94 protein-coding genes and 8 pseudogenes (2 of these 102 only partly in view) are annotated in these 115,343 nt (G+C 68.3%); 42 read left to right on the top strand and 60 right to left on the bottom strand.

Annotated elements, in window-relative coordinates; genetic code table 11:
* The 4 genes from OG787_RS46205 to OG787_RS46220 all read right to left on the bottom strand — a co-directional run.
* Positions 1–904, bottom strand: the 5' portion of a protein-coding gene (locus tag OG787_RS46205; protein ID WP_405539478.1) for an ABC transporter permease. 38 nt of this gene lie to the left of the window's left edge; the window shows 904 of its 942 coding nt (coding positions 1–904); the start codon lies at positions 902–904; its stop codon lies off the left edge, out of view.
* Positions 905–1,118: 214 nt separating this feature from the next.
* Entirely contained in the window at positions 1,119–2,705 is a 1,587-nt protein-coding gene (locus OG787_RS46210) for an ABC transporter substrate-binding protein (RefSeq protein ID WP_405539479.1), read from the bottom strand.
* Between the two features lie 477 nt (positions 2,706–3,182).
* Positions 3,183–4,100: an alpha/beta hydrolase gene (locus OG787_RS46215; protein WP_405539481.1), complete on the bottom strand. Its 918-nt coding sequence runs from the start codon at positions 4,098–4,100 to the stop codon at positions 3,183–3,185.
* Between the two features lie 115 nt (positions 4,101–4,215).
* Entirely contained in the window at positions 4,216–4,992 is a 777-nt protein-coding gene (locus OG787_RS46220) for an SDR family NAD(P)-dependent oxidoreductase (RefSeq protein ID WP_405539483.1), read from the bottom strand.
* Positions 4,993–5,411: 419 nt separating this feature from the next.
* Here OG787_RS46220 and OG787_RS46225 point away from each other — a divergent pair, with 419 nt between their 5' ends.
* Complete coding sequence (locus OG787_RS46225; RefSeq protein WP_405539484.1) at positions 5,412–6,167, top strand: FadR/GntR family transcriptional regulator; 756 nt, start codon at positions 5,412–5,414, stop codon at positions 6,165–6,167.
* A gap of 7 nt (positions 6,168–6,174) precedes the next feature.
* Here OG787_RS46225 and OG787_RS46230 read toward each other — a convergent pair whose 3' ends face one another.
* The 4 genes from OG787_RS46230 to OG787_RS46245 form a co-directional block, all read right to left on the bottom strand.
* Entirely contained in the window at positions 6,175–7,584 is a 1,410-nt protein-coding gene (locus tag OG787_RS46230; RefSeq protein WP_405539486.1) for an FAD-binding oxidoreductase, read from the bottom strand.
* The gene (locus tag OG787_RS46235) at positions 7,581–9,164 is read right to left on the bottom strand and encodes an acyl-CoA synthetase (protein WP_405539487.1); all 1,584 of its coding nucleotides are present in this window, start codon (positions 9,162–9,164) and stop codon (positions 7,581–7,583) included. The genes OG787_RS46230 and OG787_RS46235 overlap by 4 nt, the downstream gene beginning before the upstream one ends.
* Positions 9,161–10,333, bottom strand: coding sequence for a thiolase domain-containing protein (locus tag OG787_RS46240; RefSeq protein WP_405539489.1), 1,173 nt, complete (start codon positions 10,331–10,333; stop codon positions 9,161–9,163). Before OG787_RS46240 ends, OG787_RS46235 begins: the two co-directional genes overlap by 4 nt.
* A 215-nt stretch (positions 10,334–10,548) precedes the next feature.
* A complete protein-coding gene (locus tag OG787_RS46245) occupies positions 10,549–11,760 on the bottom strand; it encodes a PucR family transcriptional regulator (RefSeq protein WP_405539490.1) in 1,212 nt (403 codons plus the stop codon).
* A gap of 229 nt (positions 11,761–11,989) precedes the next feature.
* Here OG787_RS46245 and OG787_RS46250 point away from each other — a divergent pair, with 229 nt between their 5' ends.
* Positions 11,990–12,922: a PCC domain-containing protein gene (locus OG787_RS46250; protein WP_405540777.1), complete on the top strand. Its 933-nt coding sequence runs from the start codon at positions 11,990–11,992 to the stop codon at positions 12,920–12,922.
* A gap of 278 nt (positions 12,923–13,200) precedes the next feature.
* Here OG787_RS46250 and OG787_RS46255 read toward each other — a convergent pair whose 3' ends face one another.
* Positions 13,201–15,219 carry a Shedu anti-phage system protein SduA domain-containing protein gene (locus OG787_RS46255; RefSeq protein WP_405539491.1) on the bottom strand — a complete coding sequence of 673 codons (2,019 nt, stop codon included), beginning with the start codon at positions 15,217–15,219 and terminating at the stop codon, positions 13,201–13,203.
* 473 nt (positions 15,220–15,692) lie between these two features.
* On the opposite strand from OG787_RS46255, the pseudogene OG787_RS46260 reads away from it, so the two are divergent.
* A pseudogene (locus OG787_RS46260) lies at positions 15,693–15,896 on the top strand (transposase); the annotation flags it as partial.
* 9 nt (positions 15,897–15,905) lie between these two features.
* Here the strand turns inward: OG787_RS46260 and OG787_RS46265 are convergent.
* On the bottom strand, positions 15,906–16,574 hold the full coding sequence (locus OG787_RS46265) for an FMN-dependent NADH-azoreductase (RefSeq protein ID WP_405539492.1): 669 nt from the start codon (positions 16,572–16,574) through the stop codon (positions 15,906–15,908).
* Positions 16,575–16,802: 228 nt separating this feature from the next.
* On the opposite strand from OG787_RS46265, the gene OG787_RS46270 reads away from it, so the two are divergent.
* A complete protein-coding gene (locus tag OG787_RS46270; RefSeq protein ID WP_405539493.1) occupies positions 16,803–17,399 on the top strand; it encodes a TetR/AcrR family transcriptional regulator in 597 nt (198 codons plus the stop codon).
* 7 nt (positions 17,400–17,406) lie between these two features.
* Here OG787_RS46270 and OG787_RS46275 read toward each other — a convergent pair.
* The 3 genes and pseudogenes from OG787_RS46275 to OG787_RS46285 all read right to left on the bottom strand — a co-directional run.
* Positions 17,407–18,342 (bottom strand): annotated as a pseudogene (locus OG787_RS46275) (DUF6081 family protein); the annotation flags it as partial.
* Positions 18,343–18,488: 146 nt separating this feature from the next.
* Positions 18,489–19,253 (bottom strand): SDR family NAD(P)-dependent oxidoreductase, encoded by a 765-nt coding sequence (locus OG787_RS46280; protein ID WP_405539495.1) that lies wholly within the window; start codon positions 19,251–19,253, stop codon positions 18,489–18,491.
* A 105-nt stretch (positions 19,254–19,358) separates the two neighbouring features.
* Positions 19,359–20,300: a nuclear transport factor 2 family protein gene (locus OG787_RS46285; protein WP_405539496.1), complete on the bottom strand. Its 942-nt coding sequence runs from the start codon at positions 20,298–20,300 to the stop codon at positions 19,359–19,361.
* Positions 20,301–20,605: 305 nt separating this feature from the next.
* On the opposite strand from OG787_RS46285, the gene OG787_RS46290 reads away from it, so the two are divergent.
* Positions 20,606–21,043: a reverse transcriptase/maturase family protein gene (locus OG787_RS46290; RefSeq protein ID WP_405539498.1), complete on the top strand. Its 438-nt coding sequence runs from the start codon at positions 20,606–20,608 to the stop codon at positions 21,041–21,043.
* Here OG787_RS46290 and OG787_RS46295 read toward each other — a convergent pair.
* Positions 21,040–21,856, bottom strand: a protein-coding gene (locus OG787_RS46295; protein ID WP_405539499.1) for an IS5 family transposase whose coding sequence is annotated in 2 segments (ribosomal slippage) — positions 21,040–21,490 and positions 21,489–21,856 — 819 coding nt in all. Because the reading frame shifts where the segments join, the coding sequence is not laid out codon by codon here. The two genes, OG787_RS46290 and OG787_RS46295, sit on opposite strands and share 4 nt — an antisense overlap.
* Positions 21,857–22,180: 324 nt before the next feature.
* On the opposite strand from OG787_RS46295, the gene OG787_RS46300 reads away from it, so the two are divergent.
* From OG787_RS46300 to OG787_RS46320, 5 genes are all read left to right on the top strand, one after another.
* Positions 22,181–23,155, top strand: a complete 975-nt coding sequence (locus OG787_RS46300; RefSeq protein WP_405539501.1) for an LLM class flavin-dependent oxidoreductase — start codon at positions 22,181–22,183, stop codon at positions 23,153–23,155.
* Positions 23,152–24,150: an LLM class flavin-dependent oxidoreductase gene (locus tag OG787_RS46305; protein WP_326731678.1), complete on the top strand. Its 999-nt coding sequence runs from the start codon at positions 23,152–23,154 to the stop codon at positions 24,148–24,150. The genes OG787_RS46300 and OG787_RS46305 overlap by 4 nt, the downstream gene beginning before the upstream one ends.
* 498 nt (positions 24,151–24,648) lie before the next feature.
* Positions 24,649–25,890 carry a cytochrome P450 gene (locus OG787_RS46310; RefSeq protein WP_405539503.1) on the top strand — a complete coding sequence of 414 codons (1,242 nt, stop codon included), beginning with the start codon at positions 24,649–24,651 and terminating at the stop codon, positions 25,888–25,890.
* Positions 25,891–26,698: 808 nt separating this feature from the next.
* On the top strand, positions 26,699–28,165 hold the full coding sequence (locus tag OG787_RS46315; protein WP_405539505.1) for an MFS transporter: 1,467 nt from the start codon (positions 26,699–26,701) through the stop codon (positions 28,163–28,165).
* A gap of 554 nt (positions 28,166–28,719) precedes the next feature.
* Positions 28,720–29,427 (top strand): TetR/AcrR family transcriptional regulator, encoded by a 708-nt coding sequence (locus tag OG787_RS46320; protein WP_405539507.1) that lies wholly within the window; start codon positions 28,720–28,722, stop codon positions 29,425–29,427.
* A gap of 216 nt (positions 29,428–29,643) precedes the next feature.
* Here the strand turns inward: OG787_RS46320 and OG787_RS46325 are convergent, their stop codons facing one another.
* From OG787_RS46325 to OG787_RS46350, 6 genes are all read right to left on the bottom strand, one after another.
* On the bottom strand, positions 29,644–30,240 hold the full coding sequence (locus tag OG787_RS46325; RefSeq protein WP_405539508.1) for a TetR/AcrR family transcriptional regulator: 597 nt from the start codon (positions 30,238–30,240) through the stop codon (positions 29,644–29,646).
* A 159-nt stretch (positions 30,241–30,399) separates the two neighbouring features.
* The gene (locus OG787_RS46330) at positions 30,400–31,323 is read right to left on the bottom strand and encodes a VOC family protein (protein WP_405539509.1); all 924 of its coding nucleotides are present in this window, start codon (positions 31,321–31,323) and stop codon (positions 30,400–30,402) included.
* A 165-nt stretch (positions 31,324–31,488) separates the two neighbouring features.
* Positions 31,489–31,911 (bottom strand): HIT family protein, encoded by a 423-nt coding sequence (locus OG787_RS46335; protein WP_405539511.1) that lies wholly within the window; start codon positions 31,909–31,911, stop codon positions 31,489–31,491.
* Between the two features lie 141 nt (positions 31,912–32,052).
* Positions 32,053–32,820: an SDR family NAD(P)-dependent oxidoreductase gene (locus OG787_RS46340; protein ID WP_405539513.1), complete on the bottom strand. Its 768-nt coding sequence runs from the start codon at positions 32,818–32,820 to the stop codon at positions 32,053–32,055.
* Complete coding sequence (locus OG787_RS46345; RefSeq protein ID WP_405539514.1) at positions 32,817–33,677, bottom strand: fumarylacetoacetate hydrolase family protein; 861 nt, start codon at positions 33,675–33,677, stop codon at positions 32,817–32,819. Before OG787_RS46345 ends, OG787_RS46340 begins: the two co-directional genes overlap by 4 nt.
* A gap of 164 nt (positions 33,678–33,841) precedes the next feature.
* Positions 33,842–34,660 (bottom strand): SDR family NAD(P)-dependent oxidoreductase, encoded by an 819-nt coding sequence (locus OG787_RS46350; protein ID WP_405539515.1) that lies wholly within the window; start codon positions 34,658–34,660, stop codon positions 33,842–33,844.
* 317 nt (positions 34,661–34,977) lie between these two features.
* Between OG787_RS46350 and OG787_RS46355 the strand changes: the two genes are divergently transcribed.
* Positions 34,978–35,979: an amidohydrolase family protein gene (locus tag OG787_RS46355; protein WP_405539517.1), complete on the top strand. Its 1,002-nt coding sequence runs from the start codon at positions 34,978–34,980 to the stop codon at positions 35,977–35,979.
* 308 nt (positions 35,980–36,287) lie between these two features.
* Here the strand turns inward: OG787_RS46355 and OG787_RS46360 are convergent.
* Positions 36,288–36,596, bottom strand: a pseudogene (locus OG787_RS46360) (helix-turn-helix domain-containing protein); the annotation flags it as partial.
* 244 nt (positions 36,597–36,840) lie between these two features.
* Between OG787_RS46360 and OG787_RS46365 the strand changes: the two are divergent.
* From OG787_RS46365 to OG787_RS46375, 3 genes and pseudogenes are all read left to right on the top strand, one after another.
* A pseudogene (locus OG787_RS46365) lies at positions 36,841–36,987 on the top strand (transposase family protein); the annotation flags it as partial.
* A 352-nt stretch (positions 36,988–37,339) separates the two neighbouring features.
* Positions 37,340–37,498 (top strand): annotated as a pseudogene (locus tag OG787_RS46370) (hypothetical protein); the annotation flags it as partial.
* 189 nt (positions 37,499–37,687) lie between these two features.
* Positions 37,688–38,032, top strand: coding sequence for a site-specific integrase (locus OG787_RS46375; protein WP_405539518.1), 345 nt, complete (start codon positions 37,688–37,690; stop codon positions 38,030–38,032).
* A 5-nt stretch (positions 38,033–38,037) separates the two neighbouring features.
* On the opposite strand, the gene OG787_RS46380 is transcribed toward OG787_RS46375, so the two are convergent.
* Genes OG787_RS46380 through OG787_RS46390 form a run of 3 tightly spaced genes read right to left on the bottom strand, consistent with a single transcriptional unit; the run spans position 38,038 to position 40,156 of the window.
* A complete protein-coding gene (locus OG787_RS46380; RefSeq protein WP_405539519.1) occupies positions 38,038–38,718 on the bottom strand; it encodes an SDR family NAD(P)-dependent oxidoreductase in 681 nt (226 codons plus the stop codon).
* Between the two features lie 25 nt (positions 38,719–38,743).
* A complete protein-coding gene (locus tag OG787_RS46385) occupies positions 38,744–39,211 on the bottom strand; it encodes a zinc-binding dehydrogenase (RefSeq protein WP_405539521.1) in 468 nt (155 codons plus the stop codon).
* A 30-nt stretch (positions 39,212–39,241) separates the two neighbouring features.
* On the bottom strand, positions 39,242–40,156 hold the full coding sequence (locus tag OG787_RS46390) for an NADP-dependent oxidoreductase (protein ID WP_405539522.1): 915 nt from the start codon (positions 40,154–40,156) through the stop codon (positions 39,242–39,244).
* 1,201 nt (positions 40,157–41,357) lie between these two features.
* On the opposite strand from OG787_RS46390, the gene OG787_RS46395 reads away from it, so the two are divergent.
* Entirely contained in the window at positions 41,358–41,744 is a 387-nt protein-coding gene (locus tag OG787_RS46395) for a nuclear transport factor 2 family protein (protein ID WP_405539523.1), read from the top strand.
* 172 nt (positions 41,745–41,916) lie between these two features.
* Positions 41,917–42,252 carry a hypothetical protein gene (locus tag OG787_RS46400; protein WP_405539525.1) on the top strand — a complete coding sequence of 112 codons (336 nt, stop codon included), beginning with the start codon at positions 41,917–41,919 and terminating at the stop codon, positions 42,250–42,252.
* 194 nt (positions 42,253–42,446) lie between these two features.
* Here OG787_RS46400 and OG787_RS46405 read toward each other — a convergent pair whose 3' ends face one another.
* Positions 42,447–43,094: a response regulator gene (locus OG787_RS46405; protein WP_405539526.1), complete on the bottom strand. Its 648-nt coding sequence runs from the start codon at positions 43,092–43,094 to the stop codon at positions 42,447–42,449.
* Positions 43,091–44,332, bottom strand: coding sequence for a sensor histidine kinase (locus OG787_RS46410; protein WP_405539527.1), 1,242 nt, complete (start codon positions 44,330–44,332; stop codon positions 43,091–43,093). The genes OG787_RS46405 and OG787_RS46410 overlap by 4 nt, the downstream gene beginning before the upstream one ends.
* Positions 44,333–44,512: 180 nt before the next feature.
* On the opposite strand from OG787_RS46410, the gene lgt reads away from it, so the two are divergent.
* Complete coding sequence (lgt, locus tag OG787_RS46415) at positions 44,513–45,364, top strand: prolipoprotein diacylglyceryl transferase (RefSeq protein ID WP_405539528.1); 852 nt, start codon at positions 44,513–44,515, stop codon at positions 45,362–45,364.
* Here lgt and OG787_RS46420 read toward each other — a convergent pair.
* The 9 genes from OG787_RS46420 to OG787_RS46460 all read right to left on the bottom strand — a co-directional run bounded on the left by OG787_RS46420 (position 45,351) and on the right by OG787_RS46460 (position 58,238).
* On the bottom strand, positions 45,351–46,784 hold the full coding sequence (locus OG787_RS46420) for a family 43 glycosylhydrolase (RefSeq protein WP_405539529.1): 1,434 nt from the start codon (positions 46,782–46,784) through the stop codon (positions 45,351–45,353). The two genes, lgt and OG787_RS46420, sit on opposite strands and share 14 nt — an antisense overlap.
* Positions 46,766–47,740 carry an arabinan endo-1,5-alpha-L-arabinosidase gene (locus OG787_RS46425; protein ID WP_405539530.1) on the bottom strand — a complete coding sequence of 325 codons (975 nt, stop codon included), beginning with the start codon at positions 47,738–47,740 and terminating at the stop codon, positions 46,766–46,768. Before OG787_RS46425 ends, OG787_RS46420 begins: the two co-directional genes overlap by 19 nt.
* Positions 47,741–47,908: 168 nt before the next feature.
* Positions 47,909–48,595: an extracellular solute-binding protein gene (locus tag OG787_RS46430; RefSeq protein ID WP_405539531.1), complete on the bottom strand. Its 687-nt coding sequence runs from the start codon at positions 48,593–48,595 to the stop codon at positions 47,909–47,911.
* A 291-nt stretch (positions 48,596–48,886) separates the two neighbouring features.
* On the bottom strand, positions 48,887–50,785 hold the full coding sequence (locus OG787_RS46435) for a CocE/NonD family hydrolase (RefSeq protein WP_405539532.1): 1,899 nt from the start codon (positions 50,783–50,785) through the stop codon (positions 48,887–48,889).
* A 322-nt stretch (positions 50,786–51,107) separates the two neighbouring features.
* The gene (locus tag OG787_RS46440; protein ID WP_405539533.1) at positions 51,108–52,715 is read right to left on the bottom strand and encodes an ABC transporter substrate-binding protein; all 1,608 of its coding nucleotides are present in this window, start codon (positions 52,713–52,715) and stop codon (positions 51,108–51,110) included.
* Between the two features lie 85 nt (positions 52,716–52,800).
* Positions 52,801–54,765: an ABC transporter ATP-binding protein gene (locus OG787_RS46445; protein ID WP_405539534.1), complete on the bottom strand. Its 1,965-nt coding sequence runs from the start codon at positions 54,763–54,765 to the stop codon at positions 52,801–52,803.
* Positions 54,762–55,661 carry an ABC transporter permease gene (locus tag OG787_RS46450; protein WP_405539535.1) on the bottom strand — a complete coding sequence of 300 codons (900 nt, stop codon included), beginning with the start codon at positions 55,659–55,661 and terminating at the stop codon, positions 54,762–54,764. Before OG787_RS46450 ends, OG787_RS46445 begins: the two co-directional genes overlap by 4 nt.
* A complete protein-coding gene (locus OG787_RS46455) occupies positions 55,658–56,713 on the bottom strand; it encodes an ABC transporter permease (protein ID WP_405539536.1) in 1,056 nt (351 codons plus the stop codon). Before OG787_RS46455 ends, OG787_RS46450 begins: the two co-directional genes overlap by 4 nt.
* A 418-nt stretch (positions 56,714–57,131) precedes the next feature.
* Positions 57,132–58,238 (bottom strand): mandelate racemase/muconate lactonizing enzyme family protein, encoded by a 1,107-nt coding sequence (locus OG787_RS46460; protein WP_405539538.1) that lies wholly within the window; start codon positions 58,236–58,238, stop codon positions 57,132–57,134.
* Positions 58,239–58,540: 302 nt separating this feature from the next.
* On the opposite strand from OG787_RS46460, the gene OG787_RS46465 reads away from it, so the two are divergent.
* Positions 58,541–59,245 (top strand): FadR/GntR family transcriptional regulator, encoded by a 705-nt coding sequence (locus OG787_RS46465; RefSeq protein ID WP_405539539.1) that lies wholly within the window; start codon positions 58,541–58,543, stop codon positions 59,243–59,245.
* Between the two features lie 75 nt (positions 59,246–59,320).
* On the opposite strand, the gene OG787_RS46470 is transcribed toward OG787_RS46465, so the two are convergent.
* The 8 genes from OG787_RS46470 to OG787_RS46505 form a co-directional block, all read right to left on the bottom strand.
* On the bottom strand, positions 59,321–59,977 hold the full coding sequence (locus OG787_RS46470; RefSeq protein ID WP_405539540.1) for a helix-turn-helix domain-containing protein: 657 nt from the start codon (positions 59,975–59,977) through the stop codon (positions 59,321–59,323).
* 4 nt (positions 59,978–59,981) lie between these two features.
* Positions 59,982–61,343 carry an ammonium transporter gene (locus OG787_RS46475; RefSeq protein WP_405539541.1) on the bottom strand — a complete coding sequence of 454 codons (1,362 nt, stop codon included), beginning with the start codon at positions 61,341–61,343 and terminating at the stop codon, positions 59,982–59,984.
* 83 nt (positions 61,344–61,426) lie between these two features.
* Positions 61,427–62,545, bottom strand: coding sequence for an FAD-dependent oxidoreductase (locus tag OG787_RS46480; protein ID WP_405539542.1), 1,119 nt, complete (start codon positions 62,543–62,545; stop codon positions 61,427–61,429).
* Positions 62,542–63,870: an FMN-binding glutamate synthase family protein gene (locus OG787_RS46485; RefSeq protein ID WP_405539543.1), complete on the bottom strand. Its 1,329-nt coding sequence runs from the start codon at positions 63,868–63,870 to the stop codon at positions 62,542–62,544. The genes OG787_RS46480 and OG787_RS46485 overlap by 4 nt, the downstream gene beginning before the upstream one ends.
* Before the next feature lie 37 nt (positions 63,871–63,907).
* The gene (locus OG787_RS46490) at positions 63,908–64,645 is read right to left on the bottom strand and encodes a glutamate synthase (protein WP_405539544.1); all 738 of its coding nucleotides are present in this window, start codon (positions 64,643–64,645) and stop codon (positions 63,908–63,910) included.
* Complete coding sequence (locus tag OG787_RS46495) at positions 64,633–65,526, bottom strand: glutamine amidotransferase family protein (RefSeq protein ID WP_405539545.1); 894 nt, start codon at positions 65,524–65,526, stop codon at positions 64,633–64,635. The genes OG787_RS46490 and OG787_RS46495 overlap by 13 nt, the downstream gene beginning before the upstream one ends.
* A 40-nt stretch (positions 65,527–65,566) precedes the next feature.
* A complete protein-coding gene (gene glnT / locus OG787_RS46500) occupies positions 65,567–66,952 on the bottom strand; it encodes a type III glutamate--ammonia ligase (protein WP_405539546.1) in 1,386 nt (461 codons plus the stop codon).
* A 287-nt stretch (positions 66,953–67,239) separates the two neighbouring features.
* Positions 67,240–68,442 (bottom strand): IS110 family transposase, encoded by a 1,203-nt coding sequence (locus tag OG787_RS46505; RefSeq protein ID WP_405539547.1) that lies wholly within the window; start codon positions 68,440–68,442, stop codon positions 67,240–67,242.
* Between the two features lie 205 nt (positions 68,443–68,647).
* On the opposite strand from OG787_RS46505, the gene OG787_RS46510 reads away from it, so the two are divergent.
* From OG787_RS46510 to OG787_RS46525, 4 genes are read left to right on the top strand one after another with little or no spacing between them, the layout of a single operon-like run.
* Positions 68,648–69,019 carry a hypothetical protein gene (locus tag OG787_RS46510; protein ID WP_405539549.1) on the top strand — a complete coding sequence of 124 codons (372 nt, stop codon included), beginning with the start codon at positions 68,648–68,650 and terminating at the stop codon, positions 69,017–69,019.
* A 5-nt stretch (positions 69,020–69,024) separates the two neighbouring features.
* On the top strand, positions 69,025–69,531 hold the full coding sequence (locus OG787_RS46515) for a dimethylamine monooxygenase subunit DmmA family protein (protein WP_405539551.1): 507 nt from the start codon (positions 69,025–69,027) through the stop codon (positions 69,529–69,531).
* Complete coding sequence (locus tag OG787_RS46520) at positions 69,528–70,508, top strand: PDR/VanB family oxidoreductase (RefSeq protein ID WP_405539552.1); 981 nt, start codon at positions 69,528–69,530, stop codon at positions 70,506–70,508. The genes OG787_RS46515 and OG787_RS46520 overlap by 4 nt, the downstream gene beginning before the upstream one ends.
* Entirely contained in the window at positions 70,505–71,485 is a 981-nt protein-coding gene (locus tag OG787_RS46525; RefSeq protein ID WP_405539553.1) for a heme-dependent oxidative N-demethylase family protein, read from the top strand. The genes OG787_RS46520 and OG787_RS46525 overlap by 4 nt, the downstream gene beginning before the upstream one ends.
* 339 nt (positions 71,486–71,824) lie before the next feature.
* Here the strand turns inward: OG787_RS46525 and OG787_RS46530 are convergent, their stop codons facing one another.
* The 7 genes from OG787_RS46530 to OG787_RS46560 form a co-directional block, all read right to left on the bottom strand.
* Positions 71,825–73,324, bottom strand: coding sequence for an aldehyde dehydrogenase family protein (locus OG787_RS46530; RefSeq protein WP_405539555.1), 1,500 nt, complete (start codon positions 73,322–73,324; stop codon positions 71,825–71,827).
* A gap of 265 nt (positions 73,325–73,589) precedes the next feature.
* Positions 73,590–74,801, bottom strand: coding sequence for a cytochrome P450 (locus OG787_RS46535; protein WP_405539557.1), 1,212 nt, complete (start codon positions 74,799–74,801; stop codon positions 73,590–73,592).
* Positions 74,802–74,856: 55 nt separating this feature from the next.
* Positions 74,857–75,789 (bottom strand): PDR/VanB family oxidoreductase, encoded by a 933-nt coding sequence (locus tag OG787_RS46540; protein ID WP_405539558.1) that lies wholly within the window; start codon positions 75,787–75,789, stop codon positions 74,857–74,859.
* Positions 75,790–75,962: 173 nt separating this feature from the next.
* Positions 75,963–76,724, bottom strand: a complete 762-nt coding sequence (locus tag OG787_RS46545; RefSeq protein ID WP_405539559.1) for an IclR family transcriptional regulator — start codon at positions 76,722–76,724, stop codon at positions 75,963–75,965.
* A gap of 58 nt (positions 76,725–76,782) precedes the next feature.
* On the bottom strand, positions 76,783–79,407 hold the full coding sequence (locus tag OG787_RS46550) for a family 78 glycoside hydrolase catalytic domain (RefSeq protein ID WP_405539560.1): 2,625 nt from the start codon (positions 79,405–79,407) through the stop codon (positions 76,783–76,785).
* Positions 79,404–80,489, bottom strand: a complete 1,086-nt coding sequence (locus OG787_RS46555) for a LacI family DNA-binding transcriptional regulator (protein ID WP_405539562.1) — start codon at positions 80,487–80,489, stop codon at positions 79,404–79,406. Before OG787_RS46555 ends, OG787_RS46550 begins: the two co-directional genes overlap by 4 nt.
* A gap of 72 nt (positions 80,490–80,561) precedes the next feature.
* Complete coding sequence (locus OG787_RS46560) at positions 80,562–81,575, bottom strand: hydroxyacid dehydrogenase (RefSeq protein ID WP_405539563.1); 1,014 nt, start codon at positions 81,573–81,575, stop codon at positions 80,562–80,564.
* Between the two features lie 306 nt (positions 81,576–81,881).
* Here OG787_RS46560 and OG787_RS46565 point away from each other — a divergent pair, with 306 nt between their 5' ends.
* The 8 genes and pseudogenes from OG787_RS46565 (at position 81,882) to OG787_RS46600 (ending at position 92,008) form a co-directional block, all read left to right on the top strand.
* Complete coding sequence (locus tag OG787_RS46565) at positions 81,882–82,883, top strand: carbohydrate ABC transporter permease (RefSeq protein WP_405539564.1); 1,002 nt, start codon at positions 81,882–81,884, stop codon at positions 82,881–82,883.
* Positions 82,880–83,701 (top strand): carbohydrate ABC transporter permease, encoded by an 822-nt coding sequence (locus OG787_RS46570; RefSeq protein ID WP_405539565.1) that lies wholly within the window; start codon positions 82,880–82,882, stop codon positions 83,699–83,701. The genes OG787_RS46565 and OG787_RS46570 overlap by 4 nt, the downstream gene beginning before the upstream one ends.
* A gap of 48 nt (positions 83,702–83,749) precedes the next feature.
* Entirely contained in the window at positions 83,750–85,027 is a 1,278-nt protein-coding gene (locus OG787_RS46575; RefSeq protein ID WP_405539566.1) for an ABC transporter substrate-binding protein, read from the top strand.
* A gap of 106 nt (positions 85,028–85,133) precedes the next feature.
* Positions 85,134–85,391: pseudogene (locus OG787_RS46580) on the top strand (alpha/beta fold hydrolase); the annotation flags it as partial.
* Between the two features lie 157 nt (positions 85,392–85,548).
* Entirely contained in the window at positions 85,549–85,734 is a 186-nt protein-coding gene (locus tag OG787_RS46585) for a hypothetical protein (RefSeq protein WP_405540832.1), read from the top strand.
* Positions 85,735–86,056: 322 nt separating this feature from the next.
* The gene (locus tag OG787_RS46590; RefSeq protein WP_405539567.1) at positions 86,057–87,100 is read left to right on the top strand and encodes a LacI family DNA-binding transcriptional regulator; all 1,044 of its coding nucleotides are present in this window, start codon (positions 86,057–86,059) and stop codon (positions 87,098–87,100) included.
* A gap of 103 nt (positions 87,101–87,203) precedes the next feature.
* Positions 87,204–90,584, top strand: a complete 3,381-nt coding sequence (locus OG787_RS46595) for a Tat pathway signal sequence domain protein (protein ID WP_405539568.1) — start codon at positions 87,204–87,206, stop codon at positions 90,582–90,584.
* 248 nt (positions 90,585–90,832) lie between these two features.
* On the top strand, positions 90,833–92,008 hold the full coding sequence (locus tag OG787_RS46600; RefSeq protein ID WP_405539569.1) for an alginate lyase family protein: 1,176 nt from the start codon (positions 90,833–90,835) through the stop codon (positions 92,006–92,008).
* Between the two features lie 697 nt (positions 92,009–92,705).
* On the opposite strand, the gene OG787_RS46605 is transcribed toward OG787_RS46600, so the two are convergent.
* On the bottom strand, positions 92,706–93,335 hold the full coding sequence (locus OG787_RS46605) for a transposase family protein (protein WP_405539570.1): 630 nt from the start codon (positions 93,333–93,335) through the stop codon (positions 92,706–92,708).
* Between the two features lie 432 nt (positions 93,336–93,767).
* Between OG787_RS46605 and OG787_RS46610 the strand changes: the two genes are divergently transcribed.
* From OG787_RS46610 to OG787_RS46620, 3 genes are all read left to right on the top strand, one after another.
* Positions 93,768–94,037, top strand: a complete 270-nt coding sequence (locus tag OG787_RS46610; protein ID WP_405539571.1) for a hypothetical protein — start codon at positions 93,768–93,770, stop codon at positions 94,035–94,037.
* A 41-nt stretch (positions 94,038–94,078) separates the two neighbouring features.
* A complete protein-coding gene (locus tag OG787_RS46615) occupies positions 94,079–94,369 on the top strand; it encodes a hypothetical protein (RefSeq protein WP_405539572.1) in 291 nt (96 codons plus the stop codon).
* A gap of 252 nt (positions 94,370–94,621) precedes the next feature.
* On the top strand, positions 94,622–94,993 hold the full coding sequence (locus OG787_RS46620; protein WP_405539573.1) for a hypothetical protein: 372 nt from the start codon (positions 94,622–94,624) through the stop codon (positions 94,991–94,993).
* Between the two features lie 379 nt (positions 94,994–95,372).
* Here the strand turns inward: OG787_RS46620 and OG787_RS46625 are convergent, their stop codons facing one another.
* Positions 95,373–96,266: a helix-turn-helix domain-containing protein gene (locus OG787_RS46625; RefSeq protein ID WP_405539574.1), complete on the bottom strand. Its 894-nt coding sequence runs from the start codon at positions 96,264–96,266 to the stop codon at positions 95,373–95,375.
* A 170-nt stretch (positions 96,267–96,436) separates the two neighbouring features.
* Here OG787_RS46625 and OG787_RS46630 point away from each other — a divergent pair, with 170 nt between their 5' ends.
* From OG787_RS46630 to OG787_RS46645, 4 genes and pseudogenes are all read left to right on the top strand, one after another.
* Positions 96,437–97,075 carry a DsbA family protein gene (locus tag OG787_RS46630; protein ID WP_405539576.1) on the top strand — a complete coding sequence of 213 codons (639 nt, stop codon included), beginning with the start codon at positions 96,437–96,439 and terminating at the stop codon, positions 97,073–97,075.
* A gap of 36 nt (positions 97,076–97,111) precedes the next feature.
* Entirely contained in the window at positions 97,112–97,876 is a 765-nt protein-coding gene (locus tag OG787_RS46635) for a nuclear transport factor 2 family protein (protein WP_405539577.1), read from the top strand.
* A 108-nt stretch (positions 97,877–97,984) separates the two neighbouring features.
* Positions 97,985–98,279, top strand: a pseudogene (locus tag OG787_RS46640) (DoxX family membrane protein).
* Positions 98,280–98,904: 625 nt separating this feature from the next.
* Positions 98,905–99,287: pseudogene (locus OG787_RS46645) on the top strand (transposase); the annotation flags it as partial.
* A 7-nt stretch (positions 99,288–99,294) separates the two neighbouring features.
* On the opposite strand, the gene OG787_RS46650 reads toward OG787_RS46645, so the two are convergent.
* The 6 genes from OG787_RS46650 to OG787_RS46675 form a co-directional block, all read right to left on the bottom strand.
* Positions 99,295–99,753, bottom strand: coding sequence for a hypothetical protein (locus OG787_RS46650; protein ID WP_405539579.1), 459 nt, complete (start codon positions 99,751–99,753; stop codon positions 99,295–99,297).
* Between the two features lie 170 nt (positions 99,754–99,923).
* A complete protein-coding gene (locus OG787_RS46655; RefSeq protein ID WP_405539580.1) occupies positions 99,924–100,172 on the bottom strand; it encodes a sugar phosphate isomerase/epimerase family protein in 249 nt (82 codons plus the stop codon).
* A 149-nt stretch (positions 100,173–100,321) separates the two neighbouring features.
* Positions 100,322–102,175, bottom strand: a complete 1,854-nt coding sequence (locus tag OG787_RS46660; protein ID WP_405539581.1) for a CocE/NonD family hydrolase — start codon at positions 102,173–102,175, stop codon at positions 100,322–100,324.
* A 122-nt stretch (positions 102,176–102,297) separates the two neighbouring features.
* Entirely contained in the window at positions 102,298–103,824 is a 1,527-nt protein-coding gene (locus OG787_RS46665; RefSeq protein WP_405539582.1) for an AMP-binding protein, read from the bottom strand.
* Positions 103,825–103,904: 80 nt separating this feature from the next.
* A complete protein-coding gene (locus tag OG787_RS46670) occupies positions 103,905–104,654 on the bottom strand; it encodes a LuxR C-terminal-related transcriptional regulator (RefSeq protein ID WP_405539583.1) in 750 nt (249 codons plus the stop codon).
* 113 nt (positions 104,655–104,767) lie between these two features.
* Complete coding sequence (locus OG787_RS46675) at positions 104,768–104,995, bottom strand: amidase family protein (RefSeq protein ID WP_405539584.1); 228 nt, start codon at positions 104,993–104,995, stop codon at positions 104,768–104,770.
* A gap of 419 nt (positions 104,996–105,414) precedes the next feature.
* Here OG787_RS46675 and OG787_RS46680 point away from each other — a divergent pair, with 419 nt between their 5' ends.
* The gene (locus OG787_RS46680) at positions 105,415–106,392 is read left to right on the top strand and encodes an alpha/beta hydrolase (RefSeq protein ID WP_405539585.1); all 978 of its coding nucleotides are present in this window, start codon (positions 105,415–105,417) and stop codon (positions 106,390–106,392) included.
* Positions 106,393–106,676: 284 nt separating this feature from the next.
* Here OG787_RS46680 and OG787_RS46685 read toward each other — a convergent pair whose 3' ends face one another.
* Positions 106,677–108,107, bottom strand: coding sequence for an amidase (locus OG787_RS46685; RefSeq protein ID WP_405539586.1), 1,431 nt, complete (start codon positions 108,105–108,107; stop codon positions 106,677–106,679).
* 792 nt (positions 108,108–108,899) lie between these two features.
* Here OG787_RS46685 and OG787_RS46690 point away from each other — a divergent pair.
* The 4 genes from OG787_RS46690 to OG787_RS46705 all read left to right on the top strand — a co-directional run bounded on the left by OG787_RS46690 (position 108,900) and on the right by OG787_RS46705 (position 114,378).
* Positions 108,900–110,027, top strand: coding sequence for an alpha/beta hydrolase (locus OG787_RS46690; RefSeq protein WP_405539587.1), 1,128 nt, complete (start codon positions 108,900–108,902; stop codon positions 110,025–110,027).
* A 145-nt stretch (positions 110,028–110,172) separates the two neighbouring features.
* Complete coding sequence (locus tag OG787_RS46695) at positions 110,173–111,786, top strand: tannase/feruloyl esterase family alpha/beta hydrolase (RefSeq protein WP_405539588.1); 1,614 nt, start codon at positions 110,173–110,175, stop codon at positions 111,784–111,786.
* A 70-nt stretch (positions 111,787–111,856) separates the two neighbouring features.
* Positions 111,857–112,840 carry an alpha/beta hydrolase gene (locus OG787_RS46700; protein ID WP_405540779.1) on the top strand — a complete coding sequence of 328 codons (984 nt, stop codon included), beginning with the start codon at positions 111,857–111,859 and terminating at the stop codon, positions 112,838–112,840.
* A 146-nt stretch (positions 112,841–112,986) separates the two neighbouring features.
* Complete coding sequence (locus OG787_RS46705) at positions 112,987–114,378, top strand: DHA2 family efflux MFS transporter permease subunit (protein ID WP_405540780.1); 1,392 nt, start codon at positions 112,987–112,989, stop codon at positions 114,376–114,378.
* 8 nt (positions 114,379–114,386) lie between these two features.
* Here OG787_RS46705 and OG787_RS46710 read toward each other — a convergent pair whose 3' ends face one another.
* Positions 114,387–115,343: the 3' portion of an amidase gene (locus tag OG787_RS46710; protein WP_405539589.1), read on the bottom strand. It continues 453 nt past the right edge of the window; 957 of the gene's 1,410 nt are visible here — the last part of the coding sequence; its start codon lies beyond the right edge, outside the window; it ends in the stop codon at positions 114,387–114,389.

Raw genomic sequence — 115,343 nt, forward strand, 5'->3', positions numbered from 1 at the left:
CGACGTCGTTGAGCGCGAAGACGACGATCACTATGAGGGTGTAGAGGACCACGAGGCCCTGGACCACGGGCAGGTCGTGCTGGTTGGTGGCGCTGGTCGCGAGGGACCCCAGGCCGGCCATGCCGAAGACCTGCTCCATCAGGACCGTGCCGCCCAGCAGACCGACGAACAGCATGCTGACGATGGTCATGACCAGTCCGCCCGCGTTCCTCAGGACGTGCTTGAAGAGAACGCTTCGGGCGGGAATTCCGTTGGCGCGCAGACTGCGGACGAAGTCGCTGCGCAGAGCGGCAAGCATGGCGCTGCGGGTGTTCATGGCGATCGTGGCGATGGCTACCGCCGCTATGCAGAAGACCGGCATGACCAGAGACGAAATCCATGCCGAAGGAGAGTTCCCGAAAGGAACGTATCCCGAGGCCGGGAACAGTCTGAACTGCACCGCGAAGACAGCGATCATCACCGTCCCCAGCCAGAAGTTGGGGATGCTGAGCATCAGCACGGAAACGCTGTCCGTGATACGCGCGACGACGCCCCCGAAAATGGCCCCGACGGCACCTGCGGCGACACCGATGACGATGGAGATGACCAGCGCCAATACCGTCAGGGACAGCGTCACGGGAAGTCGGTCGGAGATGAGGGAGGTCACCGACTGGCCGCTGAACGTGGATGAGCCGAGATCTCCGCGGAAGGCCGCCGACAACCAGTCCCAATAGCGTTGCAAGAGGGGCTGGTCGAGTCCCAGTTGATGGTTCAGCTTGGCCACGGCCTGGGGGGTGGCGCCTTCGCCGAGCATCGACTCCGCGACGTTTCCGGGGGCGAACGAACCGAGCACGAAGCTCAGCACGGAGACCACCAGGAGCAGCGGGACAGCCGACAGCAGTCTGCGGCTCACTACACGGAGCACGGGCGATCACCACCTGCGAGATGAACGACTGCAGGGCGCGGTTCACCCGCCGTCGGCATATGTGTGGCCGGGAAGTCGGCCGGTTCAGAAGTCATGTCGTACCTCGATCGCTCGGTGCGTAACGGCTGGGCGGCCGGGTTCGGCGCATGGTGGGAGCCCAGGGTCGGCCGGCTGTCAGGTGCCGACCCGGCACGCGCCTCAGCCCCGCCGAAGGTCAGCTCGCGGGCTTCCAGGACAAGTAGTCGAAGCCGCCGATGATCGCTGTCTTCCCCATCCCGGCCACGCCCTTGGAGAACAGATACGCAGGCGCGTGCGCCACGGGTACGAACCACGCCTTTTCGGTCACCACGCGGTTGAGTTCCTGGGAGAGGGGAGTGATCTGGTCCTGCGGCGCCGCGGCCAACGCCTCATAGGCTTTGGTGATGTCCGGGTCCGTGGCCTTGAAGGGGTCCCAGGCGGTGTTGTACGGGGGTGCCAGCAGGCGTGCCGCATCGAAATACGTGTCACCGAGCAGGGCGACTGCCGTGCTGCCCGCGGGATACGTCTTGGCGGCCACCTTGGTCAGGAACGTGCCGTTGGTGATCGTGTCCACAGTGACCTTGACGCCGATCTCGGCCCACTGCTGAACGATTGCCTGGGTGAAGTTTGCGACGGTGTTGTCCGTCCCGATGGTCATCCGGAAACCGTTCGGATAACCCGCCGCTGCCAGCAGACTCTTCGCCTTGGCAGGGTTGTAGCTGTACTTGTTGTCCAGCGAGGGGTCATAACCCGTGACTCCCGCCGGGACGAACTGGTCGAACGGCTCATAGGTCGTCCCCAGGACCTTCGCCAGCGCGGGCCGGTCCACGGCGTAGTTGAGAGCCTGTCGCACGCGCTGGTCCTTGAGGGCCGGCGCCAGCTTCCCGTCGCGGTCCCACAGCATGAGTCCGGTGCCGAGCTGGAGGCCCTCGGTGATCTTCAGGCCGCCGGCCTTGGCCGCGCCGAGCAGCGTCCCGTCGGTGGTGCTCGCCACCTGGATCTGGCCGGTCTTGACCGCCTGCAGAGCGGTGTTCGCGTTCGGGATCACCTTGATGACGATCCTCGACCAGTGCTGCTGAGACGTGTCGTAGTAGTTCGGGTTCTTCACCAGGGTGTAGTGGTCGCCCGCGACCGTCGCGGAGGCATCGAGCTTGTAGGCGCCGGCGCCGAACGTCTGGGTGCCCATCTTCGCGGGGGCTGCGAGACCGGCCTTGCTGATGATCAAGCCGTTGTTGCATTCGCCGTCATTGGCCAGCAGTGTGGTCATCCCGTTGAACGGCTTCTGCATCGTGATACGGACAGTCGATTCGTCGGGCGCCTCGATCGAGGTGAACGGCTTGAGGTAGCCCTGGTTGATGCCCGGGTGTGTCTTGTTGTACGTGAGTGTCTGGACTACGTTCGCGGCGGTGAGCGGAGTTCCGTCCGCGAACTTCACTTTCGGACGGATCTTCATGGTGAACACGGTGTTGTTCTTCGAGTACTGCCACGAGGTGGCGAGCCCCGGCCCGTAGCTCCCGTCCGGCTTGATGCTGATCAGCGAGGCATAGGTGAGGGAGAACAGCGGAGAGCTGCAGTTGGTGGCCAGCGCGAGACCTGTCGGCGCGTTGGCGATCGACATCGTCAGCGTGCTGCTCGTCCCTCCTCCGCTCGCATTCTGCTGCGTCCCGGCGGTACATGCCGATGCCGTCGCGATTGCCGTCAGAACACATGCACCGGCCGTTCCCATTGCGCGGAGGCGCTTAGTCGTTCTTGGTGGGCAGCTTATTGGCGTGACGTCCATCATTGCGGGGTCCTCATTCATGAGAGAGCCGGTGGAATCGTCTGGCGTCGGTGGCCTGAGCGGTCGAACCTCGCCGGTTGAAGCGGAGCGGTCGGCGTCGCCTCGCCGGTGCTTCCGATGGCCATCACGGTAATACCGCTGCAAGTGAGTGGCAATACCTATGACGCTCACGTGATCGGCTTGTTTCGGGTGTGTTCCAAGGTCAGGCGGGCGACTCGGTTGCCTTGGAATTGATCGATCACCTTGTGTGGCGGAGCGGCCGGGTAACCGTCGGGGGCCCGTGTCCGCCGGCGAACACGGGGATTTCTGATGCTCAATCAATTATTCTGCTGAATAAGGGAGTTGGGATGCAGGGCGGATGTATTGGATCCCTGTCGGACGCCGGGAATGTTTCAGGGCCCGGAGCGGGACTCCGGGCCCTGGAGACCTGTCGGCCTGTGGAGGGGCTATGGATTGTGCGGCGCTGGTCGTGCTGGTTCGTTACGCCGTGATGTTCTTGTGGTCTTTCCAGATCCAGCGCATGGTGGCAGGGAAGATTTGTCCGCCGTGCATGAGTGTGTGGCCGCCTTCGCCGACGATGTACTGGAAGTCGTATTCGCTGTAGCGGAGGGCGGCGGCCATCTGGTCGTTGGCCAGTGGGATGTTGCCGAGGGCGATGTCCAGGTCTTTCTTGCCGGTCTGAAGGAATACCTTGATCGGGCGGCGGCTGTGGCGGCGGATCCATGTGGGGTAGTTGTGTGCGCCGTGGATGTCGATGAAGCTGCCGCAGTGGCTGACGACCTTGCGGAACTGGTCGGGCCTGAACCAGGCCGCGGTGAAAGCGCAGACGGCGCCGGAGGAGATCCCGCAGATTGCCCGTCCGTCCGGGTCGGCGGTGATGATGTAGGTCTTGCGCAGCTCGGGCAACAGTTCGTCGACGAGTAGGCTCGCGTACTCCCCGTTGGTCGTGTCGTACTCGACCTGCCTGTTCCCGGTTCCTCCGTAGACCGGAGTCCCTGGACCCGGACTGCCCGGGCTGACGAACAGCCCGATCGTGACCGGCATCTCACCTGAGTGGATGAGATTGTCGAACACGGTAGGGATGTTGGCCTCGGGCCCCATGTACATATCGCCGTCCTGGAACACCATCAGGCAGGCGGGCTCGTCCGGTGTGTACTGGGCCGGCACATAGACCCAGTAGTCACGGGACGTCAGCGGATAGACCTTGCTGCCCGTCCATTCATGCTGGGTGACAGTGCCGGTCGGGACACCCGGCTTCGGGAGCGAATCCGCCCCAAGCGTGTACGGCTCGTCTCCGCTCATGCTGTACGCGTAAACGGCGCGATCCTTCACCGGCAGCCCCGGCCATCCGGCGAACGGATCCTTGGTCTCTTCTGCTTCGCTCAGTTCCTCTGCCATGGGGTCCCGCCCTTCTTCTCCGAAGTCGGCGTGCGGACAACCTCGGGTTTCTTGGGTGCGGACCAGCGCTGCTGGTCTGCTCTTCTATGTCGGCGCACTCATCCTCGGCGTCGACTCAGGCCCGGGTGAGGCCTCCGTCGACAGCGATGACCGCGCCGCTTACGTAGGTTGAATCGTCACTGGCCAGCCATGCCACGGCGGAGGCGATCTCGGCCGGATCCGCGGCGCGTCCGAGAGGTATGTCGAGATCGTCGTAGGTCGACTGGCCTTCGGTCATATTGGTCCATACCAGGCCGGGGGAGACCACGTTGCTGGTGATACCGAGCGGCCCGACTTCGCGAGCGATCCAGCGGGTCAGGTTGACGACACCGGCCTTGGATGACGCGTATCCGGCTCCGGATCGTCCGCCCGAGCCACTTCCCAGAGCTCCGATGCCGCCGAGCAGGGCGGATGCCGAGGCGATGTTGATCAGTCGTCCATGGCCGGCTGCCCTCATGTGGGGGTATACCGCCGCTTGGCAGGTGAGGAAGGTGCCGAGCAGATTGATGCGCACATCGGCCATGAACTCGTCTGCGGACGTGGCGGCGAAGGACGACCGGTGCGCCACTCCGGCGGCATTGACCAAGATGTCGATTCCGCCGAGTTCGCGGGCGATGTCGGCCATCGCGTCGGCGACGGAGCCTGGATCCGTCACGTCCAGTTGTGCGGACTTCGCCAGCTTTAGTTCGCGGCATAGATCGTGGACGGACTCCGACCTGTCGACCAGGGCGACAGCGTGTCCGTCACGGCTCAGTCGCTCTGCCGTCGCTCGCCCCAGGCCGCCGGCGCCGCCCGTGACCACCGCAACGCGATGGCTGGATCGACGGGATGACTTGGGGCTGGTCGCTGCCATGTATGGGGGCTCCTTGAATTGGTGGGAGGTGACCCGTATGTCGCTGGACCTTCGGTGGAGCGGCGTATCGGCTGGAATGTCACACGAGCGCCCAGCGGGACTTTCGCATCGTGAACACGTCGGGTGCGGATCGCCGCAGATGCGGTCCTTGGGGTGAGCCGCTATGAGCTCCTGGACGGATCGCCTGGTGCCGGAAACCGGTGGCTGCGCCGGAGGCCCAAATCGGTACGTCCATTTATGAGCTTGGTAGCACCATTAGGCCCTGTCAAGAGGTCGGCGTGCGATGGTTGGGCGATCTCCCCGCACCCACCGATCTTGGGAAGGGGTGGCGAGTCGGGGGCATTGGTTGACCGAAAGGGGTATCGGTACGACCATTGGTTTGGACGCTGAATCAACCCGGAGTGGAGAGTGTGAGTTTCGTGGTCGACGAGACGCTGGTGTCGGATTACTTCGACGACCCGCTGACAGCCCAGCTCGTTCAACAGGTGCTCGCCATGTCACCGGGCGCCCAGCTCCAGAGCGAGCGTGATCAGGCCGAGCAGCTCGGCGTGAGCCGTACGGCGCTTCGGGACCGTCTGCGTCACCTTGAGGCGGTGGGCGTGCTGGAGCGGCGCAGCGGTGCCGGGACCTTTGTGCGGCAGATCCAGCCGGAGATGGTCAGCCAGTCCCTCGCCCTGGGCCTGATGGCCTCGCACATGACGATGCCGTCGCTGCGTTCGGTACGGATCGCGCTCGAACGACAGGCTGCGATGGAGGCATCGCAGGCCAGGGACCACGTGAGCATCGCTCAAATGCACGTGGCGGTGGACCGCATGGAAGCGACCGACGACCGCGCCGAGATGTACGCCGCTGACCTGGACTTTCACCATGCCTTGTTCCTGGCCTGCCGTTCACCCGGATTGAAGTTCTTCGCGGACTCGCTGTCCAAGCTGCTGTCGCGTTCCTTCGTCAAGCTCGACACCGACGATCAACGCGTGCAGGTTCGCTCCGTACACCGAGCGATCTACGGAGCGGTTGCCGCCGGTGATCCAGTCGCCTCCATGCAGGCGATCGATGATCATTTCGATCTGCTCGACAAGCTGAACCAGCACTTCGAAAGCCTGGCGGGGGCAGAACAGAAGGACCGGGCCGCCCTGTCTCCTTCGTCGCTCGACGGCGATCAATCCGTCGGCTGAGGGACGTTCACGGTGCTCGCCGACTGATGTCAGCCGTATGGTCGACGAGGACGGCCTGTGGGTTGAGGATTCCTGTGGGATCGAGCGCGGCCTTGATCGCGTAGTGCGTCGCGACCCCGACCGAGCCCAGCTCGGTCGCCAGCCATTGCCTCTTCAGCCTGCCGACGCCGTGCTCTCCGGTGACCGTGCCCCCGAGACGCAGGGCCTCCTCCACGATGGAGTCGAACGCCGTGCGCGCGGCATCGCAGGAGGCCGGATCCCCGGCGTCGTAGATGATGGTGGGGTGCAGATTTCCGTCTCCGGCGTGTCCGAACACGCCGATGGTCAAACCGGACCGCCGACTGATCCGTTCGATCCGCGCCATGAGAGAGGCGATCTCCGTGCGCGGCACCGAGACGTCGTCAAGGAGCCAGTCCCCGAGCTTTTCCAGAGCTGGCAGGGCGAGGCGACGGGCTTCCAGGAGCATGGCACCCTCGGTCGGGTCGGAGGTGGCGTAGACCTCTGAGGCGGCGTGCTTGATGCAGATCTGTTCGATCTCGCTGAGCGCGTCCACCGCGTGCGGGTCGTCGCTCTGGATCAGTAGCAGAGCGGCGTCGTCGCCGAGGCCCATACGGGTGAGCCGGTCGACCGCCCGGATGGTGGTGCGGTCGAGGATCTCGAGCATGGACGGGGTGATGCCGGCGCCGATGATCCCGGCGACCGCCTGGCCAGCATCGGACAGGGTGCCGAAGGGGGCGACGAGCGTGTGCGGCGGACGGGGCTTCGGTACGAGTCGCAGGACTGCTTCGGTGACAACACCCAGGGTGCCTTCGGAACCGACGAACAGGTGCGTCAGGTCGTAGCCGGCGACTCCCTTGACCGTACGCCGCCCGGTGCGCAGGATCCGTCCGTCGGCCAGGACCACCTCCAGGCCGAGCACGAAGTCGCCGGTGACGCCGTATTTGACGCAGCACATTCCGCCCGCGTTGGTGGCGATGTTGCCGCCGATTGTGCTGAATTCCACGCTGCCGGGGTCGGGCGGGTAGTACAGGTCGACTGCTGCCGCCGCTTTGCGCAGTGTGCCGGTCACGACTCCCGGCTGGACCACGATCAGCCGGTTCGCCGGGTCTGTCTCGACGATCGCAGCCATCCGGTGGAGGCTGAGCACGATCGCGTCCGTGGGGGGATTGGCTCCGCCGGACAGCCCGCTGCCCGCACCCCTCGGCACGACGGGGACACCGTGGCGGTGGGCCGTGGCCAGGCACGCGGACACCTCGCCGGTCGTCCGCGGCGTCACTACGGCGGCGGGTGTCGCCCGAGTGGTGAGGCGGGACTGGTCGCCCGCGTAGGCCGGCAGGATGTCCGGGTCGGTGATGACGATCTCGGCGGGCAGCGCGGTCAGGACGGCCCGCACGCCGGGCGGGGCGGACGCGCTCACGAGGTCTCCTCCGCGGGCGGCCAGCCCTGCGCTTCCAGCCGGGCCCGTATCGTCCGCTTGACGATCTTTCCGTATCCGGACTTCGGCAACTCGTCCCAGAGCAGGAAGTGCCGGGGAATCTTGTAGCGGGAGAGCCGGGGTCCGAGCCAGTGCCGTAGCTCGTCCGCCGAGACCTGGGAATCGGGCCGGGCGACGCACACCGCCGTACCCACCTCACCCCACAGCGGGTGCGGCATGCCGAGGACCGCGACTTCGGCGATGGCCGGGTGGTGGAGCAGCTTCTCCTCGATGTCACGGGGATGGATGTTGGACCCGCCGGAGATGTACATGTCCGAGGATCGTCCGGTGATGTAGAGGTAACCCTGCTCGTCGAACAGGCCGAGATCACCGGTACGGAACCAGCCGTCCCGGAAGGCGGCGTCGTTGGCGGCGTCGTTGTCGAGGTAGCCGGCGAACACCGCCGGACCCGCTACGCAGATCTCTCCCTGGACGCCGGCGCCGAGTGCGCTGCCGTGTTCGTCCTGAACGCTGATCTGCATGCCGGTGCGAGGGGAGCCGCACGTGGTGAACTCGACGCCGTCCGGACCGGTCCTGTCGTGTTCGTCGGGCCGCAGCACCGTGATGTTGCCGGTGACTTCGGCGAGACCGTAGTACTGGACCAGGACGTCACCGAGGGCCTGCCGTGCGCGCCGCTGGTCCGCCCGGTACATCGGAGCGCCGGCGTAGATCACGTGCCGGAGCGAGCTGTGGTCGTGTCGGTCGACCGCCGGGTGCTCGACCAGGAGCTTCAGGATCGTCGGCACGGTAAACATGTTGGTGACGCGCTCCCGCTCCACGAGCTGCCACACTTCGGCCCCGTCGAGCCTGCCGGAGGCGGTGAGCACGGTGGCCGCGCCGCGGGCCACCTGCGGCAGGAGGTGGACGCCGGCGCCGTGCGACAGGGGTGCGACGACCAACGAGACGTCCTGGTGGGTCGTGCCCGGCAGCAGGTCGGCGAGCTGGTTCGTGACCACGAATCCCATCTGGTTGTGGGTCAGCACGGCAGCCTTCGGGGCTCCGCTGGTGCCGGAGGTGAAGAAGTACCAGCACGCGTCGTCCACACTCACCGGCGTGTTGTCCACGGAGCCCGGCGGCAGGGCGGCGACCGCGTCCGCGGTGTCCGTACCGGCGCCGATCCACAGGGTCCCGGCCGGCAGGGGATGACCGGCCCGGACCGCCTCGGCGTGCTCGGCGAGGTCGCGATGACACAGCACGGCCACCGGTCGGCACACCCCTGCGATCACCGCCACCTCAGCGGGAGAGAGCCTGGAGTTCGTGGGTGCCAGGACGGCACCGATCCGCCAGACCGCGAACATGGCCTGGACGAACTCGACATGATTGGGGCTGTGCACCAGCACGCAGTCCCCGGCGCGGACTCCCCGGCGCCGTAGCTCCGCCGCCAGCGAGCCGACCGCCTTCTCCAGGTCCTGCCAGCTCCACCTGACCTCGCCGCACACCAGTGCCAGGTCCGCAGGCAGCCGACGGGCCGTCTGGGACAGCAGCTCGGCCAGGTTCACCGCACGGTCGGTCTGCCGCTTCATCGTGCGCTCCCCAGCACCGTGGCGTAGTTCGCGACCGCTGCCCCGCCCATGTTGAACACCCCTACCCGGTCCACCGAGGGAAGCTGCATACCACCGGCCTCTCCGGTCAGCTGCATAGCGGCCATCACATGCTGCGACACGCCTGTGGCGCCGACCGGGTGCCCCTTGGCCTTCAGCCCGCCGGACACATTCACCGGCAGTGCTCCAGTACGTTCGGTGATGCCCTCGGCGATCACGGTGGCGCCCTTCCCCGGCTCGGCCAGGCCGAACGCCTCGTACTGCAGCAGTTCGGCCACGGTGAAGCAGTCGTGTGTCTCCAGCAGGTCGAGGTCATGCACAGAGCAGCCGGCTTCCGCGAGCGCCGCCGTGAACGCGCGCGAGGCCCCGTCAAACCGCAGCGGGTCCGGGCGGCTGCTCAACTGGAAGGGTTCGTTCGCATGCGCCCGGCCACGCACCGTCACCGCCCGGCGGCTCCCGCGCGCCACGTCGGACGCGGCCACGACGACCGCCGCCGCGCCGTCGGAGACCATCGAGCAGTCGGTGCGCAGCAGCGGTCCCGCCACCCGGGGGTTGCGCGCCGACTCGGTGGCACAGAACTCGAACCCCAGGTCCTTCTGCAGGTGGGCGTACGGGTTCTGGACGCCATTGCGGTGATTCTTCGCGGCGATCCGCGCCAGTGCCTCGCGCTGGTCCCCGTAGCGCTCGAAGTACTGCTGCGCGAGCAGTCCGAAGATGCCGGCGAAACTCCCGGCGCCTGATTCGGTACGGCGGTGACAGGCACCCAGCAACGCGTCGTTGACCTGGTCGGGCGTGACCGCTGTCATCTTCTCCGCACCGATCACGAGAGCGGTCTTCCCTCGCCCGGACTCGATGAAGTCGAGCGCGGTGAACAGCGCCGCGCTGCCGGTGGCGCAGGCGTTCTCCAGGCGGGTCGCGGGAACCCGCGCCAGTGCTGGAGCGGCCGAACCGACCAGGGCGGCCTCGAAACTCTGCTTCGAGAAGCCGGAGTTGAAGACGCCCACGAACACGGCGTCGATGTCACCCGGTTCCAGCCCGGCATCCTCGACGGCTGCCGTGGACACCTCTGCCATCAACGACTCGACGTCGTCATGAGCCGACTTGCCGAAACGGGTGTGCGACCAACCGGTCAGGCTTGGTGGTGCGGCCATGCTCAACCTCCGGAGGAGCGGATACGCGCTTGCCGGGAGTATCGGACGCTCAACCCGGAGCAGGACACCGCGTGTAGTCGAGGGCGCCATGGCAAGATTTCTCTGTTTGTAGAAGCTGGCACGTGATCGACTCCTCCTGTACGTCCTGCGCCATGGTCCAGCAGGCCGCCGGGCAAGATGACGGGCCACGGCCGTGACCCCCAGCGCGCCGGGGGCTACTTCACGCCTTCCAGTAGCGTCAGCACACACAGCCCGACGTGCAGGTTCAGCCGGTCGTCGCCTCTGGTCAAGTCGAGACCGGTGATCTCCTCGATCTGACGCAGCCGGTAGTACAGCGAGGTCCGGTGGATGTGCAGGGCCGCAGCCGCTTGCGGGCTTGACCCCGCATGATCGAGGTAGACGGCGAGTGTCTGCACCAGCCTGTTGTGCGAGTCCTGGGCGATGAGGGCGCGCAGTGGTGCGGGGACGAGGTTCGGCGTGAGGCGCTTGGCGGGGATCTGCAGGAGCGGCGCGTAGGCCCCCAGTTCCGCCCATTGGGCCACACCCTCGAATCCGGGCAGCATCCTGGCCGCCCGGGTCGCGATCGCCGCACGTTCGTACGAGACCCATGCCTGGTCCAGGCCGGCGCACGGATCACCGATCCCGACGACACAGCGGGCACCGCCTACGACCGCGTCCTGCACCTGTTGAGCGACAGCGGTTGCTTGACGGCGCAGTTGGTCCTGGGCGGGTTCCTTGTCTCCCAGTTGCAGGAGCACGGCCCGACAGTCCTTGACGAAGTAGGCCGCCGCGGCCGGATCGGGCCGCGCGAGCGTCTCCATTGAGGCGCGAAGCGCGAGTTCGATCTGCGCGGTCTCCGTATCGGCCTCGTCCCATACATCGAACACGCTCACCGTCACGGACGGCACCGTGCGCACGCGTTGCCCCTCTTTCAGAGACTCAAGAGCCTTCTTACGCTGCTTCTCCGATCCACTCAGGACTTTACGGAGAGCGGTCTCCCGGGCAGCGCGGTGCCGGTCCGCCACAAGGAATTCGCGGTACAGCACCGCTGCCATCGCGGCGACCGCGTCCTGAACACGGTTCATCTGGTCAGATGTCAGCGAGCGGTCCGGGTCGATCACCATCAACAGAGCCAGAAGGACCCCGCGCCAGCGGACCGGGGCGCACAGCCGAGCCTGGAGACGCAGGTCCGGACGGGCCGGGATCACCCCGGGCTCGGTCCACCGGGTGACGCCCTGTGCCAGCAGATACCCGATGACGGCGCTTCCCGCGTCGCGCTGCAGCACAGCGTGGACACGCACGGCGTCCTCGTCGCCGAAGTGCCTACTGGCGCACAGCAGGTGAATCGTGGGGTCGTTGATCGCCACGGAGCGTCCGAGGCTCTCGGCCAGAGCATCCACTATGCGCTGCAGTTCGTTGTCGATCATGCCGGTCGAGCGGGCACTCAGCGAGTCCGCCCTGCCTCCGTCCGCCGTTGAGCAGGCGCGAGCCTGCCGTTTCCTACAGATGGAGAAAACGCTACCGCTCGGTCTCGACACCACGCGGTACACCGCATTAGGCCTGACGCGAATACTCGGGCTCGTCACTGCCGTCACCACGGCAAGCCGTCCGAGCCGGGGTCACTCTCCACGCTCGGTGTCCCACGAGGAGGGGCACATGCTACGCCAGCCTTTCGATCTCACCAGCGAGGCAGCAGCCGAGCTCGTCGAGCCCCCGCAGCCACTGGTCCATCCGGGGCCCCGGAACACCCGTCGCCGCACCTCGGTGGCGACGGATTCCTCATCGGTCCATACAACCCTCACCACTGGAATGCGACTCCTCGACTCTCTCGGCCGGGCCGTCGATGACACCGGCTGCACCAGCGCGCAGGTCGAGCTCATGGGGGGCACGCTGAGCCGGGTCTCCTACTGTGTCCCGGCGATCTGCACAGACGGCTCGGTTCCCTTGACCTACAGCGCCACCAGGGAAGCCGAGACACCGGCTCAGCTGTTGACGGCGTCCGTCACCCTCGGCCATCGCGACGGTGAGCGTTTTATGCACTGCCATGCGGCCTGGATAGACACACGGGGCAACGTGAGCGCCGGCCACCTCTGGCCGGAGACCTTGATCGGCGACGTACCGGTCTACGCCGTGATCCACACACTGCCCGATGTCGATCTGATCAGTTCGACAGACCCCGAGACCGCCATGCCGACGTTCGTGCCTGCCGCGCGGACGCTGGCGGTTGACGGACCCCGGTCGTCGGGGAGTCGGGCTGTGATGTCCCGGGTAGGACCGGGCGAGGACCTGACCCGGGCGGCGATGGAGATCTGTCGGGAGTACGGCTTCGCACACGCGATCGTACGTGCGAGCCTCGGCAGTCTCGTCGGAGCACGCCTGAGGCAGGGCAACGACCTGCAGGCCGTCGACGGCCCCGGGACGGAAGTCGTGAGCGTTGTCGGAAGGCTGCACGCGCGGGGTGACACGGTCGACGGTGAACTCGCGACCATTCTCGTCGACCGTCACGGGCAGGTTCACGCGGGTCAACTGATGCGCGGCCACAACATTGTCGCCATCACTTTCGAATTGTTCATCACGGAAGGAAGCTGAGGCAGCGAGCTATGGGTCGTCGTCTGGCCGGAAGTCGCCCTCGTCTTCGGCGCCGGATCGAGTGGCGACTGCCATGAGCAACGGCAAGGCCACAGCCCTTGCCACCCGGGAAGGCGCCCGCGTCGCGGCGATCGACGTCCATCCCCTCCAGGCTGTCGGCGTACGGACTTAGATGGCCCTGGCAAGTTTTCCGTGAAGCCGGGATGTGCCCCCGTGCGCCGGTAACATTCCGTCACGGGTAGCGGCAGTGTCGGCGAGCGCCCTGGCAGCGTTCCGCCTCAGTGATCCTCGACGATGAAGCAGGCCCGCTCGTAGAGTTCGTCGAACGTGATTACTTCGACGTCCTGGATGGATGTCCGGTACAGCTCGAAGGAGCTCATCTTCTCCGGGTTCACGGCGCCGTTGTGGGTGAACTCGCGCAGGCTCCCGATCACCACGACCTGTCGCGGGCGGGTGGTGGACAGTTCGGTGTTTGTCGGGGTGCCGTCTTCCTCGTAGATCCGGGTGAGGAACTGGCTGGAGATGAGCTGTTGGGCCTTGCTGGCCGTCTTTTGCACCTGCGCCACGCCGCCGCCGAGTTCCTTGGATGCCTGGTAGACGCCCGCGCGGTACGGGGTCCTGGAGAGCAGTTCGGTGTCGTGGGTCTTGATCTCGCAGAAGAGCATGCTGCTGATCAGGCCCTTGGACCGCATGATGGCGTCGATGCGTTTCCCGGCTCCGCCGAAGATGTTGGCGCCGGTGGTGATGCGTTCCAGTTTGCCGTCGTTGATGGATTCGCAGGCGATGAGGTTGAGGCCGTAGCCGAATATCCACTGATTCGCCTCGAAGAAAGCCTGCCAGACCGCCTCCGCCCCGCGTGTCGTTGCCAGGCTCTCCTCCTGCCGGAAGTGGTCCGGATCGATCAGCAGTCGCTCGAACCTTTGGAGCTGTTCCTTGCGGTTGCTGATCAGCCGGATGTCCTCCTCTGTGAGCCCGCCGCCGATGGCTGTCCTGACCGCACCGAGAACCGTCGTCCGGTCCTGGCCGGTCAGCAGCTGGGCCAGTTGGGCCTCGTCGCTGGCCACGAGCTGGAGGGAACTGCCGGGTGTGCTCAGGCCGGTGCAGCTCTGGAGGAAGTTGATGACTTTCCAGAAGTTCTCGTGGACGTCCCCGGTGTCGACGAGCGCCTTGACGGCCCGGGTGGTCCCGGTCTCAGGCACTTTCTGCGTGGCGGAGACTTCCCCAGCCTTCTTCTTGTCCTTCTTCCAGAGCTTGATCCTCGGCGTGAAGGTGTTGCCCTTCTTAATGATGGTGACGCTGCACAAGGTCGCTACCTGCGGCCGGTCGTCGAGGACGAAGTCGGTGATCATCCGGCGTGCGCGGGTGTCATAGAGGTAGTGGAACCCGCTGCTGTCCTGCGAACCGTGGATCTCTAGGTCGGTGAAGTCCCTGCGGGTGACATCGAACTCGGTGGTGGAGAAGGGGAGTCGGAAGCCTCGAACGATGGGGGTAGCGGGCGCTGCGGCTTGGGTCCGCCAGTCCGGTGGGATGTTGGGCAGCGGCCGGGTGTCGCCTTCGACCACAAGGTCCTGGACGTCGATGCGCCCAAGCTGGGTGAGCACGGACTGCAACGTCCGCCAGACCACCTCCTTCACCCCCGGGGTGCAGGTGGGCAGAAGTTCGCGCTCCACCGTCAGGACCGCCTCGTAGGTGTCAGCCGTCCAACCGTCACCAGGTGTGGGATGGAAGGAGCCGCCATCACGGCGGAGGGCCAGGACCGCGGTGCGGAGCAGGTCGCGTGGGGTCTCCTCGCCAGCGCAGTCCAGGAGACTGAAAGCCTGGCCGAGGACCAGGTCGAGCTTGCCCGTGTCCTCGTCCTCCAGCGGCAGCGGAATCAACGGGCCTCTAGGCGCAACTCGTACCGGCTCATACAGGGGGCGGCCCGAGAGGAACTCGTGCGAACGCAGCCCCCATCCGTCCGGCGCCAGAAGCAAGTTCAGTTCCTCGACGTGCTTTATAGCCTCCTCGACGTCAGCCGCCACTTCAGGATGGACCATCCGTACCAGAAAGGTGAGCAGTACCTCGTCCGGTCCGTGGGAGAGCTCCAAGCGGGAGTCCTCGAAGATCCAGTCGTCGGGCAGGTCTTGGTTGTTGAACCGGTGCTGCTGGATATCGGCGCGGACAGTCGGAAGCTGGCTGTTGCCGACTGGAGGCCGGTCCAGGTCGTAGAGGCCCTCCAGGAACGTCACCTCGTCCATTTCGCCCCACCAGGGTCGCGACATCCCACGCAGGTACTTGAAGATGTCACGTCGTGTCACCGCCGTGATTGTCGGCGGCTCGTTCGCTCTGGCGGGATCGGTGGAAGTCATGCGTCCAGGATGGACGGTTAGGCAGTAGGGCGCCGGACAATTGAGACTTTCACCTCGTCGAACACGCTGCCACCCACACTCGCCCCCCGCACCGCCTCCAGGTGTGGGGACACAATCCGTGCGAGGTCGCCACACTCGCCGACACTGCCGCTACCCGTGACGGAGTGTCACGGGTAGCGGCGCTGGAGTCCGGCCATGAGGATGACGCGGTGGCGGAGGAGTGGAACCCCGGCACGGTACGACGACCGAACTCACGAAGGCAGGGGCCTGAACCGCATCCCTCTTGTCGAAGCACTCACGGTGCTGCATACATCCCAGACGTCTCGCCGGCCCCTGCCAGGACTGGCCAAACGACCAACCCACGTGTCTATTAGGCGTACTTCTCCGCTGGACACCTGGCCTGGCTGCGCGAGCGCGGGCTCGTCGCGCGCATCGCGCGGCCCGGCATCGAGTCCGGCGAACGTCTCGGTCGGCACCGCTGGAAGATCGAACGGTCGATCGCCTGGCTCTTCGGCTACCGTCGCCTCACCGTCCGATACGAACGAAAGCGCTCGCACTTCCTCGCTTTCCTCGGCCTGGCCGCCGCCCTGACCTGCTACAAGAAGCTCGCGAAACTTGCCACGTGAGACAACCTCTTAGGCAGCCTGGAGCTGGGAGGCCTCGGTCAGGGCGGCATCGAGGGCGAGCTTGCGCTGCTCGGGGCCATAGTTGACACCTTCGGCGCGGACGAACTCGAGGTTGAACACGCCGAGGAAGCCGAACCAGCTGGCCAGGAACTTCTCCTGATGCTCGAAGGCGTCCATCGGCGGCGCGGTGTACACGCCACCGCGGGAGGAGGCGACGATGATCCGCTTGCCGCCGGCCAGGCCCTCCGCGCCGGACTCCGTGTAGCGGAAGGTCTTGCCCGGGGCGGCGAGGGTGTCGATCCATGCCTTGAGCTGGCTGGGGATGCCGAGGTTGTACAGCGGGGTGCCGATCACGACGATGTCGGCGGCCAGGAACTCCTCCAGGGCCCTGTCGATGGCCTGGTAGTCGCTGAGGACCTGCGGGGCGACGTCGCCGGCGACCTCGCCCGCCTCGACCTTGACGGCGCCCGCGTTGAGTGCCCCGCCCTGGGCGGCGACAGCGAGCTTGTGCGCCTGCACGGCCTCGCTGTGGTGCGGGACGGGCTCGGCCGCCACGTCGCGGTAGGTGATCTCCAGACCGGGGATCTCCCGCTTCAAGCGCTCGACGACGGCAGCGGAGATCTGGCGGCTGGCGGACTGGTCACCGGAAATGCTGGAGTCGATGTGCAGGAGCTTCATCTCTGTCCTCTGAACTGGTTATGCCGGGGCACCGCGCCCTTGTGGCCGGTGTCTGACGGTTGGCGTTTCACGCATGCGTATGACGGGCATGGACGTGTGGGGCGAAGTCGCTGCCGTGCGCCATTGCCGCAGCTGCGTGGTCAGGCCGGGATCACCGGACCGCTTTCTTATCGTTCGCTAATAAATAGACTACACCGCTTTCTTAGCGTCTGCTATAGAATAGTTGTCATGAAGACCACCACCGGTCGGCCGCGTGCCTTCGATCGGGACACGGCACTGGACCAGGCCATCCGTCTGTTCTGGCGGCACGGCTACGAGGGCACCTCGATCGCCGCCCTCACCGAGGCGATGGACATCAGACCACCGAGCCTGTACAGCGCGTTCGGCGACAAGCGGACTCTGTTCAAGGAGGCCGTGCTGCGCTACATGACCACCTACGGGGCTGCTACGACCCGCGCACTGGCCGAGGAGCCCACGGCACGGGCCTCGATCGAGCGGATGCTGCGGGAGGTGGTCGTCGCCTACACCGACCCGACTCACCCGACGGGCTGTCTCGTCACCTCCGGGGCAACGAACGTTACCCCGCAGTCGGCCGACGTCGAAGCCGATCTGCGCCGGTGGCGCAATCTGGGCAAGCAGGCCATCACCGACCGGATCGCCGCCGGGATCGCCGCCGGTGAGTTCCCGGCCGGTACGGACGCCGACGCATTGGGCACCTACGTCGTGACAGTCATGCAGGGCATGGCCCAACAGGCACGCGACCTGGCTGGCCGCGAGGTCCTGGACAGCGTTGTCACCGCCGCGATGCGCGCCTGGCCCGCCTGACAGTGCGTCATGTGGTGACAGGCGTGCTCCCGACCACGAACCGGCTGACGCTGAGTGCTGCACCCTGCCCGAACAGCCGGCTCTCGGGCCGACTCTCCTCGTCCACGAACGCCTGGTCCTGTGGCGCACCCTTGCCGGGGTGGAAGTAGAAGTCCTCTGCGCTGGAGAGCCGGACCAGCTCCGGGCCGCCGGCCGACGCTCCGTCGAGCAGGGTGACCAGGGCGAGTCCGCCGTTGAGGCGGTGCGGTGTCACGAGCGCGTCCTGGCCGCGGTAGTCGAGGAGCAGATGCCGGTGCTCGGGGCGGTGGCCGACCTGGGTGACCCGGTGGACCTCGGTGCCGTCGATGAGCCAGCAGGCGAGGGTCTGGGCCGGAGCGTAGGCGATCGCCAGGTGGTGCCGGTCATGCGGGGAGCGCCGCGCGACCGGGATCGCCGCGGTGAATGAGGCGGAGTCGCCCGGCTGGGCGCGGAACCTAGGCAGCCGCTCGTACACGGCGTAGATCTGTTCGTTGGTGAGCAGGAAGTCGAAGACCTGCCCGCTCACCGGGTCCATGACGTTCATCGCCGCCGCGAGGCGTATATCGCCCTCCGGGTCGGGCACCGCGTCGCCGAACGGATGGCTCTTGGCACCGTAGACCTGGCCGGACACCCAGGCATGGAACGACAGTTCACGGCCGGGCTCGACATCGAAGCCGACGACCTTGGTGGACGCCTGATGGGTGGTGGAGGCGTGCCACTTGATGTGGTCCAGCGCGCCCGGCAGACCGCCGCTGCGCTTCTCCGGCTCCAAGGTCAGGGTGATCGCCGGCTCCCCGCTCTGCTTGTTGAAGCCCGCGACCACGACGCGCGGCCCCTCGGCTGATGTCGTGACGACACCGTCGTTCGGCGCGCGGGGTCCGGCCGCGGCGAACGTCCACCGGGCATCGGAGCCCTCGGTGGCGAAGCCGTCACGGAAGCCGCTTTTCCCAGGGCCTGCGGGATGCCATGACGGAACCTTTCATCGGAGTAGGCGTTCCCGAGGGTGTACGGGCCGGGCGGAGGCGGGCTCGCCTCCGCCCGGCGAGTGAGCGGGACCAGCCCGCCGCCCTCCTACAGCTGACCGCCGCCGGTCGCGTCGATCAGGGCGCCGGTGATGTAACGGGCATCGTCGGAGGCGAGAAAGGCCACAATGTCGGCCATGTCCGCCGGTTGGCCCACCCTGCCGAGCGCCGCGACGCTGGACAGCCACGCGCCGGTCTCGGGATCCTCCATGAGGGGCGCGGTGGCGTCGGTCGCGATGAAGCCGACTGCGACATTGTTGACGGTGATGTTGCGGGCTCCGAGCTGCTTGGCCAGGGTTCGGCCGAGCACGTCGAGCGCGCCCTTGGTCATAGCGTAGGAGATCGCTCCCGGGAACGCGATCCGGGTGACGCCGGAGGAGATGTTGATGATCCGGCCGCCGTCACCCATCAGGGGCAGTGCCCGCTGGATGATGAACAACGGCGCCTTGGCGTTGACCGCGAAGACGTGGTCGAAATCCTCCGCAGTCGCCTCCTCGACGGATCCGGTCGAGCCGATTCCCGCGTTGTTGACCACGATGTCCAGGGCGGTCTCACCGGTGTGCTTCCGCAGCCCTTCCTCCAGCTGGGTGAACAGGTTCTCGACGTCCCCGTCCTTGCCCAGCTCGGCGCCGATCGCGAAGGCGCGTCCGCCGGCCTCGCTGATGGAGGCGACCACGTCCTTCGCGGCGGCCTCGTTGGTGCCGTAGTGCACGGCGACCAGAGCCCCGTCCCGTGCAAGCCGCTGTGCGATGCCGCGCCCGATGCCGCGGCTCGCGCCCGTCACCAGAGCGGTCTTGCCCTGCAAATCAGTCATGATCAATCCAATTCGGTGGGCCCTGCGCGTGGCCGTGAGCAGATCCACGTTCCGTTGAGCCACGGCGCTGCTCCGACCCGACGGGCAGGGATGGATTCGGGTGGGTCAGAACATGCTGTTGTCGTTGGCCGAGGTCGCCGGAATCGGCTGGATGATGTCCCAGAACTCGACGACCTTGCCGTTCTGGACCCGGAAGACGTCCCAGATGGCCAGTCCGGGCTCATCGGGGGTGCGCTGCATGTGGTAAAGGAGCGTGACCAGGTCGCCCTCGGTGATGACCTTCTCGAAGGTGACGACCGCGTCGGGGTATTGAGCGAAGGTCTGGGCGAAGAGTTTCTTGCCGGGGGCGATGCCGTTGTCGACCACCGGACTGTGGGTGGGGTACGGGTCGACGGCGTGGCGGTCGAGCGCGGTCAGGTCCCGTTCGATGGCGAGCTCACGGAACATGGTGATGGCGACCTGCTCGCTGGCGGCGGCGGAGGCGCGCGGGTCCGGCCGGGACGTGCGCGGGGTGGAGATGACGGAGAACATGTCGTTGCCGCTGACGGTGGTCTCCGGGACCTGCTGGGAGACCTCCCACTGCTCGGCGATCCTGCCCCGCTGCACTCGTACGATGTCGACGACCGCCAGCCCCTTGGTGCCGGGCTCCAGGATCAGGTTGCTGTGCACCGCGACCTGGTCCCCCTGGGCGATGACCCGCTTGACGAGGAGACGGGCCTGGGGGTGGGCGGCCTTCAGGTCGGTCACATGGCGTCGCAGCGCGGCCGCGCCGTCGGCCAGGCCGGGGTTGTGCTGGATCAGGTCGGGCCGCACATGGGTGCCGATCGCAGCGAGATCTCCGTGGTTGTAGAGCCGGTCGAAGAAACGGGTCACCATCACCTTGTTGAAGGCGGTCCGGCCCTGGGCGTCGAAGGACGCCGCAGTGGTGGCCGTGCCCGCATGGGACGGGGACGCGGAAACCGCGGGCGCGGTGGCGAGCAACGTGGCCGCCGTGACGGCCAGCGCGGCGAGCGACCTGCCCGGGTGACGAGAGCGCAGTGTGGACACAGTCCTGCCTCATTTCGTGGGTGTGACGGGAAAACGAGTTCGGCGAGCCTGCAAGGTGCGGGTGACGCGGCTCTGCCGCACCAACCATCCTTATCGGTCACTACAAAACAACGTACACCAACTTCCTTAGCGAACGCTATAGAAGCTGGTGCCGACCTGAAACGCGGATTTGATCGGGTCGCAATACGCAACCAAGCGACCTTTCCAGCATGTGAAGGGCGGGGAACGGCGGGACACCGCCTGCGCCCCAAGTCGGCCGTGACCTCCCGCGTCTGCGCCGTGGACCGGACGACCGCGGGCGCCGGATGGGCCTTGGGGCAAGGCCCAGTCTCCTGCTGGAGGCATACTACGAACCGCGGTTCTCGGCCAGGTCGCACGGTTTCCGCCCCGGCCGGGGCTGCCACACCGCACTCGACGAGATCGCTTCGACATGGACGGGCACCACCTGGTTCATCGAGGGCGACATCAAGACTTGCTTCGACAACGTCGATCACCACGTCCTCATGGGCCTGGTGGCCGAACGCATCAAGGACCGCAAGATCCCGCAGCTGGTCAGCGCATTTCTGCGGGCCGGAGTTGTCGAACTGCACGGTGGATTCGCGGAGACCCTCACGGGCACTCCACAAGGAGGAGTGGCCTCTCCGCTGCTGGCCAACATCTATCTCTCCGTCCTGGACCGGCATTTCTCGCGGATCTGGGACACCGAGATGAGCCCCTTGCGCCGCCGGGCTAAGAGGTCCTAACAAAGGCGCTGGATACGCCGGTGGGTGATGAGGCAGGTGGCGAGGCCGAGGAAGGCTTCGTGGATGTCGTCGCGGCGCTCCCATCGGATGCGCAGGCGGCGGAAGCCGTGCAGCCAGGCGATCGTTCTCTCGACGACGTACCGGAAGATGCCGAGGCCGGAGCCGTGTGGTTGGCCTCGTTCGGCGATGACCGGGCGGATGCCGCGGGCCCAGAGCAGGCGCCGGTACTTGTCGTGGTCGTAGCCGCGGTCGGCGAGGAGTGCGTCGGGCCGGTGCCTGGGCCTCCCGACGACGTCGGCCACGGCAGGGACCTTGTCCAGCAGCGGCAGCAACTGCGTGACGTCGTTGCGGTTTCCGCCGGTCAGCGACACCGCGAGCGGGATGCCCTGTCCGTCGGTGAGGACGTGGTGCTTGCTGCCCGGCCGTGCGCGGTCGACCGGGCTGGGCCGCTTTTGGGCCGCGCCGAGCGGCCCGCACATGGGAGGAGTCGATCACCGCCCGCGACCAGTCCAGCTTCCCCGCGGCCCGCAGCTTCTTCAGCAGCACCAGGTGCAGTTCGTCCCACACGCCGGCCTCGTTCCATGCGGCCAGGCGCCGCCAGCATGTCATCCCCGACCCGAAGCCCAGCTCCTGGGGCAGGTACTCCCACTGGGTGCCGGTATGCAGCACGAACAGAATCCCGCACAACGCCTGCCGGTCCGGCACCCGCGGCCGGCCCTCCACCAGCTTCGGACCCGGCTCGGGCAGCAACGGCTCGATCGGCGACCACAGTTCATCCGACACGATCCAAGGCCGCGACTGACGTTTCCCCACGACCAGACCAATGACCACCCAAGCCGAAAGTCACATGATCAACAACTTCTGTTAGGACCTCTAAGTCCTGGCTCATCGCTCCGACTCGTCGATGGGCAGCTGGCAGAGGTGCTGCGGCCCCGGATGGCTGGCGGAGGGGGCGCGGGCATGAGCAGGCCGAATCCATCGTCGAGGCAATCACCCCGCCATGCTGAACTAATATTACACTTTGAGTATTGTGTGTTCCATTCGTCGTGCTGCAAGCTCTGTGTGTGCGCCTGTTCGCGCACGCAGCTGGACAGGGAGAGGACAGACTCGGTGCCGACCTTAGGTATGCGGTTCGATATGAGGGTGCCGGAGTGGGCGGCGCCGCCGCAGGCGCTGTACGCGGCCGCTCTAGACCTGGCCGCCCACGCGGACCGCCACGGTTTCGATTTCCTGATGATCTCGGAGCACCACGGCGCGGAGGACGGCTACTGCCCCTCGCCCCTGATGCTCGCCTCAGCTTTCGCCGCCCGCACCTCGCGGATCCGGCTGCGGATCGCCGCGCTGGTCCTGCCGCTGTACCACCCCCTCCGGGTGGCCGAGGACGTGGCGGTGCTCGACCTCGTCAGCGGTGGCAGGGCCGAAGCGGTGCTCGGCGCCGGGTACCGGGAGGCCGAGTTCCGGATGCTCGGCGCCGACTTCGCCGCCCGCGGGCGGCTGTTGGACGAGGGCGTTGAGGTCCTCCTCCAGGCGTGGACGGGGGAGCCCTTCCAGTTCCGTGGCGAGACGGTGCGGGTGACCCCGAGTCCGATCCAGCGGCCCCACCCCCGGCTGCTCATCGGCGGTTCGTCGCGAGTGGCGGCTCGGCGGGCGGCTCGGCTCGGGCTTGAATTCGTCCCGACCGATGCCACCTTCTTCGCTGCATATCAGGCCGAGCGGGCGGCCCGAGGCCTGCCGCCGGGGCCCGAGTTCCAGCTGGGCCCGTACTTCCTGCACGTCGCCGAGGACCCGGAGCGGGACTGGCGGCGCATCGCCCCGCACGCCCTGCACGATGTCGACACGTACGCGCGCTGGAACGCGGACGCCCATGACAGCCAGAAGCGGATGTTCGAGGGGACCTCGGCCGACGATCTCCGCAAGGGGTCGCGTTTCAAGATCCTCGATCCGGCGGGCGCCGTCCGGCTCATCCGCGACCTCGGCGAGGACTCGATCGTTCAGCTGCACCCGCTGATGGGCGGCATGGATCCGGACCTGGGCTGGGCGAGTGTGGAGCTGTTCACGTCCAAGGTGTTGCCCGAACTGGGCATCGCACGTGGTGTGGAGGAGACGGTATGAGGCTCGGCGCGGTCATGATGTGGGGCGACGACCTGGAGGTGTTCCGCAGGCAGCTCCGCCTGGCGGAGGATCTGGGCTACGAGGTGATCGGAATCGGGGACTCTCCCGCCGCCTGGCACGATGTGTATGTGTCGTTGGCGGTTGCCGCACAGGAGGTACGGAACGCCACACTTGCCACGATGGTGACCTTTCCCTTCGTACGGCATCCCGCCGCCACGGCCGGCGCCGCCTCGACGCTTCACGAACTCACCGGCGGGCGCTTTCAGCTGGCGCTCGGCGTTGGTGGCAGTGGTACCGCGACGCTCGGTCGGCCGCGCCCCAGGATTTCCGAGGTGCGCGCGTACCTCGGCGCCGTACGCGAGTTGCTGGAGGGAGGCCGCGCCGAGGTCGACGGCTTCACCACCACACCGCTGCGGTGGGCCCGCAGCCTGCCGATCCACCTCGCCGCGGACGGCCCGAAAGCGCTGCGACTGGCCGGTGAGATCGCCGACGGTGCCATCATCGGCGTCGGGCTGTCGCTCGACCTGGTGGCCGAGAAGGTCGAGATGGTCCGAGAAGGTGCCCGTGCGGCGGGGCGTGACCCCGACTCGATCGAGATCTGGGGCATGGGCTTCGTCTCTGTACGGGACACCCGTGCCGAGGCCAACGCGGACATTGTCGCGATGCTCGCCTCCACCGGCGGGATGGGCCTCAAAGCGCCGCACATGCGCGCGCTTGTCCCGCCCCATTTGCTGAGCGCCGTCGAACAGCTGGAGCGCCAGTACACCCCGGCCGATCACCTGGTGATCGGAAGCCGTCAGGCGCAGCTGGTGGAGGAGCTGGGGCTGACCGACTTCCTTGCAGGGCTGCGGGGTGTGACCGGGAGCCCTCAGGAGGTGCGCACCTATACCGAAGAGCTGGAGAAACTGGGCGTCAGCTGCCTGCTGGTACCGCTCCCGGGACCCGTCGACCCGGAGGGAACCCTCAGGCGGATGAGCGCGGCCGTTCGCGGCTGACCCGTCGGGACACCGGCTGCACATCGAGAGGGGCCTGGGCCGCCGACACGGGGGAGTCCGCCGTCGTGGCGCCTGGCCCGGTGACCGACGCGGCCATCGCCGAGGGCTCCAGGACGTGACCGCCGAGTCGGCGAGCGCCTGCCGCCACGTTCATCCCCGCCGTGCCACCGCCTCTTCCTCATCATGCCGAAGGCTGTCCCGGCGCCGACGACAAGACCGACCGAGCGTGACCGGCGGCTGGTCGGTTTCCATCGAACGGCATACGCATGACGGCACACCTAAGGAGCTGACATGACGGATACCGGCCTCGACACCGAGACCGTGGACGAGATCGCCGCCAAACTCCGATGGCCTCGACCCGTGACTCGGCAGCGACCCGTACAGGGTCTGCACCGCCATACGGGAGCGGACCTCCGGCTCGCCCCGACGCCATCCATCGACAGGCCGGCCGAGCGGCCGGCCTCGCCGCCTCACACGCGGCGCATGGGGAGATGACGTATGACCACCCATAACCCGATGTCCCTGAATGATCCGTCGGTGATCGAGTGCCCGTTCCCGGCCTACCGGACGCTCCGCGACCGGGCTCCTGTCGTGGAGACGGCCGCAGGCCTGTACCTGGTGTCGCGTTACGAGGACGTTCTGCGCATTCTCAAGGACACGAAGACTTTCTCCTCCCGCTGGTCGAGGGACGCCTTCGACATGTTCGGCCCGTCTCCCGTACGGGACGAGATAGGCGAGATGCTCGCCGGCTGTCCGGAGACGCCCACGCTGCTGGACAACGATCCACCCGACCAGACCGCGGTCCGCTCCCTCGTCGCCAGGGTCTTCACTCCGCGCAAGGTGAAGGCCATGGAACCGCGGATCCGGGTGCTGGTAGAACGGCTGTCGGAGCCCTGGGCGGACCGGGGCCGGGTGGAGTTCGGCTCCGAGTTCGCCGAGCCGCTGCCCGCCCTGGTCACGGGGGAGGCACTCGGTACCGATCCCGGCATGGACGAGCGCCTGAAGTTCTGGTCCGACGAGATCATGAGCCGGGGTGCTGGGCCGCAGCCCCCGGAACGCCAGCTGGAAGTGGCCCGGCACATCGCCGAGATGAACGACTACTTCCTCGGACTGATCCATACACGGCGGCGCACGCCACGTGAGGACCTGATGTCGCTGCTGGCCGGTGCGCGCCTGGACGACGGCTCCGCCTTGACGGACACCCAGATCGTCAACATCGCCAGGACCTTCCTCATCGGTGGCAACGAGACGACCACCTTCCTGCTGACCAGCACCCTGCACCGGCTGGCCACCGACCCGGCGCTGGCCAGCCGGATACGCGCGGAGCCGAAGCTGATCCCGGGGCTCACGGAGGAACTGCTGCGCCTGGAGTCGCCCGCTCAGGGAATGCCGCGCTATCCCGTCCGGGATGTCGAGATCGCGGGGGTGACCATTCCGAAGGGTGCAACCGTCTTCGTGATGTTCGGCTCCGCCAACCACGACGACGAGGTCTTCGCGGACTCCGACGAACTCGATCTGGACCGGGATTCCCAGCGGTCGGGCCGCCACCTCGCCTTCGGTTTCGGAGCCCACTTCTGCCTGGGTGCCCCACTGGCGCGGGCCGAGATGCGCATCGCGCTGGAGACGCTGCTGCCGCGGATGGGGGACATCGCGCTCGACCCGACAGGGCGGACGGTCCGCAACCAGAGCGCGATGCTGCGTGGACTGACGCACCTGGACCTCGTGTTCCAGCCGATCTGACCAGACCACCGTGTCGCCAAATTGCCAAGGAGGCTACTCATGGGGGGACCGGGGCGCGACGCAGTCGAGGACGTCGCGGCCATTCGGCCGAAGCGGAGGAACGTGCTCACCCCCTCCGTGGTCGACGCCCGTGCCCCGACACGCGGATCACGGCCGAGGCACCCCGGCGGTTGCCGTCCGCGAACGGTGTTCTGGCCGAGTTCCGGACCGGGGCGTCGGCCGTGGCATTCGAAGGCCGGTCGCCCGTGCTGGACCCGGTGCGGGCCTGAACCGAAGCGCCCGAGGGCGCTGGGACCCGCCTGGAGAGGCGGGCGCCTCGGCCGTACGGCAGGTGGGCGGCGACCTCCGGCAGCGACTCGGCGCCGATGGGACCTGGTACACGACCGCCGGGCGACAACGTCGGAGCCGACCGGCAAGGCGGAACTGAGTCTGCCCGCTGCGACGCCGAGCGGCGGGACTCTCGGCTGTGCGTCCGGGGCGAGCACGCCCCGTTCCGTACGCCGTTGGTCGCCGCAACCGGGCAACGGTCGCTGACGCAGCGTCACACCATCGGGCCCGAGCGGTCCAGCGGCTCCTGACCAACGACCAGGCCGTGCGACAGCGGGCCACCGAAGTGGCCGCCGAGGCCATGGCGACCCCTGCGCACGGCACGATCGAGTTCGCCGACGAATACCCGCCGTATCCGGCCACCCATGACAGACCCGGAGCGACCGACCCGAACCGACGCCCCGCAGGCCGGACCCACGGGCTGCATCCGCACAACCCTCCTGTTCCCCCACCGTGCTGAACGCGCGAAGGAGCCGCACCCATGACCATTCAAGAACGGTCCGATGACGTCAGCGAAAACTCCCCGGAGAGCGGAGGTGTTTCGGGCTTCCGTGAATTCGCCGTCATCGCCGCTCTGATGTTCTCCGCCATGCCCTTTCTGCTGGCTGAGTCGCTCTATTCGCCCGCTCTGCCGGCATTCGCGGCCCACTACGACAAGCCGATCTCCGATGTGAGCTGGCTGCTCACCGGCCACACCCTGTTCGCGGCGGTGATCACACCGGTCGCCGGCCGGCTGGGTGACCTGTACGGCCGGGGCAAGCTGCTTGTCGTCGTCATCACCGTCACCGGGATCGGAGCGGTCGTCTCGGCGACGGCTCCCAATCTCACGGTCGTGATCATCGGCCGGGTGCTGCAGGGGGCCACGGTCGCCGCCGTGCCGCTGGCGCTCAGCGTGGTCCGGGACGCGCTCCGCCCCGAGCGCGTCGGCTTGGGCGTCAGCCTGCTCAGTGCGGTCTTCGGGGTGGGCGGGGGATTCGGCTTCCTTTTCTCCGGACGGATCGTCGACAACCTGGGACTGGACTGGCTGGCCTGGTCGGTGGCGATCGTCGCGGCGATCGGAGTACTGCTGCTGCTCGCCACGGTGTACCACTTCAAGCCGTCGGCCGCCGGCGGACGCAAGAACGTCGACTGGTACGGCTCGCTCCTGCTGGCGGTCGCGCTCGTACCGCTGCTGCTGTACATCAGCAAGGGCACCGAATGGGGCTGGCTGTCATCGAACGGGTTGATGTGCCTGGCACTGAGCCTGCTCGGTGCTGCCGCCTTCACGAAGGCGGAGCTGACCGTACAGCATCCGATGGTGGACCTCCGCGCGCTCTCCCGCAGGGCCGTGTGGTCGCTCAACCTACCGGCCCTGGCCGACAGCGTCGGCAGCCTCGGGGCCAACTTCCTGATCCCACAGCTCGTCGTGATCGGAGCGGTAAGGACGGACTGGAACTGGGGGCAGACGGCCACTGACGTGGGAACACTGATGCTCGCCGGCAGCATCGGCATTCTGCTCGGTGGCCCGCTGACGAACGTTCTCAAGAACAGGATCGACCACACAACGATGCTGGCAGCCAGCTTCGCCATCTTCTTCGTGGAGTACACGATGATCGCGCTCTTCCACGGGACCCATGCCATGGTGGCCGTGGCGCTGTTCCTCGGCGGCGTCGGCTTCGGGATATGCAGTGCGGCCGTCGCCAACCTGGTGATCCGGGGTGTCGAACCATCGCTGACCGCCGTGACGATGGCGGCCAACTACACGCTGCGGCTCATCGGCGGATCGATACTCGTGCAGGCACTCGCGGCCATTCTGACCACGAGTGCCTCCTCTCATGGTGGTGCGCCGACCGAAACGGCTTTCCGGACAGCTGCGTTCACCTGCGCCGGGCTGGTGCTGCTCGGCGGGCTGTCGACCAGGCTGATCCCGAGGGGCGCCGACCACTCAGCACTCGCCCCTGTGCGCTGAACGGCCCGCGACGGCTCGACCTCGGGCTGCCACTGTGCGCGGGCAGGATCTTGCTGACCGCCTTCTGGAGAGCGTGGCGCGTCTGGGACTCGCCGATGCTGGTGCTGAGCCGCATGCCATGTTCCGCTTCGGAGTAGTCCGCGATGGTTAGGCTGGGGCGCGGTGCTGCCCGCCCCCCTGGCCGCGCCGTCGACGAGGAGCGTCTGCCCGTAGGCGCGGCGATGACTGTGAAGTCGGTGGCGGCGTTTTGCCCGCCTCCGAAGACCTCGCCCCCGCTCACACCCGCTAGGCCGCGGACCTCGTCCACCACGCCGGCCGCGCCGATACCGATCGAACCCGAGAATTCGCGACGGTCATTGCGGGCGACCTGCGCCTTGCGCACAGATTGACCGTGGCTGTCTCCCGGTCATAAGGTCGTTACCGGGACGCTAAGAATATTGATCGTCCCTACGTGTCCGGCAATGACGCCGCGTCGCCGTACTGTGCGCACGCGCCATGACCTGCCGGTCAGCTGCGGCGCGAACTCCGCGCCTGGGCGGCGGAGGAACAACGGTATGAACGCGACCGGGGATGATGTCCGTCAGGCCAGCAGCAGATTGGTGCAGAAGCCGAAGACGGTTCGGGAAGCGGAGATGGTCCAGCGCATCGTCACCGGTGCGCTCCGGGCGGCGAGCCGTCGCGGCGTGAGCGGGCTTTCGGTGCACGATATCGCGGTCTCTGCGGGTGTTTCTCGCGCCACCGTCTACCGGTACTTCAGCAGCCGGGAAGCCGTACTGGACTGTATGGGCGCGCGGCTGCGGCAATACTGGGAGCAGGCCCTGCGCGAGGCCATTCGGGCGGATCCCGATCCTGACCACCGGGTGCGTCTGGTGATGCAGAGCATGCTGTCCATGGATGACCTCATTCCGGAGACGAAGGCTATCCGTGAGCGGGAGCTCGGGTTTGTCCTTGCGTACGTACAGCGGCACTTCGTGGAATATATCCAGGTCATCGAGTGGGCGTTGGCTCCGGTCGTGGACCGTTCGAAGGCGGTGTGGACCGGGGCGCTCACCAGTCGGGAGGCTGCGGAGATGCTGCTGCGCATCGTCATGGCGGACAGTTTCGTCCCCGGTGGCCGACTCGGTGGACTCACTGAGCGGGTCGATGCGTTCCGGGCGCTCGTCGGCGGCCGCGTGCCCGATTCCGATACGAGGGCAACAGCGCCCGCTGCTCAGGGGCCGGGCCTGGGACTCCGGCTGCTCCCCGGCCGCGGTACGGGGTGAACACCCGCGCCCGCTGAATTACGCGTATTCGACAGAGGCAGGGGCCCGCAGCGGACGCGTGTCCGTGGGCCATCGGGGATGGTGAACCCCAAAAGCAGGTAGCGCAGAGGCCTTGGTGTGACCGCATGAGCTGGCAGGAGCCTGGAGCCGTGGTGCAGGGGCGGTCCCATGTCGGGCGACATCCAGGATCGCGCGGAGTCGAGCGCCTGGCTGTGCTCAGCCCGCAGCGCGGGTGAGGCGGGCCGTTGATTCAGGGGTGGCAGTCACGGATCGCCAGAGGGCGGCCACGCGCCGAGCGGTCTGGTCGGAACCGGACGACGGGACGAGATACACGGACAGGGTCAGACGGATGAACATCTCGGCCAGTTGTCGTTTGGTGAGAGTGCCGTCGCGTACGGGTGGGGCTCCCTTGAGGACAGGGTCCAGGGCTTCCGAGATGATCGCGAGCAGGGTGGCGAACTGCTGGGAGAGGAAGTCCAGTACGAACGAAGGTTCCGCGTCCACGATTCGCACCATGTCCGGATGGGTCGTGCGGTAGTCGAGGAGGGCTTGCAGTACGACTTCCAGGCGGTCCTCGGGGTCGGGGTGACCCGTGACGGCGTCCTTGAGGGTGGTGCGAAAAGTGCGGTCGACGTACTCACCGACTGCTTCCAGGACCTGGTCCTTGCTCTTGAAGTACCTGTAGAGCGTGCCTCGGGAGACACCGGCCTCGGTGCAGATGTCACTCATCGAGAACTTGCGCACTCCGTAACGGCCCATGGCGCGGATGGCGCCTTCGGCAATCTTCTCGGGTGTGCTGCTATTCGAGGCCACCGGACCACTTTACCATCAGATGAGTCATGATCTGTTCAATCCGACCAGAACAGGGGGAGTGGGAGACGGCTCGGGTCGGCCTGTTACCAGGCGCGCAGTGATGCCCTGGCCCGAGGCCGGGCGGGGGGTGGAGCGGCTGCCCCCGCCCGGCCGGCGGCGTCAGTGGGCCGCACTGTCCACCGGCAGCACACTCTTCGGCATTCCGGGCGAGACCGGCTTGTGCCCCCAGATGCTGACGCTCTCCGGGTTGCGTTCGCCGATGAGTCCCCAGGAGTCGCTGGTCATGCCGCCATTCATGTATTCGAACGCGAACCCGCTGGGTGTGATCGGGTAGAACGAGATCACCGGGTCCTGGGTGTGGCGGCCCAGGGAATTCACCATTCCGGTGCCGCGCTCCAGGACGAGGTCGTTGGCGATGCCGACGTCGTCGAGGTCGTTGACGCCGATGCCGATGTGGTGCAGTCCTCGGTGCCCCGGGACCTTTATGTAGGCGATGCTGTGGCTGAGCGTGGTCAGCTTGGCCGCGTAGAAACCGATTTGGCCCCGCTTGCCGTTGAATCCCTGGCCGAACCAACGGAAGCCCATGACCTCGGACAGGAAGTGGTCCAGCTCCGGGGGATATTCGGGGGTGATCAGGACCATGTGTCCCACACCCAGCTCGTCGGCGACGAAGCCTCCGTGCGGCCGACCAGGGACGAACGAGCGTGGGGCGAAGCGCTGTCCGAAGAACAATTCGTGCTGGTAGCCGACCGGGTCCTTGAAGCGGGCGACCTCCAACACCGCGCGCCTTCCGGCGAGTTCCTCGTCGCCCATGGTGACCTCGGTGCCATTGGCTTCGAGTTTCGCGATCGCGGCGTCGAACGCGGGGCGGTTGGCGACCTCCCAGCCGATGTACGCCACGCGCTCGGTCTCTCCCGGATGGATGGCGATCCGATACTTCCGGTCGTCCATCCGCAGGTACACGCTCTCGTCGCCTTCCCGTGCGGCCGCGAGACCCAATCCGAGCACCTCCGGGCCGAAGGTGGTCCACTCCCGGTGATTCGGCGACTCCACGCCGATGTAGCCAATCCCCAAGATGTCCATCGCAATCTTCCTTTCTTGCCCGCCAGCCGCCTGTCGTGGGTTCGGCGTTCCCGCATACCTTCCGGTATACGTCCAGATGAACACATAATACGCAGACTGTAAACTCTGTCTCCCTTTTGGGGGTGTCGATGTAATCCAGGCCGATGCAATGCGGCCCGCCCGGCGCTAGAGTGCGGCGAATGTCTCACGCACGGTTACGAGGACACGGTCTGCCTCGTCGGCATCGACCAGATCGGCGTGATGGCCGAGCAACGATCCGCCTCGCCACTCCTCGGGAACGTCGGCGCCCCGCGCCATCAGCATCACGTGGAAGTGCAAGGCGTTCTCACCGGCGTACATGACATAGACGCGCTCGGGTGCGCAGGCCTGCCGGATAGCCTTGGACAGCTTCGTCAGTAGCCGACCGAACGTCTCCGCTTCCGTGTCGTCGAGTTCCCAGACCCCGTCGTTGTGGCGGTTGAGGAAGAGCATCATCCAGCCGGGTACGGCTACGGAGCTTGCCGCAGTCCAGTAGTCGTCCCTGTAGACGATCTGGTCTTCGGAGGCCTTTGCGCCGAGTTGACAGACATGGCAGTCGACATGAGTCACCAGGGGATCCTTCGGTCGGAATGTCACTTGATCAGCCGTCGGAGTGCTCGGCGGCCGAGGGGGGCAACCCATGAACTGCGTGCGGTCGACGGCACGGCTACTGACGCCGATGCCGCTCTCGCGGCGGGATCGCCCAGGCCCTCAGATCGCCGACATACCGCCGTCGACGACGAAGTCGGCTCCGGTGATGTAGGCCGCGTCGTCCGAGGCGAGGAAAGCGGCGAGGCCGACGACGTCCTCGGGTAACCCCAGGCGGGGGAGGAGGTTCTGCGCGATGAGCGCGGTGCGCACGGCCGGGTCGGTGAGCTGGGCGGTCGTGCCGGGCGTCTCGATGATCCCGGGGCTGATGGTCACCGCGCGTATCCCGTGAGGCGCGCCTTCGGCGGCCAGTTGGCGGGTCATGGCGAGGATCGCGCCCTTGGCCGTCGCGTGCGCGAGCATCGGGACCGTTCGGCTCCCGATGTGTCCGGCCATGGAGGCGACATTGATGATCACTCCGCCGCGCTCGGCGAGGTGCGGCCACGCCGCCCTGGTGACATGGAAGACCAGGTCGATCTCGTTGCGCATGGTGAACCGCCAGTCGTCGTCGGACAGCATGTCCACCGGTCCGAAACGAGTGGCCGAGGCGTTGTTGTAGACGATGTCGATCCGGCCGTGCGCGGCTGCTGCCCGCTCCACCCATGCGCGGGCGGCGGCGCTGTCGCCCAGGTCCACGGGGGCGTTCGTCGTCATCTGTCCGCCCGTGGCCTTGACCGCGGCGGCAGTCTCCTCGGCGGACTCCGCATCGAGGTCGCAGCCGACGATCAGCGCGCCCTGCCCGGCGAAGTGCAACGCCGCCGCCCTGCCCTGGCCGCCGCCGGTGCCCGTGATGAGGGCCACACGGCCGTCCAGGCGAGGTGCGGTCGTCACGACGGCGCCCGCTCCCCGGTGGGCCGGGGGCCCACGGTGTTGGTCAGCGCGCCGATGCGCTCGATCGTCACCCGTACGGTCTGGCCCGGCTCCAGATAGCGCCCTGTCTCGTGTGCCACGCCGGCGGTCGTACCGGTGAAGAGGATGTCGCCGCTGTGCAGGCTGCTGCGAGCGTCGACGTAGTCGAGCAGTTCGCCGACTCCCCACACCATGCTGGATGTCCGGTCCTTCTGGCGGGGTTCGCCGTCCACGGTGAGCCCGATCTCCAGGTCCGGGTGGTCGTCGCCGAACTCGTCGCGGGTGACGATCCAGGGGCCGATGCCGGTGGTGCGGTCCAGGGCCTTCGCCGAGAACATGTCCATCCCGGTGACGCCGCCGCCGAACTGGAGGTCGCGCGCGGACACGTCGTTGCCGACGGTGTAGCCGAGCACACTGTCCAGAGCCGCCGATCGGCTCCCGATCCGCTCGGCGCCCACCACGGCAACCAGTTCGGCCTCGTAGTCGAGCTGCGTGGTCAGGGCCGGGTAGGCGATCTCGTCGTCGGGCCCGATGATCGATTCGTACGGCTTGAGGAAGGCCGCGGGCTGCGTGGGCATCTGCAGGCCGAGCCCGTCGACGTGTTTGGCGTACGTCGCCCCGGCGGCGACGATCTTGGCACCGGGCTCCACGGGGGCCAGCAGGCGCAGGCCCTTCAGCGGGCGTTCGGGCCCGGCCCAGGGCGGCTCGGCGGAGAGGTCGGCGGTGAGTGCCGGGGCCCACTCGGAGAACGTTCCGGTCAGCGGGCGGGCGATGGCCGCCGAGGTGTCCAGAACGGCCCAGAAGGCCGCCTTGCCGTCGTGGCATCGACCGATCTTCATGGTTCGGGGCTCCTTCAGCTGCTTGTGGGGGTGGGAAGGTCGTTGAGCGGGGCGTCGTGGTCAGCCGGCGCCGTACGGTCCGCGCGTACGGCGGGGGAGGTGGGTGAGAGCCCGCGCCCGGGATCCGCCGAACTGCGCAGAGCGGTCGACCGAGCCTTCGGACATCAGCCCTCCGCGGCTTCGAGGAGGCGGAGTTCGTCGGCGTAGGACGCGGTGTGAGCGGTGAATCCGCCGTCGACGGGGATGGCGCAGCCGGTGATGAAAGCTGCGCGGTCGGAGGCGAGGAAGCTGACCACCTCTGCGACGTCCTCCGGTTCGCCGAGCCGTGGAGTGAGGTGGTGACTGGTCATCATGTCCTGGACGGGCTGGGCGAAGTTGGCCTTGAGCGCTTCGGTGGCGATCAGCCCGAGGGCCAGGGCGACGCAGCGGATGCCCTGCTTGCCGTATTGGGTAGCGATGCTGCGGGTGAGCCCGAAGATGGCGGCTTTGGAGGTGCCGTAGGCGGACCGGCTGGGTTCGCCCAGCAGTCCGGTGCCGGAGGAGGTGTTGACGATGACTCCGCTGCCGCCGCTTTCGAGCATGGCAGGGATGGCGTGTTTGGCCCCGAGGGCGTAGCCGCGCAGGTTGACCCGCATGACGCGGTCCCACAGCTCGGGGTCGATTTCGGTGATCAGGGTGTCACGAGTCATCACCTCGGGGCCGGCGAGCGCGGCGTTGTTGTGCAGCAGGTCAAGGCGGCCGAACTCGCGTACCGCGACATCGACCATGGCGGCCACCTGTGCCTCCTCGGCGACGTCGGTGACGGCCGGAACCGCTCGGCCCCCGGCGGCCCGGATCCGCTTGGCGACCGCTTCGGCGCCGCCGGCGTTGATGTCGGCAACCACCACAGCGGCCCCTTCCCGGGCCAGGACCCGGGCGGTCGCCGCGCCTACTCCAGACGCGGCACCGGTCACGATCGCGACCTTGCCATCGAGCTCAGCCATGTTGCTCATTCCTCCTCGCGGGGGCGCCCATCACCTCAAGCTGCGCGTAATGGGCATGCGCGTAATGGACATATTATGCGCCTTCCGTTCAGGTCGACCCTGAAGGTGAGGCAAGTTGAACAGATTCAGCTCTGTGTGTACAGTCTCGACTGGAGATTGAATTTAGCTGCTCGAATTCGGGCCTCGATGGTTGCCGTTGCGGCGTGGGCCTGACGGTCAAGGGCTTGGCGTGCTCCACGGTGAGACACCTGTAACTATTAGTGTTCATTGCGCCCGGGCGGTGCGATGTTCACCCCACCCGCAGAGGAGAGTTGATCGTGCTTATCGACTTGCATGCGCATCAGCTGACCAAGGAGATGTTCAACCAGCACCCGCACTGGGGGCCGTTCTGGGACCAGGGCACCTTGCGTGTCGGTGACTGGTCCCTGGGTACCAAGGTGGACTACGCGCCCTCGCTGGATCAGTACTACGAGGAGAGTTTCTCGCCGGAGGTGCGGGCCGAGTCGTTCCGCAAGGCGGGTATCGACAAGGTCGTGCTGTCACTGCCGTTCCACATGGTCAGCTATCACACCGAGCCGGACTATGCGATCCGGTACGCGAGGACGGTGAACGACAGTCTGGCCGCCTACCGCGCGAGCAACCCGGGGTTGTTCAACTTCTGGGCCCATATTCCCGCCCAGGACCCGAAGGCCGCCGCGGCCGAACTGGAGCGCGCCGTCACACAGTTGGGCGCGGCCGGCGTCAGTATGGGCGGCGCCAACTTCGGCGGCAAGGAGGTGTCCGACCCGGCGTTCCGGCCGCTGTGGGAGAAGGCCAGCGAGCTGGGCGTGCTGATCTTCGTCCATGGTTACAACCAGTCGGTGAACTGGGGCAAGGATGCTATGAAGGACCCGTACGACACCACGTCCATCATCGGCATGAACCACGACGAGACACTCTTCTTCTGGCACCTTGTCAACGGCGGCGTACTGGACGACTTCCCGCAGCTCAAGGTCTACATCACGCATGGCGGTGGGTTCATCCCCTACCAGCTGTGGCGGTTCAACGAGACGAACAAAACGATGGCGCCGGACTCGAAGAACAAGAAGGACGTCATCGAGTACGCCTCGAACTTCTACTACGACCTGGATGTCCACCACCCGGCGATGCGCCGGGCCGTCACCGAAGTCGTAGGTGTCGACCACCTGCTGTACGGGGACAACTTCTCCGGCTCGGACAGCCACTCCGGCGACTTGACCGACGGCTTCGGATTGGTCGACGAGGACCGGGAGAAGATCCGCAGCGGCAACGCCCTCAAGCTGCTCAAGAATATTGTTTGAAACTAGCCTCCGGCGAGCGAATGGAACGGCCGGCTGGAGATCGGCGTCGACTGAACAAGCCGGGACGGACCATTTGCTAGATAAGTCGCCGGGCCGTTGAGGCGCTCGCCTCAAGGCGCGAGAACGGCCGCACGGGTCAGGTGACTTGCGAGTCAAGCCTGGCCCGTGCGGCCTTTGCCCGTTCCGCCCTGTCCGGTGTCTTCTCACATGCTTCGGCTGAGTTGCTCGAAAAGACCTGTGCCCGAGCGGCCCTGCCGTTGTGGTCACCCAGCGGCAGGGCTGCTCGGGTACGCCGTCTGCACACGCTGGAGATACGCGGGCCGCAGTTCGCGCACGCGTTCCTTGAGAATGGTGATGCCTCGGTGCCGGCCGATCCGCTCAGCGATCACCGTGGCCGGCATCGTCGGAGTCTGCTTCAGCAATTCGCGGATCTGCGGCTCGACCGCGTCGACCACCAAGCCCTTCGCGTGCCGCCGGTAGACCGGCGGCCGGTCGGTGGCCAGCGCCCGCTTCACCGTGTTCTTCGAGATGCCCAGCTGCCGGGCGACCGCCTGGGTCGGCATCTCCTCGGCCTGGTGCAGCCGACGGATCTCAGCCCAGTCCTCCACGGAAATCACCCTCTCATCCTGATCCTCGAACAAGATCAGGATGGTCAGACGACCGTGGGGTGGGTCGCTTCTGCACCGCCGTTCAGCGGCCAGCTTTCAGGTTCTGGATCACCTTCAGTGTCGGAAGGACGGAGGGGCACCGAAACCGCGATCATGAACGGCTGTGGGTGATGTCTTCCTTGAGAACCCGTGGTTTCACCGGGTCGATGGTGCTCGGATCGAAAACGTAGTGGTGGAAGGCGAGTTGCTGGTCGTGCGGGCCCGGGCAACAGCGGAGCGAGCCGGGTGTTCTGGCTGCGGGGTGAAGTCCGCGCGGGTGCACAGCCGGTATGTACGCCGCCTTGCGGACAGCGCGGTTGGGCACCGCCGGGTGGTGATCGAGTTACAGGCCTGTCGGTTCCGCTGCGGTGAGGGCGCGTGTCCGCAGACAGCCTTCGCCGAGCAGGTCGGCGGGCTGATCTTCCGCTACGGCCGGCGCAGTGCCGGTCTGCAGGTGGTGTTGCAGAAGCTGGCGCTGATGCTGGCCGGCCGGGCGGGGGCCCGGCTGGGACACGCTCGCGGTTCCGGCGAGCCGTTCCACGCTGCTGCGCCTGATACGGGCCCTACCCGAACGGGCACTGCACACGCCCAGAGTGCTAGGAGGTCGGCGAGGTCGGCGTGCGCCGTCTCGGCGGCCTCGGGGTACGCCTGGGTCTTTCTCGTGCTAGGCCAGAGCCCGGTAGATGCTGGTGAGTTAGGGCAACGGCCTACGCCGCACCCGCTACCGAGGGCTCGCCAAGACGCATGTTCAACACGTACTCACCGCTATGGCCTGCAACCTCACCCGCACCGCCGACTGGATTGCCGAAACACCCCGAGGACGCACACGATCAAGCCGTTTCCACACCCTCTGCACCGCAGCCACCGGATAACCCCTGAAGATCGCCAACAGAGTCACGGCATTGCGTCTAGCGGATGTTCTCGCGCTCGGTCTTGGCCATTGTCTCAAGCCTTCTGGCACCTGTTCTCGATGTTCAGCAAGGCTGCTGGAACCCCTGTGAGCTGGGGTTGTGACGTGGTTATCCCCCCTTCATCCATGACGTGGATGAAGGGGAGGAACCATGCTCGTACAGCGCGTCGCGTTGTCAACGGTGCGGGTGGACTCGTGGACGGTGCTGGGGGGGGACGACGACGTCCCGGTGGAGCCGATCGAGCGCTACTTGGCCTATCTGACGGACGTCGACAGATCGCCGAACACCGTCAGGGCCTACGCCTACGACGTCAAGGACTACTGGACGTTCCTGGCCCACCGTGGCCTGGACTGTCGTGAGGTCCGCCTGGAGGACCTGGGTGAGTACGTCGTCTGGCTGCAGCTGCCGCCGTCGGGTCGCGAGGGGGAAGTCGCGGTGAGGACAGGCAATGCGCTGCGGCCCGTGTCCTACCTGGACACGGGCCGCGTTCCATGAGCGGGTCAGCCGGTGTACACGGACTCGGCGTTGTCCCGCTTCTCGTACAGGTCCCAGTACAGGGGGGCGATGTCATCGGCTTCGGCGGAAGGGATGCCTTCGGGGCCGCCGGAGCCGATCCAGACTCCGATGGCGAGGTGTCCGGCGAAGACGCCCCTGCCGGTCAGGACATTGTTGAGGTTGAGGACCCAGTTACGCAGGGCGGCGGAGGCGGCGTTGACGTTGCCCATCATCGGGTTGGGGGTCACGGACCCGGCGCCGGTCGTAAACAGCAGGGCGCCAGCTCCCGCGTCGAGCATGGCCGGCAGGACCGCGTGGGCGGCGGCCACGGCGCCGTAGAGGTTGTACTCGATCTGGGGCTGGAGGTTCTCCGGGGTGGTTTCCAGCGGTCCGGCGATCTCGACGCCGGGAGTGGGGGTGTGCGGTGCCGGCGAGTATTCCAGCACGTCGATGCCGCCGAAGTGCTCGGCGGCTGCCTCCAGAGCGGCGGTGAGCGCGGGCCGGTCCATGATGTCGGCGGTGAACGCGGCTGCCGTGATGTCCTGCTCGGCGAGAGTGGCGACCAGCCCGTCCAGTTTCTGCTGGTTGCGGGCGATCAGGGCGACGTCGAAGCCGCGGGCTCCGAAGACCTTGGCGATGGACAGGCCCATGCCGGGGCCGGCCCCGACGATGGCGATGGTAGGCATGATCAGCTCTTTCTTTTCCGGTGGTTCAGGAGCAGGTGACGGCGAGCTTGCCGAGAGCGCCGCGGCCGAAGGCGGCGAACGCGGCAGGGGCCTGCTCCAGGGTGTAGGTGGCGGTGACCGGGACGCGGAGCGCGCCGGTGGCGGCGTGGTCGGCCAGAGTGGCGAGGGTCTGCGGGTTGGCGCTGGCGATCACCGAGTGCGCGGTGAAGTCCTGGCCGGTGTCGTCGGGGCCGAAGCCGAAGGTGGAGGCGATCCTGCCGCCCGGCCGCAGCAGGGCGGCGAGCTGGGCCGGATCTCCCGCCAGATGCGGCACGGCGTCCACGCCGCCCGGGGCGATGGCGCGGACCTGGGTGTCCAGGTCGCCGGTGAAGTCGACCAGGTGCACCCAGGCGCCGGTCAGCGCGGTGACGAAGTCGGCCTCGGCCCCGGGGCAGGCGGTGGCGATGACCGTCGCGCCGCGGGCGGCGGGGAGCTGCACGGTCAGTGCCCCCACGCCTCCGACACACCAGTGGAACAGTCGTGCTCAGTCGCGGGTCACGGTCAGTATGATCTTGCCGCTGACGTGACCGCCTTCGCTGCGTTCGTGTGCCTTGGCGGCTTCCTCCAGAGGGAATACCGAGTCGACGGCCACGGTGAGCTTCTTCTGCTCGAAGAGCTGGACGGCCTTCTGGAGAGCGAGCTGTGGCTGGGTTTCTCCCATGCCGGTGGTGAGCCGCACGCCATGTTCCGCTGCGGAGAAGTCGGCGATGGTGACCACCTTGTCCGGAGTTCCCGTGATCTTCACCAGGTCCGGCAGGGAGCCCTTGCCCGCTGTGTCGAGCGCCGCGTCTATACCGCCTGGCGCCAGCTCGGCCACCCTGGCCTCCAGGCCGGGACCGTAGGTGGTAGGTACTACGCCCAGGGACCGCAGATAGTCGTGGTTCGCCTCACTCGCAGTGCCGATCACGGTGACGCCGTCGGCGATGGCGAACTGGGCCGCGGTGCTGCCCACTCCGCCGGCCGCGCCGTCGATGAGGAGGGTCTGCCCTGCGGCGGGGTTGAGGAGATTGAGGGTGCGCAGTGCGGTTTCGGCCACTGCGGGAATTCCTGCGGCCTGCTCGAAGCTCAGGGCGGTGGGCTTCGCGACGAAGTGGTCGAGGACTGTGAACTCGGCCGTGGCGTTCTGCCCGACCCCGAAGACCTCGTCGCCCACGCTCACCCCTTCCACGCCTTCTCCGACCTCGTCGACGACACCGGCGGCATCGCTGCCCACAGTCGCCGGGAACTGGGTGGGCATCATGTCCTTGAGGTACCCGGCCCTGATCTTCCAGTCGAACGGGTTCACGGCCGCCGTACGTACCTTGATTCGCACTTGGCCCTGACCCGCATGTGGCTCCGGCACCGTGGCGACCTCAAGAACGGACGGGGGGCCGTACTCCGGGAAAGTCAGCGCGAACATCTCTCGTCCTCTCGGCAAGGCGGTCCCACCAGTCGTACGACCACCAACTTATCTGTCTCGCGAGTCAACGGACGAGGCAAGCGGATTGTTCCCTCCAGTTCATTTCCTGCGGAACCCTAGCCGTGACCCGGGCGTCGATCGTGCCTGCGCCCCGGTCTGTGTCGGCAACCGGGAACGCCCTGCGGCATGGCTGAGACCAGGACGGGTTCACGCGGGCCGATGGGAAGGGGTGCGCCGTACCAGGCGGACCGAGAGGTCGAGACAATCCGTGATCATTGTCGAGTCGCTGACAGTCGGGCGTTGCGGGGGCGTTGACCAGCTGCTTCGTGGGGTGGATGCGGCCCTATGGGCATCGCCCGGGGGATGGAGTGCCGGCACTTCGGGGATGGGGTGCCATGCTGGATTGCAGAGGGGGAGGCAGTAGGTGAGCAGCGACGGGAGGCCGGGGCGCACGAGTTCGGCCGGTGCGCAGTACCGCGCACCGGGCACGGGTGCTGTTGTGGAGTGCGCTCCGTATGTGCGGTCAGGGAATCGAAACGGATGTTGTCCTCCGTCACTAGGCAGCATTCGTCTTCACTCATGCGATACGCCAATTCAGCGAGTCAGGTCAGCTCGCCTGCGGGGTGCTCGCTTGCGTGGGCAACCCCTTCGGCCCCGTCACTGGGCTGTTCCGCCCGGCGAGCGGGTCAGTGTGACACGGGCCAAGACCGAACTTGCCCCCGATTGCTGTCGCGCCATTGACAGGACGGACGCCGCCGGGGCCGCCGTCGACCTGCTGCGGCAGTTGCTCGGCGCGCTGCTCCTGCGCATCGTCCGCCTCCCGGATGAGGACCCGGCCGACCGCACGAGCGGCGGTGACACACTGCGTCGCTCCACCATGGGCTGGAGCGAGCGGTCCTGCACCACCGGCAAGGCCGCCGACCGTACCCGCCCGGGTACTCGCTGCGCAGCCTCCACTGCACCCAGCCGAGCGCCACGGGCCGCACGCCAAGGCACTCATTGACGCCCGCGTTCTACTGAAGGCCAAGCATCTTCCGGCCCACACCGATCTATCGGTGGCGACCATCAGCCACTGCCGGGGCTTCACCGAGCCGACCTGCGCTTCGGCGAGTGTTTCACCTACTCGACCGGCAGCACGCCTGGCGTCCTCCGCACCCGGGAACAGTGCTGACCTGCGGCAGTGCCGACTAGGGTGACTGCCATGACCGACGATGCTCTCGAACGCAACAAGGCCACCGCCCAGGCGTTCTACGACCTCATGTTCAACCAGTGCCGACCGGCGGAAGCCATTGAGCAGTATGTGGGCGACACCTACATCCAGCACAACCCTCACGTGGCCGACGGCAAGAGGGCATTCATCGACTACTTCGAGCGGATGGCTGCCGAGTACCCGGGCAAGCACGTGGAGTTCAAGCGCGCCTTCGCCGAGGGCGACCATGTGATCCTGCACTGCCGCCAGGTGTGGCCCGACGAGGAGTACGCCGGGATCGACATCTTCCGCTTCGACGACGACGGAAAGATCGTCGAGCACTGGGATGTACTTCAGGTCATTCCTGCTACATCGAAGAACGGCAACACCATGTTCTGAGTGGGCATTTGGTCAACGCTGAATAGATCAGGGCATCGGGTTCAAGCCGGGGCGAGCAGGAGGCCTGGGAATCTCTGGTATCACAATCGTCATCCCCGTCCAGGTCGTTCCTGGCCGCCGCCACAACCCTCGCGCTCATCGGCCTGCTGCTGCCCTGGCCGCGCGCCCCGAGGTGGGCCGGGCAAAAGACACCGCCGGCGTACGCGTCATCCGCGCTCTCGCCCGCCGCGGCATCCTCGCCGGGACGGTCGAGGCCGCGCTGCTTCCGGCCCTGTTGGCCGCCACCTCGCCGGACGCACGCGGCGCCCACCTGTACGGTCCCAGCGGACTCGGGCACCTGTCCGGCGAGCCCGCCGAACAGGCCGTCTACTCCCGGCTTCGCGGCGAGGACGACGCCGAACGCATCTGGCGGATCTCCGAGAACCTCACCCGCACCTCCTTCCCGGCCGACGAAAGTGCCCGCCCCAGCCTGGGATCGACAGGCCCTGGCAACCGTCGACCTCGGTGATCAGAGTGGGCAGCGCCTGGAGCCGGTCGGCTGTGCCGACGGAGCAGTGCGTCTCGCAGCGACATCTACGGCAGCTGGAGATCTGCGGCCCCGGTTTCTACAATTGTCGAAGGGGGACCGAGAAGATCTCGCCGGGTTTTCTCCGGAAACACAATCGTTGATTTCGCAGGGCCTGAATCACTGGAATTCAGCCCTCAGTCGATGCGGATGATGCCCCGGCCCAGTGCGGCGGTGACGGCGGCGGTCCGGTCGCCGACGTCGAGCTTGGCGTAGATGTGCAGCAGGTGGGTCTTGACCGTGGCCTCGGACAGGCGCAGGGCGCGGGCGATCTGCTTGTTGCTCTGTCCCTGGGCCACGGCGGACAGAACTTCGAGTTCCCTGCCGGAAAGGCCGGCACCCCGGTCGCCGCGCAGATGGGCGAGGACCTTGGCGGCGACCGAGGGGGACAGCGCCGCACCTCCCCGGGCGGCGGTACGGACCGCCTCGCACAGCTCGTGTCGTCCGGTGTCCTTGAGCAGGTAGCCGATCGCGCCGGCGTCGATGGCGGCGGTGATGTCGGCGTCCGTGTCGTACGTGGTCAGGATCAGTACCTGGACATCGGGGTGGGCGGCGCGGATGGCGGCGGTCGCGGCGGTGCCGTCCATGCCGGGCATCTGGAGGTCCATCAGGACGACGTCGGGTGCGAGTGAGGCGGTCCGGTGCAGTGCCTCGGCGCCGGTGGTGGCCTCGCCGACGACCGTGAGGTCGGGCTGGGTGGCGAGCATGGCGGCGAGCCCGTCGCGGACCACGGGGTGATCGTCGACGAGGAGGACCCGGATCGCGGGACCGGTCGATGTCCTCATGACGCCGGGGCCATCCGCTCAGCGCCGGGCATGCCGGACAGGGGTGCAGGTCCCGGGGCCGAGGGCTCGACCGGGAGCGGCACCGTGACGGCGACCGTGGTGCCCTCACCGGGGGCGCTTTCCACCGCGAGCAGGCCGCCCAGGGCCGCGATACGCTCCCGCATGCTGGTCAACCCGATGCCGGTGTGCCGGACAGCGGGAGCGAATCCCGTGCCATCGTCCTGGATGTCGATGGCCAGGACGTCGACGAGGTAGGAAAGGGTGACCGACACGCTCACCGCGTGGGCGTGCCGCCGGGCGTTGGTCAGGGCCTCCTGCACGACGCGCAGCAACTCGCCCTCGGTACTGGGAGGCAGGGCGACCGGTCGGCCGGTCACGACCGTGTAGGCCTCGATGCCGGTCTCCTCCGTCAGCCTGGCGGTGAGCTCGCGGACCGCGTCCGCCAGGTGCGTGCGGTCCAGCGGCGCCGGGCGAAGGGCGTGCACGAGGCGGCGGCTCTCGGCGAGGTTGTCCCTGGCGGTCCGCATGGCCTGCTCGACACGGCGGGCCACGGGAGAACCGGGTGGCAGGTCGTCGCGTGCGGCGTCCAGCAGCATGGCGATGGACGCGAACCCCTGGGTCAGCGTGTCGTGGACCTCGCGGGCCAGGCGCTGGCGTTCGGCCAGGGTGCCCGCCTGGCGCTCCGCGGCCGCTCGTTCGGCCTGGGTGGCGGTGAGCTCGTCCAGGAGCAGCTGCCGCTTGTGGCTCTCGTGGTCGAGGGTGGCGACGTAACAGGCGATGGTGACCGCCACCGCGATACCGAGCACGCAACCGGTGAGTGCCCGCACATCGACGGATCCGTCCGTTCCGTCCGTGGTGAAGCGCTGCCACGACCAGGCGGCGCCCAGGACCAGCACCCCGCCGGCCGACCACCAGGCCCGTCGCAGCCAGTACGGGGTCAGCACGGCCACGGCGACCGGCAGGAGCGCCGGGTCCACCACAGTCATGACCACCCACCCCGCCAAGGCCCCGCCGAGGTAGGGCAACGGCGACCGATCGCGGCCGCCGCGCAGCACGATCCAGTACGTGTACCAGGCGGCGAGCCCCAGGGCCGGACCGATCCGCAGCAGTGTCTCGACGGCCGTAAGGTCCTGCCCGGCCAGCGCTCCCAGCACGGTCAGGGTGAGCACGGTGGTGAAGAAGGCGTGCTGCCCCACGGCCTTCCAGCGCTCCCACTCCCATGTTTGTCGCAGTGCCATGGCGCTCAGCGTAGGCGCGGCCACGTAGCGGGAGGATCAGTCGGTCGGCGGGAGACGGGTCCACCGATCGGTGGGCGACGGGTGCGTCGATCGGTCGATGTGCGGATCGCCGACCGAGGGGACGATCGGCCCCACGGCCGACGATCCGCTGCTCCCACCGCGACCTGTGAGGAACCACCAGTGCCCCTGGCCTTCATTCCCAGCCCGTCCATCGGCGAGGTCCACCTGGGTCCGCTGCCGCTGCGCGGCTACTCCCTGATGCTGATTCTCGGCATCGCCGCCGCGATCTGGCTGGGCGGCCGCCGGTGGGCCGCACGCGGCGGCGAGAAGACCGTCGTGGCCGACGTCGCCCTGTGGGCGGTCCCGTTCGGTGTGGTCGGCGCCCGCCTTTACCACGTGATCACGTCCAGCGAGCCGTACTTCGGTGAGGGCGGCGATCCCGTCAAGGCCCTCTTCGTCTGGGACGGCGGCATCGGTATCTGGGGCGCCATCGCCGGCGGCGTCGTCGGAGCCTGGATCGGCTGCCGCCGCAAAGGCGTCGCGCTGTCCGCGTACGCCGACGCCGTCGCCCCCGGCATCGCCCTGGCCCAGGCCATCGGCCGCTGGGGCAACTGGTTCAACCAGGAACTCTACGGCCGGGCCACCACCCTCCCCTGGGCCCTGGAGATCGACCCCGAACACCGCCCCGACACCACCCCCGACCTGGCTACCTACCACCCCGCGTTCCTGTACGAGTCGCTGTGGTGTCTCGGCGTGGTCGCCCTGGTCCTGTGGGCAGACCGCCGCTTCCGCCTCGACCGGGGCCGGACGTTCGCGCTGTACGCCGCCGTGTACACCGTCGGCCGATTCTGGATCGAGTACCTGCGGGTGGACGAGGCCCACCACATCCTCGGCCTGCGTCTGAACGACTGGACCGCCCTGCTGGTCTTCGCGGCCGCCGTCGCCTACCTCGTGACCGCGACACGACGCGCGCCCGACGACAGGAGCGGCTACGACGACCATGCCAACGAGGGCGCGCTCAGGTCGGCTTGAGCTGCCATTGCTGGCAGTTGTTGTTCAGCCAGGACCACTGGCGTACATCGGCTCCGTCGGCCGTGGAGCAGTCGGTGACGTCGGCGACCTTGCCGGTGGCCTGGTTGACGATCCGTACATAACCGCCGCTCGTGGCGAGGAACCGGAACCGCTGACAGGTGTTGTTCAGCCAGGACCACTGGCGCAGGTCCGCGCCGTCGGCCGAGGAGCAGTTCTCCGTGTCCAGCACCTTGCCACTGGCGACATTGACCAGCCGGTGGGTGTCATCGCCCAGATCCTCGAGACGCCAGCGCTGGTTGTTGCCTCCACTGCACGTCCACTGCTGCACATTGGCCCCGTCTGCGCTCGAACTCCCCGCCAGGTCAAGGCACTTGCCGCTGTTGCGGTTGACGACCGTGTACGTCGTCGAGGCGGACGACGGCTCCCCCGAGGGACCGGCGAGCGAGGCGCCGAGCCGCACCGGCGTACCGAGGTTCGGCGTACCGTCCGAGTTCCAGGTGAACTTCTGCGCCCGCGTCGTCCGGCCGTTGTCGCAGCCTTCGCTCGCGCCGTCGTTGGCGTGATAGACGATCCAGCTCTCCGTGCCGTCCGGCGAGTTGAAGAAGCCGTTGTGCCCCGGCCCGTAGACGCCGTTCGCGTCGTTCCGCTGGAAGACGGGCGTGGACTTCTTCGTCCAGGAGGAGGCGGCCAGGGGGTCGGAGCCGGTCAACTCCAGTTGGCCGAGCTTGTAGTCGGGCGTCCAGCAGCCGCTCGCCGAGTAGATCAGGAAGGTACGGCCGCCCCGCTGGAGTATCTCCGGGCCCTCGTTGACCGTGCCGCCCGAGCGCTCCCAGTCGTACGTGGGCGTGGAGATCGTCGAGAAGGAGCCGCTGACCGTGTACGGGTTGGACAGTCTCGCGGCGACAAGGTTCTGCGTGCCGCCGCTGGCACTGCCGAACAGATACAGGCTTCCGTTGATGGTCGCCACGCTCGGGTCGAGCATCCAGGCGCTGCCCAGCTGGTTCTTGTAGGTGTACGGGCCCATCGGGTCCGAGCCGGCGCTCTCCAGGACGTGGGTGCGCTGGGTGGGGATGTAGTCGGAGATGTTCTGGCCGGCGACGTAGTACAGGTACCAGCGGCCGTTCAGGAAGTGCAGCTCCGGCGCCCAGATGTTGCAGCAGCGCGAGGCCGCGTCCCCCGTCCACACCTGGACGCTCGGCGCGGTGGAGAGACCGGCGAGTGTGGTCGACTTGCGAATGGTGATGGCGTCGGTCCAACTCGTCGTCACCAGGTAGTAGTTGCCGTTGTGGTACGAGATCCAGGGGTCGGCGCCCTTCTGGACCTTGACCGGGTTGGTGAAGGAGGCGGCGCTCGCCGGGGACTGGCCCAGGGAAAGCGCCAGCAGGAGGGCAGCCAGCAGGGTCAGTAGGCGACGGGCCATCCGCTGCTCCAGTTCAGAAGGTTGATGCCGAGTTTCGGAGTGCCGTTGTCCTGGCCGTCGTAGTAGTGGTAGACGATCAGGTCGCCGTCCGCGTCGTTCATGATCGACTGTCCGCCGGGGCCGATGTACCGGCCGTGCGACTCCAGCACGGGCGTGCCGCCGTTGTTCATCATGGCGACGCCGTTCTTGTCGGAGTACGGGCCGGTGACACTGGTGGCCCGGCCGACCTTGACCTTGTACGTGGAGCCGGTGCCGGCGCAGCAGGTGTCGTACGAGGCGAACAGGTAGTAGTAGCCGTTCCGTTTGACGATGTACGGGGCCTCGACGGCCTTGGTGCCGGTGGGGCGGGAGGCGAGGGAGTAGCGGGTGGTGTTGGACGAGAGCTGCTTCCCGGTCGACGGGTTGAGCTGGATCATCTTGATCCCGGTCCACCAACTACCGAAGGACAGCCACCACTTGCCGTCGTCGTTCACGAAGAGGTTCGGGTCGATGGCGTTGTAGTCGACCGAGGAACTCGACGTGTGGACGATGCCCTGGTCGGTCCAGCTGCCCGGCAGTCCGGTCGTCGACGTCGCCAGCCCGATGGCCGAGTTCTGCGAGCCGAAGGACGAGACGGAGTAGTACATCAGGTACTTGCCACCGTGGTACGAGATGTCGGGCGCCCAGGCCTCCGGCACGGAGGAGTAGGTGCGCCACCAGCTCGGTCTGCTGGAGAAGGCGTCCGCGCCGCCGCTGAAGGCGATGCGGTTGGTGGACGTGCGGTTGGCGATGCCGCCGCCGGTGGCGTACAGCAGGTACTGGCCCGACGAGGTGCGGATCATCGTCGGGTCGTGGACCACGGTCGAGCCGGTGACGGTGCCCGGGTTCGGATATGCGGACGCCGAACTCGGGACGAGGGCGAGCAGGATCGCCGCGGGGACGGCGAGGAGAGCGGTTCTGCGGGAGGTGCGGTTCACGCGGATCCTCCTTGCGTGGGGGAGGGAGGGGAACGGCCCCGTTCAGACGTGTTCGATATGGTGAACACCGGTCACGACTTCGAACGGGACCGTAGAATCGAACCCCTTGCGCGTCAACGGTTCGCGCAGCGACTCCCGTCACGACGGTCGTCGACCGCGTTCGACGACTCACCTGTCGCACAGGCCGCGACGGCCTCTCACTGCCCCGCCAGTCCCGTATGCGCCACCCCCCGCACGATCTGCCGCTGGAACAGCGCGAAGACGACCAGGAGCGGCAGGCCCGCGATGACGACCGACGCCATCATCTGCTCGTAACGCAGGCCGTAGGACGTCTGGACGTTGACCAGGCAGCCCGGCCTTGGCGCAGACGTCGGTGTTGTAGTAGAGCACCATGGGGTGGGTGTCGAGCGGGATCGCGTACTGCTGCCCGTCGATCGTTCCGCCCCTGAAGATGGCCTCGGGAAACTGGCCGGTTCCGACGCCCAGGTCACGCAGCAGGTCCAGGTCGAAGGGGTCGAGGAGCCGCCCCGGCCCGGACCCCGAGAGCCGTGCGAGATGCAGCACCGCTACCTCAGGCGCCCGCCCGCCGACCCCCGCCATGCCCAGCTTGGTGTAGTACGGCGTACCCCACTGAAGCTGGGTCGCCTCCAGGTCGATCCCCGGGTGCTCCTGGGCGAACGCGTCGACCAACGCGGTCATATTGGCCCCGTCGCCACCACCGAAGAGATGCCAGTAACGCAGCCGGGTCTTCCCCTCGGCCCCGAAGGAGGGCGCGGCACACCCCGCCGCACCCAGCATGAGCCCTCCGGTGCCGACGAGTAACTTCCTTCTGCTCAGACGTGGTTCATCGATCACGGCCCGTCCCTCAGTCGTCCGACCTGGCCGGCTGCTGATCCGGACGGCACGGTCCCGGCCGCCCGCGAGGTTCACGCGGGCGGCCGGGACCGCTTCTCAACGCCGGGCCGACGGCTGGGTGTGTCCCGCCTGGCCTGGTGCGACGAGGGGAGTGTCCGGACCGTGGCGGGGCTTGCTCCGGCTGCGCGGACCTTGACCCACAGGCGTGAACCGCGCTCCACGCTGCCGGATCAGTTTCCTACGCCCCGGTGGCGCGCGATCCCCGCCGACCTGCGGGCTTTCGCCCGGCGGTCAGGAGCGTCCACCGCAGGCGGATGCGGTTGACCAGTCGAGTGGCTGGTCCGTGCCCCCACTTGTCGGGGTGACACCACTGCGGGTATCGCGGAAGCAACTACTGGGCAGCAACGGGACGTTGAGCTGCGAGGGAAACTCCTTGCCGTAGTGAACGGTATAGGTGCCGCCGGGCAGGGTCTGCGTTTGTGGCGCCGTGTGGTAGCAGGGGAGCTCCTCCCACGCCCGCTGAGTGCAGACAGCGGCGGGAGTCTGGGTGTCCAGCGTCAGCCGGAGCGAGTGGCCCTGCTTGACGCTGAAGAGCCTCGGCTCCATGGCGATGTCCAGGCGGTAGACACGTCCGGGGCTGAGGTATTCGTCGCGGTCCTGCTTCGTCCAGGGCCGGATGATCTTTCCTTGGGAATCGCGCCATGTCATCGTCGCGTCGAGCTTGTGCTGGCTGCCCAGGACGGGGTTGTACCCGGAGATCTCCTTCACCGTTCCATCAGGAGCGACATCGGAAAGCGTTGCCTCGAGTTGCAGGTTGGTGTTGCTCGAGCTGGCGTACACCGTGGCGCTGATCGGCCCGGCCACCGTGACGCCGTGGCTCACCGGCTTGCTCGTGTAGGTCAGCTCGGAGCCTGAGGTGTCCGGTTGTGCCCAGACGAGGCTGTCCGTGGCGGCCCTGGTCTCCTGCTCCGCTGTGAGGCTTCCGGAAGACCGCAGGTGGTACGTCGTGTAGTCGGAGGCCAGGGGATACCGCGTCGTGTTGATCCACGCGCCGGTAGCCGTGTCCTGGAGGTGCAGTGGACTGGTCGTCTGGGCGAGACCGGTGTTCTCGTTCTTGATCCAGGTGTCGTACCACTGCAGCAGGATCCCGTTGTCCAGGCCCTCGCCGTGGGCCCAGTCACCGACGACCAGCTGGTGCTTGCTGGTTCCCGACTGCTGCCAGGACTCCATGGGCTTTGTCACCGAGCGGCCTATGTAGGCGTTCTGGGTGCTGGCGTACTGCTGCAGTGCCGAGGCTTCCGTCTCGTCACGGAAACCGGTCACGAGCAGCGAGGGTACGTCGCTGTCGACGATGCCCTGTGCGAAGTTCTGTTCCCGGTCCTTCCAGAACGCGCCGTCATAAGCGCGGGGTCCGCCTGCGAAGAGTTCCGTCTGGAGGTCTTCCCAGAACTTGACCGTGCCGGGCTGTCCGCCGGTGAAGGGGCCGAAGACACCTGCCTGGGCGGCGAATTCCGTCAGGAACCCGCCCTTGATGAGAGTCTCGTGGCTGAAGTACCCCGGTGCCGCGGCGGAGCAGAGACCGGCGACGGCCTTGAGCGGTGAGCCCGGGCCCACCGATGCCGCGTCGGTGAGCGCGTGGAGCCCGGTGTAGGAGCATCCGTACAGGCCCAGCCGGCCGTTGGAACCGCCGAGGTCGTGTGCCGCCCAGTCGATGATCTGCACACCGTCCTTGCGGTCCCGCGCGCCGGCCAGGCCGACATCGCCGCCCGAGGTGCCGTTGCCACGGGGACGGACGTTGGCCCAGATATAGCCGCGCTCCACGAAGTAGGCGTCGGACTCGCCGCTGTCCCCGTAGGGATTGTGGTGCACGATGACGGGGAAGCTGCCCGGAGCCCGCTCTCCGGTGGAGAGCGAGGTCGGGTAGGTGACGGTGGCGGAGAGTTCCACTCCGTCGTCCATGGTCACGGTCGTCGTGACCGTCTTCTTCGCGCCGTATTGCGCGGGTCCCGGTTCCCAGTGCCCGCCGGGATAGGAAGTCGGTGCTCCGGCCGCCGCCGGCTTCGTGGCGGAGGCGGAGGCGGGACCAGTCATGGTCGGCACTGCCGCGAGCAGTGCCGCCGCGCCGAGCAGGGCAAGGCGCCGCCCGGTCCGAGTGAGGCCACGAGAGGCCGGCCGACGCCGCTCACCCATGGGCTCTCGTCTGATGGTGTCTGCGCGTAGTCTGAATTGTCGATGCACTGATCGTCCCTTCGCGGTCCGGGAACGGCGTCTGCCGCCGTTGTCACGGATCGCCTGTCTGTGATGACGAAGGTCGTGGAACATACACGTGGGTGCGTCTGGCGGCGCGCTGGTGGAGGGGATGCGGCCGGCCGGGTTCCCGGCACGGGGCCGAGGCCCATGTCACTGCGCTCGCCCAGTCCGGCACCTGGACCAACAGGCTCGGTTCTTCTTCGGTCAGCTCGACGAGTCCCGGGGCGAACGGGGGGCAGTCGCTCCGGAACCCGCGGTCGTACTACGCGAGCCAGGCGCGGTGCAGGCGGAAGCCGCCCAGCGGCCCTGCGGGGGAGGCGCTGACGCCCTTCACGCGTGCCGCGAGCCCGTCGACGTAGTCCATGTTTCCCCAGATGACATAGCCACCGGTGTCGAACTGGAGCTTCTGGAAGGCGTGCCACTTGTCCTTCGCCGCAGCCGGGTTGGTTTCGGCCATGGCGGCGAGGAGCAGCTTGTCCGACTCGGGCGTCGCCCAGTGCGACTCGTTGTACGGACTCTTGGACCACAGGAGGTTGACGGCGAACGTGGTCAGTGAACTGACGAGGGTCTGGTAGGCGTCGGTCGAGAACGGATAGGAGAGCCACGGCGGCGAGTTGAAGTACGAGCTGACGTCCCGCTTGTTGATGCGGACTTTCAGCCCGGCAGCCTTGGCCTGCTGCTGAAAGAACGTCGCCGATTCGACCTGTCCCGTCTGGTACGCGGCGGTGTCGATCGTGGCGATCATGTCCTCCTGCCCGGCCGCCTTCAGCAGTGCGCGGGCGCGCTCGGGGTCGTACTGCGGAACCAGGTCATCGGCGAAGTTCGGCGCGCCGTACGGGGCGAGGTCCGTTCCCGGCTTCCCGTAGCCGGATACGAGTGTGTCGACCATCTTCTCGCGGTCGAGGATCAGCTTCATGGCCTGTCTGACGCGCACGTCGGTGAAGGGCTTGACCTGGCAGTTCATCACCAGCGACTGGCATGAGGGCGAGGTGGCACTGATGACGTTCACGTTGCCGCGCCCCTTCTGGGCGCTGGCCAGGGCGAAGGGCATGGCGGGCATGAGGTCCGCGGCACCGCTGAGCAGAGCGTTGAGCCGCGCCGTCTCGTCCTGGTAACTGGAGTCGATGACGAGGGTGTCCACGTGCGGGACGCCGTCCCAGTAGGACTCGTTGGCCGTGAAGACGCTCCGTACGCCCGGCTTGAACTCCTTGAGCTTGAACGGGCCGGTGCCGACATGGTCGCCGCCGGTCGTGATCGACTGCCCGGCCGGGATGACGGACAGCGGCTGACGGGTGAGGATCGAGGGGAACTCGGCGGCCGAGATGAGGAGCGGGATCTCGACGGTCAGGCTGTCCACCTTCTTGACCTTCGCGAAGTCGATGAACGGCTTCACCGCGCCGGATCCGCCGCTCTTCGCCGATTTCCAGGTCCCGATCGTGTAGACGAGGTCGTCCGCGGTCAGCGGCTTGCCGTTGTGCCATGTCACCCCTTTACGGAGCCTGAAGGTCCATACCGAGGCGTCCGCGTTCGGGGTCGCCTCCTGGGCGAGCGACGGCACGACGGTCTGGTTCGCGTCGAGCCGGAACAGGGTGTCGTACAGGTTGTAGACGCGGAACTGGTCGGGTGTGTTCACCGCTCCGGCCGGCACGATCGTCTCGGCGGTTCCCGAGGTGATGAGCGCCATCGTCAGCGTGCCGCCCTTCTTCGGCGAACCGCCGCCGCTCGCGGCCGACGAGGCCTTGTCGTCGCTACAGGCGCTCAGGAGCCCGATCGAGGCGGTGGCGGCCAGGCCGCCGAGCACGAACCCTCGACGGGACGGGCCGGACTGGTTCCGGGCTGTTCCGGGAGTCCACAAACGATCGTTTGCCATGGCAGTTCTCTCTTCGTGCGTATGCGATGTGGTTTCCAAGGTGTGGCGCAGCCACGGTGCGTGCCCCACAGGAGTTGAGTTGTGGCTAGCTGTGTGGCTCGGTCGTGGCAGGTGACCTGCCGGCCGCGGGGCCGACGAGTCCCTGACCGATGGCCTGCGAGACGCTGGGAGCCGCACGCAGGAGTTGCGCTGTATAGGCATTTCGCGGTTGGGCCAGAACCGATCCCACATCGCCTGCCTCGCACAGACGACCGCGTTCGAGTACCAGGACCCGGTCGGCCATGCTGGCCACCACCCCCAGGTCGTGGGTGATGTACAGGATGGCGAGGCCCAGATCCCGCCGCAGGTCGTCGAGGGTCATGAGAATGGCGCTCTGGACCGACACGTCCAGCGCCGAGGTGATCTCGTCACAGATCAGGACCTTCGGCTCGGCCGCCAGGCCCCGGGCGATGGCGACCCGCTGCCGCTCACCGCCGGAGAGTTCCGCGGGATACCGGCTGCGTACCCGCTCGGACAGCCGCACCGACTCCAGCAGCCGGGTGACTTCCGTGGAGGCGGCGCTACGGCGCAGACCTCGCAGGGACCGGAGCGGACGCGAGATCGCCTCCTCGATGGTCTGCCTGGGGTTCAGGCTGTCCGTGGGGTTCTGCAGCACGATCTGCACCAGGCGTCGCTGCTCCCGGGTGCGCCGGCGAGCCGTCGGTGCGAGGGGCTCGCCGTCGAGCGTGATCCGGCCGCCCGACGGGACGTGCAGCCCCGCGATCACACGGGCGATCGTCGTCTTGCCGCTGCCCGATTCGCCGACGAGGGCGACGCATTCGCCGCGGCGGGCCTCGAAGTCGATGCCCTCGGCCGCGACCACCGACTCGCGGCGGCCCCGGTGCTCGGCACGGAGGCCGACGACCTCGAGCACCGGCGGGTGCTGGTCGGCAGGCACGGAGAGGAGCCGGGGCTCAGCCGGCACGAGGGTGACGTCCGCCGCTCGGATACACCTGGAGTGGTGTTCGGGCGCCGTGAGGGCGAGTGCCGGAAGCTGTTCCTCGCATGCGTCGACGCGCAGTGAGCACCTCGCCGCGAACGCGCATCCCTTGGGCCACGCGCCCACACCCACGGCGGAGCCCCGCAACGGTTTGAGCCTGGCGGGCCGAAGGTGGTCGGGAATGGCCGCGAGCAGTTCGGCGGTGTACGCGTGCCGGGGCGTGGTGAGCACCTGCCGCACGGGTCCCTCTTCGACGACCCGGCCCGCGTACATGACCGCCACCCGGTCGGCCAGCTGCGAGACGACGGCGAGGTCGTGCGTGACGTAGACCATGGCGAGGTTGCGCTCGGTCCGCAGCCGGACCAGCTCTTCGAGGATCTTCGCCTGGGTGACGACGTCGAGTCCGGTCGTCGGCTCGTCGAGGACGACCACCGGCGGCTCGGCGACCAGCGCCACCGCGATGCACACCCGCTGCTGCTGGCCACCGGACAGCTGGTGGGGGAACCGGCGGAGGAATTCCTCACTGGTCGGCAGCCCGACCGCGGCCAGCAGGTCCGGAAGCAGGGAGGCGTCGAAGGGGACGCCGCGGTGCGTGCGGAACATCTCCGCGATGGCATCACCGATGCGCATCGTCGGGTTGAGCGCCGTCCCGGGGTTCTGGGGAACGTACGAGACGATGCCGCCCCGCAACCGCCGGGCACTCTGTTTGTCCCTGGGGTCGAGCCGCTGTCCTTGGAGATCGACGAACCCGTCGGTGATGCGCGCCGACGGATTCGTGTAGCCGAGCAGGGCGAGTGCGGTCGTCGTCTTGCCCGAACCCGACTCACCCACGATCCCGAGGATCTCGCCACGCTTCACGGAGAGGGAGACGCCTTCGATGATCGGTGCCCCGGTCGAGGCCCGGACGGTCAGGCCGGTGACTCGCAGGGCCGCCTCGTCACTCACCGACGGCGCGGAGACGGTCTCGCCTGATGCTGTGGAAGGTGTCACGCCTGCGCTCTCCTCGGAGGTTCGTACGCCAGGGGATGATCTCTTGACCTGGATGCCCTGGTGCCCCTGTCGGCTGCTCATCGGGCGACGGTCCCTGTCGGCGGGGCCGCGGCCGTGCTGAGCGGCTTGGTCCGCCGTCGCTTCCACCGAGCCGAACTCGTCGAGGAGCGGCCGACCGACTTGAAGTAGGCGTCGACCATGAGGTTCACGGAGATGGTGACGAGGGCGAGCAGGATGGCGGGAGCCAGCACGCCGGCCAGGTTCAGACTGATGAACTGCCGGTTCTCCGAGACCATCAGGCCCCAGTCGGCGGCGGGCGGCTGAAGGCCGAGTCCCAGGTAGTTCATGCTGGCGATGAGGATGATCGAGTAGCCGAAGCGCAGGCTGAGGTCGGCGAGGACGACATTGGCGATGTTGGGCAGGATGTCCCGCCTGAGGATCGACGCGGTCGAGTCGCCACGGGCGACCGCCGCCTCGACATAGCCCTTGTGCGCGATTTCGAGGGTGGCGGTCCGGATGAGGCGGGCGACTGTCGGCAGCTGGACCAGGGTGACGCCGATGAGCAGGACCAGCACCCCGGAGCCGGCGCCACCGGTGAGCAGGAGCAGGATCAGCAGGCTCGGGAACGCGAGCAGGATGTCGACCATGCGCATGAGTACCGGGTCCAGCCAGGAGCGGCTGTAGCCGGCGGTCATTCCGATCACGAGGGCCGCACCGAAGGACATGGCGGTGGCGGCCCCGCCGTAGAGGAAGACCGAGGCTCCGCCGTGGAGCAGCCGGGAGAGCACGTCCCGGCCCAAGTAGTCGGTGCCCAGCATGTAGTCGGATCCGGGTTCGAGTCCGGGAGGTCCGACGGGCTCGTCGAGGTCGTGCGGAGCGAAGAGCGGGCCGACGAAGGCGGCGACGAGCAGCGCGCCGAAGACGGTCGCTCCGACGGCACCGGACGGTGTACGCAGGAACCGGGGCGGGCGGATCATGACGCGGTCCGGAGTTTGGGCACGAGCACCGTGACGAGCACATCGGCCAGCAGGTTGACCACGACGTACACCGCCGCCAGCAAGAGGGCGATGACCGACATCATCTGCAGGTCGCGCAGGCCGACGGCCTGGACCAGCGTGCTGCCGATACCGGGGTAGGAGAAGACACTCTCCACGATGATGACGCCTCCGACGAGGTAGCGAATGGTCGTGGCGATGACCTGAACGTTGGGTGCGAGCGCGTTGCGCAGTGCGTAGCGCAGGACGACGCGGCGCTCCCGGTAGCCGTTGAGTCTCGCCATCGTGACGAAGTCCTCCTGCAGTGCCTGGAGCGTCGTCGCGCGGATGAGCCGCACCGAGTAGCCCAGGCAGGCGAGCAGGAGGGTGAGGATCGGCAGGACGAGCGACTTCGGGTTGTCGAGGGGACTTGTCCCCGGCGCGACCTGGGCGATCGGTGGCAGCCAGTCGAGCCAGGAGAAGAAGATCACGATGACGAGGGTTCCGATCAGGAACTCCGGCATGGCTCCGATCGCCATCAGGGGCATCGAGACCGCGTGGTCCTCGGGCTTTCCGGCTCGTACGGCGGTCAGGACGCCGAGCCCGAAGGCCAGCGGAACGAAGACGATCATGGTGATCGCCGACAGCACGAGGCTGTTGGTCAAGGGCTCCTTGATCGCTTCCCACACCGGGACGGTCTGACCGTGCACGAGCGCCGCGGTGGAGTTGCCGAGGTGGCCGGAGAGGAGGTCGCCGAGCCAGCGCCCGTAGCGGGAGAGGAGGGGTTCGTCGAGATGGAGATCGGTGCGGATGGCCGCGGTCTGCTCCGGCGTCGCGGTGCTGCCGAGGACCGCCGACGCGACATTGCCCGGCAGCGCTTGGGCGGCCATGAAGATGAGGAACGAGGCGATGAGGAGCGTGAACACCCCCGCCACCGCACGGATCAGGACGAACGATGCCAGCGGATGCAGACGCGAGCGCCGCGGACTTTGCACGTGCGCGGGCGGCCCACCTCCAGGCATCCCCGCATCGGTGACGACAGGCGTCACGGTCATCGGCTTCTCCTTCTTCTCTGCCTCACCACAGCGCTTGCGGATCAGTCACATCGCGACTTCTCAAGGCCTCGTCGTTGAGTTCCGTGCCGAGCCTGTGCCCCTTGGGCCCCTGCGGGCGGCCGTCGTGCAGCCGGAAGGCGTGTTCATGTCGTTGCTTTGAGGGACGGTCGCTGCCCCGGGCCGGGCGAATCCGAGCAGGTCAGGTGCTTCGTGCCGCTTGGAAGCAGTGCGCCCCGGTGGTGCGGCCACGAGGAGTGGCCGGGCCCGGAAGGTCTGCTGGCAACAACGGAATGGTCTGCACTCCGGGTCGGAGCCAACAGGGTTCGTTCCGTATGTCGGCACGGAGTGTCGTCCGAAGTGCATGCGCCGGGCCGGCTTCGTTCACCGTGGTGGTGCCGGTGACTGCCGCTCGGGCGGATCAGTCGCAGCGCAGCTTTTCGACGACTTCGTCATTGAGCTCGATGCCGAGTCCGTGTCCCTCGGGCACGTGCAGCCGGCCGTTTTGCAGCCGGAAGGGCTCACGGAGCAGTTCTCCGCCGCCGGCGAGCGGCGAATCCACCACCGAGAACTCGCTGAAGGACGTCTTGGCGAGGGTGGCGACCAGATGCAGGGTCGCCGCGACGAGGACACCGGTCGACCAGCAGTGCGGGATGACCTCGATGCTGTGTTCCTCGGCGATGCGCGCCACTTGCAGGCCGACGGTCGGGCCACCGCACCGGGCGAGATCGGGCTGCAGCACGTCCACGCCGTGTTCGGCGAGCCGGCGGTACGGAGGGGCAGTGGCCTCCTGCTCACCGGCCGCGACCCGCACGTTGGTCGCATCGCTCAGGCGCTGGTACGCACTGAGGTTCTCGGCGAAGAAGGGCTCCTCGAACCAGTACAGGCCGATGTCCTCCACGCGGCGGGCCAACTCGGTCGCGCTGCGCACGGTGAACTTCATGCCGCCATCCAGCATCAGGCCCCGGTCCGGACCCAGTGCTTCGCGGGCTGCCCTCAGCCGCAGTTCGTCCAGCCGCAGGTCCTGACCGAGGGTGCCCCAGCCCAGCTTGAGGGCGCTGAACCCATCGGCGACGGCCTTCTCCGCGACCTGTCGCGTCTCCTCGACCGTCGGCGGCATCAACTCGCTGGCGTACGGCTTGACAGACTTCTGGCGGGCTCCACCCCACAGCTGGTACAGCGGCTGCTCGTAGTACTTGCCCGCCAGATCCCACAGGGCCATGTCCACAGCGCTCATCACATGGAGCGCGAACCCGAAGCGACCGTAATAGTAGGTCGCCATATACATATCGTTCCAGAGGCGGTCGATCTCCAGCGGATTCCGCCCGACCAGGAGCTCGCGCAGGCTCTGCGCGTAGCCATGTGACGACGGCATCTCGACCATGGTTTTCGCGAGGTACGGAGAGGTGTCGGCTTCGCCGAGCCCGACGAGCCCCTCGTCGGTGTGCAGCCTGATGAAGAACGCGTCCTGCGTGCTGTCCGCGCGGTCCGTGTTGACCGATGGCATCTTGACGACGATCGGTTCCACGTTGGTGATCTTGATAGCTGGCTCCTTCGGGCACTGATCGGGATGTGCTGGCGCTGCTCCTGCCAAGGCTGGACGAGGCGGTGTCCGCACATGAGGCGGTCCGCTCGCGGGTCCATATCAGGCCGATTGCCTGGCCGATCGTCGGCGGTGGATCGAGAGCTGTTAATGTTCATTGATTTGAGCTATGAAGTTAGCTCATAGGGAAAGTGGACGTCTAGGGCACGTCCAGAGTCTGTTTGCGATCGAGATTCGCTGTTCCGCGTTCAGCCTCCCCGCCTCCGGAGGGAGATGAGCGCCGCCATATGGACTTCCGCTTCGAGCCGGTCTCGGCGCTGGGTGGCCGGGCACCGGAGGCCGTGGCCAACCAGATCGTGCTGGCGATCCGGGCAGGTGCGTACCGGGCCGGGGAGCATTTGCCGCCCGCTCGCGAACTCGCACGGCGGTTCGGGGTGTCGCAGGGCACGGTCAGTAGCGCGATCAAGGTTCTCGGGACGTATGGGCTGGTCAAGCCGGCCCGGGGCAACCAGGGCGGGATCCGCGTGACGCGCGACGACATTCCCGCCGACCTGCTGCAATTACTGTCCCGGCGGTCTGACGACTGGCGCGCACACGCCTACGCGGAGCTCGTCCAGGCGCGCAGGGCGATCGAGCTACCGCTGGCCGTCCTGGCCGCGGAGAACGCGAGTCCAGCCGACCTGGCTCACATGGTTGCCTGCCTCGACGAGATGACGGTGGCGCACGAGAACCACGACATGGACGCCTGGATCACTTCCGACCTGCGCTTCCACTACAGCTTGGGACATGCCGCGCGCAGTTCGGTGCTGGCCCGCTATCAGCATGAGGTGTTGATCGAGCTGGCCCTGCTCGTCGACATGACTGAGGATTTCCAGAACTCCGGCCTTGTGGTGCGTATCCACCACGAATTGCTCGCGGCCATGCGGACGGGAGACGGAGCAGCGGTCCGGGACGTGATGGAGCAGCTCATCGAACGCACCGAGTGCCCTTAGCCCTTGGTCAGGGCCTGTCTGGAGTCGTGATCCGGGCTCGTCGGCGGGCCCGGCGCCGGCACTTGCCGGTGGGAATCAGCCGGGGCCGTGGTCGCCGTAGGCGGTGACGGACAGGAACCGGATGGGGAGTTCGAGGAGCTCCTGAGGGCCGTGGGCACCCTCGCCGTCCAGCTGGAGGGCGTCGCCGGGACGCATGGTGTACTGCGCCTCGCCGTGGCCGTAGACCATGGTGCCTTCGAGCATGTAGAGCAGCTCGGTGCCGGGGTGCTGGAAGAGCGGGAAGACCTCGCTGGCCTCGGTGAGGGTGACCAGGACGGCTTCCATGCGCTTGTGCGGGCCGCGCAGGGCGCCGAGGAGTTCGTAGAGATGCCCGACGCGGCTGCCCCGCCGCACGATCTGTGCTCCGTGCCCGGACGGGACGAAGACCGCTTCGAGTTCGGCGTCGACGCCGCGGAAGAGCGCGGTGACCGGGACGCCGAGGCCGACCGCGAGCCGGCCGAGGGTGGTCAGACTGCAGGAGGTCTGGGCGTTCTCGATCTTGGACAGCATGGCCTTGGAGATGCCGACCCGGGTGGCCATCTCGCCCACCGACAGCCCGGCCGCGATCCGGTACTGACGTACCTGGCGCGCGATGGTGGCCTCCAGGTCCACGGACTGCCCGGCCTGGGAGGGATCGATCTCGCGGTCGGGCAGGCCGGCGGCGCGGTCGTGGAGCTCGGGGTCGGTGGCCATGGCGTCATTCTGCCTGACTGACCGTTGCTTTCTGTCGGCGGTGTCCGGAGACGGGGGCGCCGGGATCATGGGCGGCGGATGAAGTGGCGCCCGCCGGTTGCGGCGTGCCACCGCGCGAGCCGCCCAGCAGGTCGTAGGCGCTCTCCGCGTGCAGTGCCACGTCCAGGCCCTCGCGCTCGGCATCGGCGGACACCCGCAGGCCCATCGTCTTGTCCAGGGCTTTGGCGATGAGCCAGGTGAGGGTGAAGGAGTAGACGAGGACGGCGAGGGCGCCCACCGTCTGCTGGCCGAGCAGCTTGAACCCGCCGCCGTAGAGGAGGCCGTCGCGGGCGCTGGGGGCTTCGGCGGTGCCCAGCACACCGACCAGGAGCGTGCCGAGTACGCCGCCCACGAGGTGGACGCCGACCACGTCGAGGGAATCGTCGTAGCCGAAGCGGTACTTGAGGCCGACGGCCAGGGCGCAGACCGCTCCGGCGACGGCGCCGAGAGCGAGGGCGCCGACGGGGCTGACGGCACCGCAGGCGGGGGTGATGGCCACGAGTCCGGCGATGGCTCCGGAAGCGCCGCCGAGGCTGGTGGCATGGCCGTCGCGCAGCTTCTCGACAAGCAGCCAGCCCAGCAGCGCGGAGCAGGTGGCGGCGAAGGTGTTGAGAACGACGACCGAGGCGGCGTTCCCGGCCGCGAGCGCGGAGCCGCCGTTGAAACCGAACCACCCGAACCACAGGATGCCCGCGCCCAGCATCACGAAGGGCAGATTGTGCGGGCGGGACTGCTTGGCCGGCCAGCCGTTGCGCTTGCCGATGACCAGGACCATGGCCAGGGCCGCGGCTCCCGCGTTGATGTGTACGGCGGTGCCGCCCGCGAAGTCGACGACGTGGAGGTCGTTGACGATCCAGCCGCCGACCACGCCCTCGCTGTCGAACGCGAACACCCAGTGTGCGACGGGCAGATAGACGACCGTCACCCAGATGCCCGTGAAGACCATCCAGGCGCCGAACTTGATCCGGTCCGAGATCGCGCCGCAGATCAGCGCGGCGGTCAGGGCCGCGAAGAGCGCCTGGAAGGCGGCGAACAGCGAAGCCGGGATGACGGCGCTCGGGTCGTCGGTGATGACGCCCTTCATGCCGAGGTACTCGCCCACGTCGCCGAGCAGTCCGGCGCCGCCGATCGAATTGCCGAAGGCCGCCGAGTATCCGTACAGGACCCAGATACAGCCGACGAGGGCGACCGACCCGAAGGTCATCATGATCATGTTGAGGGTGGACCGGGCGGCCGTCATGCCGCCGTAGAAGAGGGCGAGCCCCGGCACCATCAGACTGACGGCTGCCGTGCTGGCCAGGATCCAGGCGGTACTTCCGGTGTCCATCTACTCTCCTCGCGTATCGCGTGAGGAATCCTTGTATCGCGAGAGTGAACACAAGGGCTGTTACGCGGGCCCGCCGTGACCGGTTAACTCGGAGTTTCCGCAAGCCGCCGGCGGGCCAGGGCGAAACGTGGGTGAGCCCGGGTCCTGCCGAGGGCGAGGTCCGCCGTCATGCGGCCGACGAGCGGGGCGAACTTGGCGCCATGACCCGAGCAGGGGGAGACGAGGACGAACGGGCCGACGCGGTCGAGGACGAAATCCTCGTCCGGGGTGGTGGTGTAGAGACAACTGGCCTCGGCGACCGGCGTCGGGTCGAGGCCGGGCAGCACCGCTTCCACCCAGGCGGTGACCTTGGCGCGGGAGGCGGGGTCGACCGTGCCGGTTCGGGTGCCCGCCGTCGTGGGGGTGCCTTCGTCGTGCTGGGCGACCTTGACGGCGGGCAGCGCCCCGCCGTCGGAACCGGATGGCAGGCCGAAGATCTGCAGCTGTTCCTTGTGCACGAAGACCGGCCAGGCGGCGGCGGGGTCACGCTGCCGGAAGTGGAACACCTGCTGCTGAGTGACGTGGAGGGGCGGTAGTCGCGCGGGGACGCCGAGGACGTCGGCGAGTTCCGGCAGCCAGGCCCCGGCCGCGACGACGACCGTCTCCGCGACCACTTCCTCCCCGCCGTCGGTACGGAGCGACACCCGGCCGTCGGGCAGGACGTCGGCACCGGTGACGCGGGTGCCCGTGAGCACGCGGGCGCCCAGTCCGGCGGCCCGCCGTGCCGTGGCGGCGACGGTGGCGTCCGCGTCGACGGTGCCCGCGTCCGGGTGGTGGAGGACGGGACCCGAGAACCGGAACTGCGGCCATCGGCCGTTCGCCTCGGCGGCGGTCAGCAGCTCGCTGGGTACACCGGACTCGGTCAGCGTCGCGTACAGGGACCGCGGGTCACGACCGGCCCCGAAGTCGAGTCCGCCGGTGAGGCGCAGGAGCGTCGCGCCGGTGTCGTCCTCCAGCTCGTGCCAGAGGGCGCGGGCCTCGCCGGTGAGGCCGACATAGAGCGGATCGGCGTACGCGCGGCGGTAGATGCGGGAGCTGCCGTGCGAGCTGCCGTGCTGGTGGCCGATGTCGTAGGCCTCGATCAGTGTGACCTCGTGGCCCTGCCGGGCCAGCTGCCAGGCCGTGGCGGCGCCCATCAGCCCGGCGCCGACGACGGCGATCACCGTCCGTCCCCGGACACACCGGGGATCCAGCTCGTGCCGGCCAGGGGCACCCTGGCCATCGCGGCGGACTCGATGGTGAGGGCGACCAGGTCCTCCGGCTCCAGGTGGTGGAGGTGGGCCTTGCCGCAGGCGCGGGCGAGGGTCTGCGCCTCCATGGTCAGGACGCGGAGGTAGTTGGCGAGCCGGCGGCCGCCCTCCTCGGGGTCGAGGCGGGCGGCGAGTTCCTGGTCCTGGGTGGAGATGCCGGCGGGGTCGCGGCCGTCCTGGAAGTCGTCGAAGTAGCCTGCGGCGGAGCCGAGTTCGCGGTACTCGGCGTCGTAGCGGGGGTGGTTGTCGCCCAGGGCGATCAGCGCGGCGGTGCCGATGGCGACGGCGTCGGCGCCCAGCGCGATCGCCTTGGCGACATCGGCCCCTGTGCGGATGCCGCCGGACACGATGAGCTGCACCTCGCGGTGCACACCCAGTTCCTGGAGCGCCTGGACGGCCTGCGGGATCGCGGCGAGGGTCGGGATGCCGACGTGCTCGATGAACACCTCCTGGGTGGCGGCGGTGCCGCCCTGCATCCCGTCCACGACCACGACGTCGGCGCCGGAGTGGACGGCCAGCTTGACGTCGTAGTACGTGCGGGTCGCGCCCACCTTGACGTAGATCGGCTTCTCCCAGTCGGTGATCTCGCGCAGCTCGCCGATCTTGATGGCCAGGTCGTCCGGACCGGTCCAGTCCGGATGCCGGCACGCACTGCGCTGATCCACGCCGACCGGCAGCGTGCGCATACCGGCGACGCGGTCGGTGATCTTCTGTCCCAGCAGCATGCCTCCGCCGCCAGGCTTGGCGCCCTGGCCGAGGACGACCTCGATGGCGTCGGCCTTGCGGAGGTCGTCGGGGTTCATGCCGTAGCGCGACGGGAGGTACTGGTAGACGAGGTGCTTGGACTGACCCCGTTCCTCCGGGGTCATCCCGCCGTCGCCGGTGGTGGTCGACGTGCCCGCGGCGGTGGCGCCTCGCCCCAGTGCCTCCTTGGCGTTCGCGGAGAGCGCGCCGAAGCTCATGCCCGCGATCGTGACGGGGATGTCCAGGTGCAGCGGGTACTTGGCGTGCCGGGTGCCGAGGAAGACGTCGGTGTCGCAGCGCTCGCGGTATCCCTCCAGCGGGTAGCGGGACATGCTGGCGCCGAGGAAGAGCAGGTCGTCGAAGTGGGGGAGAGGCCGCTTGGCGCCCCAGCCCCGGATGTCGTACACCCCCGTCGCGGCGGCGCGCTGGATGGCGTGAATGGTGGCGCGGTCGAAGGTCGCCGACTCGCGCAGACCGTGGGAAGCGTGGTCCACGGGTGAACTCCCTGCCTGATCCATCGGTGAACTCCCCTTAGTAGGCGGTCGAGTTGTCGACCTTGAAGTGGTAAAGCCGCCGCGCCGAGCCGTAGCGCCGGAAGCCGGCGGGGTCCTCGTCCCGTTCGGCCGCCTTCAGCAACTCGGCCAGTTCGGTGACGTGTTCGTCCCGCATCTCCTTCTCGACGCAGTCGGCGCCGAGTGACTTGACCGTGCCCTTGACGTAGATACGGGCTTCGTAGAGGGAGTCGCCGAGCGCGTCACCGGCGTCGCCGCAGACGACCAGCCGGCCCGCCTGGCCCATGAAGGCGCTCATATGGCCGACGTTTCCGCCCACGACGATGTCGGCCCCCTTCATGGAGATCCCGCAGCGCGCGGCGGCGTCGCCGTCGACGACCAGCAGCCCGCCGTGGGCCGTGGCCCCGGCCGACTGGGAGGCGTTCCCGTGTACCCGGACCGTGCCGGACATCATGTTCTCGGCGACGCCGGTGCCGGCGTTGCCGTGCACGGTGACCGTGGCCCGCTGGTTCATTCCGGCGCAGTAGTAGCCCACGTGGCCCTCGATGTCGACGGCCAGTTCCTCGGCCAGACCGCAGGCGACGCTGTGCGCGCCGCGGGGGTTGAGCACCCGCCACGCGGTGGTGCGGGCGGCGTCGGGGGAGTGGAGTGCCCGGTTGAGGTCCCGGACGGAGGATTCGGCCAGGTCCACGACGGTTACGGGTACCGTCAGGCCCCCCACGGCGTTGTCCAGGGACTCTCCGGTCAGCGCTGCCATACGTACACCTCTTCCGGCTCGGGTTCGAAGATGCGGGCGTTCTCGATGCCCGGCAGGACGTCCAGGGCCCGGTACTCCGAGGCCATGGCGACCCACTGCGGGGTCTCGGCGATCAGTGCGGGCTTGCAGGCGATGGCGTCGCGTACGACGGCGAAGGCGTCGCCGGTCGCGACCAGCAGGGTGTAGAAGCCGTCGAAGCGCTCGCAGAGCATGCGCAGCGCCTTCTCCAGATCGGCGCCCTGGGCGAGTTGGTGGGCGACGTAGCGGGCGCCGACCTCGGAGTCGTTCTCGCTGTCGAACCGCACGCCCTTGGCCCGCAGTTCACGGCGGATGGTGGCATGGTTGGCGAAGGAACCGTTGTGCACCAGGCACTGGTCCGGCCCCACCGAGAAGGGGTGCGCGCCGCCGGGCGTGACGGCGGACTCCGTGGCCATGCGCGTGTGCCCGACTCCCTGCCAGCCCTGAGCCTGCGCGAGCCCGAACGACTCGGCGAGGGTGTCGGGATGGCCGGTGCCCTTGAGCACGGCGACATCCGTGCCGGAACCGATGACGGTGGCGTGGGGGAGGAGGTCGGCGATGGCGGCCAGCAGGGCCCCGGTGGGTACCGGGGCGTGGACCACGGTCGTGGCGTCGGCGCCGATCGCGGCCACGTCCGGAAGCCGGTCGCGCAGTGCGGCCTCGACGAGGGCCGGGTCGGGGCCGGCGTCCAGCAGGGAGACCGTCGAGCGGCCGGGCGGAGTGAGCCGGGGATCGCCGTAGACGGCGACGCCCGCGGAGTCCGGGCCGCGTTCGACGACCTGCCCGAGCATCGCCGTGAGCAGTTCACCGAGGTGGGGATGGAGGGAGGGCTCGCGCAGATGGAGCCCGACAATTCCGCACATGCGGGATTCTCCTGGTGAGAGTGTCCGGAAAAGGCAGAGATCAGAAGGCGGTGAGGTAGCGGTCCAGCTCCCAGGGGCCGACCGTGGCGTGCCAGTCGAAGAACTCCTCGCGCTTGATCTCGCCGAAGTACCGGCTGACGCCGGGGCCCACGGAATCGAGCGCCCCGCTGACCACCGGATCGGCGGCGAGCGCCTCGACGGCGTGCAGCAGCGTCGGCGGCAGCTCGGGCCGGGCGGCGGTGGCCGCGGCGTCGCCCGGCGCACCGGGATCGAGAGCGCGCTCGATCCCGTCGAGCCCGGCGGCCAGTGTGGCGGCCGCCGCGAGGTAGGGGTTGGCGGCGCCGTCCCCGCCGCGCAGCTCGATGCGGTTGCCGTCCGGGACACGGACGAAGTGCGTGCGGTCGTTGCCGCCGTAACCCGCCCTGCGCGGGGACCAGGTGGCGCCGGACCGGGTCGAGACGGCACCGGTGCGCTTGTACGAGTTCACGGTCGGCGCGATCACGGCCTGCAGGGCGCGGGCGTGGTCGAGGATGCCGCCGATGAAGGAGTACGCGAGCGGGGACAGACCCAGCCCATGGGCGTCGGAGACGTCGGGGAAGGCGGCTTCGCCGTCGCGCCACAGGGACAGGTGCATGTGCATGCCGGTGCCGGTGCGGTCGGTGAACGGCTTCGGCATGAAGGTGGCGATCATGCCGCGCTGCTCGGCCAGCACCGACACCAGGTACCGCATGGTGATGACCCGGTCGGCGGTGGTCATCGCGTCGGCGTAGGCGAAGTTCTGCTCGAACTGGCCGTTGCCGTCCTCGTGGTCGTTCGCGTAGTTGCCCCAGCCGAGCGAGTTCATGGCCTTGGACACCGCCGTGAGGTGGTCGTACATCCGGGTCAGACCGCGTGCGTCGTAACAGGGCTGGGCGGCGGTGTCCCGGCTGTCGGCGACGGTCAGCGTGCCCTGCTCGTCACGGTTGACCAGGAAGTACTCGACCTCCGCACCGACCGCGAGCGAGAGGCCCTGGGCGGCGGCACGTTCCAGCATGGCCCGCAGGATGACACGGGGAGCGTAGGGCCAGGGCTTGCCCTCGACGTGGGGATCACAGTGGACCAGGGCGAGGCCGGGGCGCACGAACGGCAGTGGGGTGTACGAGGAGACGTCCGGCAACGCGATGATGTCCGGGTCGCTCGGCTGCTGGCCGAGCGCGCCGGCCGCGTAGCCCGCGAAGCCGACGCCGTCGGTCTGCAGTTCCTCGACGGCTTCGACGGGGACCAGTTTGGCGCAGGGCTTGCCGGTGAGGTCGACGAAGACGGCCAGGATGAACTCGATGCCGTCCGCCCTGGCCCGGGCGGCCAGGTCCGGCATCGGCTCCGGGTCGGGCACGGGATCGGCCGACGGGGCCGATCCGGCCGGTGCTTGGGCGGTGTCGATCATCATGGGCACTCCCGGCATCTTGTTTCCCGTTATGAATCGTCGTTGCATCTAAGGAAACGTAGAGATTGTTGCCGGGTCATTTCGTTCAGGCAAGGGGCGTGTTGCGAATCCCCGCAGTGGCCTCGCTGGTGCGGATACCTGGATTTAACGCGTCAGGAATGGCGACTTAATGTTTCACCGCATTACTCATTGTCAACTGCTGGTTGGTGGAGCGTTCCTGTGACCCTGCCCAACCGCCCACCAGATTCCCGGCGTTGTCCGCATCCATATGAGGAGTCTCAATGACGAAGTCAAGCCGCTTGCGCGACTGGCAGCTCGGGGGTGAAGACCCGGTTGTCGCGCAGGAGTGCCCACAGCACGCTGGCCCGGCGGCGTGCCAGGGCGATGACGGCCTGGATGTGTTTGCAGCCCTCGCCACGCTTCTTGAGGTAGAAGTCCCGGTTCGGTCCCTCGCGCATCATGCTGGTCTGCGCGGACATGTAGAACACCCGGCGCAGGCGGCGGCTGTAACGCCTGGGCCGGTGCAGGTTGCCGGTCCGGCGTCCGGAGTCGCGTGGGACGGGCACCAGCCCGGCCGCCGAAGCCAGGTGACCGGCGTCGGCGTAGGCAGTGAGGTCACCGGCGGCCACGACGAACTCAGCGCCGAGTATCGGGCCCATGCCGGGCAAGGACTCGATGATCTCGGCCTGCGGATGGCTGCGGAACGTCTCGCGGATCTGCCTGTCGATCCGCTTCAGCCGGTCGTCCAGAGCCAGGATCTGCACGGCCAGGTCGGCCACGATCTGGGCGGCGACGTCCTCGCCGGGCAGCGCGGTCTGCTGGGCCTGTGCGGCCTCCAGCGCCGTCGCGGCGACGGCGTCAGCACCGCGAACACCGCGGTTGGCCAGCCAGGCCGTCAGCCTCGCCCGGCCACGGCGGCGGAGAGCCTCCGGCATCTGGTAGCCCGTCAGCAGAACCAGCGCGCCCTTCTGCGAGCTGTAGTCGAAGGCCCGCTCCAGTGCGGGGAAGACGCCGGTCAGGGTGTCACGCAGACGGTTGATCATCCGGACTCGGTCGGCCACGAGGTCGGAGCGGTGGGCCGTCAGCAGCGCGAGGTCGGCGGCCAGCTGGGCCGGCACGTCGATCGCCGCGAAGTCCCGGCGGTTGCGTGCGGTTTCGGCGATGACGTAGGCGTCACGGGCGTCGGTCTTCGCCTCGCCCCGGTAGGCGCCGGACATGCGGTTGACGGTCCGTCCGGGTACGTAGACGGCCTGCTGGCCGTGGGCGGCGAGCAGGGCCAGCAGCAGCGCGGAGGACGTGCCGGAGATGTCCACCGCCCAGTGGACCTCGTCGGCCAGGTCGAGGATCTCGCCCATGGCGGTCAGGATCGTCGACTCGTCGTTGTCGACTTTCTTCGACCACAGCGTCGCACCGGTCTCGTCGACCGCTGCAGCCCAGTGATGCCCCTTGCCCGCGTCGATACCGACCCAGACCTGGGCCCGTCGCTCGCTCACTCGCCCCTCCTCGCTCCGAACAGCATGCCGTCGGCCCGAGGAACACCCCGCTGTCATCTCCGTAATCAGCGACTGAAGCGCACATCTCAATCAGCAGCCAGGGCGCCCCGGAGGGCCGGGCGGCCACTCCTCGGAAGCCACTGAAGGCAGAGAACCATAAGCCACACCCGGCCCTCCCGGGCCGCCTAACAACTTACGGAGAACCATGGAGAGCACACCCGGCCTGCCGATCCCCTTCCGCGTCACCCCTGATGGCTTCAAGGGCCTGCCCAGCATGGAGGTCGCGGGCACCGAGGCGTTCATCGGCGACGTCTACAGCAACCCCGACGGGTCCGAGATGGCCTCAGGGTTCTTCGAACTCCGGCACACGGACCAACCGTTGGACTACGAGTACACCTACGACGAGATGAAGATCGTCATCGAGGGTGAGTTCCGTCTCGAGAACAAGGACACCGGACAGGTTCTCATCGCGAGGCCCAAGGACGCCATCTTCTTCCCCAAGGGCTCCCGCATCCTGTTCTCGACCCCGGACCGGGCGCTGGCGTTCTACGTCGGCCACCGCTCCTTCGCCCCCTGACCGCGATGCCCACCAGCGTGCCCGTATGGAGCGGGCAGCCCCCCGATCCGGACGTATCGGGCCGTAGTTTCACGATCATGTCGGTGGGCGACCAGGCGCGGGCGATCGCCCGCGCCTGGGCCCGCAGCCTGGAGGAGTCCGGCGCCGTCGCCGTGGCGCGGCACTGGCCGGACGCCGGTCAGGTCGCCGTCGAGGCCCTGGCGCAGGAGATGCGAAGCGCCACGGTCGGCTGGCGGCTGATGCTGGCCGGACCTGAGGCCGACGTGCTGGTTCTGCAGGCCGCCGCCCTGCGCGAGGGCGCGGTCCGCACCGAGATCCGCACGCACGCCACCGACCGGCAGGAGCGCCGCACACTGTGCACCCACTGCGGCCACATCACGAGATCCCGCACGGCTCTCGGCGCCACGCACCCCTGCGGGGGCTGCGCACGCACCCTCGTCGTGTACCACCATGTCTCCCGCCGGCACGCCGCCTACATGGGATACATGGCAGACGCGGAGGAAGCCCCATGACGACCACGGCAAGCCCTCCCACCGAACGGACCACTCCCGACGTCCCGTTCACCCTGCGGGTGACGCGGGCACACGAGTCGGCCCCCGGTATCCGTACCCTCCGGCTGAGCGACCCGCACGGCGCCACCCTGCCCTCCTACCCCCCGGGCAGCCATGTGGTGGTCCACTGCGGGGAGCGCCCGAACGCCTACTCCCTCACCGGCCCCGGCACCGAGCCGGACCACTACTCGATCTCCGTGCTGCTCCGGCCCGACGGCGACGGCGGCTCGCGCTGGCTGCACGAGCACGCTCACGTCGGCAGCCTGATCCGGGTGAGCCCTCCGCGCAGCGCCTTCCCGCCGATCCCCGCCGCGCGGCACCATCTCCTGATCGCGGGCGGGATCGGCATCACCCCCCTGCTCGCCCATGCCCGGGCCGCCCGCGCGTGGGCTCGTTCCTTCACTCTCCTCTACGGCCATCGGCCCGGTGCCGCCGCACATCTGGACGAGCTGCGTACGTTGTGCGGCCCGGCCCTGGAACGGTTCGGGGACCGCGGCGCGCTACGCGACCGCATCACCACGGCCCTCACGGAGCAGCCTCTCGGCACCCACCTGTACGTCTGCGGGCCCTCGGGCCTGACCGACTTCGTGCTGGACCGGGCCCGGGCAGCCGGCTGGCCCGAGGCGCGGGTGCACAGTGAACGCTTCGAGGCGGCCTCACTGGACCCGGGGCGCCCCTTCAGAGTCCGGCTGGCCTCCTCCGGACGGCGGGTCGCGGTGCCGTCCGGTACCAGTCTGCTCGCCGCGCTGGAGGGCGCGGGTACGCCGGTACCCAGCCTGTGCCGGCAGGGCGTGTGCGGCCAGTGCCGGGTCGGGGTTCTCGCGGGCCGCCCGGAGCATCGGGACCACTACCTGTCCGAAGAGGAACGCGCCGCCTGCGACAGCATCATGGCTTGTGTCTCCCGCGGCGCGGACGACGAGTTGGAGTTGGAGCTGTGACCACGTCCACCCTGCCGGCCCGCATTGCCCGCTTCCCCTTCCCCTTTCCCGCCGACAGCTACCGCTACAGCACCAATGTCGAACCCGCCCGCCAACGGGTGGCCACAGCCGCTGGCGCCTGGGGCGAGAACATCCTCGACATCGACGAGGACTATCGCGCCGAACTCGCCCTGCGGCAGCGCATCCTGACCGAGGACCCGTCCCGCTGCACAGTCCTGCCCCATATGCGGGCCGCCTGTTGGGACACCATGCTCACCCTCATGCGAGAACTGGCACGCACCCACCCGCAGACCATGTCCCTGCAACGCACCCCGGACAGCGGCTGGCTGTGGACCAACAGCCTCCTGGGCATCGAGCAGGCTTTCCGCGCCGGTGACGAGAGCTCGCTGCCCGCTGACCCGCTGCGCTACATCGGCGCCCAGGTGCAGGAAGACCTGGTCCTGCTGGACCAGCGGGAGGGCGACCTCTTCGCCGACGCCGGACTGGTCACCTTCGCCGCCGACTGGTCGCTCGCCTTCGACATCGGCATGAGCTTCCTTGAAGTCCACGGACCCGTCCCCCGTGTCCACGAGAACAGGGTCATCAACCGGGCACATCAGTTCCTGATGCGGCTCCAGCCCGGCGATGCGTACCGCCGCACCAACTGGACCATGACCGTGGACCACAAGCTCGACACGTCCACCGAGACATATCCGGAATGGGGCCGCGACCGCAGACTGGTACTCGCCGACGGAGCGGCGGAACTGGCTCGACGGCTCCATCTGCGAGTCGAGGTCCAGCACCTCGTCCGGCTCGCCGAATCCGGAGCCGTCCTCTTCCTCATCCGCAGCTACCTGCTCCCCCTGTCCGAACTCGCCCGGGTACCCGCCTGGCGGTCCCGGTTCGCCGCCGTCCTGGCCGAACTGCCCCAGGACATGGCCGATTACAAGGGCATCAGCCGATACCGCGAGGAGGCAGCCGCCTGGCTTGCCCAGTAGGCCGAAAACCGGGACACGGCGGGCCGGACGCAGCCGGCCGGCCTCGGCCAGGGGAGCGCCGCGAGGGGGCACGAAGGCCTTTCTGCCGCTGGTGCGGATGCCGCCATCCGCACCAGGTCAGAGGGCCCTCGCCCCTTTCAAGATCCCTCAGCCGAGACCTGCATCACCCGTCGGGGAGTCCAGTCGGCGAGGGCTGCGGTCAGGCGTCGGACCGCCGGCGGGCTCGGGCCGGCTCCACGTACCCGGCCCGTGCGGTGACGGGACCCGGTTCGCCGGGGACTTCCGGCGGCCCGTTCCGCCCAGGCCGCGCGACACGGTGAACGTTCGCGGTCAGGCTGCTCAGGCCATGGAGATGAGGACGGACTTGGTCTGCAAGTACTCGTCGAGCCCCTCGGGGCCGCACTCGCGGCCGTAGCCGGACTGCTTGACGCCGCCGAACGGCACGGCGACATCGAGAACGCCCCAGCTGTTGACCCAGACCAGGCCGGCCCGCAGCCCGGCGGCGACCCGGTGCGCGCGCCTGACGTCGCTGGTCTGGAGACCGGCGGCGAGCCCGAACGCCGTGTCGTTGGCCAGGCGTACGGCCTCGTCCTCGGTGTCGAAGGGCTGCACCGTCAGGACGGGCCCGAAGATCTCCTCCTGGACGTACGCCGAGGACTGTTCGACATCGGCGAGGACGGTGGGCGACACATAGAAGCCGGAGCTCCCCTCGGGCGCCGTGGTGCCCCCGAGGACGCGCAGTCCGTCAGCCTGGGCCCGGCTCAGGAAGGACCGGACCTTGTCACGGTGGCGCGAGCCGGCCATCGGCCCGACGACGGTGCCTTCGTCGAAGGGGTCGCCCACGGGTACGTACTGCACACTTTCGCCGAGGGCCTTGACGACGTCCTCGTAGACCGGGCGCTCGACGAGGACGCGGCTGCCCGCCATACAGAACTGCCCGGTGTTGAAGACGATGCCGCCGATCGCGGTCCTGACCGCGGCCTCGATGTCGGCGTCGGCGAAGATGATGTTCGCGCCCTTGCCTCCGAGTTCGACGGTCACGTGCTTGAGCGTCCGGGCCGCCGCCGCGGCGATGCTGCGACCGACGGCGGTGGAGCCGGTGAACGCCACCTTGTCGACCTTCGGGTCGTTCACCAGCGCGTCGCCGGCCGGGGCGCCACCGGTGACGACATTGAAGACCCCGTCGGGAACGCCGGCCGCCTGGAGGACCTCCGCCAGGCGCAACGCCGTCAGCGGCGTCTCCTCGGCCGGTTTGTGCACCACCGTGTTGCCGGCCGCGAGGGCTGGGCCGATCTTGGCGGTGGAGAGGATGAGCGGGAAGTTGAAGGGGGTTATCGCGGCCACGACTCCGAGGGCCTCGCGCCGGGTGTAGGCCATCATGGGGGCCGCGGTCGAACGGACGGATCCTTCGATACCGGCGGCGAGGCTGCCGTAGTACTCGATCATCTCGGCGGAGGTGGCGATGTCGACCGTTCTGCTGAAGACGATCGGTTTGCCGGTGTCCAGGGACTCCAGCCGGGCGAATTCCTCGGCGCGGCCGCGCAGCAGCTCCGCGGCCCGGAGGAGGACGCGGCCGCGTTCGCGGGCCCCCATCGCCGCCCACGGTCCGTCGTCGAAGGCCTGGCGAGCGGCCCCGGTGGCCGCTTCGACGTCATCCGCACCGGCATCGGCCACGGTCGTCACGGTCGTCCCGGTCGACGGATCGATCACCTCGCGTCTGTCGTCGGTGCGGGAGTCGACCCACTGGCCGCCGATGAACAGACGGCCGGGACTCACCTCGATGTCCGGCCTGCCCGCCTGGGCCGTATTGCCTGTACCTGCGTTGGTCGTCGCGGTCATCGCGTTGCTCCTCTTGATGGTGGACCCTGCTGTACGTCGCGAACGGCGCCGGTCGCCGGGGGTCCCGGGCCTCCGGGGAGCACGTCGGTACTCCCGCGGACGGTTCGCGCCCTTGAGGGCCGGTGAGGTTCCTGCCGCTGACGTCCACTGCGCGTGGCGTGCGGCGGCGCGGCGGGCGCCGTATGCCGGCCGGCCGGTAGCGTCGTCCCCATGAGGTGTGCGCCTTCTCTTCGTTGAGTAGGTGATGTGCCGGCCGGTCCCGCAGTCAGCGGCTGAGCCGAACGCGGACCGGGAGCGAGTCCAGGGCGCGCAGGGTGTTGTTGTGGTGGCGCCGGGCAGGCCCGGTGAGCTCGATGCTGTCGACCCGCCGGGCCAGTGCGGTGACCAGCGCCTCGGCCTCCAGACGGGCGACGTGCTGGCCCACGCACTGGTGGATGCCCATGCCGAAGCCGACATGGCCGGACGGGTCGCGGCCGAGGTCGAAGGCGTCGGGGTTGTCCCAGCGCCGGGGGTCCCGGTTGGCGGCGCCGAGGAACATCAGAATCTTCCGGCCTTCGGGAACGGCCGTGCCGGCGATGCGCACCTCGGACGTGGCGGTACGGAAGAAGGTCTGGACCGGTGACTGCCAGCGCACGGCCTCGTCGAAGGCCACCCGCACCTGCTGTGGCTGCTCACGCAGCCGTCGCCACTGGTCCGGGTGGGTGGCGAACGCGTACAGCACTGCGGCCAGGCCGTGAACCGTGGTGTCGACCCCTGCGGTGAGCAGCGACCGGACCACCACCGGAGCCTGTTCGTGGGTGATGTCGCCACGGTCTGCGGCGGCCCAGATCTGCGCCCCGAACCCGTCGGCGGTCAGGGCCTCGCGGGCACACTGCGCGTTCACCCACTGCGACAGCCCGGCCATCCGCGGGGCGTCGTCGGCGACCAGGTCGTTGTACGGCCCGAACGCGTTGAAGGCGAAGTTGCCGTACGGGAGCAGGTTCTCCCGGCCCTCCTGCCCGATGCCGACAGCGTCCGGAAAGACCTGCAGGGGAAACGCCTTGGCGAGGGCGGGGACGGCGTCGAACTCCGGTTCGGCCAGCACCCGGTCGACGAGCTGCTCGGCGGCGGTGAACATCTGCTCGCGCAGTCGGCGCAGGGCACGCGGATCGAGGATGCGGCGCAGTACGTGCCGGGGGGCGTCGTGGCGGGGAGGGTCGGCCTCCAGCAGCAGGCTCGGCGGCCGCCACGGCTTGTCGTGCCGGAAGTTGCTCAGGCCCACGCCCGCGGCCGACTGGAAGTCCTGCCAGTTCACCAGTGCCGCGTGCACCTGCTCGTAGCGGGCCATCGCGTACACGTCGTAGCGGGTCAGATACACCAGCGGCCCGGCGTCGCGGAGGCCGGCGTGGAACTCCGCCGGGTCCTCCAGAATGTCGTGGCCGAACGGGTCGGCGTCGGTCGAGGGGAGGGTGTCGATACGTTCGGTGGTCTCGGTCACGGGCCATCTCCACAGGTGGTCGGGCGCGAGGGCGGCGGGAGGCGGTCGGGCGGAGTCAGAGGTCGAGGACCAGGCGGTCGGTGCGGGAACGGGAGACACAGATGAACATGGAGTCGTCCGCTGCGCGCTCATGGTCGGCGAGGATCGAGTCACGGTGATCGGGGCGGCCGTCGAGGACGGTGGTCTCGCAGGTCCCGCAGGTGCCCTGCCGGCAGGACGAGAGCACAGCGGCCCCGGCGCTCCGCACGGCATCGAGTACCGAGACCTCCGGAGTGACCGTGACGGTCGTACCCGACCGGCGCAGTTCGACCTCGAACGACTCGTTCCGCACGGGCTCGCCCTGTTCGCCGGCCATGAACCGTTCGGTGCGCAGCGTGTGCTCGGGCCAGCTCCGGCAGGCCGCTTCCACGGCGGTCAGCAGGGGGGCGGGACCGCAGCAGTAGATCTTCATACCGGGCCGCTGCTCGGCGAGCCGGGCCGCCAGATCGAGCCGCCCGAACTCGTCCTCCGGGACCAGGTGCACCCGGTCGCCGTAGCCGGCGAGGTCGTCGAGGAATCCCATCGACGCCCGACGGCGCCCGCCGTACAGCAGGTTCCACTCGGCGCCCAGCAGATCGGCCTGGCGGACCATCGGCAGCAACGGCGTTATCCCGATGCCCCCCGCGATGAACAGGTATTCGTCCGAGGGAACCATCGGAAAGTTGTTGCGTGGCCCGCCGACGCCGACCCGGTCGCCCGGCCGTAGCTCGTCGTGGACGTAGGCCGAGCCGCCACGGCCGTTGAGCTCCCGGAGCACCCCGATCCGGTAGGAGTAGGCGTCCCAGCGGTCGCCGCACAGCGAGTACTGGCGGGTGGTCCCATTCGGCAGGACCAGGTCGATATGGGAACCGGGCGTCCAGTCCGGCAGCCGTGCGCCCTGCGGGTGTGCCAGAGTCAGCACCACCACACCTTCGGCCACCTTGTCCTTGGCTGTGACATCCAGTGTCACGACGTTCACCGTGGACGTGCTTTCAGTAAGGACATCCTGATTGCTGCCAGCATCGATTATGGCCACCTGGCGTCTCCCCTCTGTTCGGGACAAGAGGAGGATGCGGACGACGCCGGTCGGATCGCGACCGTGTTCTCACTGAATGAGAGCCCAGCTTCCGGAGCAGCTACTCCTCAAGCCTGCGGAAGTCCAACTGACGGGAACGCGCGGGTGATGCCGCGCGCCGCAGCCGTCAGGACGGGGATGACGGTCTTGCCGTCGGCGTTGTTGGGGACGATCACCGAGAGGGTGGCCACCACGGTGCCCCGGGTGTCGCGCACCGGCACCGCGACTCCCAGCGCATCCTCATGCATATGTCCCGGGCAGAAGGCGAAGCCCTGGCGCCGGACGTCCGCGAGGACGGAGCGCAGGCGCCGGGCGTCGGTTATCGTGTGCGGCGTGTAGCCGCGCAGGGGATCGCCGAGTATGCGTTCTTGCAGTTCACGGTCACCATGGGCGAGCAGAACCAGGCCACAGGACGAGGCGTGCAGCGGCAGCCGGCCAGCGATGCGGGTGTAGCTGATGACCGCACCGGGCGCAGAGAGCCTCTCGATGAACAGCGCCTCGTCGCCGTCGAGCACGCCGAGCTGAACGTGGTGGCCGACAGCCTCATGCACGTCTTCCAGGAACGGCATCGCCGCATCCCGCAACATCAGAGTCGGTGACGCGCGCAGTGCCAGCTCCCACATGCGGATGCCGATGCGGACCCGGCGGTCCGGTTCCCGCGCGAGGAGGCCGTGCTCGACCAGCTCCGCGACCAGCCGTGACGCCGTCGCCAGATGCAGGCCGGTGCGCCGGGCGATCTCGGAAACCCGCAAGGTCGTGTCATCCGCGGTGAATGCCTCGAAGATCCGGACCGCCCGGGACAAGACCGACTCACCTGTCTGCGATCGCACCGTCCTAGTGTGGCACGGCGCCGGAGACCGGCACAGCGCCTCGGACGCACGCAAGGGCTTACCCGGTTCCGCTTCGCCCGGAGCCGGACCGGAAGGTCCCCGGCGCGGGGAGTCCGGAGGTGAAGTGGTGTGTTCCCGGGCCGTGCCGGGTGCTGGTTCCGTCCGGGAGGCGGACTTCGGCGTGGGTGCCCGCCGGGACGGTCGCAGTGAGGTGGAAGGTTCCGTCGTCGATGCGCCAGGCGGAGGCGATCCGCCCGTAGGGGCTCTGGTGTTCGGCCTCGGCGGAGCGCAGGTTGCCGCCGGGGTGCGGGGCGATCAGGAAGCGGCGGTAGCCGGGTTCCAGCGGCCGGATGCCGGCGGTGCGGGTGTGGAGGAAGGAGATGACGGCGCCCTTGCTGTAGTGGTTGAGCGAGTCGTGCGGCGTGCCGTCGTCGGTGATGCCCTCCCAGCTTTCCCAGACCGTGGTCGCGCCCCGGTCGATCATGGCAAGCCAGGACGGCGGGGTGCGCTGGAGCAGCAGTTCGTACGCGAGATCGAGGTGGCCGTGGTCGGCGAGGACCGGCAGCAGGTCGGGGGTGGCCAGAAAGCCGGTGCCCAGGTGCGTGCCGGCAGCGCGGACCAGGGCGGCGAGGCGGTCGGCGGCTGCCTGGCGGAGCCCTGACGGTACGAGGCCGAAGGCGAGGGCGCGGACGTAGGTGGCCTGGGTGGCGGGGGCGAGGGTGCCGTCGTCGGCGAGGCAGTGGGCCTGCCATGCTTTACGGGTGCCGTCGGCGAGGGCGGCGTAGTGCTCGGCGTCCTCGGAGCGGCTCAGCAGGCGGGCGGTGCGGGCCAACAGGTCGGCGGAGCGGTGGAGGTAGGCGGTGGCCACGTCGCCCCGGTCCAGGGTGGGGTCGATGACGGAGGTGCCGCCCGGCTCCAGCCACTCGCCGAAGTGGTGCCCGGTGTCCCAGAGATACGGGTCGTTCACCAGCTGGTCGGGGTGGTGACGCTCGCGGGCGCAGCGGGCGGCGTAGTCGACCCAGGCGGTCATGGACGGGTACTGCTCGTGGAGGATGTCGAGGTCCCCGTAGGCCTGCCACAGCTCCCAGGGCACGATGACGGCAGCGTCGCCCCAGCCCGCTGAGCCGTCGAGGGCGTCCATGATTCCGGAGGGGCCGCGCGGGATGATGCACGGGACGTTGCCGTCGGGCCACTGGTCGGCGGCGAGATCGCGCAGCCACTTCACGCTGAACCCGGCCACGTCGTAGAGGAAGGCGGCGGTGGGGAGGTAGAGCTGCCAGTCGCCGGTCCAGCCGGCCCGCTCACGGGTGGGGCAGTCGGTGGGGATGTCGCAGGTGTTGCCGCGCAGGCTCCACACGGCGGCCTCGTGGAGACGGTTGAGCCCGTCGTGGTCGCAGTGGAACCAGCCGGTGCGGCGCAGGTCGGTGTGGACGACGACGCCGGTGATGTCGTCGGCGGTGAGGTCGCGGGGGTGGCCTTCGACGCGTACGTACTGGAAGCCGTGCGTGGTGTGGCGGGGCTCGAAGACCTCGCAGGGGCGGCCGGAGGCGGTGACCTGGTCCTGCTGGCGGAGGCGGAAGGGCTCGCCGGTCACGTAGTGATGGGCGGTGAGGTGATCGAGCGTCACATCGCCGTCGGGGGCGAGCGCTTCGCCATGGGTGAGGGTGACGGTCGTGCCTTCCGGACCCGAGTCGGTGAGGCGGACCCAGCCGTTGATGTTCTGGCCGAGGTCGACGACCTGCCGGTCGGGGTGCGGGCGGGTCACGGCGACCGGCCGCAGCTCCTGGACCCGGCGTACCGGCGGGGCCGGTGAGGAGACGAGCCGGGTGAGGTCGTCGTAGGGGTGGCCGGTGGCGGGGCGGACGGGGCGCCAGTGCGGGGTCGACCGCAGGTCCGTCGTCTGGCCCTCCAGCAGGTCCGCCGTGCGGATCCCGGAGACGCCACTGCGCCACTGCGGTCCGGTGCCGAGCACCGTACGGCTGCCGTCCGGGTGTTCGGCGACGAGCTGGGCGAGGAGGGCGACGCGGTCGCCATAAGGGTCGGGCACTTGGAGAGCGCCGGTCACCCCCCGGTACCAGCCGTCGCTGAGGAGGGCGCCGAGCGTGTTGGCGCCCTCGCACACCAGCTCCGTCACGTCGTAGGTCTGCACCTGGAGCCGGTGATGGTACGAGGTGAAGCCGGGGGTGAGTTCGAGATCCCCTGCCCGGCTCCCGTTCAGATACACCTCGTAGACGCCGTGGGCGGTGGCGTAGAGGCGGGCCCGGACCGCGGGGAGCGGAAGGATGAAGTCGTGTTCGAGGATGTACGCGGGGCGGTGACCCGGGACGGGGACTTCGGTTTCGGCGGGTTCGATCCAGCGGGCGGCGGCCCAGTCGGCGGGGGAGAGCAGGCCCCATTCCCACCACCCGGGGCGCGACCAGCCGCTCTCGACGGCGTCGTCCGTCCAGACCTTGACCTGCCAGTCGACGCGCGTGCCGGACCGGGCGGTGGGCCCGGCCCAGGGGACGAAGAGGTGGCGGTCCGACTCGACGCGGCCGGAGTCCCAGCCGCCGCTGCGTATCCGGTAGGCGGTCTGCGCGGGAGCGCCGTCCGGCAATTGCCAGGACAGCCGGGGCCGCTGCTCGGTGATGCCGATGGCCTCGTCGAGGTGCTCGACGCGCAGGCAGACAGGCGTGGTGTTCACTGTGTGGCTCCGGGGCGCCAGGTGCCAGGCGGGCCCGCGGAGTCGCGGACGACCACATGGGTTCCCATGGTCAGATGTTGGACGGGAGTGGTATCGCGGTTGAGGGCGAGTCGGACGGCGGCCCGGCCGAGCTCCTCGTGCGGGACGTGGACGGTGGTCAGTTCCGGCAGGAGGTCCGTGGCGAGCGGGATGTCGTCGTAGCCGACCACCGACACGTCCTGCGGCACCCGGATTCCCGCCTTGCGCAGCGCCTTGAGCACGCCGGCGGCGATCATGTCGGTCACCGCGAAGACCGCCGTGAACTCCGTGCCCTTCGCGAGGAGTTCGTGGGTCGTCTCGTATCCGGACTCGCGGTCGTAGTGGCCAGGGATGACGAGGTCGGGGTCGAAGGGCAGGCCTCGACTGTCCAGGGCGCGGCGGTATCCGGCGACGCGTTCGGTGGCTGTGGTGGTGGGCTCGACGCCGAGCAGGGCGATGCGTTCGTGGCCGAGGGAGAGCAGATAGCTGGTCATCGCGAAGGCACCGCCCTCGTTGTCGTACTGGACGACGGTCTCGGGGATGCCGGGGCCGAGGGAGGGACGGCCGCAGAGCACCAGGCGGGAGCCTTCGGCGTCCAGGGAGCGGGCGAGCTTGACCATGTGCTCGGTGTACTGGGGGGTGCGGACGGCGCCGCCGACGAGGATCACGGCCTCGGCGCGCTGCTCGCGCATGAGGTTGATGACGGCCAGCTCGCGGTCCGGGGCGCTGTGCGTGGTGCACACCAGGCAGAGCCGGCCCTCGGCGGTGGCCTGCTGTTCGACGCCCTGGGCGATGTGGGCGAAGAAGGGCCCGGTCACGTCGTTGACGATGAAGGCGACGGTGTTGCTGGTGGCGTTGCCCAGCGCGCGGGCGTTGGCGTTGACGACGTAGTCCAGCTCCGTCAGCGCCCGCTGCACCCGTATCCGGGTGGCCGCCGCCACCGGATACGTCCCGCCGAGGACCCGGGACACGGTCGCGGTGGACACCCCCGCCCGGGCCGCGACCTCCTTGACCGTCGCCCGCTTGTTCCCCTCGTCGGCGTTGTCCGCCGTACGCCTGGCCATCGCTGTGATCTCCCCTCGTCCGCGGTCGTCCTACCGCGGTAAGTATCCGGATGCGCATTCCGTACGGAAGGCTCAGGCGACTCTTGCCAGGTCTGCCTCCCGCACCGCGTGGGCCGGCGGAAGGCCGTCGGCCAGCCGCTCCAGCTCCTCGACGACGGTGCGGCCCATGCGCTCCAGCTCGTTGCCGACCGACCCCGCGATGTGCGGGGTGAGGAAGACGTTCGGGAGGTTGCGCAGCGGGGAGTCGACCGGCAGCGGCTCCGGCTCGGTGACGTCCAGTACGGCACCGAGCCGACCGCTGACCAGCTCGTCGGTGAGCGCTACGGGGTCGATGAGCGCGCCGCGCGAGGTGTTGATCAGCATGCCGCCGTCCGGAATGAGCGCGAGCCGGACGCGGTCCAGCATCCGATAGGTCTCGGGGATGTCGGGGGCGTGCAGGCTGACGATGTCGCTGCCGCGCAGAAGCTCGTCCAGCGGCAGCTTCACGGCGCCGAGCGCGGCGGCCTGGGCCTCATCGACGTACGGGTCGTACAGCGTCACGGCCAGGTCGAACGGGCGCAGCAGCTCCAGCAGCCGCCTGCCCACCCGCGAGGCGCCGATGACGCCGACCCGGCGGCCGAGATTGCCCAGCCCCGCGAGGTCGGTGACGGGCGGGTAGGCGGGCTCGGTGCGGTAGCGTTCGCGCAGCGTGAACACATCCTTGCCGGCCAGCAGGATCACCGCGAGGGCGTACTCGGCCACGGGCAGCGCGTTGGCCTGCACCGCACTGGACAGTTGGATCCCCCGCTCCCAGCAGGCCTCGCTGACCAGGGTGCGGACGCTCCCGGCGGCGTGCAGCACGGCTCGCAGCCGTGGCGCCGCCTCCAGCACACTGGCGTCGATACCGGGGCAGCCCCAGCCGGTGACCAGGATTTCCGCCTGCGCCAGCGCCCCGGCGACCGCGGGATCGCCGAAGTCCTGTGCGACCAGGGAGGGGTCGATCCGCACCAGGCCCTGGAGCCGACGCATCAGACGAGGCGGGAAGAGGGCGTGCAGGTGCTCCGGATTCATGGCGAACAAGGCTGCCGGTAGCTGTGCGGAGGGCATGGCGCTCCTGAGTAAGAGAAAGTAACCGAGTACTACGCTAACCGCGCTCCCCGGGGTGGTCAACGCCCCTCGTGCCCCCCGGTGGCTTTCGATGCCATGGGGTTTCCGAAACGATACAGACCCATAAAGATGCAGGTCAGAGGCATTGTGGGAAACTGGCGGGAGACTCCGCCGAAACAAAGTAGCGCTTCCCCCTTGTCGGGCACATGGGGTGAGTCGTACGTTCCTCGGCAACCGATTACTACGGCCTGGCAAGCTCATGGAGTGACGAATGGACAGCAAGCGGACGACTCGGAGGTGCCTGCCGTGACCGTGTCACACCAGGCCGGCAAGACCTCCGAGCCCGGTCCGGATGTACGCACCGACGGCACCGACGCCATGCGCAGGACGGCGGCGCGGCCGTCATCCACGAGAGCCCTGCGCATCCGGGCCGGAGGCAGGCGCGGTATGAGTCCGCCCTGGTGGTTCCTGGTCCCCGGGCTGCTGTTCTACGCCTACATCGTGGTCGTCCCGAGCATCCGGGGCAGCGCGTACGCCTTCACCGACTGGACCGGCCTCGGCGAGCACTTCAACTGGGTCGGCCTGGACAACTTCCGCGACATCCTCGACGACGACGCGGCCCGCAGCGCGATCACCAACACGCTGCTGCTGTCCTTCGTCGTCACCGCCGGGCAGATCCTGTTCGGGCTGCTGCTCGCCCTCGGGGTGCACTCCCGGGTCAAGAGCCGTTACGCGCTGCGCGTGATGTTCTTCGCCCCGGTGGTGATCACGCCGCTGGTCTCGGGCTTCGTCTGGCAGTACCTGCTGGCCCCGACCGGCTCGCTCAACTCCTTCCTCGGCGCGATCGGGCTGGAGTCCTGGCAGCAGGACTGGCTGGGCAGCCCGCACTGGGCACTGTGGTCGGCGTGCGTGGTGATCATCTGGCAGCACACCGGAATCTCGATGTCCATCTTCCTCGCCGGGCTGCAGAGTGTGCCGCAGGACGTCATCGAAGCCGCGCACCTCGACGGCGCCGGACCCTTCCGCCGTTTCTGGTCGGTCGTACGGCCCTTCCTGCTACCGGCTTTCACGATCAACCTTTCGCTGGCGATCATCGGTGCGCTCAAGCAGTTCGACATCGTGATGGTGATGACCGGCGGCGGCCCGGGCAACGCGTCCGACACCATTTCCACCCTCATCTACAAGGACGCCTTCACCCTCGGCCAGTGGTCGTACGGAGTCGCCCTCGCCCTCGTTCTCACCGTCTTCGTCATGGTCATCTCCGGCCTCCAGTACGCCCTGATGAACCGTGCCGGGAGGTCCTCATGACGCGCTACACGTGGCGGACCGGGATCCTGGAAGGCTTCCTGCTGCTGGCCGGCGTCGCCTTCCTCATCCCCCTCTACGCCCTGCTCAACATCGCCCTCAAGCCGGCCAATGCCGACTCCGGCCTGCTCACCCCGGCCCTCCACCCGCACTTCAGCAACTTCTCCGACGCCTGGTCCACCGCCGCCCTCGGCCCCGCCCTCGGCAACAGCCTGCTGATCACCGTCGCCAGCCTGGCACTGCTGGTACCGATCTCGGCGTTGGCCTCCTACCCACTCGCGCGGATCACCCGCGCATGGTCGAAGATCACCTTCTACGCGGTCGCGGCCGGCCTCGTCCTGCCCATGCAGCTCGCCCTGCTGCCGCTCTACACCAGCATCCGCGACCTCGGCCTGCTCGGTACGCCCTGGTCACTGATCCTCTACTACGCGGGACTGACCTTCCCGTTCTCCGTCTTCCTCTACACCGGCTTCCTCCGGGCGCTGCCCGCCGAGTACGAGGAAGCCGCGGTGATGGACGGCTGCTCCCCGCTGCGCACCTTCGTCAGCGTGGTCTTCCCGCTGCTGCGGCCGGTCACCGGCACGGTGGTGATCCTCAACGCGATCGCCATCTGGAACGACTTCTTCGCCCCACTGCTGTTCCTGTCCGGCACCGACAGCCAGACCGCGCCGGTCGCGCTCTACGGCTTCGTCGGCCAGTACGTCTCGCAGTGGCCGATGATCTTCGCCGGTCTCGTCATCAGCGTGATCCCGGTACTCATCGCCTACCTGTTCCTGCAGAAATTCATCATCCAGGGGTTCTCCGGCGGCCTGAAGGGCTGACCGTACGCCGTCATCCAGCACGTATTCAGTACTCAACGAGGAGTAGTTGTGAGCAAGGCAAGAACTGTCTCGGCCGTGGCCCTGCTGGCCGTTGTCCCGGTCGTCCTGACCGCCTGCGGTGGAGGCGACAGCACCAGCACCTCCGCCACTGAGGGCACGGTGACCCTGGTCACCGACACCAAGGCCGACGTGGAGCCGCTGATCGCCGCCTTCGAGAAGAAGTACCCCAAGATCAAGGTCAAGCTGACCGTCCCGGCCGCGGGCGCCATCATGGCCACCGTCCGCACTCAACTCTCCGCCGGTACCGCCCCCGACGTCATCCGCGTCTGGCCGGCCGGCGGCAACCCGCTCAGCATCAAGGAACTGACCAAGCAGAACCTCCTCAAGGACGTTTCCTCCGACAGCTGGACCAAGGGGCTCACCGACGCCGACAAGACCGCCATGTCGATCGACGGCAAGGTGTACGGGGCCCCGATCACCGTCACCGGCATCGGCGCCCTCTACAACCAGCAGGCCCTGGCCGCCGTCGGCGCCACCGAGCCGCAGACGTTCAGCGACATCCTCGCGCTGTGCGCCAAGGCCAAGGCCAAGGGCAAGAGCGCCTTCTCGATCGGCGCCAAGGACTCCTGGACCACCCAGATGGTCCCCTACGCCCTGACCTCCACCCTGGTCTACGGCCCCGACCCGGACTTCTCCGCCAAGCAGGCCAAGGGCACCACCACCTTCGCCGACTCGGGGTGGAAGAAGGGCCTGACCGAGTTCCAGACCATGGTCAAGGAAGGCTGCTTCCAGAAGAGCCCGAACGGCACCAGCTACGACGAGTCGATGAGCCGCGTCTCCAAGGGTGACTCCGTCGCCGTACTGATGGCCACCAACGCCGAGGCCGCACTGAAGCTGAAGGCCGCGAGCGGCACCACGTTCGGACTCTTCCCGCTGCCCGCCACCGAGAACGCGGCCGACACCTACCAGGTCGGCGGCATCGGCTCGGCCTACGCCATCAACGCCAAGGCGAAGCACCCGGCGCTGGCCCAGAAGCTGCTGGACTTCATCACCTCCCCGCAGGGCGTCGCCCTCATCGCCACCGCCACCGGCTCCGGCCCGGCCCTTCCCGCCGGGTCCGAGTACCAGGCCACGGACGTCCTGAAGCCGATCCTTGCCGCCCAGAAGGCCGGCAAGCTCACCGCCGCCCCGGACCAGGCCTGGCCTGACGCGACCGTCCAGGCCGCGCACCTCACCGCCCTCCAGCAGATCCTCGGGGGGCAGCTCGACGCCGGCGGCGCGCTGAAGAAGCTCGACGACGCCTACGCCAAGGCCAACAAGAAGTAACCGACTCGGCCAGGGCCCGACGGCCCACCGCCCCGCCCGCTCACTCCCGGCTCCGCCCGCCGCCCGCGTGATCGTCCCCGATCTGCGTGGTCCCGGCCGGCCACCGGTGCCGGCCCAGGACAACACCCCGGCGTCGGTGGCCCGTGACCTGGCCGCGCTCGTCGACCGGCTGGGGGCGGGCCCGGTCACCGCCGTGGGCCACTCGATGGGCGGCCAGGTGGTCAATCTGCTCGCAGTCAACCACCCGGACTCCGTATGGTCGGTGATCGCACTGGACCCGGCCCACGGTGCACCCGGGACAGAACTCCCCGGCATGCGACGGAATCCGGCGCTGTATCAGGCCGAGGGCGTGGTGGAGGCCGCCGCCGACTTCGTCTGCGGGGCCTTCGCCAAGGACGCCACCACCGGTCTGCGCACGTACGCACCATGCTTGGCACCCCGGCCAGGCTATCGCCCAGTCCTACGTCGGCAGGTCTCTCGACGTGGGCGCGGTGGGCCCGTGCCCGGCGGCCGAGGAGTGCTTGCGCCGTCGCACGCAGCTCGCGCTCATGGTGTGGACCGCCGGGCCCTACACCGACTGGGGGCGCGGAACCCTTCACGTCCCGGGTTCCCGCGTCGACCACTGGCCCGCCACCGGTCACTGCCTGCAAGAGGAACGCACGGCCCGCACCGTCCGGCTCATCCAGGACTGGATCGAGGCATCATGACGGCCCAACCTCCGCCTCCCATAGTCATCGCCGTGAACCGCCACGCCTCCGGCACCCGCTCATCCGCTTCTGGAGCGCCTGCGTCGGTGCCGGGCGGGTCGGCGAGGACCTGCGCGCAGGCCGGCAGGAGCAGCCGCAGCTGGTGGCGGACGCGGCGAGCAGACCGTACTGCTGCGAGAGGCGGGGCACGCGGTCCGGCGGGTGGTCCGGACCACCGTCGGCAACGGGTGCTTCCTCTTCGACGAGGACGTCCAGCCGTGGAGCTTGGTTCTGTTCCGCCGGCGCTGACCGCCCGCCCCAGAAGCTCCCGAGGAGTGAGGACATGACCCGCAACCTGTCAGCGATGCCGACGCTCGCCCAGATCGCCCGGCTGGCGGGCGTCTCGGTGCCCACGGCGTCCCGGGTGGTCAACGGCCGGGAGAACGTCGCCCCGGCCACTCGGCTACGGGTGGAGGAGGTGATCCGCCGCACCGGATACGCGAGGCGACCGCGAGCCGACGAGGCCGGGGCGCAGCCGCTGGTCGATGTGCTGGTGCCCAACCTCGACAGCCCCTGGTGCGGCGAGATTCTGCGCGGCGTCGAAGAGGCCGCTTCCGAGACCGGCCTGGGCATGGTGCTGTCCGGGCGGCTCCGGCTCAACCGGAGCGGCAGTCCCGGGGGCGGCTGGTTCGACGGCCATCGGGCGCGCGGCACCAGCGGAGTTCTGTTTGTGCACGCGGAACTGACTCCCACGCAGCACCTGTGGATGTCCCGGCGCCGCATCCCGTCCGTGATGGTGGCCCCCAGCGCCGAGCCGCCGCGCGGGATGCCCGTCGTCACCGCCGCCAACCGGAGCGGGGGCGGCAGTGCCGCCGAGCATCTGCTGGCTCTGGGACACCGCCGGATCGCGGTGATCGGCGGCCCCCAGCGCCTGCTGTGCAGCACGCAGCGCCTGGCGGGCTTCCGCGCGGCGCTGGACGCCGGAGGTGTCAGGCATCGAGGCGAGTACGTACGCCGTATCACCCTCAAGCCAGGCAGCACCGAACAGGTCACGGAGGAACTGCTGGACCTTCCCGAACCGCCCACCGCTGTCTTCGTCTGCGCCGACGAGATGGCCGTGGACGTGATGCGGGTGGCCGCCCGGCGCGGGCTGCGGGTGCCGCGCGACCTGAGTGTTGTCGGCTTCGACGACATCCCAGGGGCCCGGTGGACCACGCCCGAACTCACCACGGTTCACCAGCCGATCGCCGAGATGGCGGCAGTCGGCATGCGCGCCCTGGCCGACGTGATGTACGGCCGCCCGCCGGCAACTCAGCACACCGTACTGCCCACTCGGCTGGTGATTCGGGCAACCACTGCGCCACCACCGCGACTTCCGTCCCACTGAAACTTTCAGGTCCCTGCCGGACCGTTGACACACTCCCGGAACGGGCGAAACCATCCCGTAACTCTCATTCAGCCCCATTCCAGCTTCGAGCATGGAGAACCACATGAAGCCCATGAGCCGCCGGAACATCCTGCGCGGAGCGGGAGCGCTCGCCGGCGCCGCCACCGTCAGCGCCCAGTGGTGGATGCCCGCCCAGGCCCTGGCGGTGGACAACGCCACGGCAAAGCCGTCGGGGCCCGTCCTCGACACGGTCGTCTTCGGCAACGCCGCCTCCGAGACCGCCCACAGCCTGAGCTCCGAGCTCTCCGACGTCATCGCGGGCGAACTCGGTCAGTCGGCGCGGGTGCTGAATCCGAAGCAGACCGCCGAGTGGTGGGGCGGCACCACCGCCTTCACCCTCAAGGTCGACCCGCAGGCCGCCAACTACGTCTCCGTCAAGTTCTGGGGCGGCGACTACGCCGAGACCGCCGACGACGCCTGGCGGCTCCAGCTCTTCCTGGACGGCAAGCCCCTGGGCTGGTTCGACCAGGGTGTGGTGGACAACATCGACATGATCGACGTCGCGCCCCGGCTGCCCGGCAGGTTCTTCTGCCACACCCTGCCGCTGCCGCTGAGCGCCACGCGGGGCAGGACGTCGCTGGCGATCGAGATCCGCGGCATGGGCCGGATCTGGCCCTACGGCCAGGCCAACAACTTCTACTACCCGATGACCAAGCCCTCGCGCGGGCTGTACCGGGCCTACACCCACACCGCCCCGCACTTCACGCCCGCCGCGGGCGACGTGTTCGGCAGCGTGGGCGCGCCGACGACCCGCGCCAGCACCGACGACGACATGATCGCCAAGGTCAGGGCGCGCGTGCTCAAGGACCAGAACAGCCTGCTCTACGGCTCCACCGCGAACGGCATGGACGCCTGGGCGTACGAGACCCTGCTGCGCGGCTACTACTGGCCGGAGTCCCCGGCGTACCAGAGCGCCGCCGTGATGGAGAAGGTCTGCCAGGCCATCGACAGCCGCTATCTGGCGTGGAAGAAGGACAGCAAGGTCCTCACCGACTCCGACCAGCAGTGGGAGGGCTTCGGCCGGGTGGGCCTGGCGCTGTTCACCGGCTGGGACGACATCCAGGACGCCCTGGACGGCAACGTCACCTCCGGCCCGACCTCGCTGAACAACCTCGGCTTCGATGGCGGGGACGACACCCCGTACGGCTGGGTCAGCCCCGGCTGGGCCAGCAACGGCACCTTCAGCCGCGACACGAACGTCACCCACGGCGGCAGCGCCTCGCTGAAGGCCGTCTCCTCCGGAAGCACCCTGCTGGTGTCACCCAGTGGCAAGGCCAGCACCGGTCTGGGTGACTTCACCTACTCGGCGTGGGTGAAGACCGACGGCTCAAGCGCCCACATCGAGGCGCACTTCTGGGACGACAGCAGCACCTACGTCGGCCAGTCGAGCAGCACCTACGTCGCTTCCGGCTCGTCGGCCACGTCGGACTGGCAGAAGCTGACCAATACCTTCAGCGTCCCGGCGGGGGCGACGAAGTACGAGTTCTGGATGGTCGTCACCAACGGGGAGACCGCGTACTTCGACGACGTCGCGATCACCTCCCCCGACCCCTCCGTGATCAGCGCGCCGCTGTCCAACCTCGGCTTCGAGGCCGGTTCCGCCACCCCTGCCGGCTGGACCGTCCCCGGCTGGGCGAGCGGCGGCTCGTACGCCCGTGACACCGACGTCTCCCGGACGGGTTCCGCCTCGCTCAAGATGGCCTCCTCCGGCGGCACCCTGCTGGTCTCGCCCAGCGCCAAGGCGGTGACCGCCGCAGGCGACCTCACCTTCTCGGTGTGGGCGAAGACCGACGGCACGGTCACCACGCCGCGCGTCAGCGTGCAGTTCTGGGACGACAACCTCAACTTCGTCAGCGGATCGGCCGAGATCCGTGTCGCGGCCGGCACCACGGACTGGCAGCAGCTCACCAGGACCGTCACCGTGCCGTCGGGCGCCACGAAGTACGAGTTGTGGATGGTTACCAGCGGCGGCGCGACCGTCCACTTCGACGACATCGAGATCACCGCGCCCCAGCCGGACGCCGCCGCCCCCGTCCCGCGCCGGACCGCGTACAAGGACATGCTGGTCTCCAGCCGAGACTACTGGCGGCAGCACCAGCGGCACTACACCAACCAGGCGATGTTCACCGCGCTGGGCATCTACGAGTGCAACCGAGGCCTGAAGCTGCTCTCCCCGGGCGACGCCTGGGACGAGGCCACGGCCATGCGCTGGGTCTACGAGTGCGTCGGCCTCGTGCCCTGGCGCGGCGCCGAGGACGAGGACGGCACCGCGAGCTGGCCGCTCGGCAAGGACTACCTCGTCGTCTCGCCCAAGGGCCTGTCCCGCGAACTGGGTTACGTCGCCGACTACGGCGAGACCTCCGGGATGCTCGCCCGCATCTACGAGTCGGTCGCTGACGGCAAGGGCGGCTACGAGGACCCCAAGCTCAAGAACCGCATGATCGAGATGGCCAAGGCCCGCGGCTGGTTCCGCTACCCGGCCGAGGACACCGACGGCAACAAGGCCTTCCGGATCGAGACCCAGATCGGCTGGCGCAACGAGCCCTTCCCCGGCGACATCGTCTACACCGAGCGCACCGCCTGGGACGACACCCCCATCTCGGCCACCGCCGTCTTCGCCGACCCCGACCTGCTGGGCTGGAGCCAGCAGATGATCGCCGACGGCCAGTTCGCCCCGCAGCTCGAACTGCTCGTCAGCACCAGCCTCTACAACCGGGTCGGCCTGAGCGCCTTCAAGTTCATCTCCAGCCATCTGCCCGCCTTCAAGAAGCAAGCCGCCTCCAGAAGCCGCATGCCCGCCGGCTGGGACCGTCCCGACTTCGTCTTCACCGACGAGGTCAACGGCTGCCTGGCCCTCAAGCGCGGCAAGGAGATCTTCTACTCCTCGCTCTACTGGCGGGCCCGCCAGGGCGTCAACGACCTGGCCCGCGTTCACCTGATCACCCCGCAGTCCGAGCGCTCGGGCACCGTCCGCGAGACCTCCGTCTTCGACAAGGCCAACGCCGACACCTTCACCGTCCAGGACTGGGTCTGCTGGGACTTCGCCATCAACGACTCCGGCAGCGCCTCCTCCGTCCCGGCCGGCGGCTGGACCTACATCGGTCCCACCCTTCACCAGGCCTTCGCCGGTGAGACCTTCCACCTCGCCCCCGTACCCGCCGACGTCGACCCGGGCCTCGGCACCACCACACTCGGCGTCGAGAAGGTCCTCGTCGGCAAGGCCCCCTTCTACCTCCTGGAATACGCCGGCTACATCGTCGCCATGAACACCACCACCGACCGGACCATCACCCACCGCCTGCCCGGCACCGGAGCGGCCGTCAACCTCAGGACCGGCCGTCCCGTCGCCCTGGGCCGCGACATCAAAGTGCCGCCGCTCACCACCGTCGTGCTGTACGCGCCCGAGCGCCGCGACTGCTCCTGACCGACGCCTCACCGAGGCCGCCGAGGGACTCGGCGGCCTCGGTGGCATGCCCGCCGGGGGCCTCGGCGACAACGGTGGCGTGCCCGGGGACCGGCAGATCGACACCGCCGGGCGATTCCGGGGTTCCGCCGCGCTGAAAAAGTTTCCTGTTCGGTCCGCGGTGCTGCGGATGGTGCGAACGGCTGGTCATGATGCGGGCGCCGCACCCCGTACGACCCCGCACCCGCACCCGCAGAAACGGAATCCCCATGAACGACGGAATCACCACCGAGTCCGGACAAGGCCCCGCACGGCGGAAGTTCCTCCAGCTCACCGTCCTCGGCGCCGGCGTGGCCGCAGTGCCCGGCGCCTTGCTGGCCACGGCCGGCCCGGCGAGCGCGGTCACCTCCCCGCTGACCTCCTTCACCCACCCGGGCATCCTGCACAACGGCACCGACCTGGCCCGGATCAAGAGCAAGGTGGCCGCAGGCGCCGCGCCCTGGCTCGCCGGGTACAACAAGCTCGCGGCGAGCGGCTACTCCTCGTCGTCGTACTCCATGGCCGGTCCCTACGCGACGGTCCAGCGCGGCACCGCGGGCTACAGCGGCAACGACGCACTGTGGACCGACGCCAACGCCGCCTACCAGAACGCCCTGATGTGGACGATCACCGGCACCACCGCCCACGCCACCAAGGCGCTGCAGATCATCAAGGCTTGGTCCTCCACCCTCACCCTGATCACCGGCACCGAAGCGAAGCTGGCCGCCGGCATCTACGGGGCCAAGCTGGCCGCCGCCGCCGAGATCATGCGCTACACGGCCCCCTCCGGCAGCTGGACGTCCTCCCAGATCGCCCAGACCGTCGCGATGTTCGAGGACGTCTTCGTCCCCGTCATCGAGGGCTACGACGACAGTGGCTGGGGCGTGATGTGCGTACGCGGCATGTTCCAGATCGGCGTCTTCTGCGACAACCTCACCGTCTTCAACTCCGCCTACAACGCCTTCTACACCAACAGCTGCTGCTCCCTCGGCCGCATGATCAACAGCACCGGCCAGTGCACCGAGAGCGGCCGCGACCAGCAGCACACCCAGAACATCCTCGGCGCCCTGGCGGAGATCTGCGAGACCGGCTGGATCCAGGGCCTGGACCTCTACGGGGCCGCAGACAACCGACTGCTCTCCGGCTTCGAGTACACCGCCAGCTACAACCTCGGCAACACTGTCTCCTACACCCCCTGGGGCGGGTGCAAGGTCACCTACAACACCATCTCCACCGCCTACCGGGGTGAGTTCCGGCCGATCTACGAGATGGTCTACAACCACTACGTCAAGCGGCTGGGCGGCTGGGCCGGCTACACCTCCCAGGTGGCCGCCAACCTCCGCCCCGAGGGTGCCGCCTTCCAGTGCGACCACCCGGGGTTCGGCACTCTGCTCTACACCCGCTGACGCGTTGTCCCTGGACGCCTGCCAGGATCCCTCTCGTGTCCGTCCGTCGGCCGGCCGGAGTCCGACCTGGCCCCCTGGACGGCCGCGCGGACCGGCTCTTGGCTCCTTGAGGCTCTGGGCGGCCAGGCCGCCGCCCGTGCTACGTCGGCGCTTGTTGTTCGGCGTGAGCGCGGGCGGTGGTGTGGCGGCGACCCTCGTACGGCCTCGCATCCCCTGCAATTCCCGTACCAGCTATAGGAGTTGGTTAGCAGCGTCCGGACCGCCCGAGCTAGAAGTTGGCCGCCTGCAGGGTCCGGGCGCCCACCTCCAGCCCTTCCAGCTGAGCGAGTTCCATGTCTTCGTGCTCGATGTTGACGGCCATGTCGGGGTCGACCTTGCGCGGCGCGTCGAGGAAGCCCCGCCAGAATGCCTCGTCGCGTCCTCGTCCGACCGCGACGAAGTCTCAACTCGACTCGGCGGGCCAGGCGTTGAGCGTCCGTTGGCCGCCTAGTCCGAGCGGGTTGTCGGTGACCGGGTGAAGTGGTCGTCGAGGATGCCGCTGACCTTGCAGCGGTCGTTGATCCGGGTGTCCTTGGCCGCTGCGTGGAAGACCAGTGAGATCATTTCATCCTCAATTGCCTGTTCAGGCCCTTTGTGCGAGTCGCGGTCGGGGCGCTTGCGCTGGCAGGCGGGGTGATCGTCGGGTCGAGATCATCGGTCATCGCTGGACTTCGCTGGTGGCCAGGACGAGCAGGGCTCGCAGGAGCGTGGTGGCGTGACGGGCGTTCATCCGGAGCTTGGTCAGGATGCGCCAGGACTTGAGGTTGGCAAAGCCGTGCTCGTTGGCCGCGCGTTCGCGGCTGACCAGGCGGTTCGCTTCCTTCTCGGCGGCGGTCAGCCGGTGGTTGCGGGTGGCCTTGCGGCCGGTGATGATCACCGGGTCGTCGTCGGGCTGGCCGTTGAGGCCGGCGAAGCCGAGATCGGCCAGGGCGCCGAGGCCGGCCTCCCGCAAATGGTCGGTGATCTTGTCGTGGTGGGCGGCGGTGATCTCGCTGGACCGGCCGGGGTGGGCCGAAGAGATCCAGATCAGGTTGCCCCTCTCGTTGGTGAGCGCGAGAAACAGCAGGCCATGGGCCTTGGCCTTGCCGGAGTAGTTCCTCCGGTTGTCCTTCCCGGTGCGGCGGCGGGTGCGGACCAGGGTGCCGTCCAGGAGGACCACGACCCCGCCGGAGCGGGCGATCTTCTGCAGGGCCCGGTCCAGGCGTGGGGAACGTGCGGCGAGGAGTTCGATCACTTCGCTCACCCAGCGGCGCACGGTCGAGGCCGAGACGGTGTATCCGCCGGCCATGTAGGCAAGGCGCTGGTCGTGCCGCAGGTGGGCGAGGACGACGATGGCCTGGCTGCTTGCGCCAGCGGGTGCCCAGCTGCTTGCGGCGCCGGCGTATCAGGTCGGCCACGAGATCGATGGTCCGCTTCGACAGCGGGAGGCGGACCTGGTATGCAACATCCTGAGTGCCCTCGGCGGGCTGGTTTTTGGTCATACATCTACCAACTCCCGCTGGGGGTCCTCGCGTTACGGCCGGAATCGCCCGGTCCGCCACCGGCCCGGGCAGGTCAGCGCACGCGATAGCGCCCCGCACCGGTCCGTTCCGGGGCGAAAAGGGAGGCTTCCTCGCCGGTTCCGTGACCCGTCGTGCGTGGAGGACCGTCCGGAAGGCTGAGCTGACCGAGCGGGAGTACACATCTCCGATGGGGAAGCGCATCTACGTCGAGCCGGTCCGTGGCCAGCTACGCAAGCTCGCTGACCGGGGCTGGCTCGTGCGGCTCGGAGGACACCGGAAGGTCCGCCTGCGTCTGGGGCGCCGGCCCCGGCACCGCCAACCCCGGCGAACTCCTCACCGAGACCGCCACACCGCTCACCCGAGAGCAGGCCCAGTCCCTCGCGATCGACCTGTCCCGCCGCAGCACACCGGCCGAGGGCGGGTTCTGCACCTTCCAGCCCGTCGTCGAGGGCGGCGCCTGCCCCTGGAACCTTGACTGCCACAACTGAGACAAGTTCGTCCTGTCGGGGGCCGACCTCCTCTACTGGCGGTGCAAACGCGAGCAGTGCGGCTGCTGGCCGAGGGCGCCCCCGACGACGCCACCGCCGACTACCTCCACCGCTACTTCGAACCCACCGCCCGCGCTATCGACGGCCTGGAGAGCGCCCTGGCCGGCCTCGGCCTCCTCGAGGACGCTCTCGCCCTGGACCTGCGCAAACCCCACGACTACTTCCACCGCGTCTGGTCCACCGCCTTCCGCGCCGCCGACCTCGCCCAGACAGCCGGCGACGAGCAGGACCAGGCCGCGGATGTTACCGACGAACAGGAGCAATGCGCGTGACCACCACGATCCCCGACCCGCGCACGGCCGGCGCCCTGGCCGCCCGCCACCGCAGCACTGAAGCCGCCCTCGCGCGGGTCCGCGACGCCATCGCCCGTCTCCGCCGCGAGAAGGCCCAGGTCAGCGGCGCCGCCGTCGCCCGCCGCGCGAACGTCTCCTGCACCTTCCTCTACGACCACCCCGACCTCTACCCTCTACGACCACCCCGACCTCTACGACCACCCCGACGCCAGAGCCGCAGTCACCACCGCGATGGCCGAAGCCGACGAACGCCGGACCCAGTTGCTCGCCGACCGGGACGAAGCGCGCGAAGCGACCTGGCGTGAACGGGCCTTGAACGCCGAGGACGTCCTCAAGGCCGCCCACGCAGAGTTTTTCACTCAGCGCACCCGCATCGGCGAACTACTCGGCCAAGTCCGCGACTTGGAAGCCGAGTGGACTCAGGAGGCCATCCAGCGGATCACCACCCAGAACACCACCCTCAAGCAGCGCGTCCGCCAACTCACCGCCGACAACCGGTCCTTCGACGAACGCCTCAAGGCCGCCCGCTCCAACCTGCGCTTCCAGGACCGCAGGATCGCCGACCTCGAAGCCCAGATCACCAGTTCACTCGGCGGAGCCTGAGCCGCAGCCGAGTCGGGGCGGCCGCCCGACTCGGCTGCTCCCGGTCCTGGGGCGGCCGGGGTGCGGGGCGAGAGCAGCAGCGGCTTCGGCCGCGTCACCGAGCGCGTTCATGCTGTCCCGCCGCCGTCCCGCGGACCAGCCCCGCCCGAGGCACTCCCGAGTTGCTGCACGGTCACCCACACCAGGCGGATCTCGATCGGCGCACCGTGCTGGTCCACGGTCCACCCCTCGACGTCGCAGCTGGGACTTGCCCGGCCGATCACGTGACTGGTTACGCTGGCCCATCACGCCGAGGAGACGGAACAGCACCGCCAGTTGACAGACAGGGAAGCTCGCCGGCTTGTGTTGCCGGTACGCCCGGGCACGGTGCTGCACCGGCTCAGGCCTGGCCGCGTGTGGCTGCGCGGAAGGCGATCGGGGTGGTGCCGGTGCGCTGGTGGAAGTACTTGCTGAAGTTCGTGGCACTGGAGAAGCCGAGCTGGGCGGCGATCCGGGTGGCCGACCGCTCGCCGTGGGCGAGCAGGCGCTTGGCCTCCAGGACGACCCGCCGGTCGATGAACTCCTTCGCGTTGACCCCGGCGGCGGCGAGGGTGGCACGGGAGAGGGTGCGCGGTGAGTAGCCGAGCGTGTGGGCGTAGTCGTCCAGGCGGCGGGTGCGGCTGAAGTCGCGTTCGACGGCGTCGCGGAAGCGCAGGTAGGTCTCGCCCGGCTCGAATGCGGGGCTGCTGGCGGGAGCGGTGAGGTGGGCGAGGTTCAGGACGAGGGCGGCGAGCAGGTGGCGCAGGACGGCGACGTGGATGTCGACCGGTAGCCGCAGGTGGGCGTGGAACTCGCGGTCCAGGTGGTCGGCGGCGGCGCGCAGGGCTTCGCGGTCGTCGCCGACGGGTGTCAGCGCGACCGGCGCGTACGGGTCGTCCAGGCGCGTGGAGGCTGCGGTGGCCGGGTCGAGGAAGCCGCGTTCGAACAGGATCAGTGTGCCCTGGGCCTGTTCGAGGTCACCCCATTGCTGCACCTGACCGGGCCGCACCCACAGCCAGGACCCAGGATTGAGGGCGTGCCCGGTGAAGTCCACCGTGTGCCACAGAACGCCGCTGGTGAGGGTGAGCAGATGATGGAAGTCCGGCCGTTGAGGGACCTCAAGGCTCCCAGCGGGTGCGCGGGATCGCAGCTCGGCCAGGGACATCACCTCCACCCCGGCGGGGGTGCCGACCGGTGCGGCGAACGTGACCTCGGGGATCTCCCGCGCGACCTCCTGTCTGATTTTGACCATCATGAGTCACCAGCGTATCCGGGTGAGCCTCGATTCCGTCCCTAACGTAGGTGATGTCACCGCAGTTCAGCGGCGTATCGCGAGCCCCAGGCCCGCAGTGGCCGTCGGCACCCGGCGCGAGGCGGTGACAGAAACAGTGCACCCGCGGCGCCGGACGAGGAGAGGACCCCGTGATGGAGCGCACCCGACTGACCTACGCCTTCGACGCCTACTGCGGCTGGTGCTACGGGTTCGCCCCGGCTTTGCACGACTTCGCCGAGGCCAACGCCGAGCGGATCGAGCTGCGGGTGTGGTCCGGCGGTCTGTTCACCGGGCCCCGGGCGCTGCCCGCCGCGGCGTACCCGCACATCCCCGGGGCCAACGCCCGGATCGCCGAGCTCACCGGCGTCGCCTTCGGCGCCGGCTACCAGCGGATGCTCGCTGAGGGCACCACCGTGATGGACTCCACCGACGCGGCAACGGGCCTGCTCGCCCTGGCCGGGCAGCCAGGAGTCAGTGCCCTGGACGCCGCCGCGGCGATCCAGCGCGCCTGGTACCTGCAGGGCCGCAGCCTGTCCGACACCGAGGTCTACCGGGACATCGCCACCGAGCTGGGCCTGGACCCCGACGCGGTGACCGCCTCCTACGCCGATCCGGCCACCCGAGCCGCGGCCGAGGCCCAGTTCCTCCAGCTCCGCCGCCTGGGTGTGGACAGCTACCCGACGCTGCTGCTGCACACCGCCCACGGCACGCACCGCCTGGGCAGTCCGGTCTCCTCTACCCAAGCCCTCACCCGCGCCCTCGACCAGCACCTGGCCTCCGTGGCCGCCTGACCCCCCCGCACCTATACAAACGCAAGGAGTACGACCATGAGCACCACCAAGGACATCGTCCTCACCGCCGCCACCGAGATGTTCGGCGACAAGGACGTCACCGCCGTCGACCGCTGGGTCGCCCCCGGCTACATCCAGCACAACGCCACCGTCGCGGACGGCCCACAGGGTCTGCGCGCCCTGATCGCCAGCCTTGGCGAGGACTTCCGCTACGAGCCGCACCGGGTGATCACCGACGGCGACACCGTGGCCCTGCACGGCACCTACTACGGCTTCGGCCCCAAGCCCATCGCCGCCTTCGACATCTTCCGCGTCGAGAACGGCAAGCTGATCGAGCACTGGGACGCCCTCCAGCCCAAGGCCGACACGACCCTCAGCGGCCGCACCGAGACCGACGGCCCCACCCAGGTCACCGACCTCGACCGGACCGAGGCCAACCGCACGCTGGTGACCGACTTCATCCAGCAGGTCTTCCTGGCCGGCCAGGGCGAGATCACCGACTACGTCAGCACCGCCCAGTACGACCAGCACAACCCGCACATCGCCGACGGCCTCGACGGGCTCGGAGCGGGGCTCGCCGCATTCGCCGCACAGGGCAAGAACATGGCCTACGCCACCCTCCACAAGGCCATCGCCGAGGGCAACTTCGTCCTGACCGTCTCCGAAGGCACCCTCGGCACCGCTCCGACCGCCTTCTACGACCTCTTCCGAGTCGCGGACGGCAAGATCGTCGAGCACTGGGACATCACCCCGGCCATCCCGGACGCCGACAAGATCCCGCACGACAACGGCCTGTTCTGACCCAACCGCCCCACCAGACCAGAAGTGCCCGCGATGTCCGCCCCCGCCCGCAGCACTGCGACCACCGACCTCGGCCTGCTGGTCATCCGCTTGGCCATCGGCGTAGCCATGGCCCTGCACGGCACCCAGAAGCTGTTCGGCTGGTTCGGCGGTGGCGGCATCCACGGCACCGGCACCTTCCTCGCCGCCTCCGGCTACCCACCAGGAACTCTTCGCCTACATCACCGGCACGGTTGAAACCCTCGGCGGCCTCGGCCTAGCCCTCGGGCTCCTCACCCCGCTCTCGGCCGCCGGAGTCATCGGCATCATGACCAACGCCATGGCAGTGAAATGGCACGGCGGCTTCTTCGCCACAAGCGGTGTCGGCGTACGAGTGGATGTGGCCGTGGCAAGATTTTCGTAGCCTGAGATCATCATGGGGAGGGAGGGCGCGCACTGTCTGGCGCTGGGCATCCTCCTGTTGTGTGTTGTCGAACTTCCTTTGCTGCTCCCGTATTTGACCGGCGTGAGGGTCGTCTCGGTCGACGCGACGGGCCCTGTCGTGGTCGTCCAGGCCCGTACGTGTGACGAAGATCCTGTTCCGTGTACAGGGTGTGAAATCGCCAGCGACCGAGTGCACAGCCGCTACGTACGCCGTCTCGCCGACAGGGCGATCGGTGGCCGGGCGGTGCGGATCGGGTTGAGCGTGCGTCGCTTGTACTGCGAACCCGGGCCACCCGACCACGTTCACGTGTACGCCGACAAGCGGCGGCATCGAGTACGAGACCCTACTCACCGCCACCGCAACCGGTCTCTCCCTCACCAGCGCCGGCACCTGGTCCCTCGACCGACACCTACCCCTCCTACGCCGTCAGTCCACCGTCCACCAGCCGCAGGCGTGGCCCTCGGCGTCACCTCCGCCACAGCCGTACTGCTCCTGGCCCGCGCCTGACTGACGGAAGCGGGGTCCGGTACTGATGGGCTCGCATATCCACCACTCCTGCCGGGTGCCAGACACCGCAGGACGGCACACCAACCCTTCCGCCATCGAGCTCCGGACCCTGCTGCGTATCCCACTGCCCCTCGGGCGAATACCCCGCGTGATCGGGGTCGATGACTTCGCTCTGCGACGGCGCCACCGATATGCCACCGTGATCATCGATGCCGAGACCCACGAGCGGATCGAGTGCTGCCCGACCGCACGGCCGACACCCTGGAAGCATGGTTACGCGCTCATCCGGGCGTCGAGGTCGTCTGCCGGGACGGCTCCGCTACTTACGCCGAGGCCATCCGTCGTGCTCTGCCCGAGGCGGTGCAGGTTGGTGATCGCTGGCATTTGTGGCACAACCTGTGCGAAGCCGCACTGAGCGAGGTCAAGGCGCACAGCACCTGCTGGGCCACCGTCCGGAATCGCCCGGTCCGCCACAGGCCCGGGCAGGTCAGCGCACGCGATAGCGCCCCGCACCGGTCCGCACGAGCCAGCCCCGGTCGGCGAGCTCGCGCAGCTGGCCACGGACCGGCTCGACCTTCGCCGGAGTTGTCTCGCGGCCCAGCGCGACGGCGACGTCCTTGGCCATCACCGGCCCGTCCGCCCCGGCCACGATCTCCATGAGCCGCTGATACTCCGCGGTCAGGGCCTCCCGGCCCATCCCCTCGGCCCGGTCCGGGACGACCCGCATCCCACCAGCTCCCGGCCCCACCGCGACCCGTTCCGGCTCCGGCTCCACGATCCCCGACGGCCGGCGTCCGCCGTCGGTCGCACCGGCCCACTGCCCGAACACCATCTCGGCCGCCTCCAGCCGGGCCACCTCGACCTCGGCCAGCTCCTTACGCAGCAGCTCAGCACGCTCGGCCAGCTCAAGGCGCCGCTCGATCGTCCACGTCAGCACGTCCGTCATGAACATCCCTCCCGACGCGCACCTACGGATCGGCCCGAGTTCCCCGTGCGAGAACCCCAGAGACCACCCGTGACGGACGATCACGTGCTACCGATCTCCACCCCTACCAGCACGAGCAGCCCCACCACACATCACGCCAGCCCCACTGACCAGCAGGAATCACGATGGCGCTATCTCAGTGGGCCGAGGTCTTCGATGGCGGCGACCGGATCGATGCCCTGCCAGAAGAGGTGGCTGGGGTCCAGCTCGGCGCCGATGTGTGTCGCGCTGACCCGCTCGACGAGGCGCTTCAGCGTGGCCGGGTTGAACACCAGGTTGTGCGGGTGCATCTCGATGCACACCCTCACCTCGTGTTCGGCGGCCAGTGCCTCGATGTCCCGCCAGAAGGGGACGGTGGCCTCGTCCCACTGGTACTCCATGGAGTTCAGATCACTTCGCCGGCGTAGGCCTTGACCGATCTCTGCCGAGCCCCACCCCAGAGCTTGGATCAGGTAGGCGACGAAGCGTTTCCCGGTTTCCGGTGCGGTGCAGGCAGTAGTGGCCGTTGCCGCCGCCGCGGTTGGGCCGGCTACCTGGTGGTGTCCGGTCGGTCGATGACGGGGAGGGTGAGTCGGCTGGGGTGGACGGGTCCGTGGTGCAGGCGGTTGACGGCGGTGATCATGTCGGCTTCGGTTTCCTGGGCGATGATGCCGCCGGTGTTCGTGTTGACGTTGTAGCGGGGGAAGTTGCTGCTGGAGACCTCGAGCCGGATCCGGTGGCCGGGGAGGAAGACGTTCGAGGTGACGGCGAGGTCGACGGTGACTTCGTAGATGTTTCCGGGTTGCATGAGTTCGGGATCGGCGAGCGAGTTGCGGTAACGGGTGCGCTGCATGCCCTCGCACAGGATGATGGCGCGGCCGTCGGGATGGACGTCGACGAGTTTGCCGGTGAAGTCGGTATCGACCGCGGAGGAGGACGCGAACAGTGTCAGTGACACGTGGCCAGTGACTTCGACGGGCTGGGTGAGCACCGGCGTGGTGTAGCAGAGCACATCCTCACGCGTCTCGTTGGGCCGCTGATCGACCGGACCGATGGGGTCTTCCGGCCGTAGACCGAGAACAGTGCCGCCGAGGGTGGGCACGGGCCGTCGGGGGTCGTAGAGGTAGGTGTCCTGGCAGCCGGCTTCCGGCGTGGTGGTGGTGAGGAGGCCACCGCCGGTCGCGGTGTTGGCGGGGCCGCTGCCGGTGAGATGGTAGTCGATGTACTGGGTGTCGGGCAGCGGCCATTCCTGTTCGTCGCGCCACTGGTCGATTCCCATGACGAAGATCCGCACGGGTGCGACGTCGTCGAGTGCGTCTTCGTTGCCTCGCAACCAGCGGTCGAAAAAGCTCAGGTGGGAGTTGGTCAGTTGGGCGGCGTCCATGCTGCTGGCCATCCCGAAATGCCGGTCGGGATAGACCCCGCTGTCGCCCCGCCCGTGCGCCCATGGGCCGATCACGAGCCGCTGACCTTTCCTGGCCTCTTCGGACCCGCCGTGGCGGCGCATGGTGTTGTAGGCGTGAAAGGTCTCGTTGATGAAGATGTCGTACCAGCCGCCGATGTTCAGCGCCGGCGCGGTGATGGACTCCGCGTGTTCTATGGGGGCGAGACGCCGCCAGTGCTCGTCGCGATCGGGGTGCGCGAGCACGTCCGTGGCGAGCCAGGGCGCGTACTTCTCCAGCAGCGGATGGGACCCGGTGGGCATGAGACGCATCAGGTCCGGCAGGTCGGCCAGCAACCCGGCGAGCGTAGCCAGGTCCGCCGGATCGACGCTGCGCCCCTTGGCCAGTTCGAACTGGCCTCGCATCAACGAAGTCACGGTGGTCCAGGACAGCGCACACTGCGACGAGAACGCGCCGCCCGGTGAGTACCACGGCCCGTGGTAGAAGTCGTCCGAGGCGGTCGCCGGAGCGATGGCCTTGAGCCCGGGGGCGCCGGTGGAAGCCGCCTGCCACTGGACGAATCCCATGTAGGAAGGGCCGAACATGCCCACGTTCCCGTCGCACCAGTCCTGCCCGATCAGCCACGCGACGGTGGCGGCACCGTCGCCGCGGTCATCGACGTGCGGGATGAACACGCCCTCGGAGTGCTGCGCTCCCCGAATGTCCTGCAACATGACCGCGTACCCGGCATTCACGAAGGCAAAGATGTCCGGAATCACGGGCGCCCCGAACACATGGAGGTCATCAGTGCCGTACGGGCTGCGCAGCAGCAACGTCGGAGCTGGTTCTCCCGATGCAGGTCGCCAGACCTTCGCGGCCAGCGAGATGTCATCCCGCATCGGCACCCGGACCTCGGTGTCCACGATGAAGTGCATGTGTGTCCCCGTCTCGATGACTGTGCACAACAGTGTTCGCCCACCTGTGGAAATTAGGCGAACCCTGAGGGTGCGAGCGCCCGGCAACCGACTGGGGATTCGTGCCAAATGGCGCTGAGCGGCGCTGAGTGGTGGGGTTCGGGCGAGTGTTCCGGCAGCTCGAACACCACCATGATCTGACCCTGTAGCGGTCAGCGGCGTGAAGACGATCAGTTGACCTGTCGGTCCTGGTCACGCCAGAAAGGCTCGCGAAGCTTGAACTTCTGGATCTTGCCGGTCGCTGTCCGGGGCAGTTCGTCGAGGAATTCGACTCGCTTCGGACACTTGTAGCCCGCCAGGTGTTCCCGGCAGTGTGTGATGAGCTCGTCAGACGTGACCGCACGGCCGTCGGTGACGACGAGCGCGGTGACCAGCTCACCCCACTTCACATCCGGGATACCGATCACCGCGGCCTCGCGGACCGCCGGGTGTGAGTTGAGCGCGTCCTCGACCTCGATCGAGGAGACGTTCTCGCCGCCGGTGATGATGACGTCCTTCTTACGGTCGGCGATGGTGAGGTAACCGTCGCTGAAGGCGCCGCCGTCGCCGGTATGGAACCAGTGACCTGCTTGGACGCGAGCGGTCTCCTCGGGGTTTTCCCAGTAGCCGGCGAGGCTTGTGTTGGTCTGGGCGAGTACCTCGCCGTCGCCGTCGATCCTGATCCGGACGCCGAGCGCGGGACTGCCGGCGCGGCCCAGCAGGCGAGCCTGTTCGTGGGGGTCGAGATCGGTCCACTCCTCGCGCATCCGGTTGATCGTGAGCAGGGGCGAGGTCTCGGTCAGGCCGTAGATCTGGATGAACTCCCAGCCGAGCTCGGCGCGGACGCGTTCGATCGTGCGGGTCGGCGGAGGCGCACCCGCCACGATGGCCCGGACCCGGTCGCGGCCCGGGACCTCGCCGTCCCAGTTCGCTGCCGCGTCGAGCGCGGCCGAGAGCACCGCGGGCGCCGCGCAAAGGATGGTGACACCGTGTTCGTCGACGCGTCGCAGGATCTCGGCGCCGTCGACCTTGCGCAGGACGATGTGCCGTCCGCCGAGGCCGGTGACCGCGTAAGGCATGCCCCAGCCGTTGCAGTGGAACATCGGCAGGGTGTGCAGCAGGACATCGCTGTCGTTCAGGGTCGTGTGCAGCCCGAATACCGCGGCGTTGAGCCACAGGTTGCGGTGGGTGAGCTCGACACCCTTGGGGCGTGCGGTGGTGCCCGAGGTGTAGTTCACCGTCGCGGTCGCGGATTCGTCACCCGCCCAGGGCCGAGGGTCGCCGTCACCGCCGAAGATCTTGTCATCGTCCTCGCCCAGAACGAAGACGTGTTCGGCGGTCACGCTGTCGAGCAGGGGTTTGAGCTCGGGGTCGACGAGCAGCACGCTCGCGCCGGAGTGCTCCACGATGTAGCGCACTTCGGCCGGCGCGAGCCTGAAGTTCACCGGCACCAGCACCCGGCCCCAGCTGGAGACCCCGAAGAACGACACGAGCAGTCGTGCGGCGTTGTGCGAGATGATCGCGACCCGCCCACCGACGGGGACGCCGAGCGCGTCGAGGTTCGCGGCCTGTGCACGCGCCAGCCCGGCCATCTCGCGGTAGGTCAGCGATCCCCATGATCGCGCGACCTGGTTCGGCTCGTCCACCACGGCGACCCTGTCCGGATACACCAGTTCCGCTCGGTCCAGGAAGTCCCGAATGCCCAAATCGAAGAACACGTCCCGATCCCCTTCGCTCGTCGTCAACGTTGGCGACGCGGCCACTCCGGCCAGATGGTGACACCTCTGGAGAACTCCGGCTACCCCAGAAAGGGGGTGGCGGCCGGCAGCAGCCCGGCTGCTCGGGCCTTGTTGACCGCTTGGATCCGATTGGTGGCGTCGAGCTTGCACATCGCGTTCTTGAGATAGGACTTCACGGTGTTGGGCTTCAGGTCGAGATGCGCGGAGATCTCGTCGTTGGTGCAGCCCGCGCTGACCGCGGCGAGCACTTGGGCTTCCCGTGCGGACAGCGTGACGGCGGCCGACTCGCACTCCAGATCGGCGGGCGGCTTCAGGCGCTCGCAGACAGCCAGCAGTCTGGCTCTGGCCTGCCCATCGGCGATCGACCCGGCGATTGCCGTGAGTTCGGCGCGGAGTTCGCCCACCGCCTCGCTAGGCGCCGCGGCCGTCCAGGTCGAGGACGCGGCGATCCGTCGCCACACCTCTTCCTCCACCAGGATGTCGCGTTCGAGGCGCGAGACCACTTCGGCCGCCGCACGCAGTACCCGGTCACCGCAGGTGGCCTGGTCGCGCGTTGCCACGTAGAGCACAGCGCGGGTCACGAGCCCGGTACGTACGGGTATTGCGACCATCGCACGCAACCGCTCTGGAGCGACCGCCCGGTCGTACTCGTGGGTAATCCCCTTTGCGCTGAAGTAGTTCCTGACAGTGGAGACCCGGCCGAGTGCGACGGCCTTGCCGCCGAGTCCGGCACCGGCATCGACGAGCAGGTTCTCCAGGGACCGGGTGAGCGTGCCGCGCAGCTGGTTGATCCGCAGCGCGTGATTCACGCTCGAAACAGGACCACCGAAGGCGACGGGCAACCCTGTCGCCCGTTGGAGAGCGGGTAGCGCCCTGGCGATCAGGGGATCCAAGTCGGGCGGGAGCCGGTGCGGAGGCGTCGTCATCGGCTGGTGGAAAGGGTTGGCCACGGGTAGTCCACGACCGGGACCAGGCCTCGTGACAGGTGTATCCGCACGATTCCACGCAATGCGGCCGGCAATCGAACCGATCCGTGGCCGTCCGTCCCGATCGTGATCGGGACCAATCCAGCCGCGACGGCGGAGACTGCCCTCTTGACAATCATGTCGCGCAGTCGCCAGGGGGGCAGCCAGGTCAGATCTTCCGGCATGTGCTCTCCTCAGCTCTGCGTGCGATCCCGCCAAGGGGTCGGAATCGCACTCCATCCGCCATTTCCGGTGCGTTCTGCTGTCGGATTCGGCTGGCCGACCGTATATCCGCTGACCGTATATCCGCCGTGGTCCTGGAAGAGCCGCCGCCTGGCGTCGAGTAGGAGCAGTGTCCCGCCATCTGGCGATTGCGCGTCAGCCGCGTTGACGGGTCTGGCGGGAGATCGGTGTTGTTCGGCACCGATGACCGCCAGGTGGCGCGAAGCGGCCTGATACGTTCGCCGCTTGGCGCTGTAGCTCACCCCCGTGTGCGATCGATGATCGTAGGACGGTCGAGACGGGATCGCGGCGGTCGCACCAACCGCGTACGGCCAGTTCTCAGCGGCTGAGAAGACAGCCGTCCTTCCACGAGGAGATGTCGATGGCTGTACGTCGTGTTCGCCCGCCGCTCGATCCCGAACTGGCCGCCGGACTGGCTGCCGTTCAGGCGCAGGGTATTCCGATCAACTTCCGGCCGGAGAATCTCCAGGATGCGCGCAGGATAGGCAGAGAAAGGTTGATCTCCGACCGTGAGTTGCGCGAGCGTGGCATCGATTTCGAGGAGCTGCGGGTACCCGGTCACGCTGGTGGCGAGATCTCCCTGCTGATCTGCCGGCCCGCCGGATTGTCGAAAGTAGCGGCGGCCGTCTACTACATCCACGGTGGCGGCATGGTGATGGCCGGAAATCGCGTGGGGATAGAAAGCATGCTGGACTGGGCTATCGAGTTCGGCCTGGTGGTGGTGTCGGTCGAGTATCGTGTCGCGCCGGAATATCCGGATCCGATACCGGTGGAGGATTGCTACGCGGGCTTGGTCTGGACGGCTGACCACGCTGAGGAATTGGGGATCGCCGCATCACACATGCTGGTCGCGGGTATCAGCGCCGGCGGCGGGCTGGCCGCCGCGACCGCTTTGATGGCGAGAGACCGCCAAGGGCCCGCATTGATGGGACAAATTCTTGGCTGCCCGATGCTGGATGACCGGGAGATCACGCCTTCCAGTACGATGCTGGACCAGGATTCTCCTTGGGACAGGGGCTCCAACGATACGGGGTGGAATGCTCTACTCGGCGCTCGTCGTGGGGGCCCGGACGTGTCGGCGTATGCAGCTCCTGCGCGTTCAGCCGATTTTGCTGGGCTACCGTCCGCGTTCATCGAAGTTGGTTCGGTGGATACCTTCCGCGATGAAAGTGTCGACTACGCCAGCCGGATCTGGCAGGCGGGTGGGGCAGCCGAGCTGAACGTGTGGCCGGGGGGCTTCCATGGCTTTGACGGGGTCGTGCCGCAGGCAGCTCTGTCGCAGATGGCCCGTTGGGTGCGGACCGATTGGCTACGCCGTTTGCTCGCGGCCCGACAGTGATTCTGGGCCTTCTTGGTATTGGCCCGTTCGACACACGGCCGACACGTGTTGAGACACTCGCCGCGTAGATGAGGGCGGCCGAACGCCTTGCCGTCCGCCATGGCATACCCGACGTACCAGCTGAAGCGGATCGAGCAGCTCACCGGACACAACCGGCCACCTTTCGCGGGCCGTGCACACGCTCGGTACGGCCTTGGCGATGCGGGGGCCAGCCTCTCCGGCCCGTCGAGCGAACTCGGCCGGAGAGGCTGGCCGACATCGCGCCCAGGACTTGGGCGTCCACCTCACGCGAAGCGAAGCGGGGCAGCCACCGGCCTGCCGTCGAGGAAGGCGTACGCCGCGCGGACCACGAGTGCCTCCCGGTCGGGCTTGCCGATGATCTGCAACGCGATCGGGAGCCCGCCGACCGTGCCGCAGGGCACCGAGACGGCTGGGTAGCCGTAGATGTTGAACAGGTGGGTGTCGGCCGTGTAGGCGGCCGTGGGGTGGTGCCGGTACTCCGTCCGCTTGAAGTGGGTGTCCCACTCGGTGACCGTTGGCGCGGTGAACTGCAGGGTCGGGCTCAGCAGTAGGTCATGGCTCGCGAAGACGCGTTCGAACCTGTCCCAGTTCCGCCCGTAGAGCTCGTGGCCGGCCTTCAGACTGGCGGGGGTGTGCGAGGCGCCGAACGCCAGCACGGTCAGCGGCGGGCCGTAGGCCGAGGTCATCGCCTTGAAGGCGGGCCAGTAGTCCTCCCACGACTCCTCGGTCTGCTCGACCTGGGCGCCCAGGTCGGTGAAGCGGCGGGTACTGTCGCGGACCGCGGTGATGATCTCCGGGGTCCCGGGCTGGGCGTGCTGCGCGGCGAAGCCGAAGTCGTCGGTCCAGGCGAACCGCAGGCCCTCGACGCCGTCGGCGAGCCCGGCGAGGTAGTCCGGCGCTGGTGTGCGGATGGCGAACGGGTCGCGGCCGTCCGGCCCGGCAAGCGTCTGCATGACCAGCGCGGTATCACGTACGTCCCTGGTCAGCGGACCGTACGAGCCGCCCTGGGTGACGGTGGGGGAGTCGAAGTCGACCGAGGGGATCCGTCCCTCGCTGGAGTGCAGGCCGACGATCCCGCTGAGTGCGGCGGGCAACCGGGTCGAGCCCGCTCCGTCGGAGCCGATGGTCACCGGAATCATCCCGGCGGCCACCGACGCCGCCCCGCCCGCCGTGGATGTGCCGGGGACTCGGGTGGTGTCCCACGGATTTCGCGGGTGCCCGGCAAGGTCGGGCATGGCGGGGTCGATCCCGACGCCCGGCATGATCGTGGTACCGACGATCACCGCTCCGGCGCGGCGCAATCGCTCCACCAGGATGGCGTCCTCGGCCGCGACTCGCGATCCAGGCAGGTCGCCGATGCCCCACACCGGGAGCCCGGCCACGCCGATGTGTTCCTTCACGGAGACCGGGATGCCGTGCAGCGGGCCGAGATCGTCGCCGCGGGTGACGGCCTCGGTCGCGCGTCGGGCCTGGGCGCGCGCCCCGTCGGCGTCGAGGCTGCGGAACGTGTGCAGGACCGGATCGAGCGCCTCGATCCGAGCGAGAAAGTGTTCGGTGACTTCCAGCGGCGAGATCTCGCGCGCCTCGATGAGCTCGCGGATCCGCCAGGCGGGAGTCCACATCAGCTCGCCGGTGTCGGCCGCCGCGGCGTCGACCGGCACCGGGCCGGTAGCGGGTGTGGACGTCGAGGTCATCGGGGATTCCTCTCATGATGGGCCGGCGGGAGGCACGACGGCCTGTGCGCACGGCCCTGCGGGTGGCGCGGTATGCCGGGCCGACACGGACTCGCCCTCTGGGGCGCACGTGGCGACGGCGTTTTCGTTTGTCTGAGCGAGTCTGAATGCACAGGGCGAATGTGCTTGCCGCCAGCTGTCGGGGTATTGGCTGCTCATTCCCGCCATGTGGCGGACGGGCCGGTAGTCGCCGCCCCTATGGCGGCGCAGGCCGGTCGTCGGCATTGGCACACGCGGGATGGAGCGCGTCGGGCCCGCGCCGTCCTGGACTTCTCACCAGGGAGCGCCAGGGGGAATGTGCCATCTGCGCTCCGATGTCCCTCCAGAGTCAGGGGGTCATATGTTCGAATTATTGTCGCGGTCCACGACGACCCCGGGGGTGCGGTAGCCATCTGGCGGCTCAGGCCCCCAAAACGTAGCCGCGCGGCCGCAGTTGGGCCGTGGTCCAGGTGGGAGCCTGGCTATCGGGCGCGGAACGAATTTCGACTTGGGTCGCTATTCGAGTTGTGGCAAGCGCGCATGCTCATCGCCGGCGATGAGCCCCGCCAAGCTGGAAAGGTATTCGATGTCGTATCCCGAGCCAGGGCAACCGATTGACCGTGCAGCGCTTCCAGCAGATGGTCGTGGGTGGGCGCGCCAATCCTCGGCCTGATCGTGTGTCCGGCCGGCCCGGGGAACCGGTAGGCGAGCTTTCCCGGCCGGCAAGAGTGTGGATTCTGAACTCACCGACATACCCAATGGAGGGTTGTCACCATGGGCTGGAAGCTGCCGCGCATCGAGGGAAATCGTGCCGACTATCGTGAAGATCCACGTTGGGTTCACCCAGAGCTGGTGAACTACGAGAACTGGCAGGGGTCGCCTCGGAACACGGACATCGGTGCTGTGCTGACCGATCCGGACAGGCCGATCGAGGAGCGGAAGAAGGCACGACTCGAGTTCAGTGAAGGTGTGGCAGCGAAACTGAAGGAGGCCGAAAGCCGGCTTCCCGAGAGCGTTCGCAACCAAGGAGTCTGGAAGGAATTCCGGGGGGATGCCTACCCTGACATCGATCCCGATGACGACGAGCTGTCGCCCATCCATGTGCTCGTGCGTGAGCCGCGAGAACGTACCGGCGAACCACTGCCGTGTGTGTTCCGGATAGCCGGCGGCGGGATGATGTTCGGCGATCCTCGTGAGTTTCAACCCTGGCTCCTTGAGACTTCCCACAGGCAGAATGCCGTGGTGGTTTCCCCGTGGTTTCGAGGCAGCGTCGAGGGTCAGTACCCGGCCTCCATCAATGATCTGCACGCGGCATTCCGGTGGACCGTCGAGAATGCCGAGCTGCTCAACATCGATCCGGACAGGATAGTGATCACGGGTGCGAGTGGCGGCGGACTCCTCGTGCTCAGTTTGGCGTTCCGGCTCAAGCGATTTGGTTACCGCCCGCGAGGTTGTGTGGCCAACGAGCCTATTACCGAGGACCGGATGGTCTACCCCTCCCAAAAAGGGCTCAGTGGCCAGTGGGATGGCATTCACATGGCGCGCGGCCTGAAGCAGTACTTCACTCGTGAAGACTACAACTCTCCGTTTCTGGGTCCGGAGGCCCTGGTCGGACGGGCAACTGTCGAAGATTGTGTCGGCCTATGCCCGATTTTCATCCACACCAGCGAACATGAGCCTGATCGGGACCCGACTCTGGCATTCATGAAAACGCTCTATCAGGCAGGCGTGTATGCCGAGGTGCACCAGTGGGGCGGCACCATACATGGTTCTCTCTATGTCGGCGATGCCGATCAACCGTACAAGCAGCGGTACGAGTCGATATTTCAGGGAAATATCGCGGACTGCCTCAAGTACGACCTGCGGCGAGATTGGTACTGGGACGAGAAAAATCTTCGTTGACCTCGGCCACGGAGAGTAATCCAATTGCGGCGCGGCTGTCCGTCGAAATCGGTATGTGCACCACAGACGATCATCGCAGCTGTACTGGTGCAACTGTCGCTGCGCTCACCTCACTGCCAAGGACGACAAGAGGGAGAAGCAATCCATGACCGATCCCACTGAGATCTCCGAGTACGGCCCTGTCCGATGGTTCCCCACCGACGGCCTTACGCCCTCCCCCGGCATCGCGGACCGGTGCACAGTTGACGTCGTCCGGCAGGCCGTCGCCCACATCGAGGGCGTCGAGGTTACTTCGGTGGCGGTGAACACCAGCGGGCGCCACGAGATGGCGGTCGGTGGGGGACTTCCGGACTTCTGTGACGTACGTCTTCGGCAGCGCGGTCCAGGGGGGCACACCGCGGCGATCACTGTCTGGGTCCCGCTCGCCTGGAACGGCCGTTTCATCGGGACCGCGGGGGGCGGCACCCGCACCACGACCGATGTGCAGCACTCCGACGTCTTCCGCATCGTGACCCTGCAGCGGGCGCTGATGAACGGGTTCGCCGCCGCGTCGACGGACGCGGCGAACCGCGATGAGCGGCCTTCCAGCTGGGCACTGGACGTCGGAACCGGTGAACTGGACTGGGAGCTGATCCGCAACTGGGTGCATCGCAGCACCCACGACATGACCGTCGTGGGAAAGGCGGTTGTCGAAGGCATCCACGGCTCGGCCCCGCTGTACTCCTACTTCCAGGGGACCTCCGGTGGCGGACGACAGGCTCTGATGGAGGCGCAGCGCTATCCGGAGGACTACGACGGGATCTGGTCGGCGGAACCGGCGATCAACTGGTCCCGGTTCGTTCCCGCCGCGATCTGGCCCGTGCTGGTGATGAAGGAGTACGCCAACCCCCTCGCACCGGCGAAGCTCGAAGCCTTCCGGCAGGCGGTGATCGAGGCCGGGCGCGGGGCGGACGCCGCGACCCCGTTCGTCACCACATTCGACCCGCCCGTCTGGGATCCGCACGAACTGGTGGGCACCTCGACGGAGGCGGGGGTGATCACGGCCACCGATGCGACCGTCATGGGGAAGATCTGGGAGGGGCCGAGATCGCCCGACGGCGGCTTCCGCTGGTTCGGGCTGCGACCCGGGACCGAGAGCTGGGGGAGTACCGGCGCCGAGGCGGGGCTGGCGATGACGGCGGAGGTGGACGGCAAGCTGGTCCCGGCGCCGTTCCCCATAGCCGAGGCCTATGTCGGTGCCTGGGTGTGCCGTGACCCGGAGTGGGACTGGACCACACTCACCTTCGCGGAGTTCGACGATCTCTTCGATCGCAGTGTGCGGGAGTTCCACGAGCTGGACACCGACAGTCCTGATCTGTCGGAGCTGCGGGACCGCGGCGGGAAGCTGCTGCTCACCCACGGGCTCGACGACGAGGTCATCTTCGCCATGGGGACGGTCCACTACTTCCGCCGCGTGCTCGACGCGATGGGCGGCGTCGAGGGCACCGATTCGTTCGCGCGGTTGTTCCTCACCCCCGGCGACGGTCACTCCCACGTGACGGCCGCCGGTCCCGGCGTGACGCTCGCGGCGGGGATGGCCGCGCTGATGGACTGGGTCGAGAACGGCCGTGCCCCCGACGCGCTCCAGGTCAAGCGGTACGACCCGACGGGGAGCACGGTGACGATGACGGGAGCCGTGGGTGCCTACCCGTCCGCTCCCGCAACCAGGGAGCCCAGTATTCCGGAGAGTGCGTCCACAGCGGTTTCGCCGACGACCTGACCGGGTGCGGCGTTGTATCGATGATCAAGTGGAGGTCACGGCGGCGTGGCCACAGTGTGGAGGAGCGTTCGTGACTACGTCCAAGCCCGTGTGCCCACCGGTCGATCCTGAAATCGCGCCGGCGTTGAGACTGCTGTCGGAGGGGGTGCCACCGTCGATCACGCCGGAGATGATCGGGGCTGTCCGGGAGTACACGGCCGCCCAGCCTGTGACCGATGAGGCGCTGCGGCGCAACGGCACCATCGAATTCGAGGAGCGGACGGTTCCAGGGCCTGCTGGTGCGCCGGATATCGGGCTGCTCATCTGTCGTCCGGCAGGCGTTGTCGGCACCGTCGCCGGGATCTACCACACGCATGGCGGCGGAATGTTCACGGGTGACAATCGGACCCTGCTCAGCCCGCTGCTGGAATGGGCGGTGGAGTTCAAGGCCGTCGTGGTGTCGGTGGAATACCGGTTGGCGCCCGAACACCCCGACCCGGCTCCGATCGAAGACTGTTATGCCGGTCTGGTCTGGACCGCCGAACACGCCGATGAGTTGGGGATCGACCCTGCTCGCCTGCTCATCGCCGGGACCAGCGCCGGTGGTGGTCTCGCCGCCGGTACGGCCTTGCTCGCACGCGACCGCGGCGGGCCGGAGCTCATCGGGCAGATCCTGATGTGCCCGATGCTGGACGACCGCATGCGGACGCCGTCGAGCAGGATGCTGCACGGCGAGGCCACCTGGGACTTCACTTCGAACCAGACCGGCTGGACAGCCCTGCTCGGTGACCGGCGCGGGGGACCGGACGTGTCCGGCTACACCGCCCCCGCCCGCGCCACGGACCTGACCGGACTGCCGCCAGCGTTCCTCGATGTCGGCACGGTGGACACCTTCCGGGACGAGGTTGTCGACTACGCCACGCGTATCTGGCAGGCCGGGGGAACGGCCGAGCTCAATGTCTGGCCCGGAGGATTCCACGGGTTCACCGCGGTGGCCCCGGCAGCCGCGCTCTCGCAGGCCGCGGAATCCGCCCGTACCGACTGGGTCCGGCGGCAACTCGGCGAAGGAAAATAGTATACGAAGTGGCACTCGGCGGCGCCGCCGCCGAGTGCCACTGTGATTCCTGAAGGTTGCATATGAAAAACCCGCTTGCCGATAGCGCGAGTATTTCACCGCCTGACGTCCGGCCGTCGGGCGGTGATTTACGGTCTTCACCCCGACTGGTCATTGGGCTTCTGGTCGCTTCGGCGTTCGTCATGATCTTCAATGAGACGATCATGAGTGTGGCACTGCCGAATCTGATGAGCGATCTTTCGATCGGCGTGACCACTGCCCAATGGCTCACCAGCAGCTACCTTCTGACCATGGCTGTGGTCATACCCACCACTGGCTTCCTGGTGCAACGCTTTCCGTCAAGAGCTATCTTTCTGACCGCGATGGCGCTTTTCGTGGCAGGGACTTTGCTGGCCGCCTTGGCCCCCGGTTTCTCCGTACTCCTCGCCGGCCGGATCGTGCAGGCATCCGGCTCCGCGATGATGCTCCCCTTGTTGATGACAACGATCCTCAGGCTCATTCCCGGAGAACGGCGTGGCCGGGCCATGGGCACCATCTCCGTCGTCATCGCCGTCGCGCCGGCGATCGGTCCGACCATGTCGGGCTTGGTTCTCGCGCGGCTGGGCTGGCGGTGGCTGTTCTGGAGCGTGCTGCCTCTCGCGGTCTTCGCGCTCGTCTTCGGAGCCCTCCGCTTCCACCTCGCACCACGCGTGAGGCGCGTTCCTCTCGATGTTGTCTCAGTCGTCCTGTCGGCGATCGGGTTCAGCGGTCTTGTCTACGGGCTGAGCAGCATCGGTGAGGCCGCCAGTGGTGGGCACCAGGTGCTACCGCCCTGGAGCACCCTCGGCGCCGGAACTGTGGCCCTCGTCGCTTTCGTCCTCCGGCAGCTGCGGCTGCAGCGCACCGAGCGCGCGTTCCTCAACTTGCGGCCGCTGTCGTACCGGCCCTTCGTGCTCGCGGTGCTGCTGATGGGGCTGAGCATGGTGTCGCTGTTCGGATCGATCACTCTGCTGCCGCTCTACGTACAGAACGTCCAAGGCCGCGACACGCTGACCACCGGCCTGCTCCTCCTGCCCGGTGGGTTGGTCATGGGCCTGCTCGCCCCGTTGGTCGGGCGGCTCTACGACCGCCGTGGCCCGGTGCCGCTGGTCGTTCCCGGCGCGATCGTCCTGAGCGCGGCCCTGTGGTCGTTCACCACTCTCGACAGCGCGTCACCGCTCTGGCACGTCGTCGCTTTCCACGTCGGGATGAGTGTCGGCGTCGCGCTGATGCTCACTCCGCTGATCACCAACGCCCTCGGATCGCTTCCCGACGGGATCGACTCCCACGGCAGTGCGATCGTCAACACCTTGCAGCAGGTCGCAGGCGCGGCGGGAACAGCTGTTTTCATCACCGTGATGACGGCGAACTCCACAGCCCCGGGCGGGGCGGCCGACGCGCCTGGCCTGCACGCCGCATTCCTCGTTGCGGGGCTTCTCTCGCTCGCTGCGGTTGCCGTCTCGCTCCTGGTCCGGCGCACCAGCACGGGTGGCTCGTCGGCGAGGACCATGATCCACTGAGCCCAGGCTCATCCGACGGGTGGGCGCTCGTCGCGGGGGTTCGCCTGCTGAAACGCTTGTCCAGCGCGGAAGACGAGGGCCTCATCACCCGGTCGGCCGACAATCTGAAGGCCGACCGGCAGGTCGTCGACGAAGCCGCAGGGCACTGACATCGCCGGGAAGCCCAGCAGGTTGAACATGGCGGTGTGGCCTGTGTAGCGATACACCATCTCGGTCGACCACGGGGCCGCCAGTTCCTCGGGGCTTGGCGCGACCATGGTGCACGTCGCACTGACCAGCAGGTCGTGTTCCTCGAAGAAGCGCCGGGTCTGGTGCCAGACGCGCCCTCGAAGCTCTGCCCCGGCCTGGTACTCCGCGGGCGACGGACGCCGCTCTGGTCCGGGCAGTGAGCCGATCAGCGTGAACGGGTGGAACGTGGCGGCCATGGCGTCGTATGCGGGCAGCGGGTCGTCCCAACTCGTGTCTGTCCCGGTCACGGCGGCGCCGAGATCTTTCAGGCTGAACGCGGCCTCGCGGGCCGTCGCCACCACGCGCCGCGTCTCGTCCGACATATAGGTGCGCGAGAACCCGAAGTCGTCCGTCCACCCGATGCGCAGGCCCGCGATGCCGTCGTCGATGTGTTCCAGATAGTCGGGTGCCGCGAATGGGGAACAGGCGATGTCCCGGCCGTCCGGACCGGCCAGCACCTGCGTGACAATCGCTGAGTCACGAACGGATCGCGTGAGCGGCCCCGTCGACAGGAGGAGCGAAAGGGTCGGCCAGGGGTAGTCCACGACCGGGACCAGCCCCCGCGACACGTGCATGCCGACGATCCCGCACAGTGCGGCAGGCAGTCGAACTGAGCCGGCACCGTCCGTGCCGATCGCGACGGGAGTCAATCCGGCCGCGACGGCGGCACCACTTCCCCGGCTCGAAGGTCCTGGGTCACGGCTGAGGTCCCATGGATTCGCCGGAGTGCCGACGAC

The sequence above is a fragment of the Streptomyces sp. NBC_00075 genome (genome assembly GCF_045041225.1).
Taxonomy (GTDB): Bacteria; Actinomycetota; Actinomycetes; order Streptomycetales; family Streptomycetaceae; genus Streptomyces; species Streptomyces adonidis.

Coding starts and splice junctions, on each gene's coding strand:
- OG787_RS46495 (WP_405539545.1), bottom strand. CDS start 65,526: ATGTGCGGAATTGTCGGGCTCCATCTGCGCGAGCCCTCCCTCCATCCC.
- OG787_RS46470 (WP_405539540.1), bottom strand. CDS start 59,977: ATGGCCACCGACCCCGAGCTCCACGACCGCGCCGCCGGCCTGCCCGAC.
- OG787_RS46600 (WP_405539569.1), top strand. CDS start 90,833: ATGAACGACGGAATCACCACCGAGTCCGGACAAGGCCCCGCACGGCGG.
- OG787_RS46390 (WP_405539522.1), bottom strand. CDS start 40,156: ATGTTCGCGCTGACTTTCCCGGAGTACGGCCCCCCGTCCGTTCTTGAG.
- OG787_RS46655 (WP_405539580.1), bottom strand. CDS start 100,172: ATGGAGTACCAGTGGGACGAGGCCACCGTCCCCTTCTGGCGGGACATC.
- OG787_RS46345 (WP_405539514.1), bottom strand. CDS start 33,677: ATGAAGATCGGTCGATGCCACGACGGCAAGGCGGCCTTCTGGGCCGTT.
- OG787_RS46465 (WP_405539539.1), top strand. CDS start 58,541: ATGGACTTCCGCTTCGAGCCGGTCTCGGCGCTGGGTGGCCGGGCACCG.
- OG787_RS46475 (WP_405539541.1), bottom strand. CDS start 61,343: ATGGACACCGGAAGTACCGCCTGGATCCTGGCCAGCACGGCAGCCGTC.
- OG787_RS46510 (WP_405539549.1), top strand. CDS start 68,648: ATGGAGAGCACACCCGGCCTGCCGATCCCCTTCCGCGTCACCCCTGAT.
- OG787_RS46630 (WP_405539576.1), top strand. CDS start 96,437: ATGGAGCGCACCCGACTGACCTACGCCTTCGACGCCTACTGCGGCTGG.
- OG787_RS46690 (WP_405539587.1), top strand. CDS start 108,900: ATGGGCTGGAAGCTGCCGCGCATCGAGGGAAATCGTGCCGACTATCGT.
- OG787_RS46445 (WP_405539534.1), bottom strand. CDS start 54,765: ATGAGCAGCCGACAGGGGCACCAGGGCATCCAGGTCAAGAGATCATCC.
- OG787_RS46620 (WP_405539573.1), top strand. CDS start 94,622: ATGGCCGAAGCCGACGAACGCCGGACCCAGTTGCTCGCCGACCGGGAC.
- OG787_RS46240 (WP_405539489.1), bottom strand. CDS start 10,333: ATGGCCGCACCACCAAGCCTGACCGGTTGGTCGCACACCCGTTTCGGC.
- glnT (WP_405539546.1), bottom strand. CDS start 66,952: ATGATGATCGACACCGCCCAAGCACCGGCCGGATCGGCCCCGTCGGCC.
- OG787_RS46350 (WP_405539515.1), bottom strand. CDS start 34,660: ATGGCTGAGCTCGATGGCAAGGTCGCGATCGTGACCGGTGCCGCGTCT.
- OG787_RS46520 (WP_405539552.1), top strand. CDS start 69,528: ATGACGACCACGGCAAGCCCTCCCACCGAACGGACCACTCCCGACGTC.
- OG787_RS46250 (WP_405540777.1), top strand. CDS start 11,990: ATGCTACGCCAGCCTTTCGATCTCACCAGCGAGGCAGCAGCCGAGCTC.
- OG787_RS46405 (WP_405539526.1), bottom strand. CDS start 43,094: ATGAGGACATCGACCGGTCCCGCGATCCGGGTCCTCCTCGTCGACGAT.
- OG787_RS46680 (WP_405539585.1), top strand. CDS start 105,415: ATGGCTGTACGTCGTGTTCGCCCGCCGCTCGATCCCGAACTGGCCGCC.
- OG787_RS46695 (WP_405539588.1), top strand. CDS start 110,173: ATGACCGATCCCACTGAGATCTCCGAGTACGGCCCTGTCCGATGGTTC.
- OG787_RS46455 (WP_405539536.1), bottom strand. CDS start 56,713: ATGACCGTGACGCCTGTCGTCACCGATGCGGGGATGCCTGGAGGTGGG.
- OG787_RS46265 (WP_405539492.1), bottom strand. CDS start 16,574: ATGAAGCTCCTGCACATCGACTCCAGCATTTCCGGTGACCAGTCCGCC.
- OG787_RS46675 (WP_405539584.1), bottom strand. CDS start 104,995: ATGCCGGAAGATCTGACCTGGCTGCCCCCCTGGCGACTGCGCGACATG.
- OG787_RS46435 (WP_405539532.1), bottom strand. CDS start 50,785: ATGGGTGAGCGGCGTCGGCCGGCCTCTCGTGGCCTCACTCGGACCGGG.
- OG787_RS46245 (WP_405539490.1), bottom strand. CDS start 11,760: ATGATCGACAACGAACTGCAGCGCATAGTGGATGCTCTGGCCGAGAGC.
- OG787_RS46315 (WP_405539505.1), top strand. CDS start 26,699: ATGACCATTCAAGAACGGTCCGATGACGTCAGCGAAAACTCCCCGGAG.
- OG787_RS46595 (WP_405539568.1), top strand. CDS start 87,204: ATGAAGCCCATGAGCCGCCGGAACATCCTGCGCGGAGCGGGAGCGCTC.
- OG787_RS46290 (WP_405539498.1), top strand. CDS start 20,606: ATGGGCCTTGGGGCAAGGCCCAGTCTCCTGCTGGAGGCATACTACGAA.
- OG787_RS46605 (WP_405539570.1), bottom strand. CDS start 93,335: ATGGCCGGCGGATACACCGTCTCGGCCTCGACCGTGCGCCGCTGGGTG.
- OG787_RS46210 (WP_405539479.1), bottom strand. CDS start 2,705: ATGATGGACGTCACGCCAATAAGCTGCCCACCAAGAACGACTAAGCGC.
- OG787_RS46635 (WP_405539577.1), top strand. CDS start 97,112: ATGAGCACCACCAAGGACATCGTCCTCACCGCCGCCACCGAGATGTTC.
- OG787_RS46560 (WP_405539563.1), bottom strand. CDS start 81,575: ATGCCCTCCGCACAGCTACCGGCAGCCTTGTTCGCCATGAATCCGGAG.
- OG787_RS46590 (WP_405539567.1), top strand. CDS start 86,057: ATGACCCGCAACCTGTCAGCGATGCCGACGCTCGCCCAGATCGCCCGG.
- OG787_RS46555 (WP_405539562.1), bottom strand. CDS start 80,489: ATGGCCAGGCGTACGGCGGACAACGCCGACGAGGGGAACAAGCGGGCG.
- OG787_RS46375 (WP_405539518.1), top strand. CDS start 37,688: ATGCTCGTACAGCGCGTCGCGTTGTCAACGGTGCGGGTGGACTCGTGG.
- OG787_RS46305 (WP_326731678.1), top strand. CDS start 23,152: ATGAGGCTCGGCGCGGTCATGATGTGGGGCGACGACCTGGAGGTGTTC.
- OG787_RS46625 (WP_405539574.1), bottom strand. CDS start 96,266: ATGATGGTCAAAATCAGACAGGAGGTCGCGCGGGAGATCCCCGAGGTC.
- OG787_RS46310 (WP_405539503.1), top strand. CDS start 24,649: ATGACCACCCATAACCCGATGTCCCTGAATGATCCGTCGGTGATCGAG.
- OG787_RS46530 (WP_405539555.1), bottom strand. CDS start 73,324: ATGACCGCGACGACCAACGCAGGTACAGGCAATACGGCCCAGGCGGGC.
- OG787_RS46235 (WP_405539487.1), bottom strand. CDS start 9,164: ATGAAGCGGCAGACCGACCGTGCGGTGAACCTGGCCGAGCTGCTGTCC.
- OG787_RS46215 (WP_405539481.1), bottom strand. CDS start 4,100: ATGGCAGAGGAACTGAGCGAAGCAGAAGAGACCAAGGATCCGTTCGCC.
- OG787_RS46570 (WP_405539565.1), top strand. CDS start 82,880: ATGACGCGCTACACGTGGCGGACCGGGATCCTGGAAGGCTTCCTGCTG.
- OG787_RS46410 (WP_405539527.1), bottom strand. CDS start 44,332: ATGGCACTGCGACAAACATGGGAGTGGGAGCGCTGGAAGGCCGTGGGG.
- OG787_RS46420 (WP_405539529.1), bottom strand. CDS start 46,784: ATGGCCCGTCGCCTACTGACCCTGCTGGCTGCCCTCCTGCTGGCGCTT.
- OG787_RS46220 (WP_405539483.1), bottom strand. CDS start 4,992: ATGGCAGCGACCAGCCCCAAGTCATCCCGTCGATCCAGCCATCGCGTT.
- OG787_RS46330 (WP_405539509.1), bottom strand. CDS start 31,323: ATGGACATCTTGGGGATTGGCTACATCGGCGTGGAGTCGCCGAATCAC.
- OG787_RS46650 (WP_405539579.1), bottom strand. CDS start 99,753: ATGACGGACGTGCTGACGTGGACGATCGAGCGGCGCCTTGAGCTGGCC.
- OG787_RS46270 (WP_405539493.1), top strand. CDS start 16,803: ATGAAGACCACCACCGGTCGGCCGCGTGCCTTCGATCGGGACACGGCA.
- OG787_RS46380 (WP_405539519.1), bottom strand. CDS start 38,718: ATGCCTACCATCGCCATCGTCGGGGCCGGCCCCGGCATGGGCCTGTCC.
- OG787_RS46515 (WP_405539551.1), top strand. CDS start 69,025: ATGCCCACCAGCGTGCCCGTATGGAGCGGGCAGCCCCCCGATCCGGAC.
- OG787_RS46300 (WP_405539501.1), top strand. CDS start 22,181: ATGAGGGTGCCGGAGTGGGCGGCGCCGCCGCAGGCGCTGTACGCGGCC.
- OG787_RS46450 (WP_405539535.1), bottom strand. CDS start 55,661: ATGATCCGCCCGCCCCGGTTCCTGCGTACACCGTCCGGTGCCGTCGGA.
- OG787_RS46490 (WP_405539544.1), bottom strand. CDS start 64,645: ATGGCAGCGCTGACCGGAGAGTCCCTGGACAACGCCGTGGGGGGCCTG.
- OG787_RS46440 (WP_405539533.1), bottom strand. CDS start 52,715: ATGGCAAACGATCGTTTGTGGACTCCCGGAACAGCCCGGAACCAGTCC.
- OG787_RS46320 (WP_405539507.1), top strand. CDS start 28,720: ATGAACGCGACCGGGGATGATGTCCGTCAGGCCAGCAGCAGATTGGTG.
- OG787_RS46280 (WP_405539495.1), bottom strand. CDS start 19,253: ATGACTGATTTGCAGGGCAAGACCGCTCTGGTGACGGGCGCGAGCCGC.
- OG787_RS46395 (WP_405539523.1), top strand. CDS start 41,358: ATGACCGACGATGCTCTCGAACGCAACAAGGCCACCGCCCAGGCGTTC.
- OG787_RS46685 (WP_405539586.1), bottom strand. CDS start 108,107: ATGACCTCGACGTCCACACCCGCTACCGGCCCGGTGCCGGTCGACGCC.